This window comes from Bacteroidales bacterium (assembly GCA_035353855.1).
Lineage (GTDB): Bacteria > Bacteroidota > Bacteroidia > Bacteroidales > CG2-30-32-10 > DAOQAK01.
In genome coordinates this window covers 1-115,343 of sequence record DAOQAK010000002.1, presented here as the reverse complement: position 1 = coordinate 115,343, position 115,343 = coordinate 1, and the positions used below count along the sequence as shown (strand labels likewise).

Here is a 115,343-nt window from a genome sequence, read left to right as displayed (position 1 = left end):
TCATTGTCAATTGTATCACTTTTAATTTTTTTAAGATATGCTTTAAAATCAAATTTTTTACTTGATTTATATCTAAGATTAACGGTACTTCCAAGGCTTACCGATTCTTTTTTAGTATAAAAAGGACTTTGTTTATATACCTTAGCATTTGCTGTGTCGGCGCCATCTTCAAAATCTTCATCACCTAAATTCAAACCGTTTTCAGTAATCAACCTTATTGCTTCATTACGTGTTTTTCCAATAAGAAAAGGAATTGATGTTTTTTCATTTTCCTCTCCCCTTCCCACTACAAGATCAATAGATGAACCTTTTTCAATTTGTCTTCCGGGTTCAATGGGTTCGCCATTATACTTTTGCTTTAATACAGCATTGCGTGCTATATCTTTTACATATTCGAGCTTCCCGGTTTTAAGTCCGTAGGTTTCAAGAATAGCAACCGATTGTCTTAATGTAAGGTCTTTCAGGTCTGGAACTGCAACACGTTCGGGTAATATAGCAATTACCGTTACATAAATCACTCTTCCGCTTTTTACTTTTGAATTGGGGAACGGGTCCTGGCTGGCAACCGTACCTTTTTTCCCATTGGAATCATAAATGGAATCAATAATCAGGTAATCCAAACCTCTATCATTTAAATATTCTCCAATCTCTTCTGTCTTTAATCCGGTAAGATCAGGAACAGTAATTTCCTCGCCATGATGAGTAATACCACCTAACAGCAGTGTAATTACCCATATAAGAATAAAGGTTACCGCTACAGATAAAATCAAATGTTTTAAAAATACTTTGCTTTTAAGAAATTGTTTCAGTCCCATTTTGTATTTTTTTGAAACAATAAATTCATTAAACAATAAAAATCTTTATTTATTGTTACAAGGCAAAGATAAAAATTAATATCAAGATTGATACATACAACAACAACACGAAAAATGAATTATTAACCTTCTGTTGTTATTATTATACTTAAACAGAAAAATTTTAACTTATCAAATATGCATATATTTGCAGTCTGTAGGGAAATTGAATAATATAAATTGTTGAAAAGGAAAAATTCTATGTCATCAAAAAAGAATATTGCACTTATAACCGGCGGAGATTCCGGCGAATCTGTTATTTCTCTGAAAAGCGCTACCATTATCAAAGAAAACATTGAAAGAGAAAAATATAATGTTTATACTATACTGTTATCAGGGAAGAACTGGACATACATAGCTGATGACAACACCATGAGCGCCGTGGATAAAAATGATTTTTCTGTTTATGATAACGGTAATAAAATTCTTTTCGATGCAGTATTTATTGCCATTCATGGAACTCCCGGTGAAGATGGCAAACTCCAGGGATACTTTGATATGATGGGCATTCCATACACTTTTTCAGGAGTCATTTCATCGGCTGTTACTTTTAGTAAACATTTTAGTCATGCTTTAGCTGATCAATACGGAGTTACCATAGCAAAATCAGAATTAATAAGGTTAGGAGAAAAATATGATATCAATGATATTCTGAAAACCACAGGGCTTCCCTGTTTTGTAAAGCCCAATAATGGTGGCTCGAGCATTGGCGTTACCAAAGTTAAGGTAAAAGAAGAATTGGAAGAAGCCATAAAAACTGCATTTAAAGAAGATACAGAAGTTCAGATAGAAGAATTCATTGAAGGAATAGAAGTTACTTGTGGTATACTTCAGAAAGGAAATGAACTAATTGCTTTGCCATTAACCGAAATCGTACCTAAAAGAGAATTTTTTGATTATATCGCTAAATACGAACCCGGTCTTACTGATGAAATAACTCCTGCACGTGTTCCCGAAGAAATACATAAAAAGTGTAAAGAAATATCATTAAATCTTTTTAAAAAATATAATTGCAGAGGTGTTGCCCGTTTTGATTTTATCATAAAAAATAATATTCCTTATTTTCTTGAAGTAAATACCATTCCCGGATTAAGCACTGCAAGCATTATTCCCAAACAGGCTCAAAGCTACGGTATTTCATTAAAAGAATTATTTTCAATTCTTTTAGATAATGTAATTAAAAAATAATTTTCTTAGAAAGATTGTGATAACAGGTATTCTGTAAGCTTGTGTATAGCTTTACCTCTATGGCTGATTTTATTTTTTTCTTCTAACGACATTTCTGCAAAAGTAATATCATACCCTTCAGGAATAAAAATAGGATCATAACCAAAACCTTTATTTCCGCGCTCTCTGGTTAATATATTCCCTTCAACCCTTCCTTCAAAACTCATCACCTCACCATTTATTATCAGCGCAACAACACAACGGAAACGGGCTTTACGGTTCTCTCTTCCCTTCATCTCTTCTAAAACTTTTATCATATTATCCTCGAAGTTACAACCTTCACCGGCATAACGTGCAGAATACACTCCAGGTCTCCCGTCAATTGCATCGATTTCAAGGCCGGTATCATCAGCAAAACAATTTTCGTGATACTTATCAAAAATATATTGAGCTTTCATTTTTGCATTTTCTTCAAGTGTAATGCCTGTTTCAGGAATATCTTCTTTAATCCCCGCTTCATCAAGACTGATGATTTTAAATCGTTCTCCAACTGCTTCTCTTACTTCATGCAGCTTGTGTTTATTATTCGTGGCAAATATGAATTGCATAATTCTTTAGTAATAAATTTAGTTTAAGTGAATAATCATTAATTTTGCTAAATTACGCAACTAATACGAAAACAGTACCGGTTGCAGGTATAATTTTAAAAGAATATTTTGATAATGAAAATAAAAGAATGAAATCAATTCTGTTAAAAAATGGATTATTGATTTCTTCAGAAAAAGAATATAGCGAAGATATTCTCATTTCCGGAGAAATCATTTCTGAAATAAAAGAAAATATTTCTTCAATTCCTGAAGATACCAACATTATTGACATTTCCGGTAAACTTGTTTTTCCGGGAGGCATTGATGCACATGTTCACATGGAACTTCAAACTCCGGCAGGTCCTTCGTCCGACGATTTTTATACTGGCAGCATTGCAGCAATTTACGGAGGCACCACATCATTTATTGATTTTGTTACTCCGGTTAAAAATGAATCGCTTATTGATGCACTTACTGAACGAATGAGGTTTGCCGAAAAGTCATTAATTGATTATTCATTTCATATGGGTATAACATCATGGAAGCCTGAAATAGCAAGGGAGATGGAAATTATTGTAAAAAAATACGGCATTACTTCATTTAAAACTTATTTAGCTTATAAAGGCACTGTTGGAATTGAAGAAGCAGAATTGCTTGAAGTGATGAAAACTGCAGCTAAGCTGAATGCTTTGGTAACTGTACATTGCGAGACAGGTGATGAAATTCTCCGCTTACAAAAAAAATTCATCAGGGAAAATAAAACATTACCAAAATATCATGCTTTATCACGACCCGTGGAATGTGAAATCAACTCTGTAAAGAATGTTATTCAAATTGCAAAGCAAACCAAATGCCCTGTATACATTGTTCACACATCGGCAGCAGGTTCACTTGATGCAATTGAAAAAGCCCAGATAGAAGGACAGCCGGTATTTTCCGAAACCTGTCCGCAATATTTATTTCTCGATGAATCGTTATACGAACTTCCTCTTCCCGACTCTTTAAAATATATTATAAGCCCACCGTTAAGAAATGTTGAAGACCAAAACCGCTTGTGGCAAGGCATTCAAAAAGGTTCAGTAAGTGTTATTGCTACCGATCATTGTCCGTTTAATTTATCGGGACAAAAAGATGTTGGTATTTCAAATTTTACAAAAGTGCCTAATGGTGCAGGGAGCATTGAACACCGATTATCTCTTTTATATACTTATGGCGTTCTCAAAAATAAAATTTCTGTTCAACAATACGTTCAGTTGTGCTGTACCAATCCTGCAAAAATATTCAGGCTTAATCCGCGAAAAGGTGATTTGACAAAAGGTTCCGATGCGGATATTGTTGTTTGGAATCCAAAAATTAAAGAAAATATTTCATCAAAAACGCATCATCAAAATTGCGATAGCAATATTTTCGAAGGCTTTGAAACTATCGGAAAACCTGAATATGTATTTGTTAAAGGAAAAAAAGTTCTTGAAAAAAATAAAATAAATATTTCAGGACTTAAAGGAAAATTTATTTCAAGAAAATAATAAGAATTTAAAATTCTAATTTTATTTGCGGATTCAAATTGAAGGTACGGCGATGATGTATGCTGATACCTTCCTTCTGAATTGCCTCGTAATGCGCTTCTGTAGGATACCCTTTATTCTTTCCCCAATGATATGCAGGACATTCTTTATCCAGTTTTATCATATATTCATCGCGATAAGTTTTCGCTAATATTGAAGCTGCTGCAATCGACATGTACAATCCATCGCCACCAACAATGGTCTTATGAGGAATATCATCATATTTTTTAAAACGGTTCCCGTCGATAAGTAGTAACTGTGGTTTGACTTTTAATTTTTTTATTGCCTTGTGCATTGCCGCAATTGAGGCATTTAAAATATTTATCCTGTCGATTTCTTTATTCGAAACTTCAGCAACAGCCCATGCAATAGCCTTTTTCTGAATATCTTTTCTTAACTTCTCGCGATTATCGGGAGAAATTTTTTTTGAATCGTTAAGTAATTTATTTTTATATGTTGCAGGTAAAATCACAGCAGCAGCAAATACAGGACCTGCAAGGCACCCACGACCTGCTTCATCGCAACCTGCTTCTATCAAATCATTGGTATATGAAGCTAATAACATATTACAATTGAATTAGTTCCTTGAAGTATGCAAGGTAATAATTTTTTTGCGATTCAACAGAATATTTTTCAATAACAGTTTGTCTTCCACCAGCACCAAGTTTTTCACGCAATTCTTTCGATTCAATTAACTGTGAAATTTTTTCAATCCATTCTTCTTCAGTATTTGCAAGAAACCCGTTTTCACCATCCTGAATTATTTCATTATTCACTCCTATTGCAGACATCACCGTGGGAATTTCCAAAGCCATATATTGCAACCCTTTGAACCCGCATTTCCCTTTTGTCCACTCGTCATTGGGTAAAGGCATAATTCCAATATCAATTTCCGAAAGGTCATCAATTTCGGTTTCTTTATTCCAGCGTATTCCTTTTAATTTTAATTTTTCATTTTCGTATGTTTCGCTTCCAATCAGTTTGAAATAAATCTTATCACCGAAATTATCTTTTATTTTTTTTAGAAAATTTTCGGCCATCCTGAAATGCTTGATAGTAGTAATGCTTCCGGTCCATCCAATACAAATTTTATCATTATTTTTTTTCAGGGTCTTCTTCTTATGATAATCGGTATCGATAGTTGTCGGAACAATTTTTACATTTTTATTGAATAGCGAAGCATAATCAAAAAGATATTTATTACCGGCAAAAACCATATGCGATAATTTTATGATTTGCTCAGTTTTTGCAGGATTCTTGAGCCATTTCCATTTTTTATTTCCTTCCGAAACATCCATTAGCCATATGGCATCATCGAAATCGAAAACTAATTTTGAATGCATGCTAAAAGCTTTCTCAAATTTAATGGAACGGAACATTAATGCTTCGCGCTGAACAAAAACGCAATCGTAATTTTTTAAATTTTTTAGATCAAGTGAACGGATACTGTATGATTTACAAAGGAATTCATACTTTTTCAGCAAATGCCCTTTTTCATATAAATACAAATCATCTTCTGAAGAAACCAGGAATGAGAAATCGGAATCAAAGCCATTATCTTTTAAGAAATCAATATATTGTTCAAAGCGGAAACGCTGACTGGGAGACCTTCCGGGACGATGAGCCGCAACGAATAATATTTTCGGCATCGTAAAAAAATTATTAAACCGTCACAAAATTTTTCAGTACCGATTCAAATACTTTTCTTCCATCTGTGTTTTGTAGCTCAATGTCAGCAGCTCTTTCAGGATGTGGCATCATACCAAAAACATTTCTTTTTAAATTGCATATTCCTGCAATGTTTTCAAGTGAACCATTGGGATTGGCTTCTGGAGTTATTTTTCCTTTTTCATCGCAATAACGGAAAAGGATTTGGTCGTTGTCATTTAATTTCTTCAATTCTTTTTCATCAATATAATATCTTCCTTCGCCGTGAGCAATAGGTATTTTCAGGGCTTCTTCAGGATTAAGTTCAGATGTAAGAATTGTATTTTTTGTCTGAGGTTTGATAAAAATATTTTTACAAATAAATTTCTGATTATTGTTATGCTGCAATGTTCCGGGCAATAATCCAGCTTCGCATAAAATCTGGAACCCGTTGCAGATTCCCATCAGGTAACCACCGTTATTTGCATGTTGAATCACGTTTTCCATAATGGGAGAAAACCTTGCAATTGCTCCTGACCTTAAATAATCGCCATATGAAAAACCTCCCGGAAGAACAATAAATTCGCACTTTTGCAAATCTTTATCTTTATGCCATAGTTTAACAACTTCCTGTTTCATGATATTTTTCAATACATAAATAATATCATGGTCACAATTAGAGCCCGGGAAAATAACAACACCAAATTTCATAGTTCAAATTTTTCTTTTGTAAAATTACTAAATTTATTTTATTAATTCGAATATATCTAAACGGCTAAATGCCACTATTATCGTAATTAAAATCAATATTATTTCGTTTCGTATTGATTTGCGCATATTTGAAATATACAATGCTACTATTACAGATGCCGGCACCAGCAACATAACAAAACCAATGATACCATATAGCGGACTTATAACCATTGACAAATATGAAATTACAAACAACCAAATTATAAGAGAAAGAAGTTTCCTGATGCGTATCGCTTTTTCGCTGATTAATTTAATCATGAAAAAAACTGCCATTAATAAGATAAACCCAATTAAGCTTATAAAAATATAAGTATTGAATGTAGGTTTAAAATCATAAAAATTTATAACCTGAATTGCATGCGCGTACTCATTTATTTTCAATGGAAGTTTGTCGTTCCAGAAATAATATGTTCCAAGAAATAAATAGGGCAACCCAAAACCTATCAGGCTTATAAACCATTCTCTCCATGCTAAAATCCTATATACAATAAAACACGCCCAAATAAAAAAGATAAAAACTATAGCAGGAAAATAAAACATGGAAGCAAAAGACACCAGCATAGAAGTATTGAAAACCAAGGCATATCCTTCATTTTTCTCATAAAGTTTGAACAGGTTATTCAGTACTATCGTCATAATGAATCCCGAAAATATGATTGGATGAAGCACAACAATATCGCTGAATGAAGCAGTAAACAATATGAAGATAAAAGCCCCCATGTAGGTTTTACCGGGCATCAGATCGTTCCCTGATAAAAGATTATTTATCAATAATGCCTGCAACAAAACAAGGACTATGGCTATAAATGAATTTATAATTACAAAATCACCAAGATAAGTTACCAAAACATTATAAAACGGGGAAGCCGGTATATATCCAATAAAAGCATTTTCGGTACAAAACATTTTACTCCATAATACAACGGTAAGTAATATCAATACACCTAATGAAAAAATGCTGTTTGAACCAAAGATTCTTGTTAACATAATTTATTTTAAAAACTTCATCAGGTCGGCGCCAATATCTTTTCTAAAATATTTTCCTTCAAAATTTATTTTGTCAGCATTTTGAAATGAAATATTTAATGCCGATTTCATTTCTTTATGCAATGAAGTAACAGCAATAACGCGCCCTCCGTTTGTTACTACGTCTTCATCTTTAAATGTGGTTCCGGCATGAAACACCAAACTGTTTTTAATATCTTCGCATCCTGTAACTAATTTTCCTTTAGCGTAATTGCCAGGATAACCATGTGAAACAAGCATCACAGTAACGGCATAATCAGGATTGATTTCCATATCCTGTTCATTCAATTTTTTTTCTGCAACAGCTTTAAATATTTCAAGTATATCTGTTTTAATGCGGGGTAAAACGACTTCTGTTTCCGGATCGCCCATCCTTACGTTATATTCAATTACGTAAGGTTCGCCGTTTACATTTATCAAACCCACAAAAATAAAACCTACAAATTCAATCCCTTCCTGTTTTAATCCGTTCATTGTTGGCTCAATAATTCTGTCTTTTACTTTTAGCAAAAAAGCATCATCAGCAAATGGAACCGGCGATATAGCGCCCATTCCACCGGTATTTAAACCGGTATCACCTTCGCCAATCCTTTTATAGTCCTTAGCTTCAGGAAGAATAAAATATGATTTTCCATCGGAAATTATAAAAGATGAAAGTTCAATTCCTTTCAAAAACTGTTCAATCACCACTTTATTACTGGCATTACCAAACTTCCTGTTCTGAAGCATTTCCGTTAATTCTGTTTCTGCTTTCAGAATATCTTCACATATTATAACACCTTTTCCGGCTGCTAATCCATCAGCTTTCAAAACATACGGAGGGTTCATGCTTTTCAGAAAACTTTTTGCATCTTTTATTTCATTAGCAGAGAACGACTGATATGCAGCAGTCGGAATATTATACTTTTTCATAAAGGCTTTAGCAAAATCCTTACTTCCTTCAAGTGCCGCAGCTTGTTTGCAGGGACCTATAACCGGAATATTTTTTAATTCTGTATCATTATTAAAAAAATCAACAATTCCGTTAACTAAAGGTTCTTCCGGTCCTACAACAATCATATCCACTTCATGCGCCAGCACAAAGTTTTTTATTTCATTAAAATCGTTAGGGTTAATGTTTACATTTTCTCCATAATCAGCAGTACCGGCATTTCCCGGTGCAATCCATAATTCATCAAGCAAAGGACTTTGTGCCATTTTCCACGCAAAAGTATGTTCTCTCCCGCCTGAACCTAATAATAATACTCTCATAATATTTTTTATTTCATTGGCAAAATAACAAAAAACGGTTCAAGTATTTTCTGTTTAAGAAATGAATTTTTAAACAATCGGTTCACAATATTTAATTATATCTTTATCTTTGTATTGATACTAAATTCTGATGATCCCATTCAATATACCTTATACAACAGGCAAAGAGAACCGATACATTAGAAAAGCTCTTGCTTTAAAAAAATTTTCGGGAGACGGTAGTTTCAATAAAAAATGTCAGGAACTGATTGAAAAAGATTTGAGCTGTTCTAAAGTTTTTCTCACACCTTCCGGTACTGCCGCGCTTGAAATGGCTGCAATACTCTGTAATATTAAAGAAGGTGATGAAGTAATAATGCCGTCATTCACTTTTCCTTCGTCAGCAAATGCATTCGTGCTAAGAGGAGCAAAAATTGTTTTTGTTGATATTAATCCGAAAACAATGAATATCGACGAGAATTTGATTGAACAGGCAATTACCGAAAAAACGAAAGCAATTGTTGTGGTTCATTATGCCGGAATTGCATGTAACTTGGGAAAAATAAAAGCAATTACTGATAAAAATAATTTATTCTTAGTTGAAGATGCTGCTCATGCCTTTGGGGCAAAATACAACGATAAATACCTTGGAACTATTGGAGATATCGGCTGCATCAGCTTTCATGAAACTAAAAACATCCATTGTGGTGAAGGCGGAGCAATTATTATTAATAATTCAATATTTGCGGAAAGGGCAGAAATAATAAGGGAAAAAGGAACCGACAGGAGCAAATTCAAAAGAGGTGAAACATTAAAATATTCATGGCTTGATAAAGGGTCATCGTATTTGCTTTCAGAAATAAACGCTGCATTTCTTTATGCTCAATTACAAGCTTATGAAAAAGTAAATAAAAAAAGAGTAAAACTTTTTGAATTATATAAAGAAGAACTTGAATATTTGGAATCTTTAGGAAGGATTGGGCTGCCGGTAATTCCTGATTACTGCAAACATAACGGACATATTTTTTATATGAAATGCAAAGACGAAACAGAAAGAAATAATCTAATTGACTTTTTAAATAAAAACACTGTTTATCCAGCTTTTCATTATTTGCCATTACATAGTTCAAAAGCAGGACAAGCATTTGGTATATTTAACGGCGATGATTTATTTACCACACTGGAAAGTTCCAAACTGCTAAGGTTACCTATGTTTTATGATTTAAATAGAAAAGAAATCAAAGAAATAGGAAAAGTGATTAAACGATTTTACGAAACTAAAAATTAGATTATTACTCAAATAACGTTACAAGTTCTTTCTGTGTAGGAAAATTAATCAGCACAGCCCTCCTGCTTCCATGAAATACAAATAAACTTCCGGCTGCCACTGCCGAAGCATTTCCTTCTGTAACTGCTTTTTTCAAATCATTAAGTGAACCGGCACCACCTAATGCAACAACAGGTACATCAACAGCGTCGGCAACTTTTTTTATCAGTGCAGTATCATATCCTGTCATTGCCCCATCGCAATCAACAGAATTAATAATGATTTCGCCTGCACCTTTTTCAGCTACCTGTTGGGCATAATCTACAGGATTGGCGCCAGTTGATTTAGTTCCGGCATTTATATAAACCTGTTGCTTACCAAAAATATTTTTCTTTACATCAATAGAAACAACAATTGTTGAACTGCCAAATTCATCAGAAGCTTTTTTAATAAAATTCAAATCATGATATGCATAGCTGTTAATGCAAACTTTTTCAGCTCCTGCTTTTAAAAGCTCACGGATTTGCTCAACACTGGAAATACCGCCACCAACAGCGAAAGGCATATTACATTCTTCACCAATATTTTTTACAAGATTTAAATTAATGCAACGCTTCTCTTTGGTTGCAGTAATATCAAGAAATACCAGTTCATCAGCTTTTTTCTCATTAAATATTTTCACAGCATTTAACGGGTCGCCAACATAGGTGTAATCTTTGAATTTAACGGATTTTACCAACCCGTTATTTCTCAGTAAAAGACAAGGAATTACTCTGGGACGAAACATATTAAATGCTTATAAAATTTTTTAAAATTTTTAATCCGCTGTCGTGACTTTTTTCAGGATGAAACTGAAATCCGTAAATATTTCCTTTCGAAATTCCGGAAGAAAATTTAACTCCATATTCTGTTGAACATAATGAATCCTCATTATTTTCGCATATTACACGATAGGAATGAACAAAATAAAACATATCGTCATTCGTTAAGCCATTTAAAATAGAGTCATTTTTATCAATTGTAATATTATTCCATCCCATATGTGGAATTTTTAATCCGCTTAATTTTTCTTTTTCAAATCGAATGGTTTTTCCGGGAATCCAACCTAAACCCTCGACGTTTCCTTCTTCACTATAATTCGTTATAAGCTGCATGCCAAGGCATATTCCAAGAACCGGAATTTTTTCTTCGAGTGCTTTATAATCCAAAACATCTTTTAATTTCTTTTCAATAATATTTTTCATGCCAACAGCAAAATGACCAACTCCGGGTAATATTATTTTTGAAGCATTACGAATTTCTTCCGCTGATGAGCTTACGATAACATCAGGAAAAAGTTTTTTCAATTTATATTGCACCGAATATAAATTACCCATTCCATAATCAATTATCACAATATTACTATTGCTCATTTTCTATAGTCATTAAAGATTTATAGACTTCATCATATTTCTCAATTCCTTTTTCCAAAGAAAAATATTTTTCAGCATAAGCGCAAATAATTTCAGGAGAAATTTTTAAAACATTATCTATCTCATTAATCGCTTTATTGTATTCCGTTTCATTAAATGAATCTATAACAATTCCAGACTTTGTTTCATTCATAATTAAATCAACATCACCCACATTTCCATTGCAAATTAAAGGAATTCCCATGCCCATTATTTCTCCCATCTTGGTAGGCGAAGAAGCTTTTTTTGAGAATACCGGCTTAATAAAAAACATCGAAATATTTGATAACGCAAGTAATTCGGGCACTTCATATCGATTTGCTTTTTGAATAATTATTTTATCTGTAGAAATTTTTCTTTGTTTTGCTTTCTCTAAAATGTTTTCAGGATTTTCATGCGTGATAAAAAGAAATTTTGCACTTTCCTTTTTATTACTCAAAACCTTAAAGAAATCAAGCATTTCATCAAGCAAATACCAAGTACCTATTGAACCCAAATATGAAATAATAAAATCGGCTTTTTGTATTTTGAATTTCTCAAACCATTTATTTTTTTTATTGTCATCAATATTTTTTTTATTGAATAATTTCAAATCGGCACAACAAGGAATGACCTTTATTTTTAATGGCCCCGATGATAATTTCCATTTTAATATTTCTTCTTTTGCGCTTTTTGTAAGACTTATGATATAATCAGCATGAGTAAAAAAAAGTTTTTCTTTCTTTTTAAAATAATTGTAAACCTGCTTGTATAAAGGGTTCTTAATATTCCATAAATTACCGTCAACTCGTTCATCAGCAAAAAATCCGCGCATATCAAAAATAAATTTTGTTCCGAATTTATTTTTCATTTTCAAACCGGTGAGCGCGGCAATATAACTGCGACAATGGATTGCATCAATCTTATAATTCCTGATTATTTTTTTCGCAAGACGATTTATTTTCCAAATATCAAAAACCGTTGATAATACAGGCGGTTTAGAAGTATAGCGTAACGGAAACCATTTAATATTTTTTAATGCTAAATCATTTTTGATATCCGAATATTCTTTCGTTTCCTTCGATTTTTTTTCGCAACTGATTAAAAGTATTTCATAGCCCTTGACCGTCAATCCCGACAAATAAGGAATAACCTGCGATTGCCCCAGTGGGTCGGTCATTCCGTCATATGAAATATAAAGGATTTTCACAATAAGTTTTTTGTAAAAATACTAAGAATTTAGTATCAGGTTAATGAAATCATTTTTTTGAAAATATTTTTTACAAAATTGTAAGTTACATGTTTGTAAGTTACAAAATTGTTACTTTTACAACAAGATTTATTTTATGTGCGGAATCTGCGGTTTTTACTCAAATTCAGGAGTTTTTTCAAGAGATGAACTTGGAGAAATGACTACCGCTTTATCGCACAGGGGACCTGATGCAGAAGGATTTTATTTTTCTGATTTCATTGGATTAGGTCATCGCAGGCTTAGTATCATCGACCTTTCAACATCAGCCAACCAGCCTATGCATTCGCATAACGGCCGATATGTGATGATTTATAATGGGGAAGTGTATAATTTTAAAGAAATTGAAAAAGAATTCAGTTCCGATATGTATCGGAATCAGAATTCAGAATTCAGATTGAAAACTACATCGGATACAGAAATTATCCTGGAAGCATTTTCCTTGTGGGGCGCTGATTTTGTGAACAAGCTAAACGGAATGTTTGCCATTGCAATTTATGATAAAGAAGAAAAATCACTGCATTTTTTCCGCGACAGGATTGGAATTAAACCTTTGTATTACTACTGGGACGGGAACAATTTCGCTTTTGCTTCGGAATTGAAAGCATTAATAAAACTGAATTTTATCAATAAAAATATTTCTATAAATCCAGTTGCCATCAACGAATACCTGCACCTCGGTTACATACCCGAACCGCATTCCATTTATAAAAATATTTACAAGTTTCCTTCGGGTTCTTACGGAAAGCTTACCAATAAAGGCTTTGAGATAAATAAATATTGGGATATTGATAATAAAATTTCAGAAAAATATATTTCTGATGAAAATGAAGCAAAAGAAATTTTAAAAGAACTTCTTGTTTCTTCAGTGAAATACCGCATGATAAGTGATGTTCCGTTCGGAACATTTTTAAGCGGCGGAATTGATTCAAGTCTGGTTACAGCAATTGCACAATCTATAAGTTCCGAACCGGTTAAGACTTTCAATATTCGTTTTGATGATTCAAAGTTTGATGAAAGTCCTTATGCAAAAGCAATAGCCGCTTACCTAGGCACAAATCATCACGAATATACCTTAACTGAAAAAGATGCGTTAGAGCTTATTCCAAAATTACCTGAAATTTATGATGAACCTTTCGCCGATTCATCAGCTATCCCGACTTTGCTTGTTTCAAAAATGGCAAAACAAAATGTTACCATGACTTTATCGGGCGATGGTGGCGATGAATTGTTCATGGGATATGGCGCATACCGATGGGCTGAACGACTTGACAATTCGATTATGCAAACATTTCGTTCGCCAATTCAAAAAACATTATCATTATTAAATAACCGCTATAAAAGGGCTTCGCAACTTTTTGAAAATGTAAATAAAGAAAATATTTGCAGTCATATTTTTTCGCAGGAACAATATTTATTTTCGCGTTCCGAAATAAAAAAAATACTTCAGCCTGACTTCTATCATGAATTTAAACTCGACGAAAAACCAGAGTTATCAAGGCATTTATCTGCTTCCGAAAAACAATCGCTTTTCGATTTGAAATATTATTTAAAAGACGATTTGTTGGTAAAAGTCGACCGCGCCAGCATGCATTATTCACTTGAGACACGCGTTCCACTTTTAGATTACAGGATTGTAGAGTTTGCATATAACCTTCATCCTTCTTTAAGAATGAAAGGAATTACAACTAAATATTTATTAAAAAAAGTTTTGTACGATTATATTCCTGAAAAATATTTTAACCGTCCAAAACGAGGATTTGCAGTGCCTTTACAAAAATGGATGAAGAATGAATTAAAGCAATTTGTTGTAGAAAACACTTCTGAAAATAAAATTTCAAAATCAGGAATTTTAAATTATAAAGAAATTGAAAAATTGAAGAAGGGATTTTATTTTGATGGAAATGATTATTTGTATAATAGATTGTGGGAAATATTAACGCTACATTGATTTATATTAATCATTTGATATATTATATGCTTTATGTACTTTTGTACGTATAAAATGTTATAAATTTTGACTTTACTTTTTACAATATCTGGTTCTGATTTTTCATCTAATTCCTCTGACTATATTTCAATTTTTGATTTCGGAGTTTTTTTTATATACTTGATACCTGTTCTTTTGTTATTTTCAATCATAAAACGTAAAAATGAAGAAAATGTACTAGCTTATAAATATTTCATTACTGGCTTTACTATGAAAATTTTATTTGGTATTATTTTCTCATTCATATATCTTTTCTATTATCAAGGAGGAGACAGCATATCTTATTTTTGGAGTTCAAGAGCGCTTAGTAGATTATTATTGGAAAAACCTGCAAATGCTATTGACATTATATTTTTTGATCATAGAACATTTGAAAATTGGCTTAGTTTTGATGCATACACTTCTTTACCATTAGGAAGATACTTTTTCTCTCAAGGTGATTCATTCAGTGTTGTAAGGTTTAGTACTTTTTTTATGCTTGCAGGGTTTAATTTATGGCTTCCCTGTTTATTACTTTTAAATATATTCTGGTATAGAGGTATTTGGAAATTCTTTCTATTGGTATGTAAATTTTATCCCGGAAATATAAAATGGAATGCTATCAGTATTTTATTTATTCCTTCTGTTCTTTTCTGGGGAAGTGGAATAATGAAAGATTCTTATACTTTTTCAGCAGCATTATGGCTGGTAACAAATATATATTACTGTTTTATTGAAAGGAAAAAGTTTATGAATAATTTTCTCATGCTCATAGTAAATTCATTTATATTAATATCATTAAAACCATATATTTTTGTTGCAATTATTCCTGCTTCTTTATTTTGGGCAAGTTATCTTTATATTAAAAAAATTAAAAACTCTGCTTTACGCTTCTTAGCAACGCCTGGATTATTAAGCATTGGAATATTAGCTGGTATTTTTGTATTAAGATTATTTTCTTCATCTTTAGGTTCATTTGGCGATATGGATAGCATGCTTAAGAAAGCCCAGGTTTATCAACAAGATCAAACAAGGGCAGAAGAATACGGACAAAATTTTTATGATATCGGAAAATTTGACGCTTCTTTAAGTGGCATTATTATTAAAACACCCGCCGCATTAGTTGCAGGTATTTACAGGCCATTTATATGGGAAGCTCGAAATCCGGTAATGCTCATTTCCGGTCTTGAAAATTTCTTATTACTTCTTTTTTCTTTGTTCATGATATTCCGAATAGGAATAAAAGCAGTTTATATAATAATTATTAAAGAACCATTTATACTTTTTTCGTTTATTTTTTCACTTATTTTCTTTTTTTCGGTTGGGTTAGCTTCCGCTAACTTTGGTGCATTGGTACGCTACAGGATAATAGCTATACCATTCTTTTTAGTCGCTTTAGCAAACACTTATTATCTAATTCGAAAATCCAAACAAGAAGAACAACAACAGCAATAACCGAAACTATAAACGTAAATTGATATTATTTCTTTCTTAACCATATTGCAAGCTCCATTCCTGTATTTGTCATTTTCATATACTTCTTAAGAATTTTATCAAATATTTTAGGGGCATAGGTCTGGCATACAAAATAACGACAATCAACCACTTCATAATTATTCATTTCTGCATGAAGCTCAAATGCTTTTTTTGTGAACTCATATAAATGATAAGGCGGATGCATTGGACTTAAATTAGTTACATAATCACTTCCCCTTATTTTATAATATTTATTTACTAATTTATTTATAAGCCATGAAGCGCTTGGGGATTCAATAAAAACCAAACCATTTGGTTTCACCCAATTTATAATTTTTTTTAATATCTCAGCTGGATTATACAAATGTTCTAATACAGCTGAAAAAAATATTGCATCAAACATATTATCTTGAAAAATACAATTTTCAATTGAAACCAGTTGCAATTTATCAGGATCAATACCCATTTTTGAAATTGCTCTGTCATAAAATGGCAGGGATGGTTCTATTCCGTACGCATCATATCCATATCTCTTAAGTGCAATCATATTTTTTCCTATTCCTGCACCTATATCTAAAATTTTCGAATCACTATCGAATTTTCGAATATTATTCATCCATTCAATATAATTTTTCAAATGATTATCAGGAATAGTAAAATATTCATTTGGCCAATACTCTTCTGGTGAAATATTATAATGATCACTGATATTCTCAGGTATAGGAAATGGATTCGGAAAAATCAATCCGCAACACACACATCTAACAATAGTAGTTGTAATACCTGTTTTTTTTCTAGGATTTTTCCCTTGTGAAGTATTTAATCTTCTGCCAAGTATTTTAAATTCAGATGAACCACAAAAAGAACACTTATCAATATTTAAAAAACTATATTTCATCTATTGTATTTATTATTAACCTTCATCTATTATATTATTTTGTCAATTAATGAAATACATAAATCATAAGAATATTACTTGTTCACTTTTCTGTAAACTTTATATATAAATTCCAATTTCCGTTTGTCGTTAGGGTAATCTTTATATGATTTAGGTTTCAGTTTCATTATATCATCAAATTCTTCTAAAGAAATACTAAATTTCTTACAAATATATTTCTTTTCTTCTTCAACAATCTGTGAATTATAGGGACTTTCTTTCAATTCATTCAAGGCATAATCTCTTGTTATATGACCCGAACAAATCTGGGTCGAGAAAGTAGCAAGACGATAATCTATACCAAATTTTTCAGGTAATATATACGACTGCACAAATTTTGTATAAAGCGACTCGTGATGTTTGCCACCATAGTTTTGCCAGTTTAATTCATTTTCAAGAATTTTAATTGCTTCCGATTTATTGTAAGGAACATAATTCAAAGGATAAATAATCTTTATGCCTTTAATAATTTTATAATACATTTCCTTCTGAAAACCAAATGTTGGGATTTTTTTTAATTTGACAGTTCCAAATCTTTTTTGAATAGCTTTAATGTATTTTATATCCTTAGCATTATAATGCCAGCTTTTTGGCAAAATGCCTTCAGTTGCAAAATTTCCTCCACTAAAAATATATTTGATTTTATTCTTATCAGCAACTTCATGCAATGCTGCAAGAATTGCAATATCAGTAGGCGTTTCGGCTTCGGGCACCGATGCTTTTAAAAATGCAAGTTGTAAATCACGAAATTCTTCCCAATCAACAACTATTGTATTTAAATCAATATCTAACTTTTTTAACGTTTTTTCAATATTATAAACTGCTAATTCTGAATTCCATCCATTATCAAAATGAACTGCAAGCGGCCTTAATCCCAAATTCTTTGCAAGATAAGCCGTGTATATACTATCAACACCTCCGCTAATTCCAATAACACAATCGTATTTATTTTTCTCGCCCGTTTTATGAATATCTTTAACTAATTTTTCAAGTTTTAAATCGCTTGATTTACCCTGATAAATTAGTTTTGCCGTTTTTTCAAAATAATCGGTACAATGATTACAGTATCCATTTTCATCAAAAGTTATATCAAGGTCGGATGTATCCATTACACAACGGGTGCATTGCTGGTAAACTGTTTTCTTTTCGCTTAGGATATTATTTATTATTTCAGCAAATTTCTGAACCTGAATCTTACGCGAAAATTGTTCTATCCCTACTGAATTACATTCAACGAAGCCTTTTAATTCAAATTCACTATATAACTCTGACAAAACTTTTTTAAGATGGTATTTATCTTTAATTATAATTCCAGAATTTGTATCCCTTATCAGGTCTTCCTGCACATGTTCATTAGCATTTCCAATGGCAGGAAGATTATAAAATTTTTCTTTTAAGATATTTCCTTCTTCATCATCGCTATAACAAAGCAGAATTTTTCGTTTAAGGGCAAGATAATCGTATATTTTGGTGCCCATATATGAAAAATAATTAAACAACAAGAATACATTTTCTTCAGCTAATCTTTTTACTAATTCTTCATTAGGAATCTTGGGAAATATTTTAACAATGGAATTTAACTCTTTGAATTTTGTATTAATTAAATTTTCTACTTCCGTTTCATTATTTATTCCATAGAAATTTATTTGGAATCTTGCATTTTTGTTTTCCTTAATAAATTCGGCACATACACCTAGGAAACTTTCAAGCGGATGCCATTTGTATATTGATCCTACAAAAGCAATGCTTAGTTTTTTATTTGATTGAGGAATTAAATTAACTTTATCTATCGCTTCCTGGTTATATCCATTAGGGAGTATATAAAATGTTTTACCTGGAACTAATTTTGAAATATGTTTCTTAAAAAATAAGGAAACTGTAGATACAGCGATTGTATTTCTTAAATATAATTTTTCGAAAAAAATATACCAAAATCTTGCAACCTGATTTTCGCTTCTGTTTCTATCCTGGCTCCAGGGATCCCTGTAATCAGCAATCCAGGGAATTTTAAATTTTTTATTTAATTTAGAAGCATACCTAAATAAAATATAAGGCTCGCCTGTAGCTATAATTAAGTCTACATTATTTTTCTTTAAATAATTTTTGGCCGCAAAATATAATTGAACTTTAGGACCTACAAGAAAGATATATTGTGCAAATTCAAAATAGGCAGAAATTAAACGACGCAAAAAGGTGTATTTTGACTCTTTATACTTTAACATCAATCTATTTGATAAGTTCGGAGTATATGGAGTTTTAATGATGATACCAAAATTTGTTTTTTCAATACTTACCTGGTTTGTTTCACTTGCTGAAATATAATCTAAAAAATTTCCATATTTATTCTCCCATTGTCGTGTAACTATTATCGGATAAACATTATATTCCAGAAAATATTTATACCAGTTATATGGCCTTAATCCCCCAACCGAAACATATGGAGGAAAATCGTAAGATAGGATTAAAACTTTCTTCATTCAATAGCCTCTTTATAATTTTCAATCAATTTATCTATTACTAGTTTTTCAGAATATTTTTTTTGACATTCTTCGGAAATTTTTTGTTGATTATATTTATTATAATTATTCATTAAATATTTTATTGCATCAGCCAATTCATCTATTTCAAACGAATTTAAAAGAATTCCGTTTTCAGAATTTATTATTTCACTTGAGCCACCTGAATGAGTTGCTATAACTGGACGACCAACTGCCAAGGACTCAATTATATTTATTCCAAAGGTCTCAAATTTACTAACCGAAATTAAACAATGACTATTTTTAAGTTCATTATAAACTTCCTGTCGTGACAAAGTTCCCAAAAATGAAATATATTTTTGCAAATCATTCTTTTTTACAAAGTTTTCTAAAAACTGTTTTTCTTCACCATTACCTATTATTTTAAGAAAACAAATTACTCCATCTGCCTTCAGACTTTTAATGGCTTCAAATAATAATTGATGATTTTTATTAATAGTTAAACTTCCGGTAATAACAATAATTATCGGGTTTATTTTTTCAGGAAAAGGATAATATTTAAATATTGGATTTAACGAATTAGGAATAATAATTTTTTGAAGTAGAGGCAATTTATATTTTTTTATCATTTCATTTGCCTGAAAATGACTTACAAATATCACCTTATTTGCATCTTTCAGTATTTCCTTCACATAACGAATATCCGATTTGTTTTGAATTTCAAATTCTGTTATTAATTTAGAAGCATGTTCCGTTATTACATATGGGATATTATATTTTTTACTTAAATAATTTGCAACAACACCTCCCATAAAAACGGAATGAGCATGAAGAATATCCGGCTTTCCATTTTCTTTTATATATTCTAAAAATATTTTTTCGGAATGATGACAAATATGAGTATATATTATTCTCCTAAAATAAGGAACTACGGAACTTTCACCATAAAACCATGTAGATAAACCATTATCAATATAATGACCTTTAACTGTTTTAATTTTTTTTAATCTTTCCTTAAAACCGCCTGTAAAATATGGATAAAACACACCCATCTTTAATCCAGAATGCATCAGCATTCGCGCCTGTTCTTCAATAAACGGAGCGTTTATTTCATTAGCATTTTTTTTATACCACGATGCAATAATAAGGACATGCATAATATTATTTTCTAAAGAAAGATATAGTAAAATGAATAAATAATTTTAATGCTATGATTATATTTTTCAAATCGACTTTATTTAATAAAAGTTTACATAAAATGTAAACGGCAAGCCCGAATTGCTTATTAATACGTGCCTGATACAAGTACATATTCAACTTTGCATTTATATAATTTCTAAAATATTTTTTTTGAATATATTTTTCAAACAAGTACCAATAGTTATCGCGTAAATCTTTTACAGCAAAAATATATTGTTCCACATCTTTCTTTTTTACCACGTTCATTCCTTTAACCACCGTGGAATTTGGATGCTGAACCAAAATTACTCCGTTTACATTGCAATTAAAATAGGGATATTGAGCAATTAATCTTAAATATAAATGGGTATCTTCCCATAAATAAAATCGTTCATCAAAAAGATTATTTTCAAAAATTTTTCTGTGGATAATTGCCTGTGAAACCTGTATGACTTTAAATTCTGAAAGAATATATTTAATAATAGAATCGGTTTCGGGAAATATATCAAATTGAATTTTAAACAGCCCTTGATTTTCAACCATCACCCTTGAAAAAAATATCGCAATTGGATTATTCTTTAAAGCAATTTCTTTTGCAAGTTTTTCTAAAAAATCGGGTAGCATGTAATCATCGCTATCTAAAAAACTAATATAATTTCCTTTTGCATTACTTATTCCTTTATTCCTAGCTGCACTACGTTCGGCATTTTGCTGAAAAAAATATTGAATGCGAGAATCTTTAAAATAATCAACAACTTCTTTTGTATTATCGGTCGAACCATCATCTACTATTAACAATTCCCAATTTGAAAATGTTTGAGATAATACACTTTCAATTGCCTTTCCAAGGAAATTTGATCTGTTGTACGTAGGTAATATTATACTAAAAAATGCATTTTGCATATTTGTTTTTATGCTTTATGCAATATTAAAATGTTCGGAAAATAAAATTAGTTCTGTGTTTCTGTCTTTAATTTCATCGATTATTTTTTTACAAAATTTCTCCATATCCAATATCTGATTATAATAGGCAATAACATTTTTTCTTATTCTTTGTATTTCATCTGGATTCATATTAATGACCAAATTTACTTTATTAATAAGACATTCCAAAGTATCAAATGAAATACAATTTTCCATATCAATTAATGGAGGATTAAATAAATGACCATAATTTGTAAGTGGAATTGTACCAACAGACATAGCTTCAACAATATTATGACAAAATGGAATTCTTACCCCAGGACAAGCTAGAAAGAAATCAGCTCTTGATAAGAAATAAAGCCAATCGTTATTGTCAATACGCAAATCATATTTACCATGTTTTATTTTCCATTGCCAGTCAATCATAATCAACTTATTTTCATAAGATATTTCTCCTAAAAAAATCCGATCAATATAATCACGCAATTCAACAATGTTGATAATTTCATTTGGAAGAGTTGTCCTTAAATGTTCAATAATATCATAACGATTAAGCATTTTATAATGCTCATTTATTTTATTAATCACATATGTCTCTTTATGTGTATTACCCGAAAATAATATTTTTATTTTTCGATCTACATTTCGATAACTTCTGGTCTTCAAATATATTTGATTATCATAAATGATAGGATGCATGGGATAAGGAACATCTATTTCTGAATCTGTTTTCTTTGCATTTTCTATGTCTTTTAGAAAGAATTTTTTTAAAGAATTAAATTTTAATTCATTCTCCAAATTATCATAAAAGTACATTTCAACTATAATATTATTTTCTAATTTTTTTATTATCTGAAGATTCTTAATCCTGAATATTCCTTTTACGCCAAATACACTTTTGGAAATAAAATTATAATTATGAAAAAGTAAAATATTATAACCTTCCTTTTCTAGATAGCACATAATAGGGAAGCAATGCAATGCATTGGCAGTATTGGTTAAATAAAACACAACAGATTTTTTATTTATACAATTATGCGAGAAAGAACGATACAGAATAAAATTTTTAATATAATTTATAAACCGAATTAATTTTAATCGAAGAATATGATATGTATGCAATAAACTAAATATTATATTGTATATATAAATTCTTTTAAAAAATATTTTTGATTGCTCTTTTGAATACATTTTAACTATTTATTATTAATAATCTTTCCCCGCTACGAATATCTTTTATTTCCTTTTTTATTGTTTTTTCTAAGCAATTTGAAATTAACGCTCCCTTTTTAACAAAAATATATTTTATTCCATATTGTTTTATAAAATTAATCTGACTTTGTTCATAATTTGTAAAACGATTATTGATTTTTTCTTTTTCGATAAATTCATACTGTTCTGATGTAGTAAGATAATATTGATCATATAATGGCAAATCACTAATTTTATTATATAAAATATAATTATTTATAGGAACATGAAGGTTATTATTACTGAAATAATGAATAAACATTCCGGGATAATATCCTAAAACAAGTGAATAACTTGGTAAATCAGGATGATTATAATCAGATTCATTTAATATTATACCGATAATATTTAATGACTTATTTGCTGCTATTTCCGACTTTACAGAATTAATATAATCAATTGAATAGGTATTACCTTCCTTAAACAGATTAAAAGATGAATTAAATACAAATCTTAAATTAATAGTTAAATAGAACATTAACGAAATCAATCCAGTTATACGAATAAGTTTATTAATACTTTGATTAAAATAAATAATAACTTCAATAAAGATTACAGAAATTAAAATATAAAACAAGGGTATCAAATTTGTAAAAATCTGAAGAGAATCCAATAAGTCTTCAACAATAGCAGATGTAATACTACCACAAATAAAGAACAATCCAAAAAGTATTAATATTAATAAATAATCATATATAAATTTGATTTCATAACGAATTTTTAAAACAATTAATAAACTTATAAAAGGTACAAAAAAAAGAAGTAATCTAAAGAAAAATAAATTCAAAATGTTTAACATAACATGCAATATCTTGTTATAATAACTGATATTAAAAGGATCTAAAATTATATTTGATAAAATCGAACTACTTGAAACATATTTGGATGTATATAAAGTTTGATTATAAAAATAAAATAAATAGTAGAAAATTAATATTACAAGGACATACACCAAAAGAAAAATTCGTTCTTTATTATTCATACTTCTAATAAAAAAATCAATCAAGATAAATAATATCAATCCTCCCGCAATACCTGGTAATATACCAACTGAAACAATTATCAAACTTCCTAACATTATATATGCAGATATTCTATTCCCTTGAAAATATTCAACTAAGAATGAAAGAAAAAACAAACATGGAAAACTATATTTTCCATATTGCATAAGAGTTAAAGACATTACTCTCCAACTTGCATGATTATTTAAATAACTATACTTCGCATAAAGCGGGAGATAGATTCCTTCAAAAAAAAGAAGTAAAAATCCAAATAAAATTATTAATAGGTTTATTTTTGTTCTATTCTCAAAAAAAGAGAGAAACCCTATATTTACAGCTAATAACAACAATGGATATGTAATTAGAATAAGTGTTTTTGCTGAGTTAAGGTTCAAAAGCCAAACAATAAAAGCATTCAACCATAATTCACAATAATGATAAGGAACACATCCGGAAAATATATCAGGATGTAATATTTTCAAATCAAATGTTTTATTTTCCAAACCATATAATCTGAGCGAATCACTAAGTTTTGAATAATAAAAATAATCAAGATCCCCGATAGGAAATGAGCCATTCCAATTATTAGCAATTGGAATTATTTTAAATAAATAAATGGGCAAGAATAACATAAAAACCCAAATTATTTCAACTAAATATTCCTTCACACAAAAATTAAACTTAGTATATTTAATCAAACCTCTTTTTTGTTTAAAAAATAAATAAAACAGAATAACAACAATGAATAACAGATTTATTGTATTAAAAGATGATTTTGAAAATGAAAAGATTATTATTAATAATGTTAATCCAGATGTTAATTCAATAAATATTTTCAGAAATTTTCTTTCTGGCAATTTAACAAAAGAAGACATTAATTTACCAATGAATAATATCAATGCCAACATTAACATTGAGCATAATAAATATATTACAAAATCTGTTAACATTAGCTTATATATATTTTTATATAGTTGGTTTCTTCATAATAATAAGCAATGATTTTCCGAATTTATAAAATACTACTTTATCAATAATTTTTGACATAGGCACTACTATCTTGTCCCAAAAAATAATTTGCTTTTGTGTTGGATATTTTTGTTTTAAAAATGTATGATTAACCATAGAAAGAAGAAACCCCATTGAATCCATATATTTTATTTCTACAACTTCCCATTTGTCAGGTATTATTTTTTTTAATCTTTGCTTATTATATCTCCTATAGTGTCCGATTTGTTTATCAAAAGGAGAATACAAGTATTGATGAGCCGGGACTAAAATAATTAAAAAACCATCCGGTTTTAAATGCAAAGCTGCTTTCTGTATTTCCTCATGATCATTTTCGATATGTTCAAGTACATCAAAATATAAAATTGATGCAAAGAACTGGTCTTCTTTTAAATCCTGAATTGTACCATTTAGCGACTTACAAAAAGATGGCAGTTCATTATTATAAATTTTTTTTTTAATTATCTCTGATAATTCAAAATCTGGTTCGATACAAGTATACTCTAAAATATCTTCATTTACCAAAAATTGAACATTATTACCCATCCCTGCACCAACTTCAAGAACTTTATTCCCAAGGTATTTTTTTACTTTACATGACCAATAGCTTTTCCAATTAATGGCTTTTCCAAATAAACCTAACTCTTTACCCTTGTAGTCGAACAACATTTAAATTAGTTTATGGTATCAACAAATGATTTATAATGTATTGCCGGAACAAATTCATCAAATTTATTCTTCTGGAATAATATTTGAAAGATAAGAAAAACACAAATAATAAATATTTCTATTCCCAATATTAATAATAAAAATATCATATTAGAGGTCCAACCAGGTATTGCCATATCAGTAAAAATTTTTACTCCAAGTATCGATAGCATTGCAAGAATTATAATAAATATTGATACTACAGAAAATATTAATAATCGGGTTGCAACAGTATTAAAATGAACCGATATTGAGCTTAACCCGTGAAGCACCAAAGAAGATAAATTCATTTTCGATTTTCCAAAATAACGTTTATTCCTATTACATAATACCAAATTATAAGGTAACTTTGATTTAATAACTGCACCCGAGTAATGTACTGAAATTTCAGGCATATAAACCAATTTCGATAATAATTTTGATGGGATGATACTAAAGTTACCAAAAGTTATTTTTTCCCCTGTTAACAGTTTAAAAATAATCTTATAAAAAAAATAGAAAAATTTAAATGAACTTTTTTCTTTCCTTCTTCGCCTGCTTGCAAAAGAAATACAGGCATAATTTGTGTTCTTAATATTCTCATATAACCTGATAATATCTTCCGGATTATCCTCCCCATCTGCATCCATTACAACAACAGCATCTGTTTTGACATTTTCATTAATATATGCAAGTCCTATGGCTATTGCTTTTTGATGTCCAACGTTTCTATTAAGATTAATAATTTCAATCTTTATGTTCTCTTCAATTTTATTATTCTGCTGAGTAGAGCAATCATTTACTGCAATAATTTTATAATTACCTATTTTATTTGTTTTACCCAATTCATCGATTTGTTTCAATAATTCATTCATGCTATCCCAGTCATTATAAAATGGAAGCAGTATGCAAATGTTGTAATTGTTATCGGAATTACTTTTCATAAAGCATTATTACTTTTTTATTATAAAATTTTTCATATACATCGTTTGGCCAATAGTGCATCTGATGATTAAGATCTGTTACAAATAACGAATGTGGTTTATTTTTTAATGGTGCTAAAATACAAGTATCGGCTTTACTTTTTAAAATATATCTTTTACGTTGATTCATTTCTATCTCATACTTTTTCGCATTTCCTGAAAATAAATCGGAAAATGCATATTTAATATTATTCTCTTGACTAAAATTTAAAACTATAATTAAAATTATAATACCATAAATAAACTTTAAATTTAATGAAAACCCTTCATTATAATTTTTATTACATAATTTCTTTTTAAGAATAAAGTTTATCACGAATTGTAAATTTATAAACCATAAAATAATAAATATAAAATAAATAAAATTAACAGCACGTTCTGGCAAAGGTCCACCTAAATTCCAATACCCAAGAAAGAATAAAAATGATATAGAAAATATACTGATACCAATCATTATCAATGGATGAATGCCAGATATTTTATTAAAAACAGTGTTTTTATTATACTGAGATATTCCATATGGTATATATAAAATCGTAAATAACAATATTATTGAATCCCTTAACCATTCAAATATTAAATAGCTTGAAGTTATCAGAACAGATTCTTTTAAAGAATATAATAAATCATGTGCTTTTTTATGAAAAAGCATTGTTTCAGAAGCTGACCTTATAGTATTTCCAGGGGACATAAAAACAATAATACAAGAAAATACAATAATTGCAAATAATAGTAAAAACTTAAAGTTTACCTTCTTATTTTTTATTGTTTTAAATACCATGATGACAAAAAAACTAAATGTTAAAAATAACATTGCGACTTCGCTCAGTCCAATAATTATAAAAGCCAGTACACATAATACAATAAAATAATATAGCTTTTTATTTTTAGATTTTACCCATTTATTTTCTGTATAATTTATAAGTATTGTATAAAATATTAGGGTAAATGAAATTGGAAGAAAATAAATTACTGAACCTGCAAGCCAATATAATCCTTCCGATATTCGAGGCATTTGATAAAGGAATATTATATAAACAGATAATGAAAAAATGTGTAATGTAATTTTATCTTTTTCAGATAATAAAATTTTAATGAAGTTAAATAATGAAATATAAAATAATACCTGAAATATGATACAAAATAGCTTATATATTATTGGTTCAAATCCAAGAATATTGTAAATATTCATTATTAAAATAAAAGTATATCTGCCAAACCAGTTTAAATACCACGCTTTAAAAGAACCGAAAAAACCATACTCTTCATAATAAATTTTAAACCAAAAATCGTCGGAATGGGGCAAAGCATAAAAACATAATATAATAAATGGAATAATAATAATAATTAAAAAGATAAGAAATATCTTTCTGGAAAATAATCTTTCAATAATTTTATCTTGAATTAGCATGCAGTATTTTGGTTTTTATAAATCGTAAAAAATGATAACCCACATTCCTATAAAAAGAAATTGACTGAAACGGATTTTTAATTATTTGTTTAAAAACAGCTTTAAATCCTGCTTTATAACGGTTGTTCCAAAAAAACCTGAAAGGATCGAACCAGGTAGCATTCCATAAATGTATTGCATAACTATCGGGTTTTATAAATTTTTTATAATCTTCATCAGCCTGCTGAAAACTCATAGGATAAAAATAATGCATTGGAAAAATTGCAGTATTACCAAGTATTTGTAATTGACCTGTATCGCTTGTCATCCCTAATGATTTAAGCACGGGGCTAATAATTTTAGGACTTTCTTTAAAAGTATCATCAAATTTAAAGTCATAATAAAATTTTAAACATTCACTAATGATTTCATTTCCGGACATACTTCCAATTATAGCGGTGTTAACATTCTCTTTACTTTCAAAACCCCAAAAAGAATCATATTTCAGTAATTCATCCATGTTTTTTAATACCATCATATCTGTGTCAAGATAAATACCTCCATAATTATAAAGCACTTTAAATTTTACAAAGTCTATCAATAACCCCCATTTTTTATCACTGCTAAAACGCTTCATGTAAGGAATATCAAATGCAAAATTTGATTCGTCCCAACGTTTTATTTCAAAACCGGGAAAATATTTTTCCCAGCTTTTCAAACATTGTTTGTCTGTCAATGGCATTTCCTTACCACCAAACCAACCGTAATGAATTATTTTTGGGATTTTTTCTTCCTCAGCCATGTCTTTAGTAAAAGTAAGGGATTTCTTTGTAATACAAACATACTTATTTTAATATTATCTTTCACCGAAACACGGTTACCGGAAACATCACCATAATTATATTGATAAACCATTGCATCAAGAGCTTCTTTATAAAAAGGCATTCTTTCTTTTTCAAAATATTTAATCAGAATCATGTATTCATAAATCCTGGTCATATCGAATTGAGTATGTTTCCGAACAGTTGTTTCGTGAAAACGGAAATAATTCAATCTTTCATTTATATAACTCACTCTCGTTTTTCTTAAAAGATGTATCCAGAATAACCAATCGCCAAACAGTTTTGTTTTTCTTATATCATCAAAAACAGAAAAATCAACCAGATCTTTTTTAAAGATTACAGCACTTGCATTAGGAACAGAGTTTCTTTTCAACATATAATCCTTAATAAATTCATTTCCATCCATATCAAAGTCATTGCCAAACAAAGGAAACACAACAGGATCGGGCATCGACGAAAAATTATATAAAGTAATAGCATTATTTGATGAATCAATAATATTTGAACGGCAATATACAATACCTGAATTACCGTTCATACTTTTTTGATAGGCTTTCTCCAGGAACGTTTTTTCGGCGTAGTCATCCGATTCGGCAATCCATATCCAATCACCCTGAGCGGTTTCAATACCTTTCTGCCATTGCTTAAATGTATTTCCGCTGTTTGTTTCATTGTATATTATCTTAAATATTTTCTTATGCTCTTTGTATTTTTCAATGACCTTCTTACTACCATCGGAAGAACAATCATCCAGGATGATGACTTCAATATCATCAAACGTTTGATTTAATACACTGTCAATACGCTGTTCCAAAAAACAGGCATGATTGTAATTGGGAATTATGACACTAATCTTCTGCAATGCCAGGTACAATTAACCGGTGATACATATGTTCAATAATATTAATATCAAAATGTTTTTTTACAGTCAGGTATGTATTTCGGCTTAACTCATTGAACAATTCATTATCATTACTAAGTTCTTTTATAAAATCAACCGCTCTCTCAACCATAAGCTCTTCCGGGTTTACTGGTAATAAATACCCGTTCACTCTGTCAGAAATATATTCCGAAATGTCGCCTACATCAGTAATAACAGGGACACACCCAAACGACATAGCTTCAATTAAAGTTTTCGGCATTCCTTCAGTATAAGAAACAAGAATAAAAATATGGCTGTTTTTATACATTTCGGAAATTGTCTTCTCATCTGCAATCAATCCCAACCAGTTTATATTTATTATGTTGTTATCCTTCCATTTTTGAGGATCAGGACCTATTACATTAAATACAAAAGGGATTGTTTCCAATGTTAATTTTTCTGCTATTCTGTTAATCAGGTAAATTCTTTTTTCCGGGGCATCGCGTGCAACAAATATCAATTTCAACATCTTGCCATCCGGCTTTTCACTATATTCATTCGGGATATTTGTCCCGTTTAAAATAACATGTGCCTTATTTATCAATAACGGGTCGATATTATTATTTTTATAGATCTGCTCCAGCATGTCTTTAAGATGAGGCGAAACAAGAATACGTTTATTAATTCTTGGTACCACATCTAAATTCAGATACTCCAGGTCGGAAGGATTGTCTGGTTTTAAATTATGAATTATATCAATTACCCTTACATGTTGTTTTAATAATGGGAAAATGGCTTTAATAAAACTATCATTCCAGAAAAAAAGCACCGACTTTTTGTTTGCATTCAGGCTGCCCACAATCCATCCCTTTATCCATGCCATATTAAGATAACTAAATTTCGATGACTCGAGGTAATCGGATAAAAAAACCACATGACCAAATTTATTGAATAAATTTAACCATGCCGTATCTTCTTTTTCATTTAATGATAACCATGGATTAATCTTATACCTGATAAATATATATGGTTTTGCATCAGATATGGATTCCAAAATATCAAGATGCACTTTTTCGGCACCACCTACTGATGAGAACGGGAAAAAACAAAAGATTGCAGGATTTTGTTTAAATCTAAAATGAACATAACCTCTTATATGATTTATACAATATAAAATTTTTGATGCTATAAACCTTAATTGTGATAACATTAAATAAAAATATCTTTAATCAATTATTGATTTAATTTTTTTAGCTTAAACAAATGAATCATTATTGAACTTATTATTATAGTAAACGGCACCATCACAATATTGTAACGGTCACCTTGCCAATACGCCAATCCAGACATAAGCCAATCTGACATATTAAGCACAGCACAAAAAAGCAAAATCATAATGACTTCTTTTTTTATATTCCCCCTGAATTTTTTAAATATTAAAATAAAAAATAAAATTACAATATTTAATGCAAAAATTAATGTAAAAAAAATGTTTTGAATCACTGATAGCTTATAAATATCATTATATATTTTTACATTGTACAATTGTATTCCGCCTGTTGAATTTGAATAAACGGAATACAGATATGCCCTAATTACATTATTAAAATTTCCGAAAATTTCATTCTTTATGTTTTTGTTTATTATATTATTTATGGCATTCAAACTGTCAGCCAAAGATAATTTATCCGTAATCTGCTGAAGTCTTTTTTCTTTATTATATTGTATGTTTTCAATGGGTTCATTTGTTCTCAGCGATTCAGATAACGATAACAGATATTTGAAAACGGTTTTTTTTCCGGCAAATGAAAAATCCAAACGATTATAATCTTTATACATTCCTGTAATTTGTATTCCCAAAGTAATTATAAAAAAAAACGACACCAGGTGTATTTTACTTTTTCTGATATTATTAATAATCACAAAATATATTATCCATGCAATGAAAATAATAATACACAAGGGAAGTGTGACAGGACGGATTACAGCAGAGATAAATAAAAACAAAACACTTATCATTAACTTTAAGATGCTACCTTCCTGAATAAACCTTTGAAGCATATACAATGAGAACAACAACACAAGAATAAAAGGAGGTTCTGTTAAGGCATAAAAAGAATAAATATGATTTGATATACTTAATGAATATACAAAACATGCAATTACTGTCATGGTTTTGTTAACATATACTTTAAGAATTAGAAACAACAATATGATACCAGCAACACCAAATAAATACTGAAGTACTAAAATATAATAAAACAGAAAGACGTTTCCTGTGCCGAAAAGCAATGGAAAACCAATAATCACAGGGTATAAAAAAGTGCGTTCGGAATCAAATCTGAAATTAAAATAAAATTTTTGAGCTGCTTTTATTATAGCATAAGAATCTCCCAAATTATTTATTTTTACTAATGAAGCTGATGTATTAAAATAAAAAAACAGGGATAAGAAAACAAAAGAATAAAATAATATCACAATTAATATTCCATTATTTTTTTTCATTTCTCTCATCCAACAATGATATTATATCACTCCACTTCCTTTTGAAATAGCCTTTATATAAAAATCAATATATTTCCTCATGCAAATATCCATTGAGAATTTCTCTTTTACAAAAAATGTATTCCTCTTATGTGTTTCATAAAGCTCATTGTTTAATAAATATTGTTCCATTGCATTAAACAATTCTTCAACTTTAGGTTTATGCGTATTTTCATCAAGTTTTATAATTGTTCCTGCTTCTTTATCATCATTGACAATCATTCCGGGTATTTCGCCTGTTTCAGTACTGATAACAGGAATATTATAAAACAACGATTCGATGATACTATTTGGGACACAATCAATCCAGGTTGGAAACACCAATGCATGTATACTTTCGAAAAAGTTTTTCTGTACAGGTTCAAAACCCTTAAATTCAATACCGGAAATACTTTTGTATTTATTCTCCAGTTCTTTCATGAATTCTGTTTCGGTATATGCTAAAATCAATTTTATTTTCTGATGTTTTTTCTGAAGTGCTTCAAACGCATTAATTGCTATTTCCCATCCTTTACTTTCTATTCCTCTTGCAATCATTCCAAAAACAAAATATTCACCGCTGTCTCTTTTGTTATATTTTTCTTCATCAGAAGTATCATAGCCAATATAAATTTTCCGGGTATTTATATTTTCTAGTTTTACCTGATTAAATATTTCGAGGTTCTTATCGGCAACATAGATAACATTTTTGCTTTTATTTAAAACTTTTTTTGAAAGCTCAAGAAAATCGTTATTAATTTCACCGGATATTTTTCCCTCCTTTACAAATAAATAATCTTCATAAGCACCATGCATTGAAATCACATGAGGGATATTAAAATTTACAGAAAAGAATTCATCTACTTCAAAAAGGTGGGTGTTTACAATATCTATTTTTTCTTTCTTAAGAAAAGTATTTAATCTTTTGATTTGTGAATTATTAATGATATTCTCTCTATAGTCCTTTTTACCAAAACGTAAGAACAAACCGTTCAATCTCCAAAGAATAACGTTTTTTATTCTCCCGGGTTTCCAGCGTGTAACAATTTTGACTTTTGAATATTCTTTACCCAGTATCTTTTCAATTCGTTTTTTTGCATCTGCAATATTCCAATCATATAAAGCAAACAGATAAACCTTATGACCTGATTCAGACAAAGCTTTTGCAAGACGGAATACAAAATTTTCTGCACCACCAACATCAAAAGTATTCAAGCCAAGTAATATATTCATATTTTATTATTTCAAATTGATAATTGTAAATATGTTTTTTGTTTTTTGGTTGGTGGCAGCTGGTTTAGTTGAAGGTTATAAGTTATCTGTTTTTTACTTATACCTCTTTACCATTTACCTAACTAGTCGCTACACCTTTTAACCATTGACTTTTTATTTTTGTTTTTTGTTTTTGGTTGATAGCAACTGGTTTAGCTAAAAGTTATAAGTTATCTGTTTTTTACTTATGACTTTTTTACCATTTTCCTAGCTAGTTGCTAAACCTTTTAACCATTAACCTTTTAATAATAATGGACACATCCTTTTTCTTAACAAATCATTTAAAATCTATATAACCGGTTTTATTTGTAACTACAAAACTAATCATTCCCCTGCATTTATCCAATTTGAAAGATTTTTGATACTTTTGTAAAAAGAATATTCATGGCTTTGTCTGAAGATAAAGAATGGACCGAAATAATCCGTCCCAAGCGTACATGGTATGATATCAATCTTGCCGAACTATGGCGTTACAAAGACTTAATTATGATCTTTGTAAGAAGAGATTTTGTTTCTGTATACAAACAAACCATCCTCGGCCCATTATGGTATATCATTCAGCCGCTTTTTACAACCATTGTCTTTACTATTATTTTCAGCAAGGTAGCCAATATTTCGACGAACAGTGTTCCTGCCACACTTTTTTATTTGACCGGAATTACTGCATGGAACTATTTTGCATCATGCCTTAACAAAACCTCCGGCACTTTTATTAACAATGCCAGTGTTTTTGGCAAAGTATATTTTCCAAGACTCACTGTTCCCGTATCTATTGTCATTTCAAGCCTGATAACTTTTGGTATCCAGTTATTATTTTTAATTTGTTTTTGGATTTACTTCTACTATATCGGAGCATCTGTTAGCATGAATGCTTATATATTTCTATTACCCGTTTTATTGTTGATAATGGCTTTTATGGGACTTGGTTTTGGTATTATTGTTTCATCGTTAACCACAAAATACAAAGACCTTCAATTCCTTGTCGGATTTGGGGTGCAATTATTCATGTATGCCACACCCATAATATATCCGCTAAGCAGCATACCCGATAAATATAAAACATTAATCATGCTAAACCCCATGACCTCAATTATCGAAACTTTTAAATACGCTTTGTTGGGTAAAGGTTCTTTTTCGTGGATGATGCTGGGTTATAGCGGAGTTTTTACGATATTCATTTTGATTATTGGAATCTTGCTTTTTAATAAAACCGAGCAGCGGTTTATTGACACTATTTAAAGAATTATCAATAATCTTTAGCAGCTTTTTCGGTGATTTGCCAATGTAAAAATTAAATTTTGAATTGAAACCAAAATAACGCTGTTAGAAATTCGGTCAAATGAAGCACGGAATATTAATAACCGCATATAAAAACCTGGAGCAATTAATTGAGATTGTAAACTTCTTTGATGAAAATTTCAAATTTTATATCCATATCGATAGAAAAAGTAAACCGGACAAAGAAATAATTCAAAAATTAAATACAATAAAAAAAGTAAAATTCATTACAAGTAAATTTAAAATAAACTGGGGCGGGCGAAATCATTTATTAAGTATTTTATTATTAGCCAAAGAAGCTTTGCGAAACCCGGATCTGGAATATTTCCACCTGATAAGCGGGCAGGATTTCCCTATAAAAAACACATCTTATTTTATTAACTTCTTTAATACTTATAAGGGAAAAGATTTTTTGGAATATACCAAAATGCCCGCAAATGAATGGAATAACAGGGGACTGGACCGAAGCGGAGGAATGGACAGAATTAATTATTACAACTTCTATGATGTTTTTAATGAAAGAAAAAAACAGAAATGGATCTCTTTTTTTATAAAACTTCAACAAAAGATCAATTTTAAAAGGCCTGTATCAAAACAAATACCTCAATTTTATCTGGGTTCAACCTGGTGGAGCCTATCAAAAGAAACATTAACCTTTGTTATTGACTATACCGGGAAAAATAAATACCTTATCAAACGGTTAAAACATACTTTCTGTTCGGAAGAAATATATTTTCAAACAGTAATAATGAATTCGGATTATTCGAAAAAAGTAATAAATGATAATTTAAGATATATTGATTGGGAAAGTGGATTAAGATACGGAAGCATACCTGCAATTTTAGATATTACCGACCTTGATAAAATAAATTCGAGCGATAAATTATTCGCCAGAAAAATTGAAGCTCCTTTTTCGGATGAACTAAAAAAAATACTAACAACGGTTATATCCAGTAAGTAAAAAAATGAATATCTTAAAAAAAGTCTTTGTCTAACAAGTCTAGTATCTCACTGTCTTCTTTGATATCAAATTTTCGAGCAAACAATTTATCTGTTTTTTTAATTTTTTCATAATCTTCCATTTTTATAGTTGCAGGATGATATACATTAGGTTTATCCCAATCAATGTATCTAAGCGAATTATTTACCAATTTTCCAATAAAATCATTATCATGGGAATTAAGTAAAATGGTTTGAAAAAACATTTCATCGGATAATTTTGAAAACCTATGAAACCTTATAAAACTTCTATTATCTTTTAAAAACCTAAGTATATAATTTACTGCATCAATATGTAACGACCACCATTGCGAACCAGCAAATGGTTTTAATCCTTTTGGTATTTTTCTTCTAAAAAAAGAAATTTTCATTGAAAGTGTATTAAAAAAGTCATTTCTTTTTTTATCCCATTTTGAGGGATGTATTCGGTTTCCAAAATGATATTTTTCTATCCTATCCATTCCCTCATAAAATAAAAATTTTGATGGTAAACTAAAAAATTCAATAAAACTATATCCCCTGTTTTTCTTAAAAAATAACTCAATAGAATCAATATCACGAATTGGGTAATCTTGCCCACTTATCAAATGGATATACTCGAAATCAATATGAGATTTGCTTATTGCTTTTAATCCGTTTATTGTTGCCTTAACAATACCTATTCTTCCCCAAGAACCATTTTCCCTCTTTAAAAGTGTTACATTATTTTGTTTATATAGAAATTCAAATTCATTGATATTAGAGTTTTTACAAATATGTACAAAAAAATAAAAATTACTTTTGCACAGAACATTTAATAATCTTTTAACCTGTTCAGGATTCTTATGCGCCAATATAACAAAGGCATGATTCATGTATTATAATTATTTAGTCTTATATTTACTATTCACACCTATGGTTAATTCTCCATTATAAATCAAATCGAAATTATATGATTTTAATATATTTTCAATATCTTTTCTGCAATTAAATTCATCATGTATTTCAATGGCAATTACTTTTGTATTGGGTAGCCAGACATCTATTTGTTTATCATTTAAGAAAAGACTTTTTTCTGCGCCTTCAATATCAATTTTAAATATATCAATACCTGACCAATTATTCTTTTTCATTATCTCTGATACGGTTTTTGTTTTGACTCCATCTATATTTTCATGGGTTTTAATAGGAGTAAATTGAATTGCCCAGTTTCTGCCATCACGAAACAAATTATTAAAAAATAAGGTAGTGTTTTCAAACCATAATGCATTTTGAAGTGATACTGTATTATTTAATTCATTTGCCAAAATATTTTTTTTTAATTGGAAATAATTCCCTGTTTCCGGTTCTAAAGCAATAACTGACGCTCTTGGGAATGATGCTTTGCAGCATAATGTAAAAAGACCAATATTGGCACCTGCATCAATTATATTATTACAAGGCCATTTATTTTCCTCGACTAATTTTAATAAAAACGCGTAACCTCCATTTAGAAAAACCTCCTTAAAAACTATAAAATCAGAAGTATTCCTTCGTAAGTATATTTTGATTTTATTAGTTTTTATTTGATAAAATATTTTATTTTGATTTCCTGATTTTTCGAATTTATAGCCTCGCTTTAATAAGATTTCAAATACCTCCCGCGAGTCAGTAAAATTTTTCGATACAAATTTTTTAATATTTAATTCATTTAAAAAAAATGCAGGAAATTCATTCACAGAATACTGAATAAGAAAATGTAAAAGCCTCACATATTGATTTTTAAAAATATTAATTAACTATCTTGAATCTTTTTATAATAAAAATGATTTTATTTAAAAAATTAATTTCTTTCGAATAAAACAATAAGAAATAACTCCACATTATTTTTGCCTTGAATGATATTTTATTTGAATTTGAGTTTTTAATAATTTTATTTATTTCTCTATAAATATATAATGAAATATAACGTTTTTTATTTATAAATATTCCTTCCCAGTTTAATCGAAAAGGCTCAATCACTTTCTTTTGTTTTTGTAAGATCTGCGGAGCTTTAATTAATTTTAAAATCTCATTTTCAATTTTCCATATTTCCTGATAAAATAAATTTATAATACTTTGTGTTTTAGACGATGGATGTTTACGGAAAAATGAAATAATATTATCGGTTAATATTATTTTTAATTCTTCTTCTTTTTTTGATAATAAATAACGAAACCACAACTCCAAATCCATAACACAATATAGCGATTCGTAAATATTACCTATCTTTTTTAAGGTAATTAAATTATAAAATGATGAAGGTTGATTAATCCAATAATTTACGATCGTATCTTCTTTTGATTTACCAACATACATCCTGCTAATTTCTTCAACTTCTTTTTTTTCATTTATAATATTACAATATCCACATATAACATCAGGTTTATTGTTTTCAAGAAAAGTTTTTGCAATATTAAATAATGCTCCTTCTGCCAAATAATCATCGCTGTTTAACCAGTTAAAAATTTCTCCAGTACATTTTTCTAATCCTTTATTTATTGCATGACTCTGCCCGTTATCTTTTTCACTAATCCAATAAGACAAGTATTTTTCATATTTTTTTATTACCTCAATTGAATTATCAGTACTTCCTCCATCAATAACAATGTATTCCAGATTAGGATAATTTTGATTAATAACAGATAAAATAGTTTCCTCAATAAACCTACCTTGATTAAATGAAGGTGTTACTATTGAGATTTTAGGTAAACACATATTCTCATTGGAAATACATGGAGTTGTTTCTTTTATCCATGGCCAACTTTTTTTATCTATACTAAATTGCGAAAGATTTGAATCCGAATCCATTTAAAATTTATTTAAAACTTCTATTACTTTTAATATATCCTTTTCTGAATGGAAATAGGAAATGGGTAAACTTAAAGTTGAATTATGTATTTCATCTGAAATAGGGTATTTCTCAGTAAAAAAATTCTTTAATGCTTTTTGCTTATATGGAGGAATAGGATAATGTATTTCACTTTGAATTTTATTTTTATATAAAAAATGTTTTAATTTATCACGTTTATCATGCCGGATGTTATATATATGAAATACATCAAAGGAATTATTATCAATGGAAGGTTTAATAAAATCACTTTTTAAATTTTCATGATACATTTTTGCAAGTTTACGTTTATGAGAATTTATTTTGTTTAAATTTTTTAATTTAATTAAAAGAAAAGCTGCCTGAATTTCATCTAATCTTGAATTGTAACCAACAATATCATTAACATATTTTTCTGAAGAACCATAATTTCTTAATTTTATAATTGTATTTTTAAGTTTTTCATCATTAAGATTAATAGCACCTGCATCACCTAAAGCACCTAAATTTTTGGTAGGATAAAAACTAAATGCTGCAACATCGCCAAACGAACCAACTATGTTGTTTTTATATTTTGCACCATGTGCCTGAGCACAATCTTCAATTATTTTTAATTTATATTTTCTTGAAATGTTTGCAATCTCATCCATTTCGCACGGTTTACCATATAAATGAACAACCAAAATACCTTTTGTTTTATTATTAATAGCTGCTTCAATTTTATTTGGGTCAATATTGTATGTATTTATATCGGGTTCAACTAAAACAGGTTTATAGCCTGCATGCAATATTCCTAAAATTGTTGCAATGTAAGTATTAGCAGGCACTATGATTTCCGAACCTTTTTCAAATTGCAATGCAACTAAGGATATGGTCAATGCGTCTAAACCATTTGCAACCCCTATACAGTATTTCGTATTACAATATTTTGCATAACTTTTTTCAAAATCCTTTACATTCTGCCCAAGAATAAACCAACCGGAATTAAATGTTTTAAAAAAAGCATTGTTGTATTCTTTAAAAAAAATCTTATTAGTTTTATATAAGTTTTCGTATTCAATCATTTTTGTATGGTTCAAATATATAATCGTTTTCATCGAAAAATTCTGAAGCAAAAACCATCAATATAGCATCTCTACTAAAATCATACATCTTATGCCAATCGCATGGTTCAATAATAAGGCATTTAACGGGCGAGTTTAAAGTAAACATTTCAGTGCTGCTACCATTGTTGTTGTATATTTTACATGAACCTTTAATACATACTGCTGCTTGATATGTATTATAATGCCGATGCCCTCCTCTAACCGAATCGTCAACTCCATAAATATAAAATATTCTTTTTATTTCGAAAGGAAATATTTTCTCAATGACTGTAAGGTTACCTCTTTTATCAGAAAACGTTTTTAAACTAATTAATTTTGCCACTATTTATAATATTTTTTCTTACTTGTTTCTTTTCTTTTATTAATTTATTTGCATCTTTAAAGGCTTTAATACTTAATTTAAATAATGCTTTTCTGTATAGATACAATTTATCACGTAAATAGTATATAGTAAAAATCATCTCTTTTGTTCCATTAAAATCTTTACTATTGAAATCTTTATATAATTCTTTATTTATTTTATTTATATGATTTAAGTATGGGTAATAAAAATAATGTTTTATTTCACTTGAAATATAATAAATCCCATTGGTTAAATTTATTTTTTTATTTGAGTAAAATGATAGGTAATGAAAATGATAAAATACTGGTTTAATTTTTTCTTTTGTTTTAAGGGTTTTAAGGATGAACGGGTTTATTGACTTAATTTTATATTGCTGAATATTCCATGGTGCTAAACTACCGCCTTCGTTCATTAATACATGAATATCATTAAATCTGGTAGTCCAATCATCAAGGTATTTTTGATCGCCAAATTTTCCGTTTTCAAAACGAGCATAACACCATTCAATGCAGGCATTTTTCCACCATTTTAATACAGTTATTCCATCAATAGTGTTTTTAAACGTGATGAACTGCACACAATATATTCCGCTGGTTAAGGATTGGTCGTATTCGGGTGTATACCTATGTTCTGTAATTAGAACAGATTTATCCCCCATTTCATCAATAAGAACTCTGGGATTACTATAGAAATATAAATCTGCATCTACGTACGTACAATGATCCAGTTTATACTGCTCAATACAAAAAAAAATGGTTGAGGGGGTGCATGTCCAACAATATTCAGCACGACTACGTTCTGTCTTTATTTCTAAAAGTTCATTGTTCTCAAATTCTGATAAAGAAATTATTGTTGTTTTAGGTAACTTTAATTTATTTAAAATATCTAAACTGGTTTCATCAAAAGCGAAGATATATAAATGAAAATCATTGCAATGTTTTTTTAAAGATTCATACATTGCAATGCCTCGTGAAAAATAATTAATATCGAAAAGTGTACAAAAATTAAGCATACGTATTAATTTTTTTTGCTTCTATAAATAATGAATCGGGTTTTCTAACTTCATTATTTATTACATCCAATTCAAAACTATTCCAGTCTTTTATCTCGCTTTCAAATGCTGTTTTGATTTTAACATTAACAAATTTTTCTCTTTCTAACAATTCTTTCAATGAATACCTATCATACATCCACTGGTGTATTTCGCCGGAAGTTCGAAATTTAGCGAGTTTCAGTAATTCTTGTTCTTGTTCAATCTGTCTCCATTCTTTTGCAAGTAATTTTCTTTTTAAGAAATTGAAATATGTCAAAGGTTTAAAATAATACATTATTTTTTTACTTATACTTTTTTCATACGAAATCGTTGTTTTTATATTTTCCGTTTTTTTAAGTGATTTTAAATAATTTTCACGTATATTTTTTCCTTCTATACCTATTCGATTGTAAACATAATCAATATTTTTAATTTCTTTTTGAAATAAATATTTTCCCATTTCGCCTCCGCTATAATTCCTAACAGTTTGGTCATACATTTCAAGCAACATCCATTCATAATTATACCTTGCCCTTTCATCCCCATTCAGCGCATCTTTCAATTGTTTTAAATATTCTTCGGCTATAACTTCAAGGTTGGGTACAACAACCCGCAATATGCCTCCATTTTTAAGCACTCGAAAACATTCGCTAATAAAACAATCCGCTTTCGCCTTTGGAAAATGTTCTAAAACATGTGAATGATAAACCACATCAAAGGTATTATCGGGAAAAGGTATTCCGTTTAAAAGATCATGTGCAATAACATTCTTGTTATTCGAAACAAAATCTACATTTTTCCAATCAGGATGGAAATGATTCCCGCAACCTAAGTTCAAATATTGCAGTTTACTCATTAGAATAATTTTCGTTTAAAACGATTTGCTATTATTTTCATTAAATCAATAGTGGTTGTTTTTTCTAAAAAATCATCTTTACTGAAATCGATTGATAACATTGAATTGTGGATATAATAAGCAAGTCCTGATTTTATGCAATTTCTACAAACCATCATTGATGTTTTATTTTTTAAAATTGTATTCCAATCATCAGTAAGAATATTTCCACATGAATATTCTTTATTGTCTTTTGGTAATTGGCAACATCCGGAAATATTTGCACTTTCATCAATTACAAGTAAATCATATTGTGGACATTTATAATCAGAGGGGCTTGCTTTTAAAAGGTCATTAAAATTATACATAAGTAATTTTTGAGAAACTTCCAATAAATCATTGTAAGGTAACTCCCCACCCATATAAAGATTCAAATTATCCCAATCATTTAAAATAGCAAGGCATGGATAAAAATGCACTTTTATTTTTTTTGCAAAATCCCGACACGCCTCTATTTCACTTATATTAAACTGGTATATATGGAAATTTAATTCGATATATGTTTGTGGGTTTTCATTTTGAATATTTTTTATAATTCTTTCAATATTTAAAAGCGTTTTTTCAAAATTAAAGCCATGTATTTTATTATATGAATTTTGTGAAAAACCAGATAAGGAGAATTTAAAAAAAACTAAATTTTTGCAAAAATTATCAGGAAAATTAAATTCAATAGAACCATTTGTACTTAGTCCAAATTGTAAATTATGTTTATTCAAAATACTGATAAGTTCAGATAACTTAGGATGCAAAAAGGGTTCACCCCAATTGTAAAGATAAATAACCGAACTCTCAACTATAGACTTATTACGAATTAATGAAATAAGAATATTATCAAAAACTTCCGGCTCAATATATTTTTTTATTGCTGGTTTGTGCTTTCCTGTAATACAAAAAGGACATTTTGCATTGCAGGTATTAGTAATATCAATGTAAATGTTTTTAAATTCTTTCATCTTTCTTTTTAAAAATAAAACCTTTTCCTTCACAAAATCCATCAAACTCAAGAATCAAATCATATTTTTCTTTAAAAATTTCTTTAAATTTATTTTTATCCAAAAACCAACAAGGATAGCTTGCATCAAAGATTTCAGGGGAAACCTTCTGTATTGTTAAAGTATCACTATGAACATTATTGAATAATGTCCGGTCAATAATTATAAATTTAAATCCATACGAGATAACTTCTTTTAAAAATATTTCAGGTGTTTCCAAATATTGAATAACTCCAGATAGAATTATAATATCGATATTATTTTTATTTATGCATTCACTAATTGAATGATAAAATTTCAGGTGTTCATCTTCAAAATATAATTTACCTGTTTCTACAAATTTTTCTTGCTCTACAATATTCCATTGAACACAATTTAATGAATTAAGAAAATGTTTGTTTTGAAAATAAGTACTTCCTAAAGCTCCACCAAAATCAAGAGCATTTAAATTCCCTCCATTCTGAGCCGCAACCCACATTAAACCTGTAAGTAATGGATATGAGTATTGTATTTTATCAAACAATACAGAATCTCTTTCATAAACTGCTTCGCCATTTTTTACTTTGAATGCAGCATTTTTTACTTTCTCTATAATAATATCCGAGTCATATCCTGTACAATTTTTCTTTGCCTCTTCCCATGAATTATAATTACCAAGAAAACCATATTGTAATTTTTCTTTTATAAAATTTTTTTTTAATATTTTCACAAAAAGAGGAGGAATAAAATCTTTAAATTTTATCATATAAATAATGATTCAAATTTTACACGAGGAAACACATCTAAAGCTCCGCCTTCTGTTGCATTAAATATTTTAATATTGTTATTCTCTGCGATTCTTTTAAGATGCATATATTGCTCCCATAGAGATACACAACTTTTTAGTTCCAGATATAAAGAACTTATCTTATTATTAACAACACAATCTTCTGTCATTTCAGTATTCTCATAAAAATGGCGGTATTCACCTTTAAAAGAATCATGTTCGGTTCCTAATAAAAATATCTCTTTAAATCCCATATACATTGCTATCATTAAACACATTATTGGAACCGATTGTACGCTTGGAATTTGTTTCGTTAAATCATATATTTCTTTTCTTTTATTATCCATTTGCATATCAAAATAAATATAATTTACTTTATCTTTAAGAAACAGATCATTATCATATAAATATTTTTTATCACTTATACTAAAAAAGAAATTGGTTTTATTACTAGTTTCTTCCATTTTGCGAAAACGATTATACCTATCTTGATTTAACAAATCATTACTTGGAGGCAAGCAAAAATATAGAGGTTTAATTTCATTATAGTTTGGATGCAAAAATCCACTTGAAACAAAAAAAGTTTTTTCATTTTTCAATGGCAATAAATTTTGTTTATTAATTGATGGCCCACTACAAACAATAAAACATCTTTCTCCTTTATGAATATCTTTAAATTTTGCATTAATTTTTAATATCTTTTTTTCTTCTTTCGTTGGCTTAAAAAAATAAATTTCTTTATATTTGTTATAAAGTAAATGAATCCCAAACGGCAAGGAATACTTAATAATATTTATAATATAATTTATTATTTTCAATGAAATTAATATCCTCGTAATTTTTTTCTTATAAGTAATTCCGAATCATATACTTTTTTAATCCCATCACCTAGTGCTTTTTCAATTGCCCTAATATGTGTAACAAGTTTAAGCATACCTTGTGGTTCAACAGAAGCAATTTGATCTGTTCCCCACATTGTTCTATCTATTGTTACATGACGTTCAATTATTTTAGCTCCTAATGCAACAGAAGTAGTTGTAGGCACTAAACCAAATTCATGTCCGCTATATCCAACAACACATTTATACCTCTCTTGAAACGTTTTTATCACATTTAAATTTAATTCTTCTTCATGCGCAGGATATGAAGAATTGGTATGCATAAGAGCAAAATTATCTGTAAAACTAGTAATCAGTTCAACTGCATGGTCAACTTCTTCAGTTGTACTCATCCCTGTCGAAAGCAAGACGGGTAATTTTTTCTTACAAATATATTTTATTAAATCATCATTTGTAAGATGAGCTGATGGTACTTTAATAAATGGGACATCAAAATCATCCATAAAATCAACACTTTCTATATCCCATACCGATGCAGTAAATTTTATTTTATCGGAGCAATATTTTTCTATTTCAGAATATTGACTTTTATCAAACTCCATCTTATGTTTATATTCCAAGTATGTCATTTTACCCCATGGAGTATCTTTTATTATATTTTTCTGATGTTCGGGAACGGATTTATCAGGATTTCGTTTTTGTAGTTTTACACAATTCCAACCAAAAACCAAAGCATAATCAATCATTTTTTTTACAAAATCTATATTACCATTATGATTAATACCTATTTCTGCAATTAAATAAACAGAATCAATATTTTTAAAATAGAAATTATTATTATTACTATTCATGCTTTTTATATTTTATTTTACTTTACTTTTTATATAATTGTTTAATAAAAGGTAACATAATTTTTCATTTTTCCCAAATGAATTAATGAAATTATCTATTTCAAAAAAAATAGAATTAAAATAAGGCGAGAATTGCTTGAATAAAACATCAATGCTGGGTTCATTAAGATGAAAATCGTTGTATTCGCTTGGTTTGTTATTGCCTAAGGGAATTGTAATCAGCATATCACCATTATCCTTTAAATGCGAAATTAAATTTAAAATAAATTTCTGAATTTCTTTTTTGGGTATATGTTCATACGTTTCAATGCAAACAATTTTATCGGCTTTATTTATAGTATTTTTTTTAAGTTCATTATAATTTAAAAAACATATTTTTTCTGAAGGAAACATATTTTTTGCATCATTCAAATAATTTTTATTAATGTCAAGTCCAATAACCTTTTTTGCTTTCTGAGAAAGAATATAAGAGCCATAACCACGACCACACGAAGCATCAAAAACAATATGGCTGTTATTAACACCTAAAATTCTACACGCTAAACCATACCTATAAAAATGGTTAAATAATAAAAGTGTATGTTCCTTGATTGGCTCATTGATAATTTTATTAATTAACAGCGTTTCGTTCTTTAGCGTATCAATTTTCATTTAGCACTTCTCCTATATTTTGTGCAAAAATAAAATCATTTTCTGTATCAATATCAATCATCGAAATATAATTCGATTGATGGAACACAAACATATTCTCAGAATACCACGATTTTGATTTTTTGAAAGTCTTAATACTAAAAACAATAAACTGTCCATTTTCAACACCGTATTTCTCATCAAAATCTTGAGTATTTTTTCTTGGATATGATGTATCAAATAATGGTTTGTCATTCTTCCATAAAAAAGGATTTACTTCTGTAACTGAAGTAATAGCATCGTATTTATTTTTTTCGATCAATTCTTTAAGTGAATAAAAATCTTCTTTTATTCTGAAAGGTGATGTTGGATTGAGCAACCAAATATAAACATCATCACCAAAACTATTTTCATTTATTATAACTTCTATCAAATCATTAATAGGCGATTCTTTGGTTGCCAGATATGCTGGTCTGTTATGGATTTGTATAGTATCAGAATATAGAAATAAATTATTATCTGTTGAAACTATTATCTTATTGAAAAAAAGGTCTATTACAATATCAATAGTATATTCAACAAGATTTTTACCATTAACAAAAGGTCTCCAATTTTTGTTAATACATCTTGATGAATCCAATTTTGCAGGAATTAAAGCAATATGTTTTATTTTATCCATCAGTATGTTTTATTAAATCTAAAAAGTTTCTAATAACGCCATCCCCTCCATTAACATGAATAATAAATTTTGAAATGGCTTTAATTTCCATACAAGCATCTTCAGGACATATAGGAATACCAACATTCTTCATTGCTTCTAAATCATTAATATCGTTTCCAATATAAACCACATTTTGAAGTTTTATTGATTTTTCAGAACAATAATTTAATAATTGTTGTTTTTTATTTTTAACTCCTGCAATAACTGGAATTTGTAATTTTCTAGCCCTTAGTTCTACTATTTTATTTTGTTCTGAAGATAATATTATCTGTGGTATGCCGTACTGTTTAATTATATTTACTGCCAATCCATCGGATCTATTTACATATACTCCTTCTCGTCCATCTTCGGTTAACAATACTTTATTGTTTGTCATCACCCCATCAAAGTCATAAACAATAAGTTCTATTTTTGTTTTATCAATCATACATATTTTATAATTTATTTGTTTCCCATTTAAGCAAAGTACTAAAATAACCTGCTCTATGATTACCTCTATCTGTGGTTATATCGTCAATACGGAAAGAGGCTGCACATTCATGTGTGTCAATCCAAAAATTATTAAAACTTTGCGAACTGGTAAAGTTTATCATTACTTTATATGATCCATGTCCTAAAGTTCGGGATGGAATTTTTATACGAATATTATAATTCCCTGAAGATAATTTATCAAATATATTCTCTCCTATATCGAAAGTATCTGACATCAAAACATGAATTCCATCATTATTATATATTAATAATGCTCCATATAAACCGGGAACAGGTTTCCTGGAAACACAAATCATATCTATATAAATATCCTCATCACAGGAAAAATTATTAATAATTTCTGATTCTTTATTCATTAACTTTAATACCAATAATTGAAACTCTTTATTCAAGTTTTCTTGAAATTTAATTTCTGCTTTGCCTTCAGAAATATTCGTTTTATTTAAGTATAAATCACAAATCTCACTTGTTGTACCCTGTGCTTCAATCTCACCTGAAGTTAGTAATATGCTATTTGAGCACAGTTGTCTTATTGCACCTATATTATGACTAACAAATATTATTGTTCGCCCCCCTTTCGCTGCATCCCCTATTTTACCTAAGCATTTTTTTTGAAACTCAGCATCTCCTACTGCTAATACTTCATCTAATATTAATATTTCCGGTTCAAGATGTGCAGCAACTGCGAAAGCCAAGCGCACATACATTCCACTCGAATAACGTTTAACAGGAGTATCGATATAACGTTCTATACCCGAAAAATCAACTATCTCATCAAATTTGCCTTTTATCTCTGCTTTGGTCATTCCCAATATGGCTCCATTTAAGAAAATATTTTCCCTTCCTGTAAGCTCTCCATGAAAACCCGTACCTACTTCAAGCAATGAAGCTATACGGCCTTTCACCTTTACATTACCTGTAGTAGGACCCGTTACTTTCGATAATATTTTTAACAGTGTTGATTTACCTGCACCATTTTTACCTATAATTCCAAGAACTTCGCCCTGCTTAACTTCAAAATTAATATCCTTCAGTGCCCAAACATAATTCTGATTCCGATACTTATCGGAACTGAATTCTGAATTCTGAATTTTATTTAAAGTATTTACCTGGCCTATTCTAAGCGTTGGGTCATCTTTGCCTCTTATTTTAGCCCAATATCTTCTTATATCGTCGGAAATAGTTGTTGCTCCCACTATCCCTAAACGGTATTGTTTGCTTAAATTTTCAACCTGAATTACAGTATCAGACATCTTATTACGTAAAATTGATAATGGTAAATGGTAAATTTCAAAATTAATAAAAAATATTGAAATTTTTATAAAGCCATATCATTAAATTGCTTCGTCGTCATTCATAGTCATTTGTTGTCATTCATAGTCATTAGTAGTATATTGCCAACTAAAGACTGCGGACTGAATCTTTTTATTTCACGCGGAGTTGCAAAGTCGCGAAGAGTAAGTTTGTCTATGTCAATATATCCCTATACCCCTATACCTTCTAAAACTTTAGTGGTTTTAGGGTTGGGCAGCTGGTTTAGGTAAATTTTTTTCGTTAACGGTGGTTATACTATAACCCTTTGACCTTTGACTTGGCTAGTCGCTACACCCATCAACCTTTGACCTTTTTATAGAAAATAGTAAATTGATGTCCGCCAAGGCGGATTGGTTGTAGGTTGATGGCAACAAGCTCGGTTATATGTTTTTTGTTGATGGGGTTAATACTATAACCATTTGACTATTGACTTGGCTAGTCGCCACACCCATCAACCTTTGACATTCTATATAGCTCCGCCACGGCGGATTGATGATAGCAAATAGTAAATATTAAATTGAAAAAATGGATTTATGTTTTTGGTTTGTGGCAGCTGGTTTAGTCAATAGTTAAAAGTGATTAGGTCACTTATGACCATTGACATTAGCCCAGACTAGCTGCTATGCCCATCAACCTTTGACATTTAATATAGCGCCACGGATGGATAATTGAAAATGAATAATGGTAATTTTATTTTTTTACTTCAATTTTACATTTGCGCTTTTACATCTTCATTCATCAATATTTATTTTTTACATATTTTTCTATCTCTTTACTGATTTTACTTTTTACCTTTTGCCAATCTATCGGCTTTAACATCACCGGACACTGTTCTGTATCTGCATCATCAAAATAAGCTAAACTTTTTAAAACAAGAAATTCAGAGCCATCATAAAATTTTTGTTTATATAAATAAAGCATCTCATCCATGTTGAATTTTTGAAGTAAAAAGTAAATATCAATAAAATCTTTTTTTGTACCTCTTCCTGTAATGGCAGATAATTTCATTGCAGCAATATCTTTTTTCCCTGCCAGTATTATTTCACCTGAAATCAACGGCTTTTGAAGCCATTTATAATGATAATTAACAATGTCAATTTTAATATCATTAATAAGATAAACATAAATATTTTCTGTTTTATTTATCAGTTTAACAGAACCCAATTTTTTTAAATTTTTATTAATTTCAAGTTCATCACTTTGAATGTTTCCAAACAAATCCAAATCAATGGATTTACGATGACCTATTTGTAAAGCTAATGATGTACCTCCCACAAGACGTAATTCGGAAAAGACAGGAAGTTTTTGCAGGCTTTTTAAAAGTTCCAGTGTTGCGGCATCAACTGCATTGTAGTGTAACATAAAAATTTTTCTTTAGGTATTTTTGATAATAATGCAATAAAAGCCAGCGATTTTTTATCAATATCTTTTATAGTTATTGCTGTTTTTGCAATATCATCAATGCCATAATATGAATATATTATTTGCCAGTCACATAATAGTCCATATTCCAACACTCTCTGAACAATAAATTTTTTATTTTTATTAAAATCAATATTATTCCTGTCAACATCCCAAAATAAATGAGCAGATAATTTTAAAATATCATTTTTATTTCCATGAGCTTTTTGCATTAAAAGATAAAATTTAAATAGTTCCTAAAATTAACGAATAAAAATATATGATAGAAAAATTAATGATAACAAATATATAAAATCAAAATTAATCATTATTGTTTGATTAAATTATTTATACTGAATCCTGATAGGTTTAATGGGGAATAGTATATACGGAAATATGGTATATAGATGATTGCAAATAGTAAATTGAAAAAATGGTTTTATGTTTTTGGTTTGTGGCAGCGGATTTGGGCAAATGTTATTTATTAATGATGGTAATACTATAACCATTTGACTATTGACTTGGATAGTCGCCACACCCATCAACCTTTGACATTCTATATAGCTCCGCCACGGCGGATTGATGATAGCAAATAGTAAATATTAAATTGAAAAAATGGATTTATGTTTTTGGTTTGTGGCAGCTGGTTTAGTCAATAGTTAAAAGTGATTAGGTCACTTATGACCATTGACATCAGCCCTGACTAGCTGCTACACCTTTCAACCAATAACTTTTTCAATATCCAATGTCCAATACTCAATATTGAATTTTCAGATTTATTTAATGTTTATACCATATACCCCTATTCCCCTTATACCTCTATACCTTCAATGTACATTGGTTTTTAGGTTGAGCAACTGGTTTGGGCAATAGTCAGGTGGTGGAGACACAAGACACAAGTAGCAAGACACAAGTAGCAAGACACAAGTAGCAAGTAGTAAGTCGTAAGTAACAAGTCCCAAGTAGCAAGTCGTAAGACATAAGCAAAAATTAAAAGAATTAGAAAGGCTTTGCAGCTTTATGCGAAAACAGAAATGAAACAGATTGAAATATGGGATAATAATACTAAACTATGCTTGCAGTTGATACGAAAACTTCCTATATTTGCATTATATAATTAGTAATAATATTTAATGAAATTATTCCAACAATTGAAAATATATTTTTTTTTCTTTACTTTGATCTTTCAGGGCATAATAAATTTTTGTTATAGTCAAAATATTACGCCAAAAGACATAACTGGTTTACAATTATGGTTACGTGCTGATTCTGCTGCTACAATCCATCTTTCAGGTTCAAATGTAACTATATGGGATGATTGTTCCGGTAATGGCAACAATGCCACTCAATCAAACTCTTCAAACCAGCCAATTTACAATAATAGTATTTCTCTTTTAAATAATAAACCTGCTATAAGTTTTAATGGCTCGAGCAATAGTCTTTCTTTTCCATTATTATCTTCAACCGAATATTCTTTTTTTACTGTTATTTCTACTGGCACCAGTAAGAATACTTATGAAATTTTCCTCGGTTCTTCTCAAAGTACTGGAGCAAGATGGGCATTGGCTGTTGGTTCTGATGCAGTTGATGGAATAGGATGGGCAGGAAGCAATGCAAATGTAGATTTAGGAAATTCTAATTTTATTTTAGTAAATAATTTTTATATTTTATCATTTATTAAATCAACCACAGGATGGAATATATATTGCAATGGCAGCTTCATTAGAACTGTTTATGATGCAAGTTTCCCTACATATAGCAATACTTGGAACTGGGTAATTGGTAGCGAGACTGGTTTAAATTATTATTTATCGGGCTATATTGCAGATATAATTATCTACAACAAAGCCCTCGCTGATAATGAAAGACAAAATGTCGAGGATTATTTACGGTATAAATATTTTCCTCCTGTTAACTTAGGAAAAGATACTATTTTAAATAAATTTTGCAATTACACTCTTAATGCTGGAGACTGGTTTTCTTCTTATCTTTGGTCTACCGGCACAACAACACAATCCATTAATGTTGATTCATCAGGTACATATTGGGTCGAAGTGACAGATGCTTTTGGATATAAATCACATGATACATTAAATGTATCATATCCTTTAATAACACTTAATGATACTTCATTCTGTTCTGGAAATAGTATAGTATTATCAACAGGTTTGATTGGAAGTTATACTTATAACTGGACTGGTGGATTAACCTCACCTACTATTAATGTAAGCACTCCGGGTAATTATAGTGTAACTGTAACTGATGATTCATTATGTTCGGCGGTTTCGCCAACTATATATGTTACCGAAGATGATTTTCCGGCAATTGCCAGCCTTGGTCCTGATAAAAATATTTGCTCAGGTAATACCATTGGGCTTATTTCACCCTCGCCTTTACCTTCGGGATTAACTTATAACTGGTCAACCATGGAAACTACTCCCGAAATTACTATTACAGACTCTGGAATTTATAGTGTTACAGTTACTGATAGCAGCGGATGTAAAGCAACAGATAATATAAATGTTACTATAATTGGCACTGCACCAAATGTTAATTTTAGCACTAATACCGGATGTTCAACCGAAGCGACGCTATTTTCCAATAATTCCTCGCCCGCTGGTACTTCTTGGCTTTGGGATTTTGGCGATGGGCAAACATCTACCAGCGAAAACCCTTCACACATATTTTCAAACGGGGGTAATTACAATGTAAAACTGACTGTATATGATGGTTCATGCAGTAATTCTTTAACGAAAGAAACCCATATACCTTATACCCCTATACCCTCCTTTACCGTTTCATCAGCATGTATCAATAACCCTTATACCTTTTATGACCAAAGCACATCACCCGAAGGCAACATCATTTCGTGGGACTGGGATTTTGGCGATGGAACTGTTCATTCAACCGACACTAACCCAACACATACTTTTACCTCGGCAAATACTTATATTATTACCCTTACCATAGTTACTGATTCAGGCTGCACCTCCAGCATACAAAACCAGATAACTGTGGTTGACAATGCCCCTTCACCTATGCCTTTTACCCTGTACCTGCCATCTAATGATTTTACAACTACCGATAATAATATCAATTTTTCATGGAACACTTCAGAAAACGCAACATCTTATACCTTGCAATATTCAACAGATTCTACTTTCACAACAAACGTTATAAGTATCCCCAATCTAATTCAAAATACATTACAACTAAACTTAAATGCTTATGGTAAATATTATTGGCGTGTAACAGCCTATGGATTATGTGGCGATTATATTATAACACCTGCTTTATTATTCAGTATTTTTTCACTAAACTCCATAACCGGATTGGATTTATGGTTACGTGCTGATTCTGCTGCTACAATCCATCTTTCAGGTTCAAATGTAACTATATGGGATGATTGTTCCGGTAATGGCAACAATGCCACTCAATCAAACTCTTCAAACCAGCCAATTTACAATAATAGTATTTCTCTTTTAAATAATAAACCTGCTATAAGTTTTAATGGCTCGAGCAATAGTCTTTCTTTTCCATTATTATCTTCAACCGAATATTCTTTTTTTACTGTTATTTCTACTGGCACCAGTAAGAATACTTATGAAATTTTCCTCGGTTCTTCTCAAAGTACTGGAGCAAGATGGGCATTGGCTGTTGGTTCTGATGCAGTTGATGGAATAGGATGGGCAGGAAGCAATGCAAATGTAGATTTAGGAAATTCTAATTTTATTTTAGTAAATAATTTTTATATTTTATCATTTATTAAATCAACCACAGGATGGAATATATATTGCAATGGCAGCTTCATTAGAACTGTTTATGATGCAAGTTTCCCTACATATAGCAATACTTGGAACTGGGTAATTGGTAGCGAGACTGGTTTAAATTATTATTTATCGGGCTATATTGCAGATATAATTATCTACAACAAAGCCCTCGCTGATAATGAAAGACAAAATGTCGAGGATTATTTACGGTATAAATATTTTCCTCCTGTTAATCTTGAATCTGACATCTGGGTTAATAACTTTTGTGTAGATACTATTGATGCTGGTAACCGTTTTGTAAGTTATTTATGGAATACTGGTGATACAACTTCTAAAATATTAGTAAATTCAGGAGATACCGTTTGGGTTGACGTAGTTGATGGATTTGGTTTTACTTCAAGCGATACTATTATCGTTCATAAACCTATATTAAACATTAATACCAATGATACTTTATGCCTTGGTGATAGCACTACTCTTCACACGGGAATGGGTTCACCTTATAGTGTGATGTGGGAATGGCAAAACGATACTATAAATGGTGATTCTTATATAATCCATGCAGGAGATAGCGTAATGCTTCATGTATTTGATACTGTTGGTTGCTCTGCCACCAGATTAATTACAATGTATGCCGATAGCTTCCCTCTTATGGATTTATTAGGTGCATCAACTGCAAGTATCTGTTCGGATGATACTGTATTTCCTGCTATCGATACAAGTTTAATTACTTCTTATGATTGGTACGACGGCACTTCACATTATACAACTCCATACTATATTGTGCCTATTTCGTGGGTTGGGACAGGTAGTCATAATTTAAGTTTAACAAGCTATAATCATCGGGGGTGCAAGGTAAGTGATGTGGTTGCAGTTTCTGCACCCGGTCAAAAACCATTTGCAGCTTTCAGTGCAACGGCAGGATGCGAACCATTTACAACTGCATTTACCAATCTGTCAACCGTGCCTTCTCCTGCCTTTATTAATTATCGTCATTGGGATTTTGGCGATGGTGATACTTCTATATTTAATTCCCCTACTCACCAATTTGCCGAACCGGGAAAACATCTTGTAACACTTACTGTTTCTACAAATAAAGGTTGTAGCGCCTCTATTACTGATACTGCATATGTTTACTCAAAACCAAAACCAAAATTTTCACCAATTATTGGATGTTCGGGAGTACCACTTCAATTTACAGATAAAACGACAAATGTTCTTGGAGAGATTGATACCTGGACATGGGAATTTAATGATCCTTACAGTACGAATAATACATCTTCTATAAAAAATCCTTCACATATCTACGACAGCACAGGTTATTATTGGGTTATACTTACTGCCCAATCAGAATATGGTTGCACAGCTACCGACTCGGCACAAATACATATCAGGCTTGCACCAAAGGTAGATTTCAGTTATACTAATGTTTGTGACGGAAACCCCGTTTACTTTACTAATGAAACTGTTGATGTTTTAGGAATTGTAAGCCAGAACTGGGACTTTGGTGATGGAAATTCATATACAATCAATAGCCCCGTTTATACTTTTGATTCAGCAGGAACTTTTCCTGTTTCTCTTACTGTACAATCGATAAATGGATGCATTGTAAGTGATACAGAAAATGTAATAGTTCACTCAATACCTGAAATTAACTATACTGCTCCGGATAGTATTTGCGCATCTTATTCATATATTCTTGATGATAATAGTTTTGTACTCCCACCTGATTCAATCACACAATGGTCGTGGGTAATTGAAAATATAGGTACATTTAATGAAGAAAATCCATCTGTTACTTTTACTTCTGAAGGAGATTATCCTGTTACACTCACTGTATCTTCAAATGCAGGATGCTCTGATAATGTTTCTGCTACTATTCATGTAAACCCTATTCCAACAGCATCATTTCTGCCTGATGAATTTTATGGAATGCCTCCATTCACGGTAAACTTTACTAATAATTCTGTTAATGCACTAAGCAGTTATTGGAATTTTGGCGATGGAACATCAAGTTCATTATTAAATCCACAGCATACATATAACTCTCTTGACACCTTTAATGTAATGCTTGTTGTTACTAACAGCGCTCTTTGCACAGATACAGCATATCAGGAATTATATTCTATACCTACTACTGCAGATGTAGGAGTAACAAATGTAGTTACCGATCAACAAAATGGATTTATAAATGTTAGCGCTGATTTATGGAATTACGGTACACGCAAGATATATGAATTGTATCTTTATGCTAAAGCTGCTGGTGGAACTATGTTTATGGAATCATGGTCGGATTACACAAACCCAATATTACCGGGAACTTCAATACCCTATACATTTAATGCACAGTTTGCGATTTCTGAAGAAAACAATTTCGATTATATCTGTGTTGAAGCTCAAATTCCTAATGTAAATCCTGATGATAACCCCTCAAATAATGAAGAATGCATTACCATAAAAAATAAATTCACTGCATTCATTCCTTTTCCAACACCAACGAATGATATCATAAATATAAACTTTATTCTTCCTTTTAAAGGCCAGGTTGATGTAGATTTATATGGAGAAAAAGGTGAACTGGTTGAACATGTTTATTCAGGTGAAGCTAATAAAGGCCTTAATAAAATTCAATATGATATATCCAAACTAAATCTTGGAGTGTACGTTTACCGTATCACTTTCAATAATGATTTTAAAATACTGAAGTTTGTGAAGTATTAAAATTGTTTGTGGTTTATGGTTTGTCGTTAGACGTTAGTCGTTTGTGGTTGGATGTTCTTATATTGATTTTTTACTTTTTCAATACACACTAGGTAGAGTTTTCATATTAAATTTTTCTTCTTCATTTATCTGTTCGATTGCTTCGCAGCGGAGTTATTGATGGTCATTATAGTAATTTCTCTCATCCTTAAATTCACCAATTCTCCCATTCATTTTTCCTGATTATCCGTGCAAATCCGTAACATCCGTGTTCATCCGCGTCACATCAAAATTATTCAAGTGCTTCGTTATTTGTTGTCATTGGTAGTCATTCATGGTCATTATAGTAATTTTCTCCCATTCTCAAACTCCCCAGTTCTCCCTTTCATTTTTCCTGATTATCCGTGCAAATCCGTAACATCCGTGTCATCCGCGTCCCATTAAAAAATTATTCAAGTGCTTCGATATTTGTGGTTATTGATGATTAAGAATAGTCATTGATGGTTATTGATGTTTTTTAAAAAAAAGTGAAAAATAATTATATATCTCAGGATAATAGTTTAATTTTTTCCTTCCTTCTGCACTATAAAATATTTCAGAGGTTTCTTTGATTCCTAAAACTGCAAAAAGTTTTTTTATTGCATTCAAATCCCCATAATTAAGAATGGTTTCAACAAGAAATTCTTTACTGATATTTTCTTTTTTATCTTCGGGGGTATACCAAAACAAATATCCATACTCCTTAATGAATTCTTTTATTTCCGGGCTATTCATAAGTTCAGAAATTTTGTTTTTGATTTGTACAAATATAAGAAAAAGCACCGAATTTATTAAAAAAACTATAGTTATTACTTCAAATAATCATTAAAATAATTTTCAATTTTGTATTGCAAATGCATCCTGTCTTTTCCGGAAATATTATGTTCATGCTCTGGGTAAACAAAATAATCGATTTGCTTTCCTTCATCAATACATTTTTTCAAGAAGGTAAGTGAATGTTGCCAGACTACCGTATTATCAATAGTTCCATGAATTACCAATAATTTTCCTTTTAAGTCTTTTACATAATTCAGCAAGTCAGCATTATCATAGCCTAATGGATTTTCATCAGGTGTATCCATGTATCGTTCACCATACATTACCTCATAAAATTTCCAGTCGATTACAGGACCGCCTGCTACTGCCACTTTAAACAATCCGGGATTTTTCAAAAACATATTTATTGTCATAAAACCTCCGTAACTCCAGCCATTGATGCCCATACGCGTAGTATCAACATAAGAAAGTTTTTTCAGATAATTAATTCCTAGCAATTGATCTTCCATTTCAATAGTACCTATATTTCTGAAAATTGCCTGTTCAAATTTTAAACCTCTGTCGGATGATCCATGATTATCAAGTGTGAATATCACATAACCTTTACTTGCCAGGTAATTCAAATAAAGCCCGGCACCGCCTAACCATGTGTCTGTAATTAATTGTTCATGCGGTCCACCATAAACATAAACGATAACAGGATATTTTTTATTTGCATCAAAATCAATTGGCTTTAAAATCCGACAATATAAATCGCTACTATCCTTTGCTTTTATAGTAAAAATGGACATTTCAGGAAGTTTGTATTCTTTCAGCGGATTTGAATTTTTCTTGATGGTTTGTAAAATTTTCCCATTTGCATCTTCAAGTAAATATTCAGTTGTGATTTTTGTACTGGTATAATTATCCAGAACATATTTTCCATCATAACTATACTGTGCATCATGATAACCTTCGGTTGAAGATATTTTTAAAATCTTACCACTTTTCATATCAACACTATATATGTGGCGTTCCAGCGGATTCACAGCTGTTGAAATAAAAAAAGCTTTCGAATCTTTCATGTCGGTTCCATAAAAATCGGTAACAACCCAATTGCCTTTGGTCAACTGTTTTATTAATTTTCCATCAATGCTGTATAAATACAAATGATTGTAACCATCACGCTGGCTCTGCCAGATAAACTGATCGGGCTTTGTTTTCAGGAAATACATTCCGTTCAATGGTTCCATGTATTTATCATTTTTTTCTTCGAAAAGTGTTTTAATGAAATCACCTGTTGTTGCATCGTATTGATTCAGCTTCATGTGATTCTGCGCACGATTCAGCACGGCAATAAAAATATATTTATCATCAGGACTCCATGAAATATTTGTCAGATATTGTTCTGCAGGCTCACCTGTTTTCAAAAATATTTTTTCCCGGGTAAGCGGATTATATACTCCAAGTGTCACATGATGACTAGTCATTCCGGCCATTGGATATTTTATCAATTCTTCTTCAGCAATACGATTTTTTAAATCGGTAATATGCACTAACGGATAATCGGTAACCATTGTTTGGTCCATACGATAGAAAGCAAGCAATTTCCCTGAAGGCGACCAGAACGTTCCTTTAGTAATCCCAAATTCATCACGATGAACCGATTTCCCATTTACAATATTTACATTGGTATCGTTAGTTACAGCATTTATCTTTCCTTCTGCTGATACATAAAGATTATTATTCACCGTATAAGCAGTATATAATGACTTCTCTGAAACATCAGTATTTTCGGCATTTTCATTGATAGCACCGACAACAATAATTTTTTTCTCATTCAATAAATATTTATATACTTTATTGTTTTCATTAAAATAGAAAGTATTTTCATCAAGCCATATTATACTGGGAAACGTATTCAATTCAGCATCACCAGTGGATTTCAGTGATTCGTTTAGCGATGACAATTTTAAAATGGTGTCACGTTTTTCATCTACAGTATTTCCTTTTATTAAACATTTCAAATCGACATAAGAAAAATTATCACTCTTCGCAATCCATTGCAGTTGGCTCATATACTTGGGATACAGAATTCGTTTTGTATAAATATCTTCAAGTGTCAGCAGTTTATTTTGTGCCGATGCAATTGCAGAAATAAAAATGCATAATCCTAAAAAATAAAATTTAGTTGTTTTCATAATCACGTTTAATAACAGTATTTATAATGCTTTGAGAAGTTTTATATTTCGTATTTATAACCAACGCCTTTTATGGTTTTGATATTTTCGATACCAAGTTTTTCACGAATTTTCCTTACATGAACATCAATGGTTCTATCGCCTACAACCACGCTGTTTCCCCAGATACTGTCGTAAATTTCATCGCGTGTAAAAACTTTATTTGGTTTAGAAGCAAGAAGTGATATGAGTTCAAATTCTTTTCGCGGTAAAATAATTTCTTCGCCTTTTAAAAATATTACATAGCGTTCCCGGTCAATTACAATATCACCTAAATTTATTTTTTCTGTTGCCGTATCTGTTTCATTATACCTTCGCAACAAAGCCTTTACACGACTGACAAAAACTTTGGGTTTGATGGGCTTAGGAATATAATCGTCGGCACCCGCGTCAAATCCGGCAATCTGAGAATAGTCTTCATTGCGTGCAGTAAGAAAAGCAATGATAGTGTTTTTCAAAGAAGATATTTTTCTCAATTCCGAACAGGTTTCAATGCCATCCATTTCGGGCATCATCACATCTAAAATAATCAAATGCGGTTTTATTTCTGTTGCTGTCTTAATGGCTTGCCTGCCATTATTCGCCTTAAAAATTTTATATCCTTCCTTTGTAAGATTATAGCCGAGGAACTCAAGAATATCGGGTTCATCGTCAACCAGCAGAATTTTATAATCGTTGTTTTCCATCAAAAATAATTTACACAAATATAAAATTTAAATAAGAAAATAAGTAGCAGAACATTATTTTTAATGTAAAGTTAACAAATGGTATAAAAATAATTTACTAAATTAAATTCATTTGTCCAACTTAATTGTTTCTGCAATTCGGAAATAAAATTCAGCCTGTGCTAATTTAATTTCTTCAAAAGTATAAGAAGCGCCGAGTTCTTTTTTTATTGAGCTAAGCGTTGGTATCTCAAGTTTTTCAATAACGCTAATAATCTCATCGAGTTTATTTTTATCAATATATTTTGTTGCGCATATATTTCCCATTGCAATAAGTTTTGCAATATGCGAATATATTGTTCCTATAGTTAAATTCCTTTCACTGGCGGCTTCTTCAACGGTTTTTCCTTCGTTTAAAATCGATAATGTAATTTCATAAGTTGATACTTTCTTTTCTTTTTCCCCTGAAATATTTTCAATATTATTTTTTGTTTTTGGTTCGTCTTCCGGTTTTATATTGTATAATTTTTTTTCGAGAAGATAAAGGTTTCTGAGTTGCTCTATTTTAGCCGATACCTCTATTAACAGCTCTTTTACAATCTTAGTGTAACCTTTGACTTTTTTTGCTTTTACAATTTGTGTTTTGTGAAATTCAAGCGGGAATAAAATTTTTTCTTTTAAAAAATTCACAAAATATTCGATTCCCTTGCTGCACCGGTCTTCTATTTGCTGCCAAGAAAATTGTTTTGTTTCATATCCACGATACATTTCCTGCAATCGTTTTATAAATTTATTTTCAACCTCGCTTAGCTCATCAAGCGATTCGCGCATTATTCTGCATTGTTCATGCACTTCTTCTTTTGAAGGTAATTTTTTTTCAAGAATAATATCATTCCATAAAGCTAAAGCACTAACAAGTTGCTGAAGGCTTATCGCATTATAAATTTTTTCGAGACTATAAGGAAGCTTCTCTTTTTCAATGATGGCCTTAACTTCGTTCAGATTCCAAATTTCGTTTTGAAAATTATTAATGGTATCATCAGAAAAAATAACCTTTTCATGAATTTTTGATTTCAGAATTATTCCTTCGAGGCTTCGGCAACGACTTAATGCTACATATACCTGACCCGGAGCAAATGAGCGTCCTGCATCGATTATAACTTTATCGAAAGTTAATCCCTGGCTTTTGTGAATAGTTACAGCCCACGCCAGGCGAATAGGATACTGCCTGAAAACGCCAATTACATCTTCTTTTATTTCGTTTTTTTCTTTGTCGACATAATACTGTTTGTTTTCCCATTCTTCTTTTGCCAACTCATATTCTTCCTTTTCGTTTTCAAACAACACCCTTATGCAATCGTCAGATAAATAAGCTACTGTAGCCAATTTCCCGTTAAAATATTTTTTCTGTACACTGGTATCATTCCTTATGAACATAACCTGTGCACCAACTTTTAATTCAATAACATTGTCGTTAGGAAATAAATTTTCTTTGAATTCGCCATCAACCTCAGCTTTATAGAAATAAGATTTTGTTTTTAATTTTCGTAATTGTGTTTCATTTATTTGAGCTACAATTGCGTTATGTGTAGTCAGATATATGCGCCCGTTTCCTGAATGTTCATAATCGGGAAAATATCTTTTATGTAATTTATCGAACGCATCGTTATCAAACTGCTGATGACGAATTTTATTAAGAATCTCAATAAATTTTTCATCTTCCTGTCGGTGAATCTTAAGTAATTCAATACTTACAGGAGGATTATTTTTCAAAACCATACTGTCAAAAAAGTACGGGCTTGAATAATATTTACTTAAAATATTTTGCGATTCTTCTTTAATAACAGGTGGAAGCTGATGCATATCGCCTATAAACAATGTTTGAACTCCGCCAAAAGGTTTATTATTTTTCCGGACAAACTGTAAAGCAAAATCAACAGCATCTAGCAAATCGGCACGCACCATGCTTATTTCATCAATTATCAGAAGTTCGAGATTAAAGAATACTTCAGCTTTTTCTTTTCTGTAATGCAAATGTTTTATTAATTCTTTTCTGTTCGCTGCAATATTCGGGTCAACAAAATCATTCGAAGGGATAAAACTAAGCAATGGCAATCCGAACGTAGAATGAATGGTAACCCCGCCGGCATTAATAGCTGCAACACCTGTGGGCGCAACTACAATCATATTCTTCATTGAATGTTGAACAACATATTTCAGAAAAGTAGTTTTCCCTGTTCCTGCTTTTCCTGTAAGAAATAAATTTCTTGAAGTATTTTCGACAAGCTCAAAAGCCAAATCGAATTCGTAATTATCCATTACTTTGCATTATCAAAATAAAGATAAAATTATCATTTTTTTAAATTGCAGAAAAATAAAAAACCGACAGAATAAATTTTTCTGCCGGTTTTGAAATGTGTTATTTTTAGGTTATAATTTTTTAACCGCATTTAGAATATCCGCAGCTCTTGCATTTCAGGCAACCTTCTTCATAAACCAATCCTTCAGTATCGCCACAATTTGAGCAAACTTTATCAGCAACTTTAGTCCCATCGGGAATAAATTTCTTTAATGCACGCTCAACTCCTACTTTCCATGTATTGATAGAATCGGAATCAAGATTTAGTTTTGAAATCAATTCAACAACAAAAGGAATAGGCATTCCATGACGCAGTATTCCCGAAATAAGTTTTGCATAATTCCAGTATTCTTTGTCGAACATACGCGACAATCCTTCAATGGTAATTTTATACCCTTGCTTATCTTCAAACTGGAAATCGTAACGACTTTTATCTTTCTCTGTTTTGCCTTTAATAACCCAGCCTTTTTGAACAAACGGAGGTAAATAAAAATCTTCGGCTTTACCTGTAAATACTTCGTATGGTCTTCCATTAAGCAATCCTACCACAGCAATCCATTTTTCATAATCGTTCTGAAAACGTACTATTTCTGCTTCAAGTCTTTTTGGACGCTGAGGTGCAAAAGTTTCTTTGAATTCTGTAATATCTTCTTTTTTCTTGTCAGCAACCAGAACGCCGGCGCGTGAACCTTCACGATAAACAGTAACACCTTTACATCCGCATTCCCATGCTGTTTTATAAATTGTTGCTACCAACTCTTCTTTAACATCATTAGGAATATTTACGGTAACGCTGATTGAATGATCGACCCACTTCTGAATAGCGCCCTGCATTTTCACTTTAGCAACCCAATCCACATCATTAGCTGTTGCTTTGTAATACGGCGATTTTTCAATGACTGCATTCAGGTCGGCATCTTTCATCATTTTCACTTTGTCAACATCATAACCATTTACCTTGAGCCATTTTAAAAATTTATTGTGGAACACATTATATTCTTCCCATGAATCGCCAACTTCATCAACAAAATCAATACGTGCATTTTTATCATTGGGGTTAACTTTTCTTCTTCGTTTATAAGAAATAAGGAATACCGGTTCAATACCTGATGTGGTTTGTGTCATCAGCGAAACGCTTCCTGTAGGTGCAATAGTAAGAAGAGCAATATTACGGCGTCCGTATTTTGCCATGTCTTCATACAGTGAATTATCGGCTTCTTTCAAACGTTTTATGAAAGGATTATTTTTTTCTCTGCCCGGATCATAAATAGGGAAAGGTCCTCTTTCCTTAGCCAGATTCACCGATGAACGATAAGCTTCGAGTGCAAGAAGTTTGTGAACTTCAATTGAAAAATTGGTTGCATCATCGGTACCATAGCGGCAACCCAAAGCAGCAAGCATATCACCCTCGGCGGTAATACCAATACCGGTACGTCTACCTTCGATGCATTTCTTTTTGATATTATTCCAAAGGTTTATTTCTGTTCTTTTAATTTCAATATCTTCCGGGTCTTTTTCAATCTTTTCAAGAATCTTATCCACTTTTTCCAATTCAAGATCAATGATGTCGTCCATCATTCTTTGTGCATAATGAACATGTTTTATAAAAAGTTCCGAATCAAAACTTACCTGTTCGGTAAAAGGATTTTCGACATAATTATAAAGATTGATAGCAATAAGGCGACAACTATCGTAAGGACATAATGGAATTTCTCCGCAAGGATTTGTAGAAACAGTGCGGAATCCAAGGTCGGCATAACTGTCGGGAACCGATTCACGAATTACAGTATCCCAGAAAAGAATGCCGGGTTCAGCAGATTTCCATGCATTATGAACTATTTTTTTCCAGAGATTTTGTGCATTAACTTCTTTTCTAACAGAAGGCTTTGCAGAGTCTACGGGATATTGCTGAAAGAATGGTTCATTATTAATAACGGCTTTCATGAAGTCGTCGGTAATTTTTACCGAAACATTAGCGCCTGTAACTTTTCCTTCTTCGAGTTTTGCATCAATAAATTTTTCCGAATCGGGATGTTTGATAGAAATGCTTAACATCAATGCTCCACGACGCCCGTCCTGAGCCACTTCGCGCGTACTGTTTGAATAACGTTCCATAAATGGAACAATACCTGTTGAAGTGAGAGCACTGTTTTTAACAGGAGTTCCGCCGGGACGAATATGCGAAAGATCATGCCCAACGCCACCACGACGTTTCATAAGCTGTACCTGTTCTTCATCCACTTTCATAATTCCACCATACGAATCGGAAGGTCCGTTATGCCCTATAACAAAGCAATTTGAAAGAGATCCTATCTGGAAATCGTTTCCAATACCTGCCATAGGACTACCCTGTGGAATAATGTATTTGAAATTTTTCAGAAGATCATAAATTTCATCCTCCTTCATCGGGTTAGGATATTTTTTTTCAATGCGTGCAATTTCACGGGCAATACGACGATGCATATCATCAGGAGTGCATTCATATAAATTACCCTGGGAATCTTTCAGTGCATACTTATTAATCCATACGCTTGCCGCCAGCGTGTCATTCTTAAAATAGATTGTGGTCTTTTCTAAAGCCTCATCGTAAGAAAAAGTTTTTTGTTTCACCTCTTCTTTTTTTATTTTATTTTCATTTTGTTTCTCTTCATTTTTCTGTTCTGATTTTTCATCATCAAATAAACTTGGCCTGATGCGTTCTTTAAGAACATCGTCGTAAACATTGGTTTTATTCTTCTTTTCGGCATCATTAGTGGGGTTCTGAGTAACTTTGTTTTCCATTATAGAAAAAAATTCTTTATATTAGTTTTAAATAATTTTTTAAATAGTTGTTTTGGAATTAGATAAAAAAATCCGTCTTGTTTAAAAACGGTTATGCAAGATAAACAAGATTAATTACGCCGCCATAGCTTTTTATTAACAATTAATCAACGAAAGGTTTAAGTAATTGAAATGAAAGAAGATGTTTATACGGTATCGAAATACTGATTAAAATTTTTTCTGCCAAATCATTTTTTTTCCTAACCCAAGACGGTTGTCGGTAAATTTTATAAAATCGGGAACAATGCGCCACAACAGGAGTTCGGCAAATGCAGCAATAGGAAAACGTTTGATATACTTAATTTTTTCTATATTGAATTCTTCTTGCTTCACTTCCTTCATGGTTCCCGTAAACTGAATACCCTGTATTTTCCCAATCATGGTAGTTTCCAATGCTATTGCACCTGATACATGAGGCTGTATAACCACTTCGGAAATATGCCTTGTGTTTTTATCGGATGTAACTAGGAAATAATTTTCTTTTTCGTTGTAAACATAAAAGCAACTGCAGCAATACGGAATATTATCATTCGAAGTTGCCAGTGTAAGCACATGATGCTTCTTAATGAACTTAATAATTTTTGTATCTAAATCTTTAATGTAAATATGATTGGGGTTCATAATAATATGCTGCAATAATTTTCAGTAAAATTACATGAAATATTTTAGAATGAATTTACCAGATATACACCTAAAAAATCAGGAGGGTGTTTCTCCTCCTGATTTTTTATTTTTTGAACTTCTATTTAAAATATCAATTTGACATTTTTTCCATTTGCCTAATAAAATCCTCCCTGTTTCGGCGCGAAAGAGAAATAATGGAACCGTCATTCATTTCAATCATGTTTTCGTTTTTTAAAAAACGCTTTACCATGATCAAATTAATAAGATGAGAATTGTGTGCCCTGAAAAAATATTCATTATTTAAAATATTCTGGAACTCTTTCAGGTTTTTTGAACTAACAATTTTTTTATTCCCATTCATAAATACATTTGAATAACTTCCTGCGGCTTCAATCCTTACAATCTCTGTAGTATCAACAAATTCTACTCCGCTTAAAGTATGTATGGCTATTTTTACAGGAAGCTGACTGATAGAATTACCTATCTGTAAAAACTTACCTATATTTCCGTTATCTTTTTCCTTTATTCTTATTTTTATTTTATCCACAGCAGATATTAATTCGTCAATATCCATTGGTTTCATGATGTAGTCTGCCGCCATTGCTTTTATTGCTTTAATGGCATAATCATTATATGCTGTAACAAATATTACTTCAAATTTTCTGTCGGGGATGCTATCAAGGATATCAAAGCCGGTACCATGCGGCATTTCAATATCAAGAAAAACCAGGTCGGGTTTTTTATTTTGTATTTCTTTAATGGCTTCTATTACCGAAAATGCTTTTCCGACAATATTAACATCGGAACAATATTCGTTCAACATCAGTTCCAGCGAATGTACAGCATCTTTTTCGTCGTCAACAATTACTATATTCATTTGTATTTATTTGCAGTTAATACATATTTAATGCAGACAAATGTATAAAATATTTATAAAGAAAATTTATTTTATCAAAGGAATCGTAATTTCCACTTTTGTTCCAGTGACTTTTCCCTTATCATCTTTTAAATCTATGTAATTTATTTGCATCTGAATATTGTTTAAGGTACTTATCAATTTTAACCTGTTGCCTGTAATTTTTGTTCCGTGAGACGCATATGTGTGGGTTTTTTTACTTTTTATTTCCGCTGCTTTATCCCTACCTACTCCATTATCTGTTATGGTACACAATATTATATTTTCCTTCATCTTTAATTCTATCGTTAATACCCCTTGCCCTTCTTCTTTATGCATCAACCCATGCCATATCGCATTTTCAATATAAGGTTGTAAAAGTAATGGTGGAATTTTATATATGCTGGTATCCAGTTTTTCATCCACTATGATCGTATATTCAAATTTGTCCTTAAACCTTAATGACTCCAATTCAATGTAAATACTTAATGCTTCCAGTTCTTCCTGTATAGTGATTTGTTGATGTTGCGAATTATTTAATATCATTCGCATTAATCGTGAAAATTTTGCAAGGTATCTATTTGAAGTAGTCTTATCATTTTTTAAAATGTAGTATTGAATTGAGTTTAATGAATTAAAAATAAAATGCGGGTTCATCTGCTGGCTCAAAGCCTGTTGCATGTATTTATTCAATTGCATTTTCAATTCATTGGTCTTTTTTATAGCTTTTACCCTGAAATAAAAAATCATACGTATAACAACAGCAATAAATAAAACGCATAAACCTATGAACCACCAGGTTTTCCAAAAAGGTGGACGTATTATAAATTCTACTGTGGCGGGGTTAGTGCTATAAACTCCATCTTTATTCATGGCATAAACTTCAAATTTATATTTACCATCAGGCAACATAGGATAAAAAATTGTTGGGGTTTTAGTATACACCCATTCTTCATTGGCTCCTGATAATCTATATTTATATACTACATTTCCTGCTGTTCTATATGTCAAACCTACAAAATTGATTTCTATGAAATTCTTATCATATGGTAACGTATATGTCGATTGAACTAGTGTATCATCGTTCATTATTTTTATACCTGTTATATAAACAGGTGGTGGTGTGGTATTGGTGTGAACTTCGTTTTTATTAAATATACACAACCCGTTTTTTGTTGCTACATATACTGAATCTCGCAATACCAATACACTATTGATTTCGCTGGAGATCAAGCCATCTTCTTGTGTAAAGTTTTCTATTTTAAATGAAAAAGTATTTTTATTAGATATCGTTATTTTATTTAATCCATTATTACTTGACGCCCAAATCACATTTTTATCAATAAATAAATGTTTGATATGATTACTGAGGAGCCCATCTTTTTCACTTATTTGTAATACATTATTACCTTTCATTACCAATATTCCTGCTCCCTTGGTAGCAATCAATATACAACTATCTATATCAATTCTTTTTATTGATGTGATTCTATTTTTTAGTAGTGGATTTTTATTTCCGTAATATTTATAATTCCCATTTTCAAATTTGTATAACCCATCATTGCTTCCAATCCAAAAGGTATTTTCTTTATCTTCAAGTAAACTATAGGTGCGTAAAAATGATTTTGGGGGTTTATATGTATATACTGTATCTTTATTTACATTACATAATCCATTTATTGTACCATACCATATTTTCTTGTTTTTTGTTTGTGCAATTTCATTTATCTCTCCACTAACAAAAGAACATCCGGGAAAATAATGACCAGGCATATAGAAATATCTATTAAATTCTTTAATTTTTTTATCTTTTAACAGGTATAAATATTTTCTCGTTCCTATCCATAATGTTTTATTTGCTGTATCATAAAATATTGATGTTATTGATTTATTGGAGTCATTAAAAAAATTAATCTTTTTTATTTTCCTTTCTGCAATTTTATTTATATATGGACTTAATAATGTGGCGCTATAAATAGATTTGCCATCAGTTTCTAAAATATTTTGCGCATCTTCGGCTAAACCATTTGTTGAATTATAAGTTTTATACTTTATAGAAGGGAAATAGTAAATACCATCATAAATTGTAGTAACCCAATAACCTCCTTCTTTATCACGTAATATGCTTGTCCCTGCTTTATCTTTTAACAAGTGTAATTCTGGTTCTTTAGTTATATCACCATCTTTAAAAGAATAAAAACCTCCAAATTGGGTACCAACCCATAAATTGTTCTCTATATCAATATATAGAGAAATTATTTTGTTGTTTTGAAAAGTATAATATATATATTCGGGAATTTTGTTCATACAATGTATTATACTATTAATTGAAAAGTATATATTTCCTGTATTTCCTCTAATACATAAGATTGGCATCACATTTACTAACACATTTTTTTCATCTAATTTGATTTTATAAAATTTATTGTTTTCTTTTATAAAAGCAACAATTCCTTTATCATATTTATAAGATTTTGTAGTATCGGGATAATCTAAATAGACTATATTTTTTTCAATATTAAAAACATAAGTATAAATATTCAAATTGTATGAATTTTTTCTATATACCCTTCCTGTCTTACTTATTTTAAAAATGCCCTTTGTATATATTCCAATACAAACATTATCCTGTTCATCAACACTAAATGTTTTATTTATAATATTAGGCACATCTCCAATATACTTTAAAAACTTATCATTATTCCAATACAAATGAATGCTATCATTATAAAAATAAGAAAGCTTAGCTGAACGTGATATAAACCAAATGCGACCTTTGTAATCTTCATAAATTTCAAAAATAGTATTATCAGGCAAGCCATCTTTTGTATTAAAGTTTTTAAATTTATACCCATCGAAACAACTTACACCATAATCGGTAGCAAACCACATGTAGCCTTTGGAATCCTGGATAACCTGGTAAACCTCGTTGCTGGGAAGGCCATCTTTTACAGTATAATTTTTAAAATTATATTGCTGTGAAAAAACTGGAACGGAAAAAACAAAGAGATAAAATAAAAACGAAAACTTTTTGAAAAGTCTTGATAGATGAGAATCTGGCGATTTCAATTTGCCAAAAAAGTTCATATTAATTGAATGATTGTAAATCGCAAAGTTTTTTATAAATCCCGTTTATCTCAAGCAAATCTGCATGTTTGCCACGTTCAACAATTTCTCCTTTTTGTAAAACAATTATTTCATCGGCATGTTGTATGGTTGACAAACGATGTGCGATTACAACTGATGTCCGGTTTTTCATTAATTTTTCCAAAGCCTCTTGCACCAATCGTTCCGACTCGGTATCGAGTGAAGATGTTGCTTCATCAAGAATTAAAATCGGGGGATTTTTCAAAACTGCCCGTGCAATGCTTAATCGTTGTCGTTGTCCTCCCGAAAGCTTAATACCGCGATCTCCTATATTTGTTTCATAACCGTTTTCCAGTTCCATGATGAACTCATGCGCATTAGCAATCCGAGCCGCTTCGATCACTTTTTCCTTATCAACATTTTCGAGCCCAAATGCAATATTATTGAAAACCGTATCATTAAATAAAATCGACTCCTGCGTTACAATTCCCATCAATCCTCGCAAATCAGAAATCACATAATCTTTTATCGGAACACCGTCAATGCATATTTCACCTTTTGTACAATCGTAAAAACGCGGTAATAAATCAACCATCGTGGATTTGCCGCCACCACTGGGTCCTACAAGTGCAATGGTTTTTCCTTTTTCAATAACAAGGTTTACATTCGTTAGCACTTCTTCTTTTTCGTAAGTGAATGAAACATTATTGTATGAAATATTTTTCTGAAATTCTTTTACTTTTTTTGCATTGGATTTTTCTTCAATAACCTCTTCTGCATCTAAAACCTGTTTAATACGATCGGCACTGGCTGCACCTTTCTGAATATTATAAAATGCTGTAACAAACGATTTCACCGGTGGAATTATCTGTGAAAAAATAATTACATACGCAATAAAAACTTCGGGAGATACGCTGCTGTTGTTGCTAAGAACAAATTTTCCTCCGAACCAAATTATAATTACTCCTACCAATACTCCTAAAAATTCACTCAACGGATTTGCAAGATCGCGTTTCCTATAAACCCTTGTCATTATTTTGGTGTAGCCATCATTCATTTTTTTGAATTTTTTTCCTGAATAATCAATAGCATTGAAAGCCTTGATAATTCTAAGCCCCGAAAGAGTTTCTTCAATTACCGATAAAATAATTCCCATTTTATTCTGAACTTTATCAGAACTTCTTTTTAAACTTTTTCCAATTTTGCTTATCAAAAAAGCTGTTAAAGGCAAAAGGATCAAAACAAATATCGTAAGCTGCGGACTCATTATCATCAGCGTTACCAAAAAAACCACAATGTTTAAAGGGTCACGAAAAATCATTTCGAGTGAACTCATGATCGACCATTCCACTTCCTGAACATCGCTGGTCATGCGGGCTATAATATCACCTTTTTTTTGTTCGGAATAATATGATAGTGGAAGAATAAGAACTTTCTGGTAAAGGTCGTTACGCAAATCTTTCACTACTCCGTTTCGTACTGTTGCCAGGTAGTACATACCCATGTAGCGAAATAAATTTTTAAGAAAAAATAAAATGATTACCAGGATACAAATAAATATCAATGCCTGTTCTTTTCCATAATTAACAATAATCTGGCTAACATAATAATTAAATGTATTTATGATACCATCAGTGCTGAAATGAAATTCGGGTTTTATTAAAACCAATTTCTGTATTCCAAAAAGCAAACGCAGAATAGGGATTACCATTGCCAATGAAACCAACGAAAATAAAACGGACAAAATATTAAAAGTAATATTCAATGAAGCCGAACCCCAGTAAGACTTTACATAACGAAATATGCGCATGATATTTTTCATAATGGCAAATATAGAACGAAAAAATCAATAAATTATGATATCACAAAAAAAAGCGGGCTGCTCTTGAGCAGCCCGCTTAGTAAAAACATTTATTTACTCTTTAATAAATTTCTTAACTATAATTCCTTTTTCACTACTTAGTTTTACATAGTACAAACCTTTAGTTAAATTAGCTATATTAATTATTGTATTTTTCCCTTCTAGTCTTTTGCACAATGTCAAATTGCCTACAACATCATATATTTCTATTTTATTATTTCTTAAAATTAAATTCTCAGACAATAATATTTCAATTTTATCTTTTGCGGGATTAGGAAATATATTAAACGTATCAAATATCTCGTGTTCTATTATTCCCGAATTATCTGAAGGAATGACATCAACAGAAATTATAGTATTAATAGATTTATTAATTATTGATGAATCGCAATAAGTGCTGGTACATCCATTAGAGTCAGTAATAGCAAGACATATAAGATAATTTCCGGCTGCATTGTATGTATGACTTGGATAAGGAATAGTATCATGTGTTCCATCACCCCAACTCCATAAATATTTTATTGGTTGAACACCATTCGTCATATTAACAATATAGTAATGATGCAAAGTAGCTGTATCAGGATAAATGCTATACATGGCATAACAGCTTGTATTCCCAGCATCAATAAAAATATGATAGGTTGATGAGCAATTCCCGTTGCTTACAGTAAGTTCAACTTTATAATTGTCAGCAACAGTATAGGTGTGCGAAGGATTTGCGATATTTGAAGTGTTACCGTCACCAAAATCCCAATAATAAGTATTAGATGATGACACAGAACCCATAAAATAAAAACTTACATTAAGTGGAATATTTCCCGATGCAGGTGTTGCATAAAAGCTTGCTTCTACATGATTACTTGTACCAACGGTAGTGCTATCAACATAGGAACAACCATTAGCATCAGTAACTGTAATGGTGTACGAACCCGGACATAAACCTGCAATACTCGCACTTGAAACACTATTACTCCAATTATAATTATAAGGAGGAGTTCCACCTGCAACTATAGCATTTACTATACCATTGCATACACTATCGCATTGCACATTTTCACTAATAAGAGAAACGTAAAGCATTGTTGGTTGACAAACAACAACAGTTGCATTTGCCATACATCCATTATTATCAGTTACTGTAACTGTATATGATCCCGCAGATACCCCGGTTGCAGTTGTTGCTATTTGTGGTGGAGATGTGTTCCATATAAAATTATAAGGAGGAGTCCCTCCATTAACAACAACAGTAGCACTTCCATCACTTTGCCCATAACATGTAACAGAATCAGCACTAACCGTAAGCTGTAATTGGGAAGGTTGAAAAAGATTAATTGTTGCAGTTTTTGTAGAATCATTAAAATCAGTAACTGTTACAGTATATATACCCGCAGGCAGATTATCAGCAATAGAAGTGGTTTGTACTGGAACCGTATTCCATTGATATGTATATGGGAGTGTTCCTCCACATGCGGTAACAGCAATGCTTCCATCATTTCCGCCAAAACAGGAAACAGAATCTACACTACAAGTAAGCTGCATTTCTTGTTGCGAAATTCCATAAACCACGCCAGATATAGAAGAAGAACAACCATTTGCATCTGTTATTGTTACAGTATATATACCGTTAACAAGTCCTGCTGCAGTTTGTGTTGTTTGAGTTGGATTTGTACTCCATGTATATGTAAATGGCGCTGTTCCAACATTTGGAGTTATTGTAATTGTCCCATTATTAATCCCACAATTTGCCGGTGTTGAAGAAATAACACCAGATGGTAACGGATTTACTATTACAATAATATCAGCAGAGCTGGTGCAACCTAAAGGGGTAGTAGTCGTAACAGTATAAATAGTATTGCTTGCAGGGCTTACTGTTATGGATAATCCCGAAACACCTGTACTCCATACATAAGCACCTCCTCCTGATGCGTTGATTGTTACCGATTCTCCTAAACAAATTATTGGCGCAGACGGAGTAAATGTAATAATTGGATTATCTATAATTAAAATGAGAGAAAGTGTATCTGTACATAATAGTCCTGTTACCGGAATCATTTCACAAGAAATAATAGTTCCATTTACTACAGAATCTAATGTTATCGTATTTGTCACAGTATTAATAGTTGTTCCTTCGTATGACCAGATATAATTGGTAAATCCAGCAGGAGCGGTAACAATATCAGAAGAACCGCAATTTTGTTGTACTAATTCTAATGAACCACAATAGCAGGAAATGTATGCATAACCAAAATGCTCTCCCTGAGCACAATCATATGTTGTAAACTGTATAGTTACATTTTGATTAATATAATCTGATAAATCAAAACTTTGCATTGTCCAGTCTTTCCATGCAACACTATCGTTAGGAGAGCAAACTGTTGAAAGCGATTTACATTTCTGAAATCCCTGAAGTGTTCCAGCAGCTGAAATTTCATAATGCCCGCAAACGGAATCAATCAAATTTCCTGATTGATTCAAAACTTCAACAGTAAATTTTGGCATACCTGTACTGTCATGGTTCAAATCGGAAGGTAACTGAAAAACCAAAGCATATTGATATGTAAAAATACTGTTTGATGAATTTACATTATAAGTATATTGCAATCTTTCCACCTGCGGATTTCCTCCAACACATTGTGAACATAAATCGTTCCCTAAACGACAAGAATACCATGCAGGAGGTAAAACACTTAAAAGATTTTGAGTATTCGGATCTGTTCCTGGAGCATTTATAATTGTTTGTCTTCCCGGAGTTGATGGAAGAGAATTTATTGTACCTGCAACAATGCCAGCTACTAAATTACTATATACTCCAGAAATATTTTCTCCAGTTGAACCTGTCCAGTTTGTAAAATCACCTAGTGAAAAATCGGCATTTACACATTGTGCCTTGCTTTCATTTATATATAATGCAAATGCAAAACAATATATTAAAACAAATAGTTTTTTCATAAATATCAGGTTTTGAAAAATAGTTTTTAAATAACAGGTTAGTATCGTTTTTTAGGAAGACGAAAGTTTTAACCTTAGGGTTGGCTAATTTTAAGAATATTTATTTGAAATATTTTTTTATTAGTTATAAAATCCATCAATATGTTTCCAGCGTTTATGCGACCAAAGCCAGTATTCGGGCGCACGCTGAATGGTTTTTTCAAGGAGAGAAATATATGAATTCATAATTTCACCGTAAGCCGTTTGCTTTGGTTCATCGGTAATTTTTATTAAATGAATTTTATATCGACCGCGTTTTAATCTTTCCACATCTGCATAAACTACAGGATAATTATAATCCTTCGCATATTTTTCGGCACCATATAAAAATTCAGTTTCTTTATTCAGAAATATTTTTGGAAACCCTTTGTTCTTGCCTCCCGGATATTGGTCGGATAAAAATAAACTTGCTGTTAATGTATCTTTATCTTTTGCAAATTCTTCTTTTATATTCAGCGCATTGATAATTTTCATTCCAAATCGGCTTCTTCTATCATTGGTAAGTTTATTCATCACCTGGTTTGTCAAGGGTTTCCCAACGCCAATGGCAAGGTGAGGAAAAAAAATATTCATCGCATAAATCAAATATTCCCAATTTCCGTAATGTGCCGACATGAAAATTACACTGCGGTTTTCTTTTGCATACTGTTCCATTATTTCAGGATTGTCGCAAGTAATTCTTTTTAAAAGATTTTTTTTACGAATGGTAAAACATTTGATTGATTCTAAAAAAACATCGGCTAAAAAACGATAAAATTTTTTCGCGGTTTTATTTATGTCAATATCCGGGTTAAGGCTTCCTGCAAGGTTTTTGTATACTACTTTTTTTCTGTACTTCAAAACACCATACAATATAAAAGCAAGTGCGTCCGATAAAATATAAAGCAACCAAAAAGGCAGTAATGAAAATAAAAGCAGCAACCCAAAAAGTAAATAGCTGAATATTTTTGAAAAAAAATTCATCGAAAAAATAATTTTGATACAAAGATAAATTTTTATAGTCGTTACAATCAATAAATAGAATCACAATTTTCAATTTGATATTATATATTATCTATTTAATATATAAATATTACCTTTGCCTATTATGGACAGCACACGACAACAAAAAGTTTCAAGACTTATTCAAAAAGACCTGAGTAATATTTTCCAGGTCGAAAGCCGCGGCATGTATGCCAATGCAATGATCACTGTAACACAGGTTCGCGTATCACCCGACCTTGGTGTTGCTAAAACATATTTAAGTATTTTTTCAACAGGAAGTATCGATAAAAAAGATATACTGGAAAAAATAAAACAAAACACAAAAGAAATCAGGAAAAACCTTGGAATCCGCATAGGTAAACAAGTGCGTGTCATTCCTGAATTGGATTTCTTTCTCGACGATTCTCTTGATTATATAGAAAAAATAGAGAACCTTTTAAAAAAATAACAATCAAAAAATCTTGAACACTTCGTTATACATAGCAAAGCGTTACCTGTTCTCGAAAAAATCGCATAACATAATAAATATTATTTCCGGTATTTCTGTCCTGGGTTTTACTATCGGCACCACTGCGCTTATTGTAATACTCAGTGTTTTCAATGGGTTTGAATCGGTAGTAGTTAAACTGTTCAACACCTTTAATGCCGAAATTCAGATTACGCCTAAAGAAGGAAAAACTTTTGACGTTACCACATTGCCTGAAGATAAAATAAAAAAAATTCCCGGTGTTGTTTACCTTACCGATGTTATTGAAGAAAATGCATTATTAAAGTATAAAGACAAACAATTTATCGCAACTATAAAAGGCATCAACCCTGACTATGGGAAAATGAGCAGGCTGGATACTATGATCATCGATGGTGTATTTGTTTTACAAAACGACAGTAATAATTATGCTTTAGTAGGAAATGGCGTGGCATATAACCTGGGTTTGCAACTGAATGATTATCTTAATCCTTTGGAAATATATGTACCCCGCAGAGGGGATGTAAGTTTATTAAACCCTCTTGAGGCATTTAATTCAGAAGTGTTGTTCCCCTCGGGAGTTCTTTCTGTTAACCAGGAATTTGATATAAAGTATATTCTTATTCCATTGCGTTTCGCACAAAAATTATTGGATTACAAAAATGAAGTTACCTCTGTAGAACTTGGTATAAATCCCAATGCTGATATTGAAACCATACAAAAAGAAGTTGAAAAAATTTCCGGTGATAAATTTGTAATTAAAAACCGTTTCCAGCAACAGGAATTATTATACAAAATAATGAAATCGGAAAAATGGGCCATTATACTTATTCTTTCTTTTATACTATTGGTTGCAACATTCAATATTATTGGAACACTTACGATGCTCATACTTGACAAGAAAAAAGATATTACTATTCTCTGGAGCTTGGGTGCCGATAAAAAACTTATCAGGAAAATATTTTTTACAGAAGGAATGATGATCACATTTTTCGGGACATTGCTGGGATTGGCTTTTGGAGTATTGGTTTGCTGGTTACAACAAAAATATGGATTCATAAAAATGCCCGATGACGGTACCTTTGTTATAACCAACTATCCAGTTGAAATGCGAACTTATGATTTTATTCTTGTATTAATTATCGATCTGGTAATTGGTATCATTACCTCGTGGTTTCCTGTTCGGCAAATTTCAAAACGTACTATTGAAGAACAAGAAAAATTTTAAATTCTTTGATTTTACTAAGTATACTCGTTCTTATCAGGTTTGCAAAGGCAAAACTGTTTAGAACGAGTTATACCGTACAGAAAACAAAAAATATTTTTGCAAAACTCTTTTCTGTCGGTATAAATAATAATTTGGGGAATACTGTATATTCAACTATTTCTTTGAAATAATTTCAGTTTTATTATCGTAATTCACCGAATATTTTCCTTTTGATAAATCGGAAATATTAACTTGTGTACCTGTCCCATCCATAATGAATTTACCTTTATCATCAAAAATTTCATAAGCTGTTTCTGAAGAAAAAGTAATTACATCGGTAACTTTAAGAGCAGAAATAAAAACTTCTTTAATTGTAGGAATTTTAAATTTTATTTGTTTTGAATAAACAATATTTCCTTTTTCGTCGGTATGTGAAATACGAAAAGTATTAAGTCCAAAATGAGGTTTACTATCGTAAGCATAATTATTTTTCTTTACCGTATCTGTATTTTCAATTTCAGCTACAGTTACCCACTTATTCCACCGAAATTGTTCAACAGTGAATGCACTAAAAACTTCTCCTTTTACATTCCATGTTATTTTTCCGGCTTTATCAGCTTTTGTGTTCATAAATGAAAATGTGCTTAGTGATTGAAGTACTTCAGGGTTAATTATTTTTGGTTTGCATCCGCTTTTATAGAATATTTTTATTTCTACATTTTCATCATTATTCAAATCCAGCAATGAAAAATCAATTTCAAAAGAATTTGATTTTATTTCATCTTTAGTAGGTTCCCTGTTAACAAGCACTTTCGAAACAGTAAATATCGTATCTTTACCGCACGAAGGATTTAATACATACAAATTTTTACCGCTATAATGTCCTTTAAAAACCAGCGAATCCTGTGCAAATCCTAACACATAAGAAAAAATCAAAAATGCTATAGCAATAATTGTCTTCATATATTATTCACTTTGCAATATTAATTTTTATTTTCAATTGATAAAAATAATTCTATCGAAAAATTTCTTAATTTTATCCATTCGAATCAGACCGATTGGCAAAACATGGAAATTTTAAATATAAAAAATCTTGAAGAAAATATTAAAAAATATTTTCCGGTAGAAGAACAGCAGAAGGCAATTCATTTATTAAACTCCCTTCAAAACGAATATAACAATAACTCAAATATTGATTTAAAAATCTTAAATACCAACGATAATTTATCTTTTGAAGAACTAGGTAAAAGAGAAGGTCTTTTCCGTACCATGGTCGAAAATCAAAGCGAAGGGATTAGTATTGTTGATGAAAAAGAAAATTTTCTTTTTGCAAACCCTGCAGCAGAATATATTTTTGGATTGAACAAGGGAGAGTTAGTAGGGAAAAATATTCGTGAATTCACAACGGATGAACAATTAAAAGTTTGCCTGGAACAAACAGAACAAAGAAAACAAGGAATAAAAAGTACTTACCTTACTGAAATCACCCGAAAAGATAAAACTATAAGAGTTATAAGGGTAACGGCAACACCACGCTTCGGGAAAAATAATAAGTACCTGGGAGCATTCAGCATATTTGCCGATATTTCAGAATATAAAAATACTGAAAAAGAATTAAAAAGAGCAAAAGAAGAAGCAGAACGTGCCAATCGTTCCAAGTCTGATTTTATTGCATTTGTCAGCCACGAAATACGTACTCCTATGTCGGGAGTTATTGGTGTTACCGACCTATTGCTCGAAACCAGCCTTAATTCCAAACAAAAATACCTGGTTGATATGATACGTATCAGTGGTGAAAATATGATATTATTATTAAATGATATCCTTGATTTTTCAAAACTGGAATATGGCAAATTCAAACTGGAAAACACGACATTTAGCCTTACAGAAACCATTGAAGAATCATTAAAATTATTTTCTCCGGCTGCACTTGAAAAGAAAATCGGGATGTCATACAATATTAAAAAAGGTGTACCCGGTTTTATTTTTACCGATAAAAAACGATTGAAACAAATTCTTGCGAACCTATTAAGCAATGCAATAAAATTTACTGAACATGGTGATATTGAATTGAAATTAGAAACAGGAAAAAAACAATTGAATATTGTAGAGCTGATTTTTTCGGTTAAAGATACAGGAGTAGGTATATCTGATGAATTACAGAAAAAACTTTTTTCTCCTTATGAACAGGAAAATGAGCAAGAGCCTTTAACGCGAAAATATCAGGGTACAGGGCTTGGACTGGCAATTTGTAAAAAAATGTCGGAACTGCTTGGTGGTAAAATCTGGGTCGAAAGTAAAAAAGGGTCAGGAACAACATTCTTCTTTTCAATAAAAACCGAATTACCTGAAGAACATACTACTTTCATGGAAACTGATAAACAAAAAAATACGGTGAAACGTGAAGGTTCATTGCTTTCAGAAAAATACCCGTTTAAAATTCTTATAGCCGAAGACAATATGATTAACCGTAAGCTTATGCTTAAAATATTAGAAAGCTTTGGCTATAGTGCTATGGTTGCAACTAATGGCAAAGAAGTATTAGAAATAATTGAAAATGAATCCGTCGACCTTATTTTTATGGACATTCAGATGCCTGTAATTGATGGATTTGAAGCTACAAAAATAATTGTTGATAAAATCCCCGCCCATATCAGACCTAAAATTATTGCTTTAACTGCCAATGCACTTGAAGGGGACAGGGAACGATGCCTTGAAGCTGGAATGGATGATTATATGAGTAAACCTATTCGCAAAGATGACCTTTATTCCATTATTGAAAAAACAGGATTAAATCTGAAAAAATAATTCTCAGCAAAAACAACCTTTCTGTTTAATATTTCTCTTTATTTTAAGTTGAAGTTTTTGAGATTTTCATAATAATTTTTATGTTTATCGCCGAATATTTAATATAAAAAGCTATCATATATTAAATTTAATATATGATATAGTTTAAATATTTATTAGATTTATTTTTTTAAAACTAATTTTCTACGTATATTTGTTAGATAAATTAATAAAAACACTTATGCTATTTTTTACTAAAACATATTAAATGAAAATAATTTTAAAATTTTTTTACATCAGTTTTCTTTCTGTATTTTTTCTTTTAAGTACTAATATGTATGCGGGTGAAATTAAAATTAGAGAAGGCAAATCAGCTCTAAAAATCAATGCCAATAATTATAATGAACTTTCTTTTTCAAACACATTTACTGAATTAACATATAAAAGTGTTAAAACAGAAAAAGGAATTTTCTATGAGCTTTCTATTCCCGATTATGGTTATTCAAATCACATAGGAGACCCTAAACTTCCAATGCTGCGAAAATTGATTGAAATTCCTTTTGGAGCTACGGTTAATGTAAAAGTTGTTAACTATACAGAAACTGAATATAAATTATCCGATTACGGAATCAGCGAAAAGCTAATGCCTTCACAACCGCCTGTTTCAAAAGACCTGAATAAAAAACTTCCTGATTTTGAATATAATCCTGTAACTTATTCTTCAAACCAGTATAACAGTGATGATCTTGTTGATGTAAATATTATAGGAACGATGCGTGGTGTAAGAATTGGAAGACTTGATATTGCACCTGTAAGATATAATCCTGTAACAAATACTATAAAAATTTATAACGATATTAAAGTTGAAATTACTTTCAATGACGCTGATATTACTAAAACCATGTATGAAAAGAAAAAAAATTATTCTCCTTATTTTGAGAGTATGTATTCTAATCAATTGGTAAATTATAAAACATCAGCTGCTAAAGATGCACTTACAACATATCCTGTAAAGTATGTAATTGTATCTCCCATTACTTTTCAGTCGCAACTTCAACCTTTCATTCAATGGAAAACAAAAAAAGGATTTAAGGTCATTGAAGCTTATACCAACGATTCACAGGTTGGGACAACTACAACTTCAATAAAAAATTATTTAAAAAATTTATATGATAATGCAACTCCATCTGACCCGGCTCCTTCATTTGTTTTACTTGTAGGTGATGTTGCTGAAATCCCTTCATTCTCAGGCAATACAGGCTCTCATGTTTCTGATTTATATTATTGCGAATACACCGGTGATTATCTTCCTGAAATATATTACGGAAGGTTTTCAGCATCTACAACCGTTCAACTACAACCACAAATTGATAAAACTTTGGAGTATGAACAATACTTAATGCCCGATCCCTCTTATCTTGGAAAATGTGTAATGATTGCAGGACAAGACGCTACTTACGGTCCATTACATGGCGACGGACAAATCAATTATGGTACTTCAACATATTTTAATATTGCACATGGACTAACATCAAGCACTTATTTATATTCCGTATCCGGAAGCAGTGCAACTACTATAAGACAAAATATAAGCGACGGAGTATGTTATGCAAATTATACAGCACACGGAAGCTCTGATGGATGGTACGATCCGCAATTTTCTATTTCACAAATTGCCAGTTTAGCTAATGCACATAAATATCCATTAATGGTAGGAAACTGTTGTTTAACGAATACGTTTGATGGCGACTGTTTTGGAGAAGAACTCTTACGTGCAAGCAACAAAGGAGCTGTTGGCTATATTGGAGGATCAAACACTACTACTTGGGATGAAGATTTCTGGTGGGGAACAGGTTATAAAACCGTTGTTGTTAACCCAACCTATAGCGCAACTTCACTGGGTGCTTACGACAGAACATTTCATGACCATAGTGAAGCACGCAGCGAATGGTATGCTTCGCAAGATCAAATGGTATTTGCAGGAAACCTTGCTGTTACTCAATCGGGCTCAAGTGAAGCTGAATATTATTGGGAAATATATCACCTGATGGGTGACCCTTCTCTTATGATTTATTTTGGTGTACCCGCTCAATTAGATGCAAGTTATACTCCACTTATTCCGCTTGGTTCATCAAGTTTTACGGTTAATACTGAACCCTGGGCTTATGTTGCTGTTTCAATGGCAAATGTTTTACATGGCGCTGCATTAGCCGATTCCAATGGCGTTGCTACAATTAATATAGATCCTTTTACAATACCCGGTAAAGCGTATATTGTTGCTACAAAACAAAACAGAGCTCCATTTATTGACTCATTAGATGTTGCTTCTCCAACTGGCCCATATGTGATTTATACAAGTAATACACTACATGATGCAACAGGTAATAATAACGGTCTTGCTGATTTTGGTGAAAACATTACACTTGATATAACACTTCAAAATGTTGGCCAAGCAATAGCATCAAATGTTACAGCAAAACTTAGAACAAACGATACATATATAACTATTACTGATAGTACAGCTACGTGGGGCACTATTACTAATGGATTATCTTCTACTCAAAATAATGCATTTGCATTTACTGTAGCCAATTATGTTCCCGACCAGCATATCGTACACTTTACTATTGTAGTTACTGATGGAAGCAATACATGGAACGTATCATTTAATGTTGTTTTAAACGCACCTTTGCTTTCAATAGGGGATATAACTATTGATGATAATGCAACAGGCAATGGCAATGGAAGACTTGATATTGGAGAAAATGCCAATATTATTATTTCATCTACAAATATTGGACATTCCGATGCAATAAATTCATTTAGCAATTTATCTTTGAGTGAAGGTGATGCTACAATTATCAATGCAAATACAAACCTTGGGACACTAAATGCTATTTCAGGAGCTTCAAATGCAACATTTAATATAACGGTTAACCCAACAGCTGTTAATGGAAGTATATTATCATTAAATAATACTCTAACATCAGGGTTATACTCAGCACAAAAACCATTTAATTTAATGATTGGAATTGTTGATGAAGACTGGGAAACAGGCGATATTACAAAATTTGATTGGGAACAAAGTACATATCCATGGGTTATTTTAAATACATTACCTTACGAAGGAATTTATTCTGCAAAATCAGGAACTATTCCGAATCAGGAAAATTCAGACATAAGTATTACATTTAATGTTCTTGCTGACGACAGTATTTCTTTCTATGCAAAAGTATCATCAGAAAGTAATTATGACTTTTTAAAATTTTATATCAATGATGTTGAAGCAGGCTCTTGGTCAGGCGAAATGGGATGGACACGCCAGGTATTCCCGGTAACACCAGGGACAACTACTTTCAAATGGTCGTATATTAAAGATTATTCCATGTCAAATGGAGATGATTGCGCGTGGATTGATTATATTCTTTTCCCACCTATTGCTATATCCAGCTTATCTATTAATGATGTGAATATTGGTAATAATGCAATGACTTGTTTCCCGAATCCATTTACTTATTCAACAACTATTAATTATAGTATTGAGAAAACCAGTAATGTAAAAATAAAAGTATTCGATACTTTTGGACAAGAAATAGAAACGCTTGCAAATGATTTAAATAAACCTGCCGGAAATTATTCATTAACATTTAACGCCGAAAAATATAAAGCAGGTATTTACCACTGTATACTTACTACAAATGATAAAACTATAACAAGAAAATTAATATTAAAATAATACAAACAAAAATGAATATAAATTAAAATTTAATTACACCAAACTCTAAAACATTATGAAAAAAAATTATTTACACTTTAAATTTATGACGATAATCGTCATTAGTGCACTTTGCTTTATGGGGCTTAACAGCTCTGCACAAGTAAACCGAAAAGGAAAAAACTTTTCTGTTGAATTCAACCAGGTAAAAAGTAACGTTATGAATTTACTTTTTACTATTGATAATTTTAAAATCACAGAAAGAACTGAAAATGGAGTTACATACTCATCTATTGAATTTGAAAAAAATGGCGTATCTACTAATAAAAAAGGATACGCTGAATTACCTATTATACATGCTACCGTTCAATTAGATCCAGAAAAAAATGTTTCTATGGAAGTTGAAAACGGAACATATACTGATTATAATTTGGATTTTCCGCTCTTACCTTCAAGAGGAACTATTACACGCAACCAGGACCCTTCAACAATTCCTTATGAAATTGATCCGGCTTCTTTAGTTGATGCATGGTATCCTGTTGACCTTGCAACAACTGTCGATCCTTTTATTATCAGGAATGTTAGAGGAACAAGTGTATATGTATACCCTATGCAGTATAATGCTGCAAAAAAGATATTAAGAGTATATAATACCATTAACGTTAAACTTACTGAAAACAATACTACACCTGTAAATCCACTAACCAGTATTAGCAAGACTGAAGTGAATGAAGCATTGGATATGTACAAAAATGTATTTATCAATTTTGATAATAATAAAACAAACTGGTCAAACGAAGTAGGTGAAACCGGTGATATATTAGTTATTACTACTTCTACTTATGCTTCCGCTGTTCAGCCATACATCGACTGGAAAAAACAAATGGGATATAGTGTTACTTTACAAACTGTAACAGCAGGAACTGATGTAACTACAACAATTAAAAATGCATATACTGCAAATACAAAACTATTTTATGTATTATTAGTTGGCGATTATGCTGATGTGAAATCTCCAACGATTAGTTATAATCAGACAACAGGCGCAACAGATCCAATGTTAGGTTGTGTTGTCGGTACAGATAACAACATAGATATATGTGTTGGAAGATTTTCAGTTTCTTCAACAACAGATGTTACAACTCAAGTGAACAAAACCATTAATTACGAAAAAACACCTACAGCCAGCGGTACCTGGTATAAAAAATCTTTAACCATTGGCAGTCCTGCTTCAAACGGCCAAGGTGATGATAACGAATATGATTATTCACATGTTGCAAATATTTATAATAATAAGTTAAGTAAATTTACTTACACATCTAACGCTACGTTATTAGAATCTAACTCTGCAAGTAATGTTTCTACAGCAGTTAATGGTGGAGTAAGTATTGCTAATTATTGTGGACACGGAGATTATAACTTATGGGTATCCACAAATTATAGTAATACTAACGTTAACAGTTTGACAAATGGAGAAAAACTTCCGTTTATTTTCAGCGTTGCTTGTCTTAACGGAAATTTTAATGGTTCATCCATTTGTTTTGCTGAAGCATGGTTACGTAAATCAGGTGGTGGTGCAGTTGCAGCACTTATGTCATCTGTTAGTCAGGATTGGACCGAACCAATGGCAGGACAAGACTACCTGAATGATATGGTAGTTGGAGGACATACATACACCAACCCCGAGTCAGGTACTAACACTGACCATGGAAAAACTCATTTTGGTTCAATTGTAGTAAATGGTGGTGCATTAGCTTATTCAGAAATGAGCTCTTATTTAGGTACAATGAAAACCTGGACTGTCTTTGGCGACCCTGCATTACAAATCAGAACAGATACTCCAAAAGATATCGTTTTATCAAACAGCATTGTTACCACCGACCCATTTACAACGACAGTTACTGTAAACGGAACTCCATTTGCAAACGCACTGGTTTCAATTTGGGATGGTACCAATCAACCAACATCTGCTTTAACTAATGCTTCAGGACAGGTTACAATCACTCATGGGTTAACTGCCGGTGCTACTGCTAAATTAACTGTTACCGGTTTTAATTTAATGACTTCAACACAAGATGTTACGGTTCAAAGCACTGTTGACATTGCTGAACTGTTAGACCAAACTGTAAGCGTTTATCCTAATCCTGCTACCGACAATATTACTTTATCAATTATAAATTCAATCAATGGAAATTATAATATTGATATCGTAGATCTTGTTGGAAAAACTGTTTACTCTGAAAACATTGCAAAAGATAATACTATTTTCACCAAACAAATTGATTTAAGTAATCTTTCAAAAGGCGTTTACTTATTGAAATATAATGAAAATGGAAATGTAGGTTACAAGAAAATTGTTATCAATTAATTTTCTCAACAAATATTTTGAAAGCTCGGAAATCTTCCGGGCTTTCTTTATTTTTGTATAAACATAACACACTTAAAAATTCTAAGAACATCTCATTGAAAAAAATATTTGCATTAATCGACTGCAACAGTTTTTATGCTTCATGCGAAAAAGTTTTTTCTCCCCGGCTTGAAAATAAGCCCGTGGTGGTGCTTTCAAACAATGATGGTTGTGTTATTTCGCGCTCAAAAGAAGCTAAAGAAATCGGAATAAAAATGGGAGAGCCTGCATTTCACATGACCGATATTATTGAAAAAAATAATGTTGCCGTATTTTCTTCCAACTTTGCATTATATGGCGATATGTCGAATCGTGTAATGGAAATACTTAATAACTTTTCATCAGATATTGAGATCTATAGTATTGACGAGGCTTTCCTTGAAATATCAGGTATGAATATAAAAGATTATGAAGCATATGGACATAAAATCAGAAATACCGTTTTGCAATGGACAGGCATTCCTGTTTCTGTTGGAATCAGTACAACAAAAACCCTTGCTAAAGTAGCCAATCATCTTGCAAAAAAACATGATGCCTTTAACGGGGTAATGGATTTGACCAACAGCAATGATTTTGAAAAAGCACTGAAACTTACACCGGTCAACGATATCTGGGGTATCGGGTGGCAATTTTCAAAATTTTTGAAAGAACAAAATATTCTCAATGCATTGGATTTATCAAAAATGAATGACAGTTGGATACGCAAACATTTGCATATAGTTGGGTTACGAACAGTTGAGGAGCTTCGCGGAAAACCATGCATTTCGATGGAATCAAATCCGCCAGGTAAAAAAGGAATTACCCACTCACGCTCATTTGGAACAGCTGTTACCGAGTACTCTATTCTTGAAGAAGCGGTTTCTACTTTCACATCACGATGTGCTGAAAAACTGCGTAAACAAAATTCTTACGTAACCGTAATAACGGTTTTTGTTATGACAAACCGTTTTTCGGATGATCCAAAATACGTGAATTTTAAAACGCTTCATATTACAACTCCTACAAACAATACTCCCGAACTAATTGAACATGCTGCAAAACTTCTAAAATTATTATTTAAAAAAGGATACCGATATAAAAAAGCTGGAGTGATGTTTACTGAATTAATTCCTGCAACCCACGAACAGCTCAGCTTTTGGGATAACATTGACAGAAGTAAACAAAAAAAAATAATGCCCGTTCTCGACCGCATCACTGCAACTATGGGAAAAGATGTTGTAAAATATGCCATACAGGGTACACACCGCAGATGGAAGCTCAGGCAGGAAAAGCTTTCAAAAAAGTTTACTACAAAATGGGATGAATTATTGGAAATTGATTTAGATAAAATTTAAAAATATTTTCTAAAAAAATAATATCTTTGTTTCTAAAGTAAGAAAACATGCAAACATTACGGATACGCGTTAGCGACAACATTTATAATAATCTCATGCGTTTACTGGGAAAATTTAAAAAAAATGAGATTGAAGTAATCACCGAAGATGAGAAATACTTATCCATACAAAACTACCTTCTGAATGAATTTAATCAGGTAAAAGAAGGAAATGCCACTTATCATTCTATAGAAGATTTGGAAAATAATCTTGAAAACATTATTAAAAAAAATGAAAATAAGGGTTAAAGATTCTTTTATTTCAAGGCTCTCACAGCAGGTTGATTATATAGCAAAAGACAGCCCTCCAAGAGCAAGGAAATTTAAAAATGATATTATTAAAGAAATAAACAATATCATTCCCAATCCTTACAAACACAGAAAGTCAATTTATTTTGAAAATGAAAATATAAGAGATTTAATTTATAAAGGGTATACAATAGTATTTTATATCAATCCAAACGAACATATCATTGATATATTCGGATTTATTAAATATCAAGAAAATCCTATTTAATAATTCTCCATTTTATTCAAATAATTTTTATAGTTTAGTCCTTTCAAAATAATATAATTATGTCAGAACAAATTACTGAAACTAAAAGTTTACCCGAAAACGCTTATCGCGAATTAAAAGAGGGAGAAGAATACAAACCTGTAATGCCAGCCAGCAGCCTGTTTCCTGAAGTTACAGCATGGTCTGTAGGAATGGGATTATTAATGGCTCTTATTTTTTCAGCAGCTGCAGCATACTCTGGATTAAAGATAGGACAGGTATTTGAAGCAGCCATTCCTATTTCAATTATTGCCGTAGGAGCTTCAGCCGCTGTGCGTAAAAAAAATGCGCTCGGGCAGAATGTAATTATCCAGTCAATCGGGGCATGTTCAGGAGTAATTGTAGCAGGTGCTGTTTTCACAATCCCCGGCCTATATATTCTTCAGGCAAAGTATCCAGAAATACAGGTTGATTTTTGGCAGATATTCTTTTCATCACTATTGGGAGGCTTCTTAGGAATTTTATTCCTTATTCCTTTCCGCAAATATTTTGTAAAAGATATGCATGGAAAACTTCCTTTCCCCGAAGCTACAGCTACTACAGAAATCCTTATGACCGGCGAAAAAGGCGGCACCCAGGCAAAACTACTTATCGTTAGTGGTTTAATTGGTGGCATTTTTGATTTTTGCTTTTCCGCATTTAAACTTTGGAGTGAAGAAATTACAACACGTATTATTCCTATAGGAGAAACACTTGCCACCAAAGTAAAAATGGTTCTTAAATTCAATGTAAGCGCCCTGATTTTTAGTTTTGGTTATCTGGTTGGACTCCGATATGCACTGATCATAACTGTTGGATCATTATTATCCTGGTTAGTTCTAATACCTCTGGTCAACGAAATTGGAAATCTTTCGGCAACATTAAGCGGAGGAGTAAATCCTTTTGATGCCATGACAGCAGAAGAAATTTTCAAAGCTTATGTTCGTCCTATCGGAATTGGCGCTATTGCAATGGCCGGAATTATAGGAATTATAAAATCATCAGGAGTAATTGGAAGTGCTTTCAAACTGGCTTTTGGAATGGGAGCAAAAACTCATGCTGAAGCCAAAGTTGAAAGAACACAAAAAGATTTGAAAATGTCTTTTGTGATGTTGTTCATATTTCTGGCATTGATCGCCGTTTTTATTTTCCTGATATTCGGAGTTAAAATTACGCTGGTACAAGCAATCGTAGCTTTATTAACCGTACTGATTATTTCATTTCTTTTTACAACAGTTGCCGCAAATGCAATAGCGATTGTTGGCTCTAATCCTGTTTCAGGTATGACATTAATGACTTTGATACTTTCTTCAGCTGTACTTGTTTCCGTTGGATTAAGAGGTTGGCAGGGAATGGTAAGTTCATTGATAATTGGAGGAATTGTTTGTACTGCATTGTCAATGGCAGGAGGTTTTATTACCGATTTAAAAGTTGGTTACTGGCTTGGAACTACTCCAAGAAAACAAGAATCATTTAAATTCCTGGGGACATTAGTTTCTGCTGCAACTGTTGGTATTGTTATATTTATTTTAAACCAGGCATATGGTTTTGTTCAAACACCCGAACACCCGAATCCAATGACCGCACCACAGGCAAATGCAATGGCAGCAATTATTGAACCGCTGATGTCAGGCGCTGGTGTTAGCTGGGTTTTACTTGGCATAGGAGCAATTATTTCCATATTGATCAACTGGCTTAAAATATCTCCTCTTGCTTTCGCATTAGGTATGTTCATTCCGCTTCCTCTTAACACGCCTCTTGTTGTTGGTGGATTGCTGAATCATTGGTTTACTAAAAGTACTAAAAATGAAAAGCTGGCTAATTCCCGTGTTCAACGTGGTATTCTTATATCATCGGGATTTATTGCAGGAGCAGCATTATTTGGTGTAATTGGTGCATTCATCATTTTCTTTACCGGTGATGGTGAAGTACTGAATCTTAAAGTTTGGGGTGATGAAAATTCTGTTGGAGCACAGGTAACAGCTTTAGTTGCTTTTATAGGGCTTATAGCATACTTTGTATGGGAATCATTCCGGGCTAAAGAAGAAGATTAAAAATAACCACAGAGTTCACCGAGCAGGCACAGAAACAACAGAGAGAATGAAAGAAAATGAAATAACGGAAAAGATTATTGGGTGTGCAATTAAAGTTCATAGCAATCTTGGTCCTGGTTTACTTGAGTCTGCTTATAAAGAGTGTTTATTTTATGAACTTATTAAATCAGGATTAGTTGTAGAAAAAGAAAAACCACTTCCTTTAATTTATGAAGAAATAAAAATGGAATGCGGTTATAGGATTGACTTACTTGTTGAAAATAGCGTGGTTATTGAAATAAAATCAGTTGATGCAATAAATGATATTCATGTTGCACAAGTTTTGACATATTTGAAGTTATCTAAATGCAGAATTGGTTTGCTAATAAATTTTAATGTAGTTAAATTAAAAGATGGTATCAAACGATTAATACATGGATACTAAACTCCGTGCTCTTTGTGCGTACTCAGTTTTCTCTGTGGTTAAATTTTAAATATTACTATTTATGAAAAAAGAAGTTTTTGAAAGATTTTTGAAATACATAAAAATCGATACACAGTCTGATGATAACTCACAGACTTATCCAAGCACATCAAAACAATTTGATCTTGCAAAGATATTACAAAACGAACTTCAGGAAATGGGGCTGAAAGATGTTTCACTCGATGAACATTGTTACCTGATGGCTACACTTCCTGCTAACACTACTAAGAAAATCCCTGTAATAGGTTTCATTGCTCACATGGACACAAGCCCTGATATGCCCGGTGTTAACGTGAATCCGCAGATCCTTCAAAATTTCGATGGTAAAGATATTGTTTTGAATCAAACAAAAAATATTGTTCTTTCCACTAAAGAATTTCCTGAATTATTAGAATACATAGGACAAACACTAATAACTACTGATGGAAATACATTACTTGGCGCCGATGATAAAGCAGGAATTGCTGAAATAATGACTGCCGTAAAATTTTTAATTGACCATCCTGAAATAAAACACGGAACAATAAAAATTGGGTTTACTCCTGATGAAGAAATAGGTCGCGGCGTTGATAAATTCGATGTGGAAAAATTCAATGCAGAATTTGCTTATACCATGGATGGCGGCGGTATTGGGGAACTTGAATATGAAAATTTCAATGCCGCTCATGCTAAAGTTATTTTCAACGGAAGAAACATTCATCCCGGGTATGCTAAGGATAAAATGATAAATGCAATGATTCTCGCCATGGAATTCAACGCCATGTTACCTGTTAATGAAAGACCTGAATTCACACAGGATTATGAAGGATTTTATCATCTGATAAAAATGGAAGGCAGTGTTGAAAATGCCAGCATCCAATATATCATCCGCGATCATGACCGTAAAAAATTTGAAGCTAAAAAAGTTTTCATCAAACAAACGGTCGATTACATGAACGCCAAATACCGCGAAAATACAGTCGTTCTTGAAATAAAAGATCAATATTACAACATGCGTGAACAAGTTGAAAAAACATTTCACATTGTTGAAACCGCAAAAAAAGCAATGGAAGAAATTGGCATTGTTCCGAAAGTTGTTCCTATCCGCGGAGGAACCGATGGCGCAAGACTTTCATTCATGGGACTTCCCTGCCCCAACATATTTGCAGGCGGACATAACTTCCACGGTAAAATGGAATATGTTCCTGTGGAAAGCATGGAAAAGGCAGTCCAGGTTATTTTGAAAATTATTGCATTGTATTCGAAATAATTTTATCATTACATATAATAAAAAGCGGGCGAAACAAATTATTGTTTCGCTTTTTTTATTCAATGACTAAAATCTTTTTAATTTTTAATTTACCATCAGGTTACAACCGCGAACATCGCTGCTGTCAAACCTTCCAAGTACCTCGAACGTTTCATCATTATGGAGTTTCCCTAAATCCTGTGTTGCAATAAACGAACAGGAATTAATATTTGCAAGGTCAATAATATTTATGCCACCCGTTTTTCCTGTAGTTGCAAATGTAAGCGGATCGTTGGTTTCTCGTATAAGAATTTTCATCCACGGAGGACATTTGAATTTTCCATTTCCCTGTGAATAAGCCTGCGAGAGCATTTCTGTCATGCCATATTCCGAATGAACAGCAGCAATTCCTATCTTTTCACAAAGTATTTCATGTAATTCTTCACGAACCATTTCTTTGCGCTTTCCTTTCATACCACCGGTTTCCATCACAATAATATTTTCTAAAGAGAAATTTATTTTTTCAGCTAAATCAAGCAACGCGTAAGAAACGCCCAATAGCAGTACCTTTCGCGAAGGTAAATCTTTTAATATTTTTATTTTTTTTATTAATGTATTATGATCATCCAGGAAAAAACCGCAATCGTTTTTGTAATCACTTAATGAAATAAAATGTTCAATCATCCACACCAGTGATGAATTGCTGCGTTCAAGGTACGAGGGAAGTAATGCAAGTATGGTGTAGTCGTTTAAAGAACCATAAATCATTTCAAATCCTTTAACAGCGCTTGTTTTATAAACTGATAAATCGGAAACATAATGACAGCTTTCACCAATACCCGATGTACCGCTGCTCCTGAAAACAATCTCCGGCAAAGTATCAGTGCAAATAATTTTTTCTTTTTTAAAAAATTCAATAGGGAGAAATGGGATGTCAAAATAATTTTTTACATCATCGCTGTTTTGTATAAAACATTTAGCAAATCTTTGATATACCTTATTTATCTCAAATTGATATTTAAAAACTTCTAAAGAAATACGATTGAATTCTTCTTCTGTATTAATTTTAAATATTTCTTCTTTATTATTCAATTTATAATAAGCTTTGTATTTTTTCGTTAAAATATGTACTTTTACAATACATTTATTATGAAAGCGCTATCAAAAATACTATTTATTCTTATTTTTTCGATATCTGCACTCTTATTTTCATGCAAAGAGAAAGTTGAATATCCTATCATTCCTTACATTGAATATGTTAATTTCCTAAAAATTGACAATCTCCAAAATTTTGATGATAAAGGAATTCTAAAGTTCTCCTTTACTGACGGGGATGGCGATATAGGTCTGGCACCTTCCGACACTTTATATCCTTACAATACCGGTAGTCAGTGGTATTATAATCTTTTTATCACGTATTACGAAAAACAAAAAGGAACGTATGTAGCTGTTGAATTGCCTATGACAAATAATTCGCGCATTCCGGTAGTTACGCCTCACGGAGTAAACAAATCAATAAAAGGAGATGTGGAAATTGAACTTAATATCAATAATTATAATTCTCCGTACGATACCATTTGCTTTGATGTTCAGATAGCCGACCGTTCGCTCAATCTGAGTAATACAATAAGAACTCCTGATATTATAATAAAGAAATAATTTTTATTTCAACCCTGCAATAGCCTGGTTTATATTAAAAATATGGTCTGCCATTTTTTCGGAAGAACCTATCAGATCAAAGTATACTACTGTACTTTTAGTATTATATTCTTCATCAATTTTTTCAAAATTTTCTTTCAATAAATCTTTACGCAACTTATTGATTTGAAGTTCGAGCATTTGCGCTTTGTCAATAGCAACACTGTCGTAATCACTATCAAGATTTTCAATCATCACATCGCAAGCCTTAAATAAAAGGTCATACATATTTTTAATATTATCGCGCTGGTATTGATTGAACCAAACTTTTTCCTTGTTTTTCCGATTTATACTTTTAGCCATATGATAAACCGTATCGCCAATACTCTCCAACTCTTTAGCTATACGCTGCATTGATTTAACTTTTTTCAATCCTTTCTCACTCAATTCTCCCGAATAAATAATATTCAAATAATCATTTATCTCATCTTCCATTTTATCCATCATATCTTCCTGTTCTTTTATTTTTTGAAAAATCTTTTCATATTCTTTTTCATCTTTTTCAAGAATTAGTGATGGAAGAAGCGCGAAAAGCTTTTTCCCACGACGGGCAAAAGATGCAATTTCTTTTTTGGCTTCCATGAATTGCATTTCAGAAGAAGAAAATTGTGATTGGATGTATTTCAATTTTGTAGTTTCATCCTCTGTTTTTCTCACAGGAATAATCCATTCAGTAAGCTTAACAAGCCCGGGAATGAATCCTACCAATAGAATTGTATTAATTATATTGAACGCCGAATGAAGAACAGTAAATGCAACAGGAATGGCATTATTGTTTTCGTAAGGCGATGTTCCCTGTATTTCTATTGTTGCCCATTCTATGCCTTTTAATAGCCAATGAAAAATAATAACAGCCCATATCACACCAATAACATTAAACAAAGTATGCGATAATGCTGCTCGTTTTGCTTTTGCATTGGCTACTATTGCTGCAATATTAGCCGTAATTGTTGTTCCGATGTTTTCACCTAAAATCATTGCAGCGCCCAATTCAAAAGGTATCCAACCTTCGCTACATAACACTATGGTTACTGCAAAAGCAGCACTCGACGATTGTACAAGAGCAGAAATAATAAGCCCCACAAAAACAAAAATTAATATTGAACCAGTGCCATAACTTGTCAGCCCTGATAAAAATTCAAAAATCGCTGTGTTTTCTTTCATGCCCACGAAAAACATTTTCAAAAAATCGAGACTTATGAAAAGCAGCGCCAATCCTACTGCAAATCCACTCCAGTTTCTTTTTGTGTTGCTCTTTGAAAAAAGAAATGGAAAAGTTAATCCTAAAATCGGTAAAGCAATTACACCCATATCTGTATTTAATCCAACCATTGAAATAAGCCATCCTTTTATTGTTGTCCCAATGTTAGCACCCATTATAATCCCTATCGATTCAGTAAGTGACAACATGCCTGCATTAACAAAACTTACGGTCATTACTGTTACAACTGCTGAAGCCTGTATTAATGCGGTAAGTATTATTCCTGACATTACAGCTTTAAAACGTGATGAAGCAATATATTTGATAATATTCCTCATCCCATTACCTGCAATTTTTTGCAAGCTCTCACTCATCAGTTTCATGCTGAAAAGGAATAATCCAACTATTCCAATAAGTGACAATATATCCAGGATATAATTCATAAACATTAATTGTTGATTAGATTGTAAAGTTAAAAAAAATACAGAAAAGTTTATTTTATTTACTGTATCATCTGAATTTTAACATATTAAATATATTTTATATATTTGCAGCCCTGATGTTATTATTTGTCTGATTAATATAATTACCGGCTTCAAGCCACATAAGTATTTAAAAGTTTTTAAGATATTTTGTTTCTAATATAAAAGTAAAAATAATTTAAGTTTAACCAAATCATAAACGATGACTCTGAATAAGAGAAAAGCGTTATTTATTTTCATTTTTATTTTATTTTGTTTTATTGCGAATGCCCAAAAAATAGAGCAAACGGGGCATGCTACATATTATCATCACGCTTTCCAGGGACACAAAACTTCAAGTGGTGAAATCTTTGATAATAAAAAATACACAGCAGCCCATGCTACTTTGCCTCTTCAAACACTGGTAAAAATCACCAATCTTTACAATAATAAATATGTGATTGTAAAAATTAATGACCGCTGTCCGAAATACAGCAACCGCATTATCGATCTTTCGCAGGCAGCAGCCAAAAAAATTGATATGATTGCGTCGGGCATTGCTAAAATAAAATTAGAAGTGATCACCGAAAGTGATTTAAATTACATTACTCCTTATACTGAAAATATTTTACAGAATATTTCGCCCGACAGTATTTCTGTTAAATGTAATATCGTTTTAAAAAAATTCAATTTACGACCTTTTGAAAATTATATTTTTGGAAATATAATTACTGCACAGATAAGAATGTTGCAGCTAAAAAATAAATACAAGGAAAAACAAAAATGGTTTGTTATTAATAGCTTGTATTTACTAAGGTTTCAGAAATCCTTAAGCTAATTTTTTATTTTTAATTATCATCACCGAGCCATGCATATCGGCAATTTCAATTAAGTTCTCAGGGATATTTTTTACAAATTCATTTACTGCTTTCATAGCACCTTCCCACTTGTGATTATAATCATGAATGATCATAACTCCACCGGGAGATAAACGAGGATAAAAATAATTGCAGCCTTCTTTTATTGAATTATATAGATCGGCATCAATATTTACAAAAGCATAAACCTCTTTTTCCAACCCCTCTGTAGTACCAGGAAAATGACCTTTTTTAATGATAATATGGCTGTCGCCGTTTATATATTCCAGAACTTTTTTTTCATGAGTATCAGCAAAATTTTTTGTGGAATATGTTGCTGCCTCACCCGTTTCATTTTTCAAATCTTCTTTTTTAAATCCTTCAAAAGTATCGAAAAGAAACAGTTTTCGCGACTTATCCATTTCATGAATGATCTTCGCTGTTTCACCTTTGTAAACTCCTAATTCCGCAAATGAACCTTTTATGTTTTCATTTTTTAACCGTTCAACCTGGAACCAGAAATTATAAAACCGTATCTTGTCATCATACGCTTTCTCAAGCTGAACAAGAGTTTCGGGAACTTTATTTTTTTTCAAAAAGTATGACCACTGTTCAGGATAATATGATTTTTCATAAATAGAAAGCCAGAAATAACGAATCATTATTATAACAACTACAGCAATAAGTATCCATGCAATGTACTGAAAAACCTGGCTATACAGAACATTCATCATCATTTCTATTACCTGAGATTAGCATTTAATTCATCAGAAAATACAGCAATGAGTTTATTCATAATTGAATCTGTCTCAGTATCGGTAAGGGTTTTCTCTTTGTCCTGAATTATAAAACTTACCGCATATGATTTTTTATTGCTGCCTATTTTTTCATCTTTATAAATATCAAAAAGATTTACTTCCTTTAACAGTGCTGGTACTGTTTTGTATGCCAGCTCTTCTATTTGTGAAAACTTCACCGAATTATCAATTACCAATGCAAGATCCCTTCTTACTTCAGGAAATTTAGATACATCTGAATATTTAACTTTGTTTCTGGAACTTAATAAAATAAACTGTGCCCATTCAATTTCTGCATAATAAACATCTTGCTTGATATCGAATTTTTTCAAAATATTTTTTTCTATTTTGCCAAATCCGGCAACTACCGTTTTATTATACGAATACTCAAAACCCTCTGCAATCAAATCATTTGAGATTTCTCTTACTGAAAATTCACGATTATTGATTCCGATATTTGCAAAAATATTATTTACAAAAGCTTTCAGGTAATAAAAATCAACAGCCTTTCCTTTACCGGTATTCCAGTTCTCTGCTTCTATATTACCTGTGAGGATTATTGCCAGTTGTTCATTTTCAACATAACATTTTAAATCATTTTCTCCCGGCAAATATTTATATGTTCTTCCGAATTCAAAAAATTTCAGGTTAAAATTCTTCCTGTTATGATTATATGAAACCGATTCCAGTCCCCCGAAAAGCATTGACTGGCGCATGATCCCAAGCTCAGTGCTTAATGCATTTAATATTATCACATTGTTTTCGGGCTTTAACGAGTTTAAACCATTAATATATTTTTCATTCGTTAATGAATTATTCATGATCTCATAAAAGCCATTACTGCAAAGGTAATCCGATATTTTACTTTGAAGTTTTTCTTTATCAGGATCGGGTGCTTTTGATGAAGAAATACGAAATGTTTCAGGCACTTCTATGTTGTTATAACCATAAATACGAAGTATCTCTTCAATCACATCCGCTTCACGTTGTACATCAACCTTGAATGGAGGCACTGATAATTCGAGGCTTTCATTATTTTCTGAAACTATTTTAATATCAAGAGATGTAAGTATATTTTTAATTATATCCTTTTCAATTTTCTTCCCAATAAGCTTGTCAACATTAGCAAATTTAATATTGACTTTAAAATCTTCTATCGGTATAGGATAAATGTCAACAATTTCCGAAGAAATTTTTCCGCCGGCAATTTCTTTCATTAGTAATGCCGCACGTTTCAAAGCAACGATAACCATGTTTGGGTCAACACCTCTTTCGAAACGAAATGATGCATCTGTTTTTAATCCGTGATATTTTGAGGTTTTACGAACATGAACCGGATCAAAGTAAGCGCTTTCAATAAAAACACTTCTTGTTTTTTCGCTCACTCCTGATTTCATTCCCCCGAAAACACCGGCTATACACATTCCTTCATTTTCGTTACAAATCATCAGATCACGTGAGGTTAATGTACGTTCTACTTCATCAAGCGTGATGAATTTTGTTCCCTCATTCATTTTTTTCACAATAACTTTCTGCCCTGAAATCTGCTCTGCATCGAACGCATGAAGCGGTTGACCTGTTTCTAACAAAACGAAATTTGTAATATCTACAATATTATTTATCGGACGAAGACCAACAGCTTTAAGCCTGTTTTTAAGCCATTCCGGCGATTCGGTTACTCTAATATCAGATACTGTTATTCCGGCATAACGTGGACAAGCAATAGTATCATCAACAATCACATCAATTTTCAGATTGTTATTATCAATTTTAAAATTACTTATATCAGGAAAAATATATGAATACTTCTTTTTATTATAAACATTTAGAACAGCAGCAATATCACGGGCAACACCAATATGCGAAGTGGCATCAGCACGATTTGGAGTTAATCCAATTTCAAAAACCCAATCATTTTCAATATTAAAATATTCAGCAGCCGGAATTCCAATTTTTACATTTGCATCAAGAACCATAATTCCTGCATGAGAATCACCAATGCCCAGTTCGTCTTCAGCGCAAATCATACCTTCCGAAACCTGTCCGCGAATTTTTGCTTTCTTAAGTTCTAATTCTCCTTTTGCTGTATATAATGTTGTACCAATGGTTGCCACAACTACCTTCTGTCCGGCTTCAACATTAGGTGCGCCACAAACAATATGTAATAATTCGGCACGACCAATATCAACAGTTGTAATACTGAGCTTATCCGCATCAGGATGTTTTTCTTTAGTTTTTACTTCTCCTATAAAACATCCCTTTAATCCACCTTTTATACTGGAATATTCTTCAAGTGCTTCCACTTCTAACCCGCATCCGGTAAGTACTTCCGAAAGATCTTGTGGATTTGCATCAAAATTCAAATATTGCTTAAGCCAATTGTATGAAATTTTCATTTGAAATAATTTTGTGTAAAATTACTCAATTTGATTAAAATTCACACTTTAAAATGTTTTGATGGTTAAATTCTGAATTGGTATTAAACAATCAACTTATCCTGCTCCAGTTAACATTTTCTTTATTAAGTTCTGAAAGCCTACGTATGATAGGAATATTTTCAATTCCTGATAATGTAGGATCTTTTTCAAGAATTTCAATAGCTGTTTTTCGGGCATAGTGGAGCAATTTTTCATCTTTAATGATATCGGCAATTTTAAAATCGAGTATACCGCTTTGTTGTGTTCCTGTAATATCGCCGGGACCGCGAAGTCGTAAATCAGCTTCGGCAATTTCAAAACCATCAGTAGTTCTGACCATTGTTTCAATACGTTTTTTTCCATCAGACGTAAGTTTATTCCCGGTCATTAAAATACAGTATGATTGATCTGCACCTCTTCCAACACGCCCACGCAACTGATGTAATTGTGATAAACCAAAACGTTCTGCATTTTCAATCACCATAACTGATGCATTCGGAATATCAACACCCACTTCAATCACTGTAGTAGCTACCATTATATTTGTTTCACCTTTTACAAAACGTTGCATCTCGAAATCTTTATCGGCAGTTTTCATCTGGCCATGAACAATACTAATTGCATAATGCGGCAAAGGAAACTCACGAACAATGCTATCATATCCTTCCATCAAATGTTTCAAATCAAGCGATTCCGATTCAAATATCAATGGGTACACAACATAAATCTGATGCCCTTCATGAATCTGCTTTCGCATAAAACCAAAAACACGCAAACGGTCGGCTTCCGTAAAATGCACTGTTTTCACAGGTTTTCGCCCGGGAGGCAATTCATTGATTACAGAAACATCCAGGTCGCCATAAAGCGTCATTGCCAAAGTACGCGGGATGGGAGTTGCAGTCATTACTAACACATGCGGAGGTATATTATTTTTTTGCCACATCTTTGCCCTTTGTGCAACGCCAAATCGATGTTGTTCATCAATTACTACAAAACCAAGATTTAAAAACTTTACATTTTCCTCAAGCAATGCATGAGTCCCAATAAGAATTTTCAAATCTCCATTTTCCAGTTCACTCAATATTTTCTTTCGTTGAGGCTTCTTTGTGCTACCGGTTAAAAGTTGAACATTTATATTTGTTTCTTTAAGTAGTTTTGTAATGCTTACAAAATGTTGCATGGCTAATATTTCTGTCGGAGCCATAATACATGCCTGAAAACCATTATCAAGAGCTATTAGCATACATAACAATGACACTATTGTTTTTCCGCTTCCAACATCGCCCTGCAACAAGCGATTCATTTGTTTACCTGAACCAATATCATTCCTGATTTCTTTTATAACTTTTTTCTGTGAATTTGTAAGTTGAAAAGGAAGATAATTTTTATAAAAATCGTTGAAATGATTGCCAACTGTGGAAAATTTATTACCCGAAAATTTTTCGGAACGAAGAAGTTTTAGTTTTAACAATCGTAACTGAACAAAAAATAGTTCTTCAAATTTCAGTCGAAGCTGTGCTTTTTGAAGCATTTCCTGGCTCTCCGGAAAATGAATTTGTTTCAACGCTTCTTCACGTGAAATAAGTTTCAATCCTTCTATCAGCTTTTGTGAAAGAGTTTCGGGAATATAGCCTTTTATTTGAGGCAATAATGCTTTCATTAATTTACTGATGCCTTTACTATCGAGCCCTCTAGATTTAAGCTTTTCCGAAGAATTATAAAAAGCCTGAAGGCTTGAATTGATAAGGGCTTCCTGTTCGGAAGGTAATTCAACATCAGGATGCGCAATGTTATATTTCCCGCTAAATAATGTAGGTTTTCCGAAAACTATATATTCGATATTTGGTTTGAAATTATCTTTAAGCCATTTGAAACCATTAAACCACACGAGTTCTATCGCACCCGTCTCATCTCTGAAGCGTGCAGTCATGCGGATAATTTTTTTTCCGCCACTTATAAAATTTATTTTATCAATGAATCCCTTCAATTGCACATAGGGCATGTCGCTGCTTATTTCGCTAACTTTATAAAAGCGGCTTTTATCAATATATCTGAAAGGATAGTAATCGATAAGATCATTAAAACTAAAAATACCCAATTCCTTTTTCAGTATTTCTGCTCTTTGCGGACCTACGCCTTTTAAATATTCTATGGGTGTTTCGGTAATATGCATAATAAATTTGCTTTCACAAAAGTAAAAAAGAAGCCGTCTCAAAATACTGAGGCGGCTTTTATTTTTTCAATAAAAAAATTTTTTATAATAAATATCTTAAAGATAATCCCAATTCAAAAATTTCCGGTTGTTGTTTCTGATAATTTAAATCAATAAAAGGATGAACATCAAGGCTAAGTAACAGTGGTACTTCAGGAAGTTTCCATTCAATACCTGCAATCCCATCAACTCCAACTGTAATAACATTTTCTTTATTAATAGGCGACGATCCATCTTTCATCCATCCAATTGTTTTGTATCTCCCTGTATGTCCACCAGCGCCTATAAAAAAGCCTACATGTGCTACTTCTATATTTTCATTATGATTACTTATATGTAATTCAAAACATCCGCTCGCTCTTACACCATTGTATGGTGCAGAAATTATGACATTTATGGCTCCCTGGTTTCTATCACCTAAAAATTGAAGTACCGTTAACCCAATATTTGAATCTGTCCCATAACGAACTCCTAGCCCAGTTCCATATTGTGCATTAACAGTATTTAATTTTAGTACCAATACTATTATAAAAATAATTTTAATAAATGTGGGTTTCATAAGGATTACATTTAATTGTAATAAAAGTAAATATTAATGAAGAGTAAAGCAAGTATTTCATTTAATTTTTTACATAAAAAAACTCCCCATATTTCTATGAGGAGTTTGAAAGGAATTAATATTAATATTCCCAAAGATCATGTTCCCAAAGGAAAATATCATTTTTTATTCTTTCTGATTCAAGTAGTGCATCCATCCCTGTTGCATATTCTATTATTTTACGATCATAGACATTAGTTTCCTTATAAATATAACTATTAAACATTCTTTTAAAGAAAAGATCATCATAGGTAAGTCTTGCCGCATCATTAAATCGATTGAATACTTCTGCATTTGCAAATATTTTTCTGGCATCAGGAAAATATATCCAAAATAAAGGTTTTGAACCTCTTGATTCGCCAGTAACAGGATCAATATCGTCTAATATTGGGCAAATACCAAGTATTCTTACGTCCATAACCGAACGTTGTTTATCAAAAAACCAATCTTCTTTAATTCTTATTTTTTTTACTGTAGAAGGTTCAAATTTTTGAACAATAACTGTATCATAATAATCATAAGGAGGATAATCCCTTTGTTGTGTTACAGAATCAGTAGAGTTCAGATTTTTCATAATCTGTTCATAAGTAAATGGTATTAAAAATTCATCATTACCTATATCATATGCTGTTATTGAACCCTCCTGAATCGCAGAAAGAACAACCTGCATAAAACTTTTTCTTCCATTTTGTTCATCAATAGGATAATAAAATGGATGATTTATTTTTTCACGCATATCGATAACTCTCCATATGCGTTTTGTCCACAATGCATCAGCTTCACGTAAAGGGGCATATGGTATAGGTACACGATTTAAATTATGAATTTTTTCATACACCCCATCAAGTGGCGGACTATCCATAACTTGTGCCTTAATACTTGGTAAATTAAGTATTACACCCAACAATGTAAATATCAGAATTTTTATTTTTAACATAATACCTCCATTATAAATATTTTGGTTATTTAAGCTTTAGGTTGATCGAGGCTAAGGAACGCGTAGTACCATCAGGTCCTTTTGCTTTAATATCTTCAATATATACTTTTGTACCTGCCTTAGCTTTATTAATAGCAGCAATCATATCAGCAGTTAATTTATTACCTACTCCATACTTTTCAATTAGGTCACCAGCAGTAGTAACGGTTAATGTGAATGAAGTGATTATAAAATTTAAATCAAAATCAAAACCTTCAGGCATTTTAGGAATAATTGCGCCAGAAGCCGCTAATAAAGATTTTGAAACCAGTCCACCATTTACATTTGCAATATATGCTTCAGGGTTTGGAACTCGCTTAACACGAAATTCTGCAGAACCCATTGAAGTGACTTTACCACCCATTTTTGCCATCACATTAATAGTAGTTTTTGTATTTCCAGTAGTTACAAAAACTTCATATTTACCTCCACCTAAAGACTTAAGAGTTCCACTAGAAATTGTAGGTTGAACTTGATCACTAGGTACGCCAGGTACAGAAATTGAAACAGGATTTGCTACACCGATGTAAAAAACATTCATTTTTGTAGCAGAAACAGTTGCAGAAGGTGTACCAACAAAATAAGAACTGCTGAAATTATAAAGAGTAGGAGTAGTTTCACCTGGTTTTGTAATGCTTATCCAACCTGTATATTTTTTCTCGCCTACACCAGCACCAGAAGTAGTATATACACCCATACCATCTTCAAATTTTGTTTTATCAAGAAGTTCGCCTACGTGTGTATTTGTGTCACCAATATATATATCTGGTGATTTCTTACTATCATAAGCTGCAAGGAAAATATTCGCTTTGTATTCGCTGCCACTCATAATATAACTTGAAGGAGCCACTACTTTGGCTACAATTTTATCAAATTTAAAAGAAGCAGCATCAACATTAGCATATAGTTTAGCTATAATATCACCTTCAACAGTCTTTACATCGATAAGCATTTTATTCAATAAAGCCACATCTGCAGCAAGTACTGTATGATAGAAATTATTTTCAATCCAACTAACAACTTTTCCCTCAGTAATACTATAAGAATCCTCTAAATTGAAAGGGAAATTTTTTTCAGTAGATTTTTTATCTTTTTCATTCATTAGCAAAGCGATCATATCTTTTTTAAACTTTTCCAGTTTATCTTTAAGTACTTTACCTTCACCAGTTGCGCCATTTTCTGATCCACCAATAAGAATTTCCATTGGTTTATCGTAATTATCTTTAGCGCCAATTGCTGATAATGGGATAGTATCTGCTTTTGCCCATATGGCAGCGTCTTCACTTTTATCTTTAATGCCAAACTCAGCGTAAGCTACTACTTTTGTTCTTAGTTCACTGATATATTTAACTAATTCATCAGTAATTTTTTGAGCTTTTAACGCATTATCAAGATAGGGTTTAACTTTAACGGGATTTTCCATGGATGCTTTCAGAAAATTAGCATAAATCAGTTCATTTTTACTTGTAACATTTGCCTGACTTGTTTTTAATCCTTGGTTTACTATAACGAAAGCATTTAATATATCTTTTGAAACATTAAGAGCTAAAAGAGCTGTTAATACCAGATACATCATCCCGATCATCTTTTGTCGCGGGGTTTCTTTATAACCAGCCATTTTTTATGTTTTTATTTTAAATTTTTAATAATCATTATTCCAAAATCCTATTATCTGTTAACATTAACATTCATGGCAGCAAGCATGTTACCATAAACATTGTTAAGAGCAGACAGATTTTTAGTAAGGGTAGCAATTTCACTTTTAAACTTCAATGTATTATCATTCGATTCGCCAAGATTACTCATAAACTGATTTAATGTATCCTGAAGTTTATTAGTAGCCTGAACTTGTTCGCTTGTACCTTTTAATTGAAGTTCATAGACAGAGTTGAGGGCAGCAAGGTTTTGCGAAATTTTTTGAATTTGTTCACCATATGATTTACCATCAACAGCAGAAAAATCAATTGCCTGGGCTGATTTTGTTAATGATTCGGCTGATTTACTATATTGATCCGCAAGCTCAAGAGCTGAGCTTGTAGCTTTTTTTACACTATTTACATAATCTTGTGATGCACCAAGATCAGATTTAAGGACTTCCGAAGTTTGAGCATAAGTGTTTGCAAGTTCATTTGCAGATTGAGAAACAGCTTTAATACTATTTGCATAACCTTCTGTTGAACTTATATCTTTTGTAAGAGCTTCAGATGTTTTATTATAAGAATTCGTTAATTCACCAGCTGACTTTGATGCACTTTTAATATTCTGAACAAATTCATCACTTGCAGCTGAAGCTTCGCTTACATCAGATAATTTAGATGTTGTTTCATTTAATTTGGTCAGCCCCTTTCCAAGACTAGCAATAAGTTCAGGACCAATTTTTGCTTCTTCAAGCATTTTATCGAGTTCTTCTGTCATGCTTTTCTTATGTTCACTTTCTTCAGCTTCAGCTTCGGCATCATGATACATTCCGGCCAGTTCAGGATACACAAGGCTCCAATCTGGTTCAACGTGTGGTGGTTCGAATGCAGAGAAAAAGAATATGATTGCTTCAGTTCCTAATCCGATCATCAGCATTGGACCAGCTCCAGGATAGTGCTCAATTTTAAATAATGCACCAATGATTACAACAGACGCACCCCAGCCATACAATTTTGACATGAAGTTTTTAAACTTTTTACTTCTTACTAGGTTCTTCATAGTTGATTAGGTATTTAGTTAGTTTGTGTTTAATTAATTCTTTAGGTTCTTTGATTGATATATTGATAAAAAATTCACTATTAATTATATACATTAGATGCATTAGGTCCATCATTTTTATCACGACCAAGATAAGTCTGGACACACCTGAATCCAATATAAGATTTAGCTGTATCTTGATATTCATACGTACGTGTACCTGTTTGCATGAAATAGCCAACATCTTTCCATGAACCTCCTCTAATTACCTTTCTCTTTAGTGCCGGAGGATCGGTATCTTTTGCTTCATACCTGTAATCCATATTTAAATCATGAGCAAAATTATAAGCAGATTCATCGAAAGCATTGCTGGTCCATTCTGCAACATTTCCTCCCATATCATATAATCCAAAATCATTTGGAGCATAATGACCAACCACTACAGTATGAAATCCCCCGTCATCAAGATAATTACCACGTAACGGTTTATAGTTTCCCAAGAAACAACCATTACTATTTCTGATATATGGACCTCCCCATGGAAATGGACTTAAATCAAGATCTCCACGTGCAGCCCATTCCCATTCTGATTCTGTAGGAAGACGAAAATCGTTAACATATGATTCTTCCTGACTATACAGCCAACTATTCATTAATAATGTTCTCCAAATACAAAAAGCACGAGCCTGTACCCAGTTTACTCCTACAACCGGATAATTATCATAAGCTGGATGCCAGAAATAATTTTGAGTCATTGGATCATTAAATGAATATGTGAAATCATGCACAAATGCAAGGGTATCCGGAAATATGTTAATGGTTTTTTTGATAATATATACTGACCTGTCTTTCAATCCCTGTGGTCTGTTGTTATTTAATGAACCTGCTGTTAAATTACTTGAAGAATAATCTTTTGCAGCAGCAGCTTTAAAATCTATATAACTATAATCATAATTGAACATACGGGGGTCTAATTCTTTTCTTCTGTAAAATCTTTCTTGTTCTGAAATATACATTGTATTAAGAATATCTCTTTGCTCTTCATCAGTACCATCCCACTCAATTTTTGCTTTCCAGTTAATATAAGGTGGTTCATAAGTTTCACCAGTTTCTTCATTTTCTGTGATTAAATGTTCTTCTAATTGCTCGCCAAGTTTACGATGTGCAATTGAATCCCGAACCCAATAAACAAATTGTCTGTATTCATTATTTGTAATTTCTGTTTCATCCATATAAAATGCTTGAACAGAAACTGTTTTTGAAGGAGATATTTGTGCATAAGGTACATCCTGATCACTATTACCCATATTATAGCTCCCCATATGTATAAAAAGCATTCCATATGGATCGGGTTGATACCAATCAGGTCTATCTTGAACTCCTATTAACTGACCTTTGCCAGAATTATTACAACTTGTAAGGATTCCAAGTAGTATAAGGATAGCTGAAAATGAAATTAGCAACTTTTTCATAGCATCTCTGTTTTAGTTCTTTTCTTTAACATTAACGTTTTAAATATTAAGAATATTATATTAAACGGTAATTTAAATTCGTTTTACGTTTTTGTTTCAAATTGGTTACATTTATATATGTTATAAGAATCTAACATTATCGTAACTCTCATGATTTTCGGCTTTAGTAATTTTAAAACAATAGCCTAACATAATCTCATGACTTCCACTACTATAATTATTAAGAGCAGAAGTTGTAAAATCATATGAATACCCAAGCCTAAGTGTACCAAAATTGAAATTTCTTTGATAACCTATAAGAGCTACAATAGCATCCTGTGCTCTCCAACTTATTCCACCCCAGAAAGTATTATTAAATTTTAATAAAGCATTTACATCAAATTGTGTAGAAGCAAGATCAGATTTAATGAGTATGGAAGGATCGAGTTCAAGTGAAGGGTTACTGGGAATTGGATAATAATAACCGGCTGATACGTAATAATGACGGGATAGAGTTGGTGCTGCAAGTGATGTGGTATAAGAAATCTCTGCTTGCGAAAGTTGTGAAGATGATAAACCAAAATATAATTTACTTGGTATTTGGTAAAAAACACCAAATGCAAAATCAGTTGCCATATTACCTTCTTCGCCACCACCCAATAGCTTTGGATCATTAATATCAATAGGAAGAAATTTTGTAAAATCATATTTTTTATTCCAGAAACCTATCTGTGCTCCAATGCCCAAAATTCCAGGACCTGCAGCTAATTTATAAGAGTATGAAAGTTTGACATCAAGATTTTTTTCAAATCCAAGTTGATCTTGCATCACATTTAATCCTAAACCTCCATGTAATGGATGAACTGCACCATCAATCGATAATAAATAAGTCTGAGGAGCTCCTTTATATCCTTGAGCATCTTCAAACCCCATCCATTGCTGACGAACAATTGCAGTTGCACATATGCCATCATTCATACCAGCATAAGCAGGATTTATACCCATATTATTAAACATATTATGGCTTACCTGAACCTCCTGTTGTGCATATATAACAACAGAAGCGAGGAAGAAAAATAAAAAAGTAATATTTTTTTTCATACACAAAATTATTTTCAAAATGTAGAGTATAACTGCCTTTAATTTATAAAAAGACTGTAAAATTATGAAATTGTTTTTTATTTTACAAGTACTTATTGTTGAAAAAAAGTTATAAAAATTACATATTACTATAAATCAACCATTTAAAATTTTTATACTTTGATTTTAAACAAAAGTTACATTAAATAACTTATATATTTCAATGTTTTTCATAAATAATACCCAGCTTGTAAAAGAAGTAATATTTATAAAATTTTTGAAAATTAAATTTATAAAAACGATTTTGAAAAGATATAATAATAGAGGTATTGGTTTTATTAGCCTACATTAGTTTCTGATATACCTGCCACCATCGGTCGGGCATCTCTTCTTTTAATGCAGTCTGATAATCCTTATAGGAACAGGGTACCAAATAATGGCGTTCATATTTGCTTTTTAGAAATGTAGGACAAGGAACTTCCATCCACCAGCGATCACTTTTTTTACTTTTATAAAAAATAATTTCGTACTTATGATTATTAATGGAAACTCTGTATTTTAAATACTGCTCTTTTTCTTTCAAAGGAAAATCATGCTTCCTGAAATAAAATCCATCAATGAAATACCAAATCATCTGTGCAACAAGATGTGCCGTTTGCCCACTATTATCAAAAGTTGGATTCATTTCATAAAAACCTATGGAAGAAAGTTTATCACTTAAACCCGCGTAACGTGTAATCTGACATGCTTCTTCTCCATAAAATCCATTGGGTGATGCATTGGCATTTCCGGGAGCATCCGACTGGCGAATAGAAGAAATATCAAATGAAACCATATCTGCATTTCTTACATAAGGCTCAACTTCTTCAATGTTTGCACGTACATGACCAAGCCTGTATACATCAAAATATAATTTCCCCATCAAATCAATTGCGTCCTGATCAACAAAATAGGTTTGATATCCAATGTTGGTATAGTTAAAAAGAAAATTTGGCTGATGCATTATTATCTTACTCAGGTAAGATTTTGAACTCATGTCCTGTTCAGCATTTCCTAAATCAAAACTTGAATCAACTGAAACAATATTTATAATCTGGCCAAGACTTTCATATGCTAAATAATTGGCATAAGTTATATCTTGAGAGCCACCAATCACTACAGGAATTATATGAGCCTTCATTAATTCCGATAAAACATTTTTTACAGCAAAATAAGTATCTTCTATATTATGCCCCCTGCGAATATTTCCTAAATCGACAATACGTGTTTTAAAATTATTCTGATAAAGTCGGTATAAATATTTTCTAACCTGATCAGGAGCTAATGAAGTTCCCTCATTATTTGTTGAAAGACGATCTTCGTTAACACCAATAATAGCTATATCAATATTTTCAAGCGAAGGAAAATTATTTTCATTTTTAAAGGCATTAATAATATCACCAATTCTTCCGGGACGAAAATCATTACTATTGCTATAATCGTTAATACTTACAGGCTCAAAATATATAGAAATATCAGTATCCATGCTTATTTCTGTTTTTTAGATTTTACTTTACCTTTAACCGGAGTTTCTTTATTTTGGGTTTCTGCTATTTCAAGACAATCTTTCAGTGAAAGCTTTTCGGGTTCGGTTCCTTTTGGAATTTTATAATTATTCTTCCCAATTGCAATATATATTCCCCATCGCCCCCTAAGAACTTTTACTTCTGGATTTTCAGTAAATTCTTTTATCAATTTATTGCTATCTTTTGTTCTTTTTTCAAGAATAATTTCAATTGCACGACTTTCATTAATAGTAGTAGGATTATCGGTTTTCTTCAATGAATAAAAACCATTCATATGTTTTATGTAAGGACCGAAACGACTTACCGAAACAATGATATCAGTACCTTCAAACGTTCCTATGACTTTCGGTAATTTAAAAAGTTCAAGTGCTTCTTCAAATGTTATTGTTTCAATACTTTGTCCTTTTAATAGTCCTGCAAACCTTGGTTTTTCTTCACTTTCTGTTTCCCCCATCTGAACAATAGGTCCGAACTTTCCGATTTTCACATATACAGGTTTTCCTGTTTCCGGATCTTTACCAAGAAATTTTTCACCACTGACTTTCTCAGAATTTTTATTTGTTTGTTCTATTTGCTTGTGAAAGGGGAAGTAAAAATCATTGATCACTTTTTCCCATTCCTTCATTCCCTGCGCAATTTCGTCAAATTCTTTTTCAACGCTCGCGGTAAAATTATAATCAATAATATTATCGAAATACTGAAGTAAAAATCTATTGACCAAACTACCAATATCTGTTGGGAAAATTTTTGATTTTTCGGTACCAAAAACTTCTGTTTTAATTTCTTCGGAAATTTTTTCCTTGCTAAGAGAAATATAAGTATAATTCCGTGTAGTTCCCGGTCTGTCTTCAATAACAACATAACCGCGTTTCTGAATGGTGCTAATCGTTGGGGCATATGTTGAAGGACGCCCTATTCCGAGTTCTTCCAATTTTTTTACAAGACTAGCTTCCGTATAACGAGGTGGGGTTTGAGAAAATTTTTCAATTGCTAAAATATCTTTTAACTTTAAAAGTTCGCCAACTTTAATTGGAGGAAGCATATCTTTTTGAGCTTCGTCTTCTTCGTCATCGGTCGACTCCATGTATACTTTAAGGAATCCATCAAATTTCAGTACTTCGCCACGTGCAATAAATTTTTCGGGAGTAGTAGAGATTTTTATGGTAACATTGGTTTTCTCCAATTCTGCATCACTCATTTGTGAAGCGATGGTACGTTTCCATATCAGGTCGTACAATCTTCTCTGAGCATCGTCGCCGCTAATATTCTGATTATTGATATAAGAAGGACGTATCGCTTCGTGAGCCTCCTGCGCACCTTTTGTTTTGGTAGTATATTTCCTGATCTTCACATATTGCTCTCCGTACAACGAAATGACTTCATCTTTGATTGTGCTCAAAGCCATATCCGAAAGATTTACACTATCGGTACGCATGTATGTTATTTTTCCAGATTCATAGAGTTGTTGGGCTATCATCATGGTTTTTCCAACCGAAAAACCAAGTTTTCTTGAAGCTTCCTGTTGTAAAGTAGACGTAGTAAAAGGAGGAGCCGGTGATTTTTTAGCAGGCTTTGTTTCAATTGAATCAACAATAAAATCAGCACCTAAACATTTTTTCAGAAAATTTATTGCTTCTTCTTTTGTTTGAAACCTGTTTGGTAATTCTGCTTTCAATACTGATGTTTGTCCGTTTTTCTCTATATCAAAATTCGCAGTAATTTTATAAGAAGAAACTATTTTGAAATCTTTTATTTCTGTTTCTCTTTCAACAATAAGCCTTACAGCAACCGATTGAACACGACCTGCCGATAAAGATGGTTTTACTTTTTTCCATAGCAATGGTGAAAGTTCAAAACCTACCAGTCTGTCGAGTACCCTGCGGGCTTGTTGTGCATTAACCAAATTTTTATCTATAGTTCTTGGATTTTCAATAGCATTTAAAATTGCCGATTTGGTTATTTCATGAAAAACAATTCGCTTGGTTTTGTTTTCATTAATTTTCAATGTTTCTAAAAGATGCCATGAAATAGCCTCTCCTTCGCGGTCTTCATCAGTCGCTAGCCAAACTATTTCCGATTCTTTAGCTAATTTTTTTAATTCCGTTATGATTGTTTTTTTATCTTCAAGAACTTCATAAATGGGTTTAAACCCATTCTTTATATCTATACCAATACCTGAAGAATCTTTTGTTGTTTTGCTTTTTGCCAAGTCGCGCACATGACCCATACTTGATTTCACAATAAAATCTTTCCCTAAAAAATTCTCAATTGTCTTCGCTTTAGCAGGAGATTCAACTATTACAAGATTTTTTCCCATTTTAATGTTTTTACAATTTTACTTTTAAAATTCTTGCAAAGAAAATGAAATACTTTAATCCAACACAAATATTTTTTTTTGATACCTTATAAAAAAAGAAATGTCGGATTTGTTTTTTACTTAATTTTGCAGGGTTCTCAGCAATTTATTATACGTCAAAAAAAATGCAAAAAAAATTTATTATCGAGACTTATGGTTGCCAGATGAATTTTTCCGATAGTGAAATTGTAGCTTCGGTAATGAAAGAAAATAATTATACTCCAACTGATAACCATAAAGAAGCGGATGTAATCTTCATCAACACCTGCTCAATCCGCGAACATGCTGAAGACCGCGTATATAAACGATTAAGGGAGTTTCAATCGCTGAAGAAAAAAAATCCTCACCTGATAATTGGTGTTCTGGGTTGTATGGCTGAACGCCTGAAAGAAAATTTACTGGAACAGGAAAAATCAGTCGATTTAATTGTTGGACCTGATGCTTACAGAAACATTCCTGAGCTTTTAAATACTGCACTGCATGGGCAAAAAGCCATTGATGTAATTTTATCAGCCGACGAAACCTATGCCGATATAAATCCTGTACGTCTTGACAGTAAAGGCGTTTCAGCATTTATTTCCATAATGCGGGGTTGCGAAAATTTTTGTTCTTATTGCGTAGTCCCTTATACACGCGGAAAAGAAAGAAGCCGGAATCCACAAACCATCATCGATGAAGCAGCAGGTTTATTTGAAAAAGGCTATCGCGAAATTACTTTACTCGGACAAAATGTAAATTCATATAAATGGATTGAAAACGATACAACTATTGATTTTTCTACACTTATGGAAAAAGTTGCCGGTATAAACGCATTGTTACGCATACGTTTTGCCACTTCTCACCCTAAAGATATGTCGGATGAATTATTAATGGTTATCGCAAAATATCCGAATATTTGCCGTTCCATACATTTGCCAGTACAATCGGGAAGCAGCAGGATTTTAAAATTAATGAACCGTCGTTATGACAGAAAATGGTATATGGAACGTATAGAAGCAATACACCGCATCGTTCCCGGTTGTAGCATTTCAACCGATATTATTTGTGGTTTTTGTTCCGAAACAGATGACGACCATAATGAAACATTATCTATTATGGAATGGGCACATTTTGATTTTGCTTACATATTCAAATATTCCGAAAGACCCGGCACTGCCGCTGCAGGAAGATTAAAGGATGATGTTCCCGAAGAAATAAAAATAAAACGACTGGAAGAAGTGATACAACTACAGCAAAAACTTTCACTGAAAAATAATCAAAATGACATTGGGAAAGATTTTGAAGTATTGGTTGAAGGAAAATCAAAACGATCAAAAGATTTTATGTCAGGCAGAACAAGCCAGAATAAAGTAGTTATTTTTCCGAAAATGGATTTTAAAAGTGGCGATTATATAAAAGTTAAAATTGAACGATGCACCGCTGCTACATTATTTGGCGAACCTTTAAATATGCAGGAATAATAAGCTAATAAAAGGAGTTTATTTTATATAATTGAAATATCTATCCAATCAATTCCTGTAAAATATTTTATAGTTTTAAATCCTATATTCCTTAATAATTCTATTGTATCATCAAAACATAAAATCAATTCACAGGGTAAATGCGCATCGGAACTAATTGTAACCGGAATTTTTCTTATATATATTTCTTTAAGTATTTCTTTTCCTGGATATGTTGATTCACAGCGTTTTTTATAAATACCACGGGTATTTACTTCAACAATACTTCCAGCTTTTTGAACAGTATCAAGTAAATGATTTACAAGTTTTTTATACCATTCTTCATTTTCTGTGAAGTATCTGTTTTTATTATTCATTTTCACTTTGTCGATATGCCCGATAATATCCGGTTTTAATTTAGATACCATTAAAGTAACTTGTTCATAATATGTTCTTACAGCAAGCTCAACATTATTATTAAAAATTGTTTCAATCCCTTCTGAATAATTTATTTCCGGACCATCAATAAACCATAATTTCTTATTCTCATTATTTCTTACCAAATGCACGGAAGCAATAAAATAATCAGGCATTAAAGTATTTTTAAGTACGGTAAAATCATCCGACATACCCGGTACAAAATCAAATTCAGTCCCAATATAAACTTTAATTTTATTAGAATACTTTTTTTGTAAACCTCTTATATCATTGATATAATTTCCAATATTATTTTGTTTAATACTATATCCGTTTTCAAATGGTAATGGCGAATGACAGGTAAAACCAATAGCCGTCATTTTTTTTTCAATAGCTTCTTTAACGTAATCTTCCGGTTCTGCTTTCCCATCGCAATACAATGTATGCGTGTGAAAATTAAAATAATTCATATAATAAAATATTCTAAAGTTATCTGCAAAAGTATCAAAACAAAAATTACCCTAACCGAAAACTTATAAAGAATCACCTTTAACTGATTTTGTGCATCATTATACTGATTATGGATTGTAACAAAATTTCAGTATAACTAACTTTACAATAGAAAACAAAAAATACAATATAAAAACAAAAAAAATATTCAAAAACCTTAAAAAAAGAAAAGCCATGAAAACATTGATAAAAGATAATATCTACACTTTCATTTACCTGGCTTTTGTAGTAAGCATAGTAATTGTAAGTATGATATTTTAGCGAAATAAAGGGGATGTCCGCCAAATATTAGAAAGCGCCCGGTCCTGCCACACATTGCTCACTGTTGCTTTTAATAATTTTATCCTATCCTTAAAATCACCGGAGCGCTATAGACAAGGGAAGTTGTAAAAACGGCTTCCCCTTTTTCTTTATATATATACAACATTTCCATTTGTTTTTGACCTTTATAAATAAGTAAAACTTACTATCTTTGTAAATTGCGATATCGTTTAATCTAACTTACTTATATATAATTAGGGTCTGCTGATTATATCAATGTTCCAAATATTTCATTTTTCGGTTTCA

The 115,343-nt window shown here is 31.3% G+C and carries 90 protein-coding genes (2 of these 90 only partly in view); 22 read left to right on the top strand and 68 right to left on the bottom strand.

The features are described from left to right. Positions 1-4 carry the 5' portion of a T9SS type A sorting domain-containing protein gene (locus PKK00_00920; GenBank protein ID HNW96954.1) on the bottom strand. Its footprint begins 1,922 nt before the window's first position, so the window shows 4 of its 1,926 coding nt (coding positions 1-4); its start codon is at positions 2-4; its stop codon lies beyond the left edge, outside the window. Beyond that, positions 1-815: the 5' portion of a PASTA domain-containing protein gene (locus tag PKK00_00915; GenBank protein ID HNW96953.1), read on the bottom strand. It extends 4 nt beyond the left edge of the window; only the first 815 of its 819 coding nucleotides appear in the window; its start codon is at positions 813-815; its stop codon lies beyond the left edge, outside the window. The genes PKK00_00920 and PKK00_00915 overlap by 8 nt, the downstream gene beginning before the upstream one ends. Positions 816-1,055: 240 nt before the next feature. Between PKK00_00915 and PKK00_00910 the strand changes: the two genes are divergently transcribed. Further along, positions 1,056-2,042, top strand: a complete 987-nt coding sequence (locus PKK00_00910) for a D-alanine--D-alanine ligase (protein ID HNW96952.1) — start codon at positions 1,056-1,058, stop codon at positions 2,040-2,042. Positions 2,043-2,047: 5 nt separating this feature from the next. On the opposite strand, the gene PKK00_00905 is transcribed toward PKK00_00910, so the two are convergent. After that, positions 2,048-2,629 (bottom strand): non-canonical purine NTP diphosphatase, encoded by a 582-nt coding sequence (locus PKK00_00905; GenBank protein ID HNW96951.1) that lies wholly within the window; start codon positions 2,627-2,629, stop codon positions 2,048-2,050. Between the two features lie 128 nt (positions 2,630-2,757). On the opposite strand from PKK00_00905, the gene hydA reads away from it, so the two are divergent. Next, positions 2,758-4,134: a dihydropyrimidinase gene (gene hydA / locus PKK00_00900; protein ID HNW96950.1), complete on the top strand. Its 1,377-nt coding sequence runs from the start codon at positions 2,758-2,760 to the stop codon at positions 4,132-4,134. A 7-nt stretch (positions 4,135-4,141) separates the two neighbouring features. Here hydA and PKK00_00895 read toward each other — a convergent pair whose 3' ends face one another. Genes PKK00_00895 through purD form a run of 5 tightly spaced genes read right to left on the bottom strand, consistent with a single transcriptional unit; the run spans position 4,142 to position 8,850 of the window. Further along, a complete protein-coding gene (locus PKK00_00895; protein ID HNW96949.1) occupies positions 4,142-4,738 on the bottom strand; it encodes a ribonuclease HII in 597 nt (198 codons plus the stop codon). Between the two features lies 1 nt (position 4,739). Next, positions 4,740-5,822, bottom strand: a complete 1,083-nt coding sequence (locus tag PKK00_00890) for a glycosyltransferase family 4 protein (GenBank protein HNW96948.1) — start codon at positions 5,820-5,822, stop codon at positions 4,740-4,742. A gap of 13 nt (positions 5,823-5,835) precedes the next feature. Further along, the gene (purQ, locus tag PKK00_00885) at positions 5,836-6,531 is read right to left on the bottom strand and encodes a phosphoribosylformylglycinamidine synthase subunit PurQ (GenBank protein HNW96947.1); all 696 of its coding nucleotides are present in this window, start codon (positions 6,529-6,531) and stop codon (positions 5,836-5,838) included. A gap of 33 nt (positions 6,532-6,564) precedes the next feature. Further along, complete coding sequence (locus PKK00_00880; protein ID HNW96946.1) at positions 6,565-7,560, bottom strand: hypothetical protein; 996 nt, start codon at positions 7,558-7,560, stop codon at positions 6,565-6,567. Positions 7,561-7,563: 3 nt separating this feature from the next. Beyond that, a complete protein-coding gene (gene purD / locus PKK00_00875) occupies positions 7,564-8,850 on the bottom strand; it encodes a phosphoribosylamine--glycine ligase (GenBank protein HNW96945.1) in 1,287 nt (428 codons plus the stop codon). 130 nt (positions 8,851-8,980) lie between these two features. Between purD and rffA the strand changes: the two genes are divergently transcribed. Beyond that, on the top strand, positions 8,981-10,117 hold the full coding sequence (gene rffA / locus PKK00_00870) for a dTDP-4-amino-4,6-dideoxygalactose transaminase (protein HNW96944.1): 1,137 nt from the start codon (positions 8,981-8,983) through the stop codon (positions 10,115-10,117). A 4-nt stretch (positions 10,118-10,121) separates the two neighbouring features. On the opposite strand, the gene PKK00_00865 is transcribed toward rffA, so the two are convergent. From PKK00_00865 to PKK00_00855, 3 genes are read right to left on the bottom strand one after another with little or no spacing between them, the layout of a single operon-like run. Next, complete coding sequence (locus PKK00_00865; GenBank protein ID HNW96943.1) at positions 10,122-10,883, bottom strand: AglZ/HisF2 family acetamidino modification protein; 762 nt, start codon at positions 10,881-10,883, stop codon at positions 10,122-10,124. Position 10,884: 1 nt separating this feature from the next. Then, positions 10,885-11,508, bottom strand: coding sequence for an imidazole glycerol phosphate synthase subunit HisH (gene hisH / locus PKK00_00860; GenBank protein ID HNW96942.1), 624 nt, complete (start codon positions 11,506-11,508; stop codon positions 10,885-10,887). Continuing rightward, positions 11,498-12,736: a glycosyltransferase family 4 protein gene (locus PKK00_00855; protein HNW96941.1), complete on the bottom strand. Its 1,239-nt coding sequence runs from the start codon at positions 12,734-12,736 to the stop codon at positions 11,498-11,500. The genes hisH and PKK00_00855 overlap by 11 nt, the downstream gene beginning before the upstream one ends. Positions 12,737-12,872: 136 nt before the next feature. Between PKK00_00855 and asnB the strand changes: the two genes are divergently transcribed. Together asnB and PKK00_00845 are read left to right on the top strand one after the other, a co-directional pair. Further along, complete coding sequence (gene asnB, locus PKK00_00850; protein ID HNW96940.1) at positions 12,873-14,726, top strand: asparagine synthase (glutamine-hydrolyzing); 1,854 nt, start codon at positions 12,873-12,875, stop codon at positions 14,724-14,726. A gap of 249 nt (positions 14,727-14,975) precedes the next feature. Further along, positions 14,976-16,199 (top strand): hypothetical protein, encoded by a 1,224-nt coding sequence (locus PKK00_00845; protein ID HNW96939.1) that lies wholly within the window; start codon positions 14,976-14,978, stop codon positions 16,197-16,199. A gap of 25 nt (positions 16,200-16,224) precedes the next feature. Here PKK00_00845 and PKK00_00840 read toward each other — a convergent pair whose 3' ends face one another. From PKK00_00840 to PKK00_00775, 14 genes are all read right to left on the bottom strand, one after another. Next, entirely contained in the window at positions 16,225-17,118 is an 894-nt protein-coding gene (locus tag PKK00_00840; protein ID HNW96938.1) for a class I SAM-dependent methyltransferase, read from the bottom strand. A gap of 74 nt (positions 17,119-17,192) precedes the next feature. Beyond that, positions 17,193-19,634, bottom strand: coding sequence for an N-acetyl sugar amidotransferase (locus PKK00_00835; GenBank protein ID HNW96937.1), 2,442 nt, complete (start codon positions 19,632-19,634; stop codon positions 17,193-17,195). Further along, the gene (locus PKK00_00830; GenBank protein HNW96936.1) at positions 19,631-20,791 is read right to left on the bottom strand and encodes a glycosyltransferase; all 1,161 of its coding nucleotides are present in this window, start codon (positions 20,789-20,791) and stop codon (positions 19,631-19,633) included. Before PKK00_00830 ends, PKK00_00835 begins: the two co-directional genes overlap by 4 nt. A gap of 4 nt (positions 20,792-20,795) precedes the next feature. Then, positions 20,796-21,716, bottom strand: coding sequence for a glycosyltransferase family 2 protein (locus PKK00_00825; GenBank protein HNW96935.1), 921 nt, complete (start codon positions 21,714-21,716; stop codon positions 20,796-20,798). Between the two features lie 15 nt (positions 21,717-21,731). Then, a complete protein-coding gene (locus tag PKK00_00820; GenBank protein ID HNW96934.1) occupies positions 21,732-22,748 on the bottom strand; it encodes a hypothetical protein in 1,017 nt (338 codons plus the stop codon). A 181-nt stretch (positions 22,749-22,929) separates the two neighbouring features. Beyond that, on the bottom strand, positions 22,930-24,492 hold the full coding sequence (locus PKK00_00815; protein ID HNW96933.1) for a hypothetical protein: 1,563 nt from the start codon (positions 24,490-24,492) through the stop codon (positions 22,930-22,932). Between the two features lie 463 nt (positions 24,493-24,955). Then, on the bottom strand, positions 24,956-25,666 hold the full coding sequence (locus PKK00_00810) for a methyltransferase domain-containing protein (GenBank protein ID HNW96932.1): 711 nt from the start codon (positions 25,664-25,666) through the stop codon (positions 24,956-24,958). 5 nt (positions 25,667-25,671) lie between these two features. Then, entirely contained in the window at positions 25,672-26,628 is a 957-nt protein-coding gene (locus PKK00_00805; GenBank protein HNW96931.1) for a glycosyltransferase family 2 protein, read from the bottom strand. Then, the gene (locus PKK00_00800) at positions 26,618-28,078 is read right to left on the bottom strand and encodes a DUF6056 family protein (GenBank protein HNW96930.1); all 1,461 of its coding nucleotides are present in this window, start codon (positions 28,076-28,078) and stop codon (positions 26,618-26,620) included. Before PKK00_00800 ends, PKK00_00805 begins: the two co-directional genes overlap by 11 nt. Then, positions 28,062-28,859, bottom strand: a complete 798-nt coding sequence (locus tag PKK00_00795) for a glycosyltransferase (protein HNW96929.1) — start codon at positions 28,857-28,859, stop codon at positions 28,062-28,064. Before PKK00_00795 ends, PKK00_00800 begins: the two co-directional genes overlap by 17 nt. After that, positions 28,829-29,761, bottom strand: coding sequence for a glycosyltransferase family 2 protein (locus tag PKK00_00790; protein HNW96928.1), 933 nt, complete (start codon positions 29,759-29,761; stop codon positions 28,829-28,831). Before PKK00_00790 ends, PKK00_00795 begins: the two co-directional genes overlap by 31 nt. Further along, positions 29,748-30,971, bottom strand: a complete 1,224-nt coding sequence (locus PKK00_00785) for a glycosyltransferase family 4 protein (GenBank protein ID HNW96927.1) — start codon at positions 30,969-30,971, stop codon at positions 29,748-29,750. Before PKK00_00785 ends, PKK00_00790 begins: the two co-directional genes overlap by 14 nt. Positions 30,972-30,994: 23 nt before the next feature. Further along, positions 30,995-32,266, bottom strand: coding sequence for a hypothetical protein (locus PKK00_00780; GenBank protein ID HNW96926.1), 1,272 nt, complete (start codon positions 32,264-32,266; stop codon positions 30,995-30,997). Positions 32,267-32,287: 21 nt separating this feature from the next. Further along, positions 32,288-33,517, bottom strand: a complete 1,230-nt coding sequence (locus PKK00_00775) for a glycosyltransferase family 4 protein (GenBank protein ID HNW96925.1) — start codon at positions 33,515-33,517, stop codon at positions 32,288-32,290. 423 nt (positions 33,518-33,940) lie between these two features. On the opposite strand from PKK00_00775, the gene PKK00_00770 reads away from it, so the two are divergent. Both PKK00_00770 and PKK00_00765 read left to right on the top strand, forming a co-directional pair. Beyond that, on the top strand, positions 33,941-34,795 hold the full coding sequence (locus PKK00_00770) for an ABC transporter permease (protein HNW96924.1): 855 nt from the start codon (positions 33,941-33,943) through the stop codon (positions 34,793-34,795). A 100-nt stretch (positions 34,796-34,895) separates the two neighbouring features. Beyond that, positions 34,896-35,795, top strand: coding sequence for a beta-1,6-N-acetylglucosaminyltransferase (locus PKK00_00765; GenBank protein ID HNW96923.1), 900 nt, complete (start codon positions 34,896-34,898; stop codon positions 35,793-35,795). A 13-nt stretch (positions 35,796-35,808) separates the two neighbouring features. Here the strand turns inward: PKK00_00765 and PKK00_00760 are convergent, their stop codons facing one another. The 17 genes from PKK00_00760 to PKK00_00680 all read right to left on the bottom strand — a co-directional run bounded on the left by PKK00_00760 (position 35,809) and on the right by PKK00_00680 (position 50,276). After that, a complete protein-coding gene (locus PKK00_00760) occupies positions 35,809-36,687 on the bottom strand; it encodes a beta-1,6-N-acetylglucosaminyltransferase (protein ID HNW96922.1) in 879 nt (292 codons plus the stop codon). Positions 36,688-36,696: 9 nt separating this feature from the next. Further along, positions 36,697-37,563, bottom strand: a complete 867-nt coding sequence (locus tag PKK00_00755; protein ID HNW96921.1) for an FkbM family methyltransferase — start codon at positions 37,561-37,563, stop codon at positions 36,697-36,699. 19 nt (positions 37,564-37,582) lie between these two features. Beyond that, positions 37,583-38,641 (bottom strand): glycosyltransferase family 2 protein, encoded by a 1,059-nt coding sequence (locus PKK00_00750; protein ID HNW96920.1) that lies wholly within the window; start codon positions 38,639-38,641, stop codon positions 37,583-37,585. After that, positions 38,642-39,724: a DegT/DnrJ/EryC1/StrS family aminotransferase gene (locus PKK00_00745; GenBank protein HNW96919.1), complete on the bottom strand. Its 1,083-nt coding sequence runs from the start codon at positions 39,722-39,724 to the stop codon at positions 38,642-38,644. Beyond that, on the bottom strand, positions 39,717-40,088 hold the full coding sequence (locus PKK00_00740; GenBank protein ID HNW96918.1) for an FdtA/QdtA family cupin domain-containing protein: 372 nt from the start codon (positions 40,086-40,088) through the stop codon (positions 39,717-39,719). Before PKK00_00740 ends, PKK00_00745 begins: the two co-directional genes overlap by 8 nt. Beyond that, positions 40,072-41,121: a glycosyl transferase gene (locus tag PKK00_00735; GenBank protein HNW96917.1), complete on the bottom strand. Its 1,050-nt coding sequence runs from the start codon at positions 41,119-41,121 to the stop codon at positions 40,072-40,074. The genes PKK00_00740 and PKK00_00735 overlap by 17 nt, the downstream gene beginning before the upstream one ends. Further along, on the bottom strand, positions 41,114-41,998 hold the full coding sequence (locus PKK00_00730) for a methyltransferase domain-containing protein (protein HNW96916.1): 885 nt from the start codon (positions 41,996-41,998) through the stop codon (positions 41,114-41,116). Before PKK00_00730 ends, PKK00_00735 begins: the two co-directional genes overlap by 8 nt. Beyond that, positions 41,998-42,990, bottom strand: a complete 993-nt coding sequence (locus tag PKK00_00725; GenBank protein HNW96915.1) for a radical SAM protein — start codon at positions 42,988-42,990, stop codon at positions 41,998-42,000. Before PKK00_00725 ends, PKK00_00730 begins: the two co-directional genes overlap by 1 nt. Further along, positions 42,977-43,774 (bottom strand): methyltransferase, TIGR04325 family, encoded by a 798-nt coding sequence (locus PKK00_00720; GenBank protein ID HNW96914.1) that lies wholly within the window; start codon positions 43,772-43,774, stop codon positions 42,977-42,979. The genes PKK00_00725 and PKK00_00720 overlap by 14 nt, the downstream gene beginning before the upstream one ends. Continuing rightward, a complete protein-coding gene (locus tag PKK00_00715) occupies positions 43,771-44,613 on the bottom strand; it encodes a DUF115 domain-containing protein (protein ID HNW96913.1) in 843 nt (280 codons plus the stop codon). The genes PKK00_00720 and PKK00_00715 overlap by 4 nt, the downstream gene beginning before the upstream one ends. Positions 44,614-44,618: 5 nt before the next feature. After that, the gene (locus tag PKK00_00710) at positions 44,619-45,485 is read right to left on the bottom strand and encodes an N-acetylneuraminate synthase family protein (protein HNW96912.1); all 867 of its coding nucleotides are present in this window, start codon (positions 45,483-45,485) and stop codon (positions 44,619-44,621) included. Positions 45,486-45,497: 12 nt separating this feature from the next. Next, positions 45,498-46,136 carry a class I SAM-dependent methyltransferase gene (locus PKK00_00705; protein ID HNW96911.1) on the bottom strand — a complete coding sequence of 213 codons (639 nt, stop codon included), beginning with the start codon at positions 46,134-46,136 and terminating at the stop codon, positions 45,498-45,500. After that, the gene (locus PKK00_00700) at positions 46,126-46,794 is read right to left on the bottom strand and encodes a hypothetical protein (GenBank protein ID HNW96910.1); all 669 of its coding nucleotides are present in this window, start codon (positions 46,792-46,794) and stop codon (positions 46,126-46,128) included. Before PKK00_00700 ends, PKK00_00705 begins: the two co-directional genes overlap by 11 nt. Further along, positions 46,787-47,263: an HAD hydrolase family protein gene (locus tag PKK00_00695; protein ID HNW96909.1), complete on the bottom strand. Its 477-nt coding sequence runs from the start codon at positions 47,261-47,263 to the stop codon at positions 46,787-46,789. Before PKK00_00695 ends, PKK00_00700 begins: the two co-directional genes overlap by 8 nt. A 7-nt stretch (positions 47,264-47,270) precedes the next feature. Next, on the bottom strand, positions 47,271-48,581 hold the full coding sequence (locus PKK00_00690; GenBank protein ID HNW96908.1) for an ABC transporter ATP-binding protein: 1,311 nt from the start codon (positions 48,579-48,581) through the stop codon (positions 47,271-47,273). A 799-nt stretch (positions 48,582-49,380) separates the two neighbouring features. Beyond that, positions 49,381-50,004, bottom strand: coding sequence for a nucleotidyl transferase AbiEii/AbiGii toxin family protein (locus tag PKK00_00685; protein ID HNW96907.1), 624 nt, complete (start codon positions 50,002-50,004; stop codon positions 49,381-49,383). After that, positions 49,959-50,276 (bottom strand): hypothetical protein, encoded by a 318-nt coding sequence (locus PKK00_00680; protein ID HNW96906.1) that lies wholly within the window; start codon positions 50,274-50,276, stop codon positions 49,959-49,961. The genes PKK00_00685 and PKK00_00680 overlap by 46 nt, the downstream gene beginning before the upstream one ends. A 918-nt stretch (positions 50,277-51,194) precedes the next feature. Here PKK00_00680 and PKK00_00675 point away from each other — a divergent pair. Further along, positions 51,195-56,534, top strand: a complete 5,340-nt coding sequence (locus PKK00_00675) for a PKD domain-containing protein (protein HNW96905.1) — start codon at positions 51,195-51,197, stop codon at positions 56,532-56,534. A gap of 483 nt (positions 56,535-57,017) precedes the next feature. Here PKK00_00675 and PKK00_00670 read toward each other — a convergent pair whose 3' ends face one another. The 11 genes from PKK00_00670 to PKK00_00620 all read right to left on the bottom strand — a co-directional run bounded on the left by PKK00_00670 (position 57,018) and on the right by PKK00_00620 (position 75,810). Then, entirely contained in the window at positions 57,018-57,287 is a 270-nt protein-coding gene (locus PKK00_00670) for a hypothetical protein (protein ID HNW96904.1), read from the bottom strand. Positions 57,288-57,361: 74 nt separating this feature from the next. Further along, positions 57,362-59,509, bottom strand: coding sequence for a DPP IV N-terminal domain-containing protein (locus PKK00_00665; protein ID HNW96903.1), 2,148 nt, complete (start codon positions 59,507-59,509; stop codon positions 57,362-57,364). Between the two features lie 41 nt (positions 59,510-59,550). Continuing rightward, the gene (locus PKK00_00660) at positions 59,551-60,234 is read right to left on the bottom strand and encodes a response regulator transcription factor (protein ID HNW96902.1); all 684 of its coding nucleotides are present in this window, start codon (positions 60,232-60,234) and stop codon (positions 59,551-59,553) included. 108 nt (positions 60,235-60,342) lie between these two features. Next, on the bottom strand, positions 60,343-62,532 hold the full coding sequence (locus tag PKK00_00655) for a helix-turn-helix domain-containing protein (GenBank protein ID HNW96901.1): 2,190 nt from the start codon (positions 62,530-62,532) through the stop codon (positions 60,343-60,345). A 121-nt stretch (positions 62,533-62,653) separates the two neighbouring features. After that, a complete protein-coding gene (locus tag PKK00_00650) occupies positions 62,654-65,182 on the bottom strand; it encodes an adenosylcobalamin-dependent ribonucleoside-diphosphate reductase (GenBank protein ID HNW96900.1) in 2,529 nt (842 codons plus the stop codon). 378 nt (positions 65,183-65,560) lie between these two features. Continuing rightward, positions 65,561-66,013, bottom strand: a complete 453-nt coding sequence (locus tag PKK00_00645) for a hypothetical protein (GenBank protein HNW96899.1) — start codon at positions 66,011-66,013, stop codon at positions 65,561-65,563. Positions 66,014-66,146: 133 nt separating this feature from the next. Further along, positions 66,147-66,893 (bottom strand): LytTR family DNA-binding domain-containing protein, encoded by a 747-nt coding sequence (locus tag PKK00_00640; GenBank protein ID HNW96898.1) that lies wholly within the window; start codon positions 66,891-66,893, stop codon positions 66,147-66,149. A gap of 66 nt (positions 66,894-66,959) precedes the next feature. After that, positions 66,960-69,980, bottom strand: coding sequence for a two-component regulator propeller domain-containing protein (locus PKK00_00635; protein HNW96897.1), 3,021 nt, complete (start codon positions 69,978-69,980; stop codon positions 66,960-66,962). A 19-nt stretch (positions 69,981-69,999) separates the two neighbouring features. Then, entirely contained in the window at positions 70,000-71,820 is a 1,821-nt protein-coding gene (locus tag PKK00_00630) for an ABC transporter ATP-binding protein (GenBank protein HNW96896.1), read from the bottom strand. Between the two features lie 93 nt (positions 71,821-71,913). After that, positions 71,914-74,808: a PKD domain-containing protein gene (locus PKK00_00625; GenBank protein ID HNW96895.1), complete on the bottom strand. Its 2,895-nt coding sequence runs from the start codon at positions 74,806-74,808 to the stop codon at positions 71,914-71,916. A gap of 120 nt (positions 74,809-74,928) precedes the next feature. Then, entirely contained in the window at positions 74,929-75,810 is an 882-nt protein-coding gene (locus PKK00_00620; protein ID HNW96894.1) for a lysophospholipid acyltransferase family protein, read from the bottom strand. Between the two features lie 124 nt (positions 75,811-75,934). On the opposite strand from PKK00_00620, the gene rbfA reads away from it, so the two are divergent. Continuing rightward, entirely contained in the window at positions 75,935-76,279 is a 345-nt protein-coding gene (rbfA, locus tag PKK00_00615) for a 30S ribosome-binding factor RbfA (protein HNW96893.1), read from the top strand. A 13-nt stretch (positions 76,280-76,292) separates the two neighbouring features. Next, on the top strand, positions 76,293-77,525 hold the full coding sequence (locus PKK00_00610; protein ID HNW96892.1) for an FtsX-like permease family protein: 1,233 nt from the start codon (positions 76,293-76,295) through the stop codon (positions 77,523-77,525). 153 nt (positions 77,526-77,678) lie between these two features. On the opposite strand, the gene PKK00_00605 is transcribed toward PKK00_00610, so the two are convergent. After that, positions 77,679-78,467, bottom strand: coding sequence for a hypothetical protein (locus PKK00_00605; protein HNW96891.1), 789 nt, complete (start codon positions 78,465-78,467; stop codon positions 77,679-77,681). A 105-nt stretch (positions 78,468-78,572) separates the two neighbouring features. On the opposite strand from PKK00_00605, the gene PKK00_00600 reads away from it, so the two are divergent. The 9 genes from PKK00_00600 to pepT all read left to right on the top strand — a co-directional run bounded on the left by PKK00_00600 (position 78,573) and on the right by pepT (position 92,086). Further along, complete coding sequence (locus tag PKK00_00600) at positions 78,573-80,312, top strand: ATP-binding protein (GenBank protein HNW96890.1); 1,740 nt, start codon at positions 78,573-78,575, stop codon at positions 80,310-80,312. Positions 80,313-80,559: 247 nt separating this feature from the next. Continuing rightward, complete coding sequence (locus PKK00_00595; protein HNW96889.1) at positions 80,560-84,027, top strand: C25 family cysteine peptidase; 3,468 nt, start codon at positions 80,560-80,562, stop codon at positions 84,025-84,027. 85 nt (positions 84,028-84,112) lie between these two features. Continuing rightward, the gene (locus PKK00_00590; GenBank protein HNW96888.1) at positions 84,113-86,374 is read left to right on the top strand and encodes a C25 family cysteine peptidase; all 2,262 of its coding nucleotides are present in this window, start codon (positions 84,113-84,115) and stop codon (positions 86,372-86,374) included. Between the two features lie 95 nt (positions 86,375-86,469). Further along, complete coding sequence (locus PKK00_00585) at positions 86,470-87,747, top strand: Y-family DNA polymerase (GenBank protein ID HNW96887.1); 1,278 nt, start codon at positions 86,470-86,472, stop codon at positions 87,745-87,747. A 47-nt stretch (positions 87,748-87,794) separates the two neighbouring features. Further along, positions 87,795-88,034, top strand: coding sequence for a hypothetical protein (locus PKK00_00580; protein ID HNW96886.1), 240 nt, complete (start codon positions 87,795-87,797; stop codon positions 88,032-88,034). Then, complete coding sequence (locus PKK00_00575; GenBank protein HNW96885.1) at positions 88,018-88,302, top strand: type II toxin-antitoxin system RelE/ParE family toxin; 285 nt, start codon at positions 88,018-88,020, stop codon at positions 88,300-88,302. The genes PKK00_00580 and PKK00_00575 overlap by 17 nt, the downstream gene beginning before the upstream one ends. Before the next feature lie 59 nt (positions 88,303-88,361). Continuing rightward, a complete protein-coding gene (locus PKK00_00570; protein ID HNW96884.1) occupies positions 88,362-90,374 on the top strand; it encodes an oligopeptide transporter, OPT family in 2,013 nt (670 codons plus the stop codon). A gap of 46 nt (positions 90,375-90,420) precedes the next feature. Further along, positions 90,421-90,798, top strand: coding sequence for a GxxExxY protein (locus tag PKK00_00565; protein HNW96883.1), 378 nt, complete (start codon positions 90,421-90,423; stop codon positions 90,796-90,798). 61 nt (positions 90,799-90,859) lie between these two features. Beyond that, on the top strand, positions 90,860-92,086 hold the full coding sequence (pepT, locus tag PKK00_00560; protein HNW96882.1) for a peptidase T: 1,227 nt from the start codon (positions 90,860-90,862) through the stop codon (positions 92,084-92,086). An 84-nt stretch (positions 92,087-92,170) separates the two neighbouring features. Here the strand turns inward: pepT and PKK00_00555 are convergent, their stop codons facing one another. Further along, complete coding sequence (locus PKK00_00555) at positions 92,171-93,157, bottom strand: acyltransferase (GenBank protein HNW96881.1); 987 nt, start codon at positions 93,155-93,157, stop codon at positions 92,171-92,173. A 57-nt stretch (positions 93,158-93,214) separates the two neighbouring features. Here PKK00_00555 and PKK00_00550 point away from each other — a divergent pair, with 57 nt between their 5' ends. Beyond that, a complete protein-coding gene (locus PKK00_00550; GenBank protein HNW96880.1) occupies positions 93,215-93,724 on the top strand; it encodes a hypothetical protein in 510 nt (169 codons plus the stop codon). 3 nt (positions 93,725-93,727) lie between these two features. Here PKK00_00550 and PKK00_00545 read toward each other — a convergent pair whose 3' ends face one another. Then, positions 93,728-95,407, bottom strand: a complete 1,680-nt coding sequence (locus PKK00_00545; GenBank protein HNW96879.1) for a Na/Pi cotransporter family protein — start codon at positions 95,405-95,407, stop codon at positions 93,728-93,730. A 241-nt stretch (positions 95,408-95,648) separates the two neighbouring features. On the opposite strand from PKK00_00545, the gene PKK00_00540 reads away from it, so the two are divergent. Continuing rightward, positions 95,649-96,263 carry a septal ring lytic transglycosylase RlpA family protein gene (locus PKK00_00540; protein ID HNW96878.1) on the top strand — a complete coding sequence of 205 codons (615 nt, stop codon included), beginning with the start codon at positions 95,649-95,651 and terminating at the stop codon, positions 96,261-96,263. Here PKK00_00540 and PKK00_00535 read toward each other — a convergent pair. The 11 genes from PKK00_00535 to topA all read right to left on the bottom strand — a co-directional run bounded on the left by PKK00_00535 (position 96,255) and on the right by topA (position 112,371). After that, a complete protein-coding gene (locus tag PKK00_00535) occupies positions 96,255-97,013 on the bottom strand; it encodes a TylF/MycF/NovP-related O-methyltransferase (protein ID HNW96877.1) in 759 nt (252 codons plus the stop codon). The two genes, PKK00_00540 and PKK00_00535, sit on opposite strands and share 9 nt — an antisense overlap. Positions 97,014-97,024: 11 nt before the next feature. Further along, complete coding sequence (gene pheT, locus PKK00_00530; GenBank protein HNW96876.1) at positions 97,025-99,475, bottom strand: phenylalanine--tRNA ligase subunit beta; 2,451 nt, start codon at positions 99,473-99,475, stop codon at positions 97,025-97,027. A gap of 91 nt (positions 99,476-99,566) precedes the next feature. Next, a complete protein-coding gene (gene recG, locus PKK00_00525; GenBank protein HNW96875.1) occupies positions 99,567-101,669 on the bottom strand; it encodes an ATP-dependent DNA helicase RecG in 2,103 nt (700 codons plus the stop codon). Positions 101,670-101,751: 82 nt separating this feature from the next. Continuing rightward, positions 101,752-102,267, bottom strand: a complete 516-nt coding sequence (locus PKK00_00520) for a hypothetical protein (protein ID HNW96874.1) — start codon at positions 102,265-102,267, stop codon at positions 101,752-101,754. 121 nt (positions 102,268-102,388) lie between these two features. Next, positions 102,389-103,243 carry a gliding motility protein GldN gene (gene gldN, locus PKK00_00515; protein ID HNW96873.1) on the bottom strand — a complete coding sequence of 285 codons (855 nt, stop codon included), beginning with the start codon at positions 103,241-103,243 and terminating at the stop codon, positions 102,389-102,391. A 25-nt stretch (positions 103,244-103,268) separates the two neighbouring features. Continuing rightward, positions 103,269-104,900 carry a gliding motility protein GldM gene (gldM, locus tag PKK00_00510; protein HNW96872.1) on the bottom strand — a complete coding sequence of 544 codons (1,632 nt, stop codon included), beginning with the start codon at positions 104,898-104,900 and terminating at the stop codon, positions 103,269-103,271. A 50-nt stretch (positions 104,901-104,950) separates the two neighbouring features. Beyond that, a complete protein-coding gene (gene gldL / locus PKK00_00505) occupies positions 104,951-105,979 on the bottom strand; it encodes a gliding motility protein GldL (GenBank protein HNW96871.1) in 1,029 nt (342 codons plus the stop codon). 80 nt (positions 105,980-106,059) lie between these two features. Continuing rightward, complete coding sequence (locus PKK00_00500) at positions 106,060-107,430, bottom strand: SUMF1/EgtB/PvdO family nonheme iron enzyme (GenBank protein ID HNW96870.1); 1,371 nt, start codon at positions 107,428-107,430, stop codon at positions 106,060-106,062. Between the two features lie 120 nt (positions 107,431-107,550). Further along, the gene (locus PKK00_00495) at positions 107,551-108,510 is read right to left on the bottom strand and encodes a type IX secretion system membrane protein PorP/SprF (protein ID HNW96869.1); all 960 of its coding nucleotides are present in this window, start codon (positions 108,508-108,510) and stop codon (positions 107,551-107,553) included. A 322-nt stretch (positions 108,511-108,832) separates the two neighbouring features. Then, positions 108,833-110,014: a formimidoylglutamase gene (locus PKK00_00490; GenBank protein HNW96868.1), complete on the bottom strand. Its 1,182-nt coding sequence runs from the start codon at positions 110,012-110,014 to the stop codon at positions 108,833-108,835. A 2-nt stretch (positions 110,015-110,016) separates the two neighbouring features. Next, positions 110,017-112,371: a type I DNA topoisomerase gene (gene topA / locus PKK00_00485; protein ID HNW96867.1), complete on the bottom strand. Its 2,355-nt coding sequence runs from the start codon at positions 112,369-112,371 to the stop codon at positions 110,017-110,019. Positions 112,372-112,535: 164 nt separating this feature from the next. Between topA and miaB the strand changes: the two genes are divergently transcribed. Beyond that, the gene (gene miaB / locus PKK00_00480; protein HNW96866.1) at positions 112,536-113,870 is read left to right on the top strand and encodes a tRNA (N6-isopentenyl adenosine(37)-C2)-methylthiotransferase MiaB; all 1,335 of its coding nucleotides are present in this window, start codon (positions 112,536-112,538) and stop codon (positions 113,868-113,870) included. A 23-nt stretch (positions 113,871-113,893) separates the two neighbouring features. On the opposite strand, the gene PKK00_00475 is transcribed toward miaB, so the two are convergent. Beyond that, a complete protein-coding gene (locus tag PKK00_00475; GenBank protein ID HNW96865.1) occupies positions 113,894-114,736 on the bottom strand; it encodes a histidinol-phosphatase in 843 nt (280 codons plus the stop codon). Positions 114,737-115,343 lie beyond the last annotated feature (607 nt).

Coding starts and splice junctions, on each gene's coding strand:
- PKK00_00625 (HNW96895.1), bottom strand. CDS start 74,808: ATGAAAAAACTATTTGTTTTAATATATTGTTTTGCATTTGCATTATAT.
- PKK00_00745 (HNW96919.1), bottom strand. CDS start 39,724: ATGATTGAATACGAAAACTTATATAAAACTAATAAGATTTTTTTTAAA.
- PKK00_00630 (HNW96896.1), bottom strand. CDS start 71,820: ATGAAAAATATCATGCGCATATTTCGTTATGTAAAGTCTTACTGGGGT.
- PKK00_00520 (HNW96874.1), bottom strand. CDS start 102,267: ATGAAACCCACATTTATTAAAATTATTTTTATAATAGTATTGGTACTA.
- PKK00_00730 (HNW96916.1), bottom strand. CDS start 41,998: ATGAGTAAACTGCAATATTTGAACTTAGGTTGCGGGAATCATTTCCAT.
- PKK00_00545 (HNW96879.1), bottom strand. CDS start 95,407: ATGAATTATATCCTGGATATATTGTCACTTATTGGAATAGTTGGATTA.
- PKK00_00895 (HNW96949.1), bottom strand. CDS start 4,738: ATGTTATTAGCTTCATATACCAATGATTTGATAGAAGCAGGTTGCGAT.
- PKK00_00700 (HNW96910.1), bottom strand. CDS start 46,794: ATGGATAAAATAAAACATATTGCTTTAATTCCTGCAAAATTGGATTCA.
- PKK00_00810 (HNW96932.1), bottom strand. CDS start 25,666: ATGTTGTTCGACTACAAGGGTAAAGAGTTAGGTTTATTTGGAAAAGCC.
- PKK00_00590 (HNW96888.1), top strand. CDS start 84,113: ATGACGATAATCGTCATTAGTGCACTTTGCTTTATGGGGCTTAACAGC.
- PKK00_00640 (HNW96898.1), bottom strand. CDS start 66,893: ATGAATATAGTAATTGTTGACGACGAAAAAGATGCTGTACATTCGCTG.
- PKK00_00565 (HNW96883.1), top strand. CDS start 90,421: ATGAAAGAAAATGAAATAACGGAAAAGATTATTGGGTGTGCAATTAAA.
- PKK00_00550 (HNW96880.1), top strand. CDS start 93,215: ATGAAAGCGCTATCAAAAATACTATTTATTCTTATTTTTTCGATATCT.
- PKK00_00670 (HNW96904.1), bottom strand. CDS start 57,287: ATGAATAGCCCGGAAATAAAAGAATTCATTAAGGAGTATGGATATTTG.
- PKK00_00910 (HNW96952.1), top strand. CDS start 1,056: ATGTCATCAAAAAAGAATATTGCACTTATAACCGGCGGAGATTCCGGC.
- PKK00_00785 (HNW96927.1), bottom strand. CDS start 30,971: ATGTTATCACAATTAAGGTTTATAGCATCAAAAATTTTATATTGTATA.
- PKK00_00620 (HNW96894.1), bottom strand. CDS start 75,810: ATGAATTTTTTTTCAAAAATATTCAGCTATTTACTTTTTGGGTTGCTG.
- PKK00_00775 (HNW96925.1), bottom strand. CDS start 33,517: ATGAATATATTACTTGGCTTGAATACTTTTGATGTTGGTGGTGCAGAA.
- PKK00_00490 (HNW96868.1), bottom strand. CDS start 110,014: ATGGATACTGATATTTCTATATATTTTGAGCCTGTAAGTATTAACGAT.
- PKK00_00660 (HNW96902.1), bottom strand. CDS start 60,234: ATGGAAAACAACGATTATAAAATTCTGCTGGTTGACGATGAACCCGAT.
- miaB (HNW96866.1), top strand. CDS start 112,536: ATGCAAAAAAAATTTATTATCGAGACTTATGGTTGCCAGATGAATTTT.
- PKK00_00840 (HNW96938.1), bottom strand. CDS start 17,118: ATGAAATATAGTTTTTTAAATATTGATAAGTGTTCTTTTTGTGGTTCA.
- PKK00_00605 (HNW96891.1), bottom strand. CDS start 78,467: ATGAAGACAATTATTGCTATAGCATTTTTGATTTTTTCTTATGTGTTA.
- PKK00_00500 (HNW96870.1), bottom strand. CDS start 107,430: ATGAAAAAGTTGCTAATTTCATTTTCAGCTATCCTTATACTACTTGGA.
- PKK00_00880 (HNW96946.1), bottom strand. CDS start 7,560: ATGTTAACAAGAATCTTTGGTTCAAACAGCATTTTTTCATTAGGTGTA.
- gldN (HNW96873.1), bottom strand. CDS start 103,243: ATGTTAAAAATAAAAATTCTGATATTTACATTGTTGGGTGTAATACTT.
- purQ (HNW96947.1), bottom strand. CDS start 6,531: ATGAAATTTGGTGTTGTTATTTTCCCGGGCTCTAATTGTGACCATGAT.
- PKK00_00735 (HNW96917.1), bottom strand. CDS start 41,121: ATGCTTAATTTTTGTACACTTTTCGATATTAATTATTTTTCACGAGGC.
- PKK00_00905 (HNW96951.1), bottom strand. CDS start 2,629: ATGCAATTCATATTTGCCACGAATAATAAACACAAGCTGCATGAAGTA.
- PKK00_00600 (HNW96890.1), top strand. CDS start 78,573: ATGGAAATTTTAAATATAAAAAATCTTGAAGAAAATATTAAAAAATAT.
- PKK00_00685 (HNW96907.1), bottom strand. CDS start 50,004: ATGTTACACTACAATGCAGTTGATGCCGCAACACTGGAACTTTTAAAA.
- PKK00_00725 (HNW96915.1), bottom strand. CDS start 42,990: ATGAAAGAATTTAAAAACATTTACATTGATATTACTAATACCTGCAAT.
- recG (HNW96875.1), bottom strand. CDS start 101,669: ATGCATATTACCGAAACACCCATAGAATATTTAAAAGGCGTAGGTCCG.
- PKK00_00680 (HNW96906.1), bottom strand. CDS start 50,276: ATGCAAAAAGCTCATGGAAATAAAAATGATATTTTAAAATTATCTGCT.
- rffA (HNW96944.1), top strand. CDS start 8,981: ATGATCCCATTCAATATACCTTATACAACAGGCAAAGAGAACCGATAC.
- gldL (HNW96871.1), bottom strand. CDS start 105,979: ATGAAGAACCTAGTAAGAAGTAAAAAGTTTAAAAACTTCATGTCAAAA.
- PKK00_00750 (HNW96920.1), bottom strand. CDS start 38,641: ATGGATTCGGATTCAAATCTTTCGCAATTTAGTATAGATAAAAAAAGT.
- PKK00_00800 (HNW96930.1), bottom strand. CDS start 28,078: ATGCTAATTCAAGATAAAATTATTGAAAGATTATTTTCCAGAAAGATA.
- gldM (HNW96872.1), bottom strand. CDS start 104,900: ATGGCTGGTTATAAAGAAACCCCGCGACAAAAGATGATCGGGATGATG.
- PKK00_00645 (HNW96899.1), bottom strand. CDS start 66,013: ATGAACCCCAATCATATTTACATTAAAGATTTAGATACAAAAATTATT.
- PKK00_00780 (HNW96926.1), bottom strand. CDS start 32,266: ATGAAAAAAAATAATGGAATATTAATTGTGATATTATTTTATTCTTTT.
- PKK00_00805 (HNW96931.1), bottom strand. CDS start 26,628: ATGAAAAGTAATTCCGATAACAATTACAACATTTGCATACTGCTTCCA.
- PKK00_00795 (HNW96929.1), bottom strand. CDS start 28,859: ATGGCTGAGGAAGAAAAAATCCCAAAAATAATTCATTACGGTTGGTTT.
- PKK00_00540 (HNW96878.1), top strand. CDS start 95,649: ATGACTCTGAATAAGAGAAAAGCGTTATTTATTTTCATTTTTATTTTA.
- hydA (HNW96950.1), top strand. CDS start 2,758: ATGAAATCAATTCTGTTAAAAAATGGATTATTGATTTCTTCAGAAAAA.
- PKK00_00495 (HNW96869.1), bottom strand. CDS start 108,510: ATGAAAAAAAATATTACTTTTTTATTTTTCTTCCTCGCTTCTGTTGTT.
- PKK00_00665 (HNW96903.1), bottom strand. CDS start 59,509: ATGAAAACAACTAAATTTTATTTTTTAGGATTATGCATTTTTATTTCT.
- PKK00_00705 (HNW96911.1), bottom strand. CDS start 46,136: ATGAAAATTGATACGCTAAAGAACGAAACGCTGTTAATTAATAAAATT.
- rbfA (HNW96893.1), top strand. CDS start 75,935: ATGGACAGCACACGACAACAAAAAGTTTCAAGACTTATTCAAAAAGAC.
- PKK00_00475 (HNW96865.1), bottom strand. CDS start 114,736: ATGAATTATTTTAATTTTCACACGCATACATTGTATTGCGATGGGAAA.
- PKK00_00760 (HNW96922.1), bottom strand. CDS start 36,687: ATGAATCATGCCTTTGTTATATTGGCGCATAAGAATCCTGAACAGGTT.
- pepT (HNW96882.1), top strand. CDS start 90,860: ATGAAAAAAGAAGTTTTTGAAAGATTTTTGAAATACATAAAAATCGAT.
- PKK00_00765 (HNW96923.1), top strand. CDS start 34,896: ATGAAGCACGGAATATTAATAACCGCATATAAAAACCTGGAGCAATTA.
- PKK00_00690 (HNW96908.1), bottom strand. CDS start 48,581: ATGTCTGATACTGTAATTCAGGTTGAAAATTTAAGCAAACAATACCGT.
- PKK00_00535 (HNW96877.1), bottom strand. CDS start 97,013: ATGAATGTTCTGTATAGCCAGGTTTTTCAGTACATTGCATGGATACTT.
- PKK00_00580 (HNW96886.1), top strand. CDS start 87,795: ATGCAAACATTACGGATACGCGTTAGCGACAACATTTATAATAATCTC.
- PKK00_00865 (HNW96943.1), bottom strand. CDS start 10,883: ATGTTTCGTCCCAGAGTAATTCCTTGTCTTTTACTGAGAAATAACGGG.
- asnB (HNW96940.1), top strand. CDS start 12,873: ATGTGCGGAATCTGCGGTTTTTACTCAAATTCAGGAGTTTTTTCAAGA.
- purD (HNW96945.1), bottom strand. CDS start 8,850: ATGAGAGTATTATTATTAGGTTCAGGCGGGAGAGAACATACTTTTGCG.
- PKK00_00575 (HNW96885.1), top strand. CDS start 88,018: ATGAAAATAAGGGTTAAAGATTCTTTTATTTCAAGGCTCTCACAGCAG.
- PKK00_00835 (HNW96937.1), bottom strand. CDS start 19,634: ATGAAGAAAGTTTTAATCCTATCTTACGATTTTCCTCCATATGTTTCG.
- PKK00_00770 (HNW96924.1), top strand. CDS start 33,941: ATGGCTTTGTCTGAAGATAAAGAATGGACCGAAATAATCCGTCCCAAG.
- PKK00_00695 (HNW96909.1), bottom strand. CDS start 47,263: ATGATTGATAAAACAAAAATAGAACTTATTGTTTATGACTTTGATGGG.
- PKK00_00595 (HNW96889.1), top strand. CDS start 80,560: ATGAAAATAATTTTAAAATTTTTTTACATCAGTTTTCTTTCTGTATTT.
- topA (HNW96867.1), bottom strand. CDS start 112,371: ATGGGAAAAAATCTTGTAATAGTTGAATCTCCTGCTAAAGCGAAGACA.
- PKK00_00710 (HNW96912.1), bottom strand. CDS start 45,485: ATGAATAGTAATAATAATAATTTCTATTTTAAAAATATTGATTCTGTT.
- PKK00_00890 (HNW96948.1), bottom strand. CDS start 5,822: ATGCCGAAAATATTATTCGTTGCGGCTCATCGTCCCGGAAGGTCTCCC.
- PKK00_00830 (HNW96936.1), bottom strand. CDS start 20,791: ATGCATGTCCTTATTATTGCATCGTGGTATAAAAAAAATGCTAATGAA.
- PKK00_00720 (HNW96914.1), bottom strand. CDS start 43,774: ATGATAAAATTTAAAGATTTTATTCCTCCTCTTTTTGTGAAAATATTA.
- PKK00_00825 (HNW96935.1), bottom strand. CDS start 21,716: ATGCAAAATGCATTTTTTAGTATAATATTACCTACGTACAACAGATCA.
- PKK00_00845 (HNW96939.1), top strand. CDS start 14,976: ATGAAAATTTTATTTGGTATTATTTTCTCATTCATATATCTTTTCTAT.
- pheT (HNW96876.1), bottom strand. CDS start 99,475: ATGAAAATTTCATACAATTGGCTTAAGCAATATTTGAATTTTGATGCA.
- hisH (HNW96942.1), bottom strand. CDS start 11,508: ATGAGCAATAGTAATATTGTGATAATTGATTATGGAATGGGTAATTTA.
- PKK00_00655 (HNW96901.1), bottom strand. CDS start 62,532: ATGGATAATTACGAATTCGATTTGGCTTTTGAGCTTGTCGAAAATACT.
- PKK00_00570 (HNW96884.1), top strand. CDS start 88,362: ATGTCAGAACAAATTACTGAAACTAAAAGTTTACCCGAAAACGCTTAT.